Here is a 115,343-nt window from a genome sequence, read left to right on the forward strand (position 1 = left end):
TACTTTATGAATAATTAATGAATGAAATATAAGGAGTGGACAACCCAATGGCAGACGTGAAAAAAATTGCAGTTATTGCAGGTGACGGAATTGGCCCTGAAGTCGTAGCTGAGGCTGAAAAAGTTCTTAAACGTACGGAGGAAGTATTCGGTTATCGTTTTGAGACAGAGCATGCGTTGTTTGGCGGAATCGCGATTGATGAGAAGGGTACACCTCTTCCTGAAGAAACACTGAGCGTATGTAAAAGTGCAGATGCAGTCCTGCTTGGAGCGGTTGGTGGTCCAAAATGGGATAACAACAGCAAGGAGCTTCGTCCGGAAACAGGCCTGCTGGGTATTCGCAAAGCACTTGGATTATTCTCCAACCTGCGTCCGGCTGTTGTATTTGATTGCCTGAAGGATGCTTCAACTCTGAAGCCTGAAGTACTGGAAGGTACAGATCTGATGGTGGTACGTGAGTTGACAGGTGGGATCTACTTCGGAGAGAAGTTCAGACGTGAAAGTGCACAGGGCGAAGAGGCAGTAGATACATGTGCATATAATGTAACAGAAGTGGAGCGGATCGTTCGTCAGGCGTTCGAAATTGCGCAAGGACGTCGCAAAAAGCTGGCTTCTGTAGACAAAGCCAACGTATTGGAAACTTCCCGTCTCTGGCGTGAAGTCGTGAACCGGGTAGCACCGGATTATCCGGATGTTGAACTGGAGCATGTACTGGTAGACAACTGCGCAATGCAATTGCTGCGTCGTCCGTCCAGCTTCGATGTCATCGTAACGGAAAACATGTTCGGAGATATCTTGAGTGATGAAGCAGCGATGTTGACAGGTTCCATCGGTATGCTCGCATCTGCATCACTGGGAGAGGGCAGCTTCGGACTCTATGAGCCGGTACACGGTTCTGCACCGGATATCGCAGGTCAAGGCCTCGCTAATCCGATTGCAACCATTCTCTCTTTGGCATTGATGTTCCGTACAACCTTTGGTTATGCAGAAGGTGCGGATGCGATTGAAGCAGCTGTGTCGGATGTATTGAACGCAGGACACCGTACGAGTGATATTGCTGTAGACAAGAGCACAGCGATCAGCACGACCGAAATGGGCGATTTGATCGTGGCGGCTATTCAGAAACAGGCATAATTATATTATCAACTACAGGCAGCCCTTTGTTTCCAGTTATGGAATGTACAGAGGGCTGTTCCTTTATCATTTTTGCCACGAAAAATCCTTATTTATAATGATTATAAAAAAATAATGTTTATAATCTTGACTTTGGGAAGTCCGGATGATAACATTTTACTTGTACTTGTTATCAAGGTTCAAATCATTTTAATTACAGGAAAAGCGCACGCGTTTTTCTTGATGATGAGCAATCCGCAAGGATGCTTACATAATCCCAAAGGAGGAATTTTTAGTTATGGCAGAACGTTTGGTAGGTAGACCAGCACCGGATTTCGCAATGGAAACAGTATCGGGAGACGGACAAGACTTTGGTTCCGTTAAACTGTCCGATTATCGTGGCAAATGGCTTGTATTCTTCTTTTATCCTTTGGACTTCACATTTGTGTGCCCAACTGAAATTACAGCTTTGAGCGTTGCTTCCGAGCAATTCAAAGCTTTGGATACAGAAATCCTTGGCGTGAGCGTAGACTCCGTACACAGCCACAAAGCATGGATCAACACACCTGTAGACAGCAATGGTCTGGGTCAATTGAACTTCCCGCTGGCTTCCGATATCACGAAGCAAGTGGCTAAAGATTACGGCGTTCTGATCGAAGAAGAAGGCGTAGCATTGCGCGGTCTGTTCATCATCGATCCAGAAGGCGAATTGAAATATCAAGTGGTTAACCACAACGATGTAGGCCGTAGTGTTGAAGAAACACTTCGCGTACTGCAAGCACTGCAATCCGGCGGATTGTGTGCAATGAACTGGAAACCAGGCGACACTAACCTGTAAGCCAGGTTAACTTGAACGGTTTTTGTTCAAGCCCTCATCCCGTTAGGGATTGAGGGCTTTTTGCACCCTTTTGACGTAAGTTATCACGAAGTTAATCAAAAGTGTTTGAACAAGCAGCTAAGCGTGTTAATAATATATTAGAAGAAAGTCTTCTTTTTATCTGTTGAAAGAGGAATTGATGGCCTTTAAGGCGAATAGGGTATGGAAACCCGGTAAATATTCCGGTGCTCTGCATTTATAATCTGTACATGAATGTGATACACTGATGGAACTATTTCTTTTTGGAAGTGCTGTAAGTGTACGGGATGGCATTTTAACAAAAAAGTCCCGGCACGTAATAAGGAGGGTGAACAAAAATGAGTTACTGTTGTGGGGCAAGTATGGTTGGAACGAAGGGCACGCTGAAGCATTACCGCACCCAGGTTCATAATGTTCCCCTGCTGTTTTGCCCGGTGTGTCACCGGGTTGAGGTGCATTATAAAGTGGAAAACGAATACGAAATCCTGGCTGAATATGCGCATGGAGACGGTGCATCCGAGATCGACTTTCAAGATTATGTTACAGAAGATGAGGATGCGATTTTTGAAAACTGTGTAAACCGTGAGAGCGAGGATGCCATGGTCATTGTGCAGCGCCAGATTGATATGGCTCTGGATTTGCTCAGGCTCGCGAAGGAAACCAAAGACGAGAAGTGGGAAAGCGAACTTAAACGTCGATTAGCTGTGATGAGTCAGCGCAGACTGAAAATTCAGCATAATAAGACCGGACTATAGATGATCTCGGATATATCACCAATTAAAGATATTAAAAACGAAGCTGATTTGCCTAACTGGGTGAAACGGCTTCGTTTTTGTGCTGTATTCTGGAACTAATTCGAGGTTTTTTTTAAAATAATTTCCATTCGACACTTTCTCCGATTGACTCTCTTCTATAAACTTGTCTATGATAAAAACAGACTTGCAAAAGAGGCGGAGCAAAAAATGTTCGTGTTTGGGAATAGGAGAAGGTCAGAATGGGACAAACGTATATGATTTTCCGGATCGACTGTTGGTTACCGGGAATAGACCAGCTTGAGTTCCGGCCATGCCATCCATATTTTCGGCTCAGCCCCCCAACGAAAGGGCACCGGTAATGAAAAATAAAATCGGCCCTTCCTGTTTCTGTGATGATATGATGTCCGAATGGCAAGTTTATCATTTACGTGAAAAGGAGGAACCTGACATGATTAGTGAATTTCAGGATACAGTGCCTCAACCAACGGATGGTTTCCCGCCTGTGCATCTGGATAACAACAAGTACGAGAATGTACTGGAACATCTGGATAGCGGTATTATGTTGTTTGACAGTCACGGTGTATTGACGTTTATTAACGTTCAGATGGCAAAGTTGTTGGAACTTCCAAGAAGTCTGTTGAGCGGCTGCACCCTGATGCAAATGCTGCATCATCCGCAGATGAGCCGATTCAAGAAAAAGAAAATTTTACGTATCTATCGGGAAACTATTTTTCACCGTAAGCGCTATCATGAGTTGATTGATGAATACGGAAGGCATTGGCTGGTTACTGTGACGTACGGTGATCAGATGGATGGCGACTTCTTATTCAGCGTCAAAGATGTATCTGATTATAAACAAATTGAACAGACCGCTTATCAAAATGACAAACTTGCGATGCTGGGGCGGATTTCAGCATCTATTGCTCATGAAATTCGTAATCCGTTGACTGCAATCCGTGGGTTCATCCAATTGCTCAGACCCCATTTGCTGCAGCTCGGCAAAGACGAATACGCTCGAATCATACTGACGGAGATTGATCGGGCGAATGACATCATCTACGAATTTCTGAATTCTTCCAAACCGTCAGCTCCACAGAAGACCGTGATATCCGTCGACTCTTTGCTCAAAGAGGTGGTCTTGCTGACCGAAAGCGAAGGGTTGATGAAGGGATGCGAGATCGTACTGGATGAAGGGGATGCCCCGCTGAATGTGTCCATTGATGTCAAACAGATTAAGCAGGTTATTTTGAATATGGTGAAAAACGCAATGGATGCCATTGAGGAAGTTGGCGAAGAACATACGGGTCTAATTCGAATATCTACCGCCACGGAAAACAAGTTCGTGCAGATCTCCATCGCGGATAACGGTCATGGGATGGACCATAACACGCTTGTACGTCTGTTTGATCCATTCTTCACGACCAAGGAGAGCGGAACGGGGCTTGGACTTTCGGTGAGTTACCGAATCATCAAGAACCATGGAGGCACCATCTCTGTGGATAGCAAAAAGGGCGAAGGCACGCGGTTTATAATTATGTTACCCTTGGTATATTGAGAAAAGCGGGGAGTCGAGGAGTTGGCCATTTGCCAACTCCTTTGTTTTATGTTGCCAATAACGGTTATAGTTAGTAATGAATGCGAATACATAAGCTCCATAACGGAAGGATGAGATGCAGATGGAAATCCAAGGAATGGAACGAATGAATCAACAACTGATGGATCACGTGGGAAAAGTGATTGTGGGAAAAGAGCATACGATAGAGCTGGTGATGACAGCGATCATAGCGTCAGGACATGTGCTGCTGGAGGATGTACCGGGTACTGGGAAAACGATGCTTGCCAAATCGGTAGCCTCTTCATTGGACTGCACATTCCAACGGATACAGTTTACACCGGACTTGCTGCCCTCGGACTTAACAGGGATTCATTTTTTTAATCAAAAAGAAGGGGATTTTGAATTCCGACCCGGCCCCTTGTTTGCCAATCTTGTACTAGCTGATGAGATTAACCGGGCTACACCGCGTACACAATCAAGCTTGCTGGAGTGTATGGAAGAACGCCAGATCAGTATCGACGGTTCAACGAGACAGTTGGAACGGCCATTCATCGTTATCGCCACCCAGAATCCTGTAGATAACCAGGGAACTTTTCCGCTACCTGAAGCGCAGATGGATCGTTTTATGATGAAAATTCGCATGGGTTATCCAAGCAGTGAAGAGAGTGTAGAAATTTTGAGACGTACGGTAGCCAGTCGTTCTGTTGATGATCTCTCGGCAGTGATCAGTCGTGAAGAACTTTTGAAGGCGCAGGATACGTATAAAACAGTGCAAATCAACGAAGATCTGCTACGATATATCATTCAGTTAACCGAAGCGACAAGGCAACATCCAGAGCTCTCGCTTGGCGTAAGTCCACGAGGGGCCCAGGCATTACTCAAGGCAAGTCAGGCATGGGCTGCACTGCATGGCAGAGACTTTGTTTTGCCTGATGATATTAAAGCACTGGCGGGACCTGTGCTGGCGCACCGACTGGTATTCCGTAACCGGATCAGACAACAAGAGGGCTTGGCTGAGCGTATCATCCAGGAACTTCTGAATCAGACAGAAGTGCCTACGGAGAATCTCGCTACAAGCGGGCGTTAATCTTATGGCATTATTATGGCTTGTCCTTGTTGGAGGCATTGTCGTTGTTATACATGGTGTGTGGTTTGGACGACCTGCACTGCGAAAGCTCAGGTACAGCAGACAATTCAGCAAGCTGCGTTGTTACGCTGGAGATGAACTTGAGATGGTGGAGACGATATCGAATGAGAAACGAGTCTCCGTACCGTGGCTCAGACTTGAATCGATGATGCCAGTGTCGTTTGTATTTCGTTCCGGCTCAGGTATGGATATTAGTCAAGGCGAAATCTATCAGAACCATAAGAGTATTTTTACGTTAAAACCGTTTACTCGTATTACGCGCAAGCATCCTTTCACATGTACTCAGCGTGGAATTTATCCATTAAATACAGCAACGATGACAGGTGGGGATCTCTTTGGCGTGTGGCGTTCCACCAAACCGATTCCTTTGCAAATGTCTATGATTGTGTATCCCTCATTAGTGAATGCAGAGGATCTTCCTGCAATTTATCAGGTTTGGCAGGGAGAAGTTGAAGTATCACGATGGATCGTTGAAGATCCTTTCTTGATTCTGGGTGTTCGGCCTTATGGCGCAGGCGACCCCATGAATCGTATTCACTGGAAAGCGAGTGCACGTACAGGTGAATTACAGGTCTACAAACAGGGATGGACAGCTGATCCGCAGTCCTGGATTGTAGTCAACATTCAGGAATCAGCAGATATGTGGAGTGTTGTTACTCGACCGGAAAAGATTGAGCGGGCACTTCGTTACGCTGCCACGGCTGCAGTGGATGCCATCGGTAGAGGGTTGCCGGCAGGTTTCGCCCATAATGGTTATCATGTGGGTGGAGGCCGCGATACACTACGGATTGAACCGGATTATGGCACGCCCCATCTGGAACGATTACTGGAAGCTATGGCTGAGACAGAGTTGAAATGTATGGTGCCCATGGAGCAATTCCTGAATGATGAAGTACGTCTGAATGAAGAAGCACAGCAAATCCGCAGCTATCTGCTGATTACATCATATGTATCTGCCGCTATGGAGCACGAGATTGCACGTCTGCACGAACAAGGACATCGTGTAACGATTCTCCCGGTAGAGGACGTGAAGGGTAATACGAAGGCGGTGAGTGCATGAGGAACAGATCGGTAGCGACGACCACAGGACTCATAACAATGCTTGCCGTCTTGATGGCTGGCATATACCTTTTTCCGATATTTACGCTTGCTTCATTCTACGCAATGGAACATTTGCCGTACACATTATTCATCATGGTTGTTCTTGTAGGTTGGTTGGGACAGTTCATTCAGCATAAAATTCCAGGTTTTAGCGAGAAAAGTACACTCATTCGTGGACTAGCGGCACTCGTCATAGGATTTCTCTTCGCATTAGTTGTTGGGATGAGCCTTATTCTCCCGTTGACGGATATCATCACATTGGTACTGTGTGGAGTCATCTCGGCTTATGCAGGTCTGACCTTCCAGCCAGTCTTTCATTCTGTGTTGTTATGGCGCTTGCAGATTATGGGTGTAATCAGTGCGATCGTGCTTATGATTGCTTCGAATTCGTTGGGATTCATGCAGCCAATACGAACCTATACCCTATGGATCTATATTGCCGGAGTGATCAGCTTTGCCTTTTGGCTAGTTGGACGATATATGCTGCAACTGGATCAGGCAATACTCAATGACGGCAAGAGAAGATTGGTATTAAGAGATTTTGCACGTGCGAATCATCAGCGGTTCATGTGGATGTTTATTGTTATCGTAGCGATTGGTGCTTTCCCAAGTCTGGCTGCCTGGCTGGGACCGCTACGTGATCGCTTGCTCGCATGGATCAGGGGATGGTTTGGTCCGATTTCCGGCGAGGAGCCACGATTACCAATGGACAACCCCAATCAGCAGTTAAATATACCGAATGACTGGAGAGAGCCGCCATCCGAGCCCTCAGTCTTCTGGAACATCCTCGGATGGGTAGTGATGTGTGCTGTAGCAGGAGCAATTCTGTGGCTGCTTCTGAGGTTAGGACAAAAAACGATAAACAGACTTATGGACCGATTCAAGGGGATGTTACAACCAGGTGAAAAGAAGGCAGAACCACGGACGGAGTATATCGATGTCAGTGAGACGCTTGATGCGCCAGCAAAAGTCCGAAAGAATTGGTTTCGCAAGAAAGAAGCGCCCCCTGCACAGGATGCCGAACGTGTTCGGTATTACTATCGGACTTGGATTGAAAGAGCCTCTCATCGAGGCGTGGAAATACAGGGGACGCACACTCCACTGGAGGCTGCACAGACCATTATTCAGAATGGTGTGAAGGTAGAAGAAGATGAGCTGTCTGCGAGACTGCCAGATACGTATAATGCCGTCCGTTATGGAGAGAAAGCTCCCGATCGTTCCGATATGGTTGAGATTGACCGAATCTGGAGATCTTATCGAAGTAAATAAGTCCGGAATCCCTTTACTTTTCTTGTCACGTTCAAGTATCATGAGAGGAATACACAAGTTGGTCAGAAAAGGAGCAGACATTAATGAAGACAAATCATTGCAAAATTGTAGATTGTACGATCCGTGATGGCGGATTGGTGAATAATTGGGACTTTAGCGTGGACTTTGTTCAACAGCTATATGCTGGATTGAATGAAGCCGGCGTTGATTATATGGAAATTGGATATAAGAACTCTCCGAAGTTGCTTAAAGGTGCCGAGGAAGCAGGACCATGGCGTTTCCTGAACGATGATTTCCTGCGTAAAGTTATTCCTCAAAAAGGCAATACCAAACTGTCTGCGCTGGTTGACGTAGGTCGTGTGGACGAAAATGATATCTTGCCTCGCAGTGAGAGCATGCTGGATCTGATCCGGGTTGCCTGCTACAGCAAAGATGTAGACAAGGCACTTGCACTGGTTCAAACATTCCATGATCGTGGATATGAAACTACACTTAATATTATGGCACTCTCCAATGTTATGGAGAATGAATTGCTGGAAGCATTTGAATTGATCAAAGAAAGCGCTGTGGATGTTGTTTACATTGTAGACTCCTACGGTAGCTTGGACCATAATGATGTGAAATATCTGGTAGAGAAGTTCAAGACTCACTTGCCTAACAAACGTCTTGGTGTTCACACACATAATAATATGCAACTTGCGTTTTCTAACACATTGGTTGCGGCAGAACTTGGCGTCGAACTGCTTGATGCTTCTGTGTATGGTATGGGCCGTGCTGCTGGAAACTGTCCAACCGAATTGCTCGTAGCTCATCTGAAAGGAACAAAATACAATCTGCGTCCAGTACTTGGTGTATTGGAACAGTTGATGGTTCCGCTCAGAGAAAAAGAAGAATGGGGTTACATTCTGCCTTACATGATTACAGGTGCGTTGGACGAGCATCCACGTTCAGCGATGGCGATTCGCTCATCGGAAGACAAGGATAAGGTTGTTGATTTCTATGATAAATTAACAACACCAGAAGTGAATTTTGAGAAGTAATATAGTCTGAAATACAGTTGCAAAATAGGAAAACATGGACTCTAACTGGAGATCCATGTTTTTTTAGTTCTTAATGCCTTGTTTTTCTATATATTTGTGAATAAATATTCCTAGGAGTAACTATTTTTTAGTTCACGTATACAAAATTAAATGTTATTATGTACCAGATAGCATGTGTATGCATGTGAATTGAACGTTGGTTAATATGTTTTTTGTCGAATCGTGTAGTAAGTTGTTAAGTTTGGTTAATGTAATTCAGGATAGGTGATCCCGGGAAGGAAAACACGGCATGAAGGTTAATCTGCAAGATCAGAGAAAAATAATTTGGGTCGCTGTGGGCGGCTTATTATGTTTCCTCGCAAGTCAATGGTTTCGTTCTTCTTCAAGCTCTGATCTGATCATATCGGGTTACCCGGTTTTGACACTCTTGGGTGGATTTGCTGCGGTAGCGGCTTGTATCGGCATCTATAATCAAAGCTGGTTGTTTCGGACACAGAAGCTAACGCTTCGGAGGACATTATTGACAACACTCTTTTTATTGATTGGTCTATTTGAACTGGTTCATATCGTTTCATTTGCAGAAGAGATTCCAAATGGAGCCATGATGGAATCGGAGTTCTCCTTAATGATGTCAACCATGGGATCTTTGGTATGTTCCGTAGGATTATTGCTCGTGTATACCTTAAATGAGAAAGAATTTGCATTACCACGCAAATTCTTACTGTTAAGTGGGACATTGGGTACCTTTGTTATTTTGTACATATTGGCTATTCAGGAATGGAGCATGTTGCCGAGTATGCTTGATGGGGAAGTGCTTGGTGGTGTCTTCACCCGAGTTCATCTTATGGTTGGATTGCTCTATGGCATTATTGCAGTTCTTTTGTTTGTACAATGGAAAAAAACCAAAGACGGTGATTTACCAACCATTCTATGTGGCATTCTGTGTTTCTTTTTTGGTGAATGTTATTTTGTTTCAGCAACTGGGGTGAACGATCTCAATCTATTATTAGGATTGCTGAGTAATTGTATGGCATATTTTTTCATTCAAAAAGGGCTGTATACGTCCGTAGTGGACACACCTTTCCTGCAACAGCAGGTCGCGGAAGCCAAGATGAACTATATTGCTCATCATGATGACGTGACGGGACTTCCAAACCGTCGTCGCCTTTCACAGCAGCTGAAAAAGATGATGGATGATGCCGTGGTGCAGGAACAGCTTGTTGGTGTATTGGTCCTGAATATTAATCGGTTCAAGACCATTAATGATTCGCTTGGACAGCAAGCAGCTAACCGTGTTTTGCGTCAGGTAGGTCAACGACTGAAACAATTGTCCCTTCCAGGAGAAGAAGTCTTTGGATTGGGAAGAGATGAGTTTGCATTAACGATGACAGATTTCAGTTCAACCGATACAGCGTTGCGTCGGACAAGATCCATTTTGCAACTTTTTGAGAAGCCCGTCTTGGTTGATGGCAATGAGTATCATCTGACACTTGGAATTGGGATGGCCATTTTCCCACATGATGGGGAGTCACCACTGGAGATTATTCAGAATGCCGATACGGCTTTGCACAGTGCTAAGGAACAAGGAATGGAACTGAATCGTTTTGCCCATGCGATGCAGATGAAGGCACAGGAGCGTTTGCAGCTTGAGAATGATCTGCGCAAGGCGTTGGATCGAGGTCAGTTCTACCTGGTCTACCAGCCGCAGGTTAATCTGCAAAGTGGGCTAATCGTTGGCATGGAAGCTTTGGTGCGTTGGCAGCATCCGCAGCGAGGCTCGGTATCTCCGGCGGATTTTATTCCTCTGGCAGAAGAGAGTGGGCTCATTGTGCCACTTGGCGAATGGGTGCTTCGTGAAGCGTGTGCACAGAACAAACAGTGGCAGGAAGCCGGTTATCGTAAACTGTGTGTTTCGGTGAATCTGTCGATGAGACAATTCAGGCATTCCCATTTGTTGGACAATATCAATGGCATTCTCAAAGAGACGGGACTAGAGCCTGTATGGCTTGAACTGGAGATTACAGAGAGCATGACATTTGATAAAGACCGGTCATTCGAACAGTTGCGCAAAATCAAAGAAATTGGTGTGCATATCAGTATTGATGATTTTGGAACGGGATACAGCTCGTTGCACTATCTGAAGGATCTGCCGATTGATCGGCTCAAGATTGACCGTTCATTTGTGAATGAAGTCATGGAGGACAGCAATAACGCCGCGATCGTATCTACCATCACTTCAATGGCGCATCATTTACAACTGAAAGTCACAGCTGAGGGCGTGGAGAACGAAGATCAGATGGTCTTTCTTCGCAATCAACACTGTCACGAGGCTCAGGGTTATTTCTTCAGCAAACCGATTAAAGCCGCTGAATTTGAAAAGCAATTTTTGAGAGATGTGGATAAGCCTACAGGATAGGGAACAGCGGGGGCGCGAGGGTGCTCCTGCTTTTTTTGATGGATGCGTAATGAAAAAAATGGAAAATATGACTTGCATGCTATAGAGGATCATGGTATATTATTATTTGTAAAATCACTGTTAAATTCCTAAGGAACTTAACAATAAATCTTCAATCATGCGGGTGTAGTTCAATGGTAGAACTTTAGCCTTCCAAGCTAATAGCGTGGGTTCGATTCCCATCACCCGCTTAATGAAGCAGTACCGAAGCCCTTGCGATGCAGGGGCTTTTTTTATTGCGCTAAAGGAAATCTCGTGGTAACAGCGATCAGAAGATTGTTCTGTTTTCGGAGTGGCGAGTAAGTAAGTATTCTTTAGTTTAATGTATATACCCTTTGCTTTTTTCCAATGATCTGGTACAATAACGGAGAAATTGATACTACACATGAATGAGAGGTAGCCATACGTCCCATGAAGTAAAACACATGAATTGAACCCCAGTTAACTGCAGACGGTTTTATGACGCAGTCAGCCAGAGCGGCTGAGCAATGAGGGGATTCGTGTGTCCAAATTCAGCTATGGGAAAAGGTATGGAGCAAGTAAGCCATTGAGGTTTACGTGTACCCTGTGTTTGGGGTTTCTTTGTTCATGCCGTAGCTTACCTTAGATCTGTCTTTGAATGCTTGATCCAACCCTGAATTGCCAAACCGCCGGCTGATGCCAGCGGTTTTTTTTGTTCAGCAAAAAGGATGCAGGAAGGATGAGGCCTCATGATGACATTGGTACGCTTACATGAAGTATCAAAAGAGTGGAACGGTATTGAATTGTTTACAGGATTGAATTTGGAGATTAATGAGGGCGAACGACTCGCCATTTTGGGTCGCAACGGATGCGGCAAGACAACGTTGTTACGTATCATTTTGGGTGAGGAGCATGGTGGTGGACGGATTGAACGTCATATCCCTCAGCAGGAATGGGGGTTCATGCGCCAGCGCTCGGAGATTGAGACCGGGATGAATGTACTGGATGCGGTCCGTCGTGAGAGCGGTCAGATCTATGAAGTGAAACGGAACTTGGAAGAACTGGAACAACGGTTGGGCATGAGCACTGAAACGGATGAAGAGTTGCTTGCAGCTTATACACAAGTGATGGAGCAATATGAACAGTTGAACGGTTATATGTGGGAGACTGAGGTAGAGAAAGTACTGACTCGCCTTGGATTATCCGCAGAGCATTGGAATAGACTCTATCATTCCTTGAGTGGTGGACAAAAAACAAAGGCTCGTTTGGCGGGGCTGCTTGTCAGCAAACCCAAGTTCCTGATCCTGGATGAACCGACAAATCATCTGGATGAGGGAAGCATGCGTTGGCTGGAAGAGTGGTTATCCTCATATGAAGGTACCCTGTTATTTGTATCACATGATCGTACGTTTATTGATCAGGTAGCAACAGGAGTCATTGAGTTCAGTCCAGATGCCCTGACCAAATACAAGGGCGGATACTCCGACTACAAGATCCACAAAGAGCGTGAATTACGCGAACAGGAAACGATCTACCGCAGGCAGGAATTGGAACGTAAGGCGTTGGAAGAAACGATTCGAAATTATCAGGAATGGTTCCATAAAGCGCATAATTCGGCGACTGATGTGGAGGTGAAGATCACCCAGAGCTTCTACAAAGCTAAAGCCAACAAAAATATTTCACGTTACCATGCGAAACAAAAACAGCTGGAACGTTTGGAGCGGGAACGGGTGGATAAACCTCGTGAAGCTGCAAAGTTGAACATGGAATTACAGATGAATCCACTGGCTGCACGCCAGCTGCTTGCGCTGGAAGAGGTGAGTTTTTCATATACGGGAGACAAACCAGTGCTGCGCGATCTTCGGATTGCTGTGGAACGTGGAGATCGGCTTGCTGTACGAGGTCCTAATGGAACGGGCAAGACAACACTGCTGAAGTTGATGATTGGTGAACTGGAACCTTCGCAAGGCAAGGTCACACGGCATCCACAGCTGAAAATCGGTTACTTTTCACAGGAGCTGGAAGGGCTCCCCGAGAATCAGACGCTGCTGGACAGCTTGCTTACTCTTCCATCCATGACACAAAGTGCGGCACGTACCATTCTGGGATGTTTCCTATTTTCCAGAGATGATGTATTCAAGCGTATTGGGGATTTGAGCATGGGGGAAAAGTGCAGAGTGGCATTTTTGAGACTGTATTTTGGCGGAGCGAATCTGCTGGTGCTGGACGAACCGACGAATTATCTGGACATCGATACCCAGGAAGTCATGGAAAATGTATTAAAACAAGCTTCAGGTGCTTTGGTGCTTGTATCCCATGACCGGATGCTGACGAAGTCACTCGCGAATCGGTTATGCGATCTGGAGGCTGGTGGCACAGCAACTCTGTTTGAAGGAGGTGTGTCGGATTGGGAGCAGTCCACCAAACTTCGGGAGGTGGCGCTGGAGACCCGGGAATCCGATGACGAGCGGTTACGATTGGAGATGCGCCTATCGGAGTTGCTGTCTCCTGTGAGCACTGCTGGAAAAGACATTCTGACACAGCCCGAGCATTCGAATGAGCGAGCAGTCGAGGCAGCTGAGATTCGCGAAATCCAGCAGCGCCTGAAACAATTGAAAGATAAGGGTGCAAGCATAAATTAGAATATGGACGGCTTGCTATTTCGATCTATTTTGCATATAATTATGAACGATCATCGATGATTACATCGATATAGGTAATTGTTCAAAAAGATCGGTTTTCAGTACCAAGAAGATGGGATGAAGATAGAAATGGAGTAGCGGAGCGTAGGAAACTACGTGAGCAACTACAATGTTTCCGAAGGAAACATACTTCGTAAGCATCTGCTTATTCGGCTGAATGCCATATTCGACGCTGATGATGCCGTCAGGCATCATTCGTAATCAAAAGCGGACTTTTTGACAACCTCTAGAGGTTTAACTTAAAAGCAAACGTGATGATGGAGATAAGTAAGCAGTGCCTCTGGACAGGGAGGAAGCGCCGTAGATTGAGAGCGTTTCTGTAGAACAAGGCTGCCGAAATTCACTCCGAAGCGGTTCCCTGAACCTGTTTGTGTGCAGACACAGAGGCAACAGTAGGGGCAAACGGTTAACGGTCGTTATTCCGTACAAAGTGAGACAGAACCAGTTGCAGGCCAGAAGGGCCACGCAGCAATGGATGTCTAACAAGGGTGGTACCACGGTCTTTTCGTCCCTTCAGGGGAGAGAAGGCCTTTTTTTGTTGCAAAAACACCACAAAAGGGGGCAATTACACATGAAAGAACGTTTAGAGGCATTGAAGATCGAAGCGCTGGAGCAGTTGTCTGGTGTGAATGATCCGCAGACGCTCAGTGATCTGCGTGTAAAGTATTTGGGGAAAAAGGGTGCATTGACTGAAATTTTGCGTGGTATGGGTGCACTTAGTGCGGAGGAACGTCCAGTTATTGGTCAAGTAGCCAATGATGTTCGGGCTGCCATTGAGGAAGTCATCGACAGCAAGCAGGATCAGTTCCAGAAGGAAGAGACGGCGAAGCGTCTGCAATCCGAGAAAATTGATGTGACTCTGCCAGGACGTCGTGGACGTCAAGGCGGGCTACATCCACTGACCAAAGTGGTACAGGAGATCGAAGATATTTTCATCGGTATGGGATACCGCGTTGCGGAAGGTCCTGAAGTCGAAATGGATTATTACAACTTTGAAGCATTGAATCTGCCGAAGAATCACCCGGCGCGCGATATGCAGGATTCTTTCTATGTTACCGAAGACTTGTTGATGCGTACCCATACATCTCCGGTTCAAGTACGTACCATGCAGAGCATGAAGGGCGAAGTGCCTGTCAAAGTCATCTGCCCAGGTAAAGTATACCGCCGTGATGACGACGATGCGACGCACTCTTTCCAATTCAACCAGGTTGAAGGTTTGGTCATCAGCGAAAACATTCGTATGAGCGATCTGAAAGGAACACTGTTGCAATTCGTGCGCGAAATGTTCGGTTCCCACACAGAAATTCGTCTGCGTCCAAGCTTCTTCCCGTTCACAGAGCCAAGTGCAGAAGTGGATGTAACCTGTGTACAATGTGGCGGCAGCGGCTGTCGCGTATGTAAGCAAACAGGCTGGCTTGAAATTTTGGGCGGCGGTATGGTTCACCCGAAAGTACTGGAAATGGGTGGTTATGATCCGGAGAAATACAGTGGTTTTGCATTTGGTATGGGCGTAGAGCGTATCGCGATGCTGAAGTATGGTGTCGATGATATCCGTCACTTCTACAACAGTGATCTGACCTTCCTGAAGCAATTTGGACGGCTGTAACTTTAAGACAAGAAAGATTAACCATATAGAGCAAGCGAATGAACCGGGAACACCAATTTATAGATGAAGGAAGTGAACGTCCATGAGAGTATCGACAGATTGGCTGTCTGATTATATTTCCCTTGAAGGTGTGACGCCACAGGAATTGGCGGAGAAAATCACCCGTGCGGGTGTCGAAATTGATGTAGTGGAGAACCGCAACAAGGGCGTCAATAAAGTTGTTGTAGGTTATGTGAAGAGCAAGGAGAAACACCCCGATGCAGACAAACTGAATGTATGTGTCATTGATGCTGGTCAGGAAGAAGATCTTCAGATTGTGTGTGGTGCGAAAAATGTGGATGCAGGCCAAAAAGTAGTCGTAGCCCTGGTTGGAGCAAAGCTCCCTGGTGGATTGGATATCAAAAAAGCCAAACTGCGCGGTGTTGTCTCCCTTGGCATGATCTGTTCCGCCAAAGAGCTGGGCATGAACGACAAATTGTTGCCGAAAGATCAGCAGGAAGGTATTCTCGTTCTGCCGGAACAAACGGAGGTTGGCACGCCAATCAGCCAGGTTCTTGGTCTCGACGATCATGTGCTTGAACTGGACCTGACACCGAACCGTTCCGACTGTCTCAGCATGCGTGGTGCAGCTTATGAAGTGGGTGCCATTCTGGGTCGTGAAGTGAAGCTGCCAAGTCCCAAAGACCAACTGGTTGAAATTGGTGATGCAGCCGTGAATCATATCTCTGTAGAGATCAAGGCACAGGAGCAATGCATTCACTATGCAGCTCGTTATGTAACTGGCATTAAGCTGGGTGCTTCCCCGCTGTGGATGCAAAACCGTCTCATGGCGGCAGGTGTTCGCCCAATTAATAACATCGTTGATATCACGAACTATGTCATGCTGGAATACGGTCAACCGCTACATGCATTCGATGCGGATAAGCTGGAAAAGGGCCATATTGAAGTGCGGATGGCCAACGAAGGCGAAACGATTGTTACGCTGGATGGACAGGAGCGCAAGCTGGAGCCGCACATGTTGCTCATCACGGATGGCGTGAAACCAGTAGCCATCGCTGGGGTTATGGGTGGCGAGAATTCCGAGGTATCGGAAGACACGGTAAATCTGTTGCTGGAGTCCGCCAAGTTCGACGGTGGAACCGTTCGGAAAACGTCGCGCCAACTGGGGCTGCGTTCCGAAGCGAGCATGCGTTTTGAGAAGGAAGTAGACCCGGGTGCGGTCATTACGGCTTTGGATCGTGCGGCTGAACTGATTCAGCGTTATGCTGAAGGTGAAGTGCACCAGGGAATCGTGGAAGCTGGAGCAGAAGCTGCGGAGAAACGTGTAATTCAATTGTCGCTGGATCGATTGAACCGTTATCTGGGAACAGATCTGTCATTGCTTGAGGTGAAAACCATCTTCGCTCGTTTGCACTTTGCATGTGGTGATGCTGATCAAGGATTGCTGGATGTGGAAGTGCCAACACGCAGAGGGGATATTACGCTCGACGTAGACTTGTTTGAAGAGATTGCACGCCTGTACGGATACGACAACATTCCAACCACATGGATTGAAGGACCGACGACTCCAGGGGCATATACACGCTCTCAAGCGATGCGTCGCACCATTCGTGGATTGCTCTCCGGCAGTGGCTGGCAGGAAATGATCAGTTACTCCTTTGTACACCCGGATAAAGCGACATTGTTCCCGGCATTGACACAAGGCAGTAAAGCCGTGAAACTTGCGATGCCTATGAGTGAGGACCGCAGTGTGCTTCGTACGAGCATTTTGCCGCAAATGCTGGATGCAGCGGTGTATAACATGAACCGTAAACAGGATTCACTGGCTGTATTTGAAGTGGGCAATGTGTTCTTCACTGAAGAAGATCAGTTGACCAAGCAACCACATGAGATTCCGGTACTGGGCTTGCTGCTCACCGGAAATCGTGCAAGCCAGCAATGGAATGTTGGAGCGGAGAAAGTAGACTTCTTCGATCTGAAAGGTGCTCTTGAGCATCTGTTCGCCTATGTGGGGCTTGAACAACGCATTCGCTTGGTAGCAAACAGCCCTGAAGGATTCCACCCGGGACGTTCCGCATCGGTTTACCTGGAAGGTAAGGATGGCGGGGAAGGCACATTGATCGGTACATTGGGTCAATTGCATCCGGAACTGCAACAGCAGTATGATCTGAATGATGTGTACATCGCAGAGATTGCACTTGAATCGATCTACAATGAAGCAGACGCTGACATTCGTTATCGTGAACTTCCGCGTTTCCCAGCCATGGAACGTGATATCGCGGTTGTTGTGAATGAGGATATTGAAGCGGGAGATATGCTGCGCGCCATTCGTGAATCGGCGGGTGAATTGTTACAAACTGTACAGGTGTTCGATGTGTTCACTGGTAGTAAACTGGGTGAAAACAAGAAAAGCGTGGCGATGGCACTGGTATACCGGAATCGTGAACGTACACTGACCGATGAGGAAGTTACTGAAGTTCATGCCCGTGTAGTGGCTCGTCTGGAAGAGCAATTCGGAGCGGAATTGCGTAAATAGGACAAAAGAAGATTTTTTGAACAAAGATTAGCAGGAATTGTTTGAAGTCACATCGAATCCTTAGCATTAGAGGATCGATGTGACTTTTTTGTGATTACAGCTTAGAATCAACATACAGACTTGAAGGAGGGCACAACTGTGACTACACCTGATCGTACACGCGTCACCGTAGAGATCTACGGGACTTCCTATAAACTGGTTGGCAGCAGTGCCGACTATATGAAACAAGTAGCTAACCTGGTAGATGAGCGTATGGGCGCGATCTCCAAGCAAAATTCCCGTCTGGATACTCCGCGTATTGCGGTACTGGCGGCTGTACATATGGCTGAACAGTCTCTTCAGACTCAGGAAATCCGTAATGAACTGAAGATGCTCACTGGAGAACGTACAGAACTGAGAAACGAATTGAATCGGTTAAACGCCATACAAAATGAACATCAACAAGAATTGGAACGGCGTGACCAGGCTCTTGCTGATTTGCAACAGCTGAAGATTGAAGCAGAGCAGGCGTTGCAAAAGTCCGAATCGGACAAAAATTCAGAGATAGCCAAGTTGAATAAGCTGCTAGAGCAAGAACGCGCTCAAGCAACGGAGCGAGTGCAGAAATTGCAGGCCCAAGCGACAGCACAACTGAAGGAAGCAGAAGCCAAGGGAACGAAACAGCTGAAGGAAATGGAAGAGAAAGCGGCTAACCAGCTTAAAAATGCACAGGCACAGGCTGCTTCCCAGCTCAAAGAAGCTCAGAACCGTTCTGTAGCCGAATTGCAGCAGGTGCAGGCCAAAGCTGCGGCGCAATATAAAGAGTTGCAGGACAAGACTGCAGCTCAATTAAAAGAAGCCGAAAGCCGTGCCGTTGCAGAACGTCAACAGATTGAAGCCAAGGCTGCGCAGCAGGTCCAGACAGCCAAGGAAGAAGCCGAGTCGGCCATTTTGTCCGAGTTGGAGCAGGCAGAGAGCAATCTGAAGAAAGCTCAGGAAGAGGCAGCGCTGCAATATAACGAACTTCAGCAACAGATGGAACTTCGTCTTCAACAGGCTGAAGAAAAAGCGCTGCAACAGACACAAGAGCTCACGGATCAGGCGAATCAGGAACGGGCTGACTTGCAGGAACAAGCGGAGCAGAAGCGCCTGACTGAGATAAATCAGTTGAATGCGGAGTTCAAGGCGTTATCCGAGCAGTTGGAACTCGAATGGATGGAGAAAGAAGCAGCCCTCGAGGAACAATTGCAGCAAGCCAAGGAAGCAGCAGCGTCCCAGGCGAAAGAAGCCGAAGCGGCGGCAGAGGCCTTGTTGCAAGAAGAACAGGGCAAGCTCAAGCAGCAACTTGAGGACCAACGTAAACAGGCGGAGACTCGACTATTAGATGTCGAAGAGCAATTAGAAGAAGTGATGACCCAGCTCATCAGTGCACAGGACATGGTTGCAGAGCAAGAACAGCAGCTTCAGCACGAGCGTGGTCAATTGGAATCGTTACGTCATGAGCATGGGGTCCGTAAACAGGAGCAGGAAGTTCAGACTCGCCGAATTACGGAACTGGAACAACAACTGGAGCAGTTGAAAGAGGACCGTTCCCAGTTGCAGGAGCTTCTACGTGAAACGGAACAGGCTGCCCAGCAATCCCGTGATCTACAGGAACAATGGAAGCAGAAGTATAATGAAACTGTGGATAGAGAAACCTCTCTCGCAGCGCAGCTACGCAAACTTCAGGAGCAACATGCACAGCTTGAACAGGAAGCCCAAAAGCTTCGTGAGGCTGAAGTGAAGTCGGAAGAGGAACAGCGCAGACTGCAAAAAGTGCTTGAACAGGCTCATGCTGCGGTGCGTACATTGCAGAATGAGATCGGCACGCTTACGGAACGTGAGCAGTCCTTGAAGGATCTTGCTGAGCAGCGATTGGCTGAGATCGGAGACCTGGAGAATCAGATTCTTGAAGTTGCTGAACAAAATGAAACGTTGGAGTCTGGTGTGCAATCCCTTCATGATGAATTGTCCGTGGTGAAGGAAGAGTCTCGTTTCAACCATGAAGAGGCTGTGCAATACCAGAAGGATGCAGAGCTTTTGGAAGAGAAACGTAATCAGCTTGAAGTTGAGCTAAATGTTGTTCGGGAAGAGCTGAACCGACTTCAGGATAACTATAAACAAATCCGTAATGATTACAGTGATGCATTACAACGGGAAGAGAATTACAGTTCCAAGCTGGATGAATTGAGCAAGGAGAAACAAGAGATTGTGAGCGCACTTGAAGAAGCGAGGCAGTCTTCGGCTAAACTTTCCGAGCGTTACTCTGAGCAAGAGAGCCGGCTAGCTCAGACTGAGGAAGAAGCGTTGGAATGGCAGATCAAATACGAAGAACTGTCAGCCAAACAGACCGAGCTGGCATCCCGTCTGGAGCAGTTGACAAGACGTGAAGAAGAACTTCGCTCAAGTGTTGAACAAGCAGAGCAGAACGACCAGGTGTGGCAACGCCGTGCAGATGAATGGGCGGCTCAGGAACAATCCTGGCAGGAACGCTGGGCTACACTTGAGAATGAACTGACGGTTTGGAAGAGAGAAAGTGCTGCAAGTAGTGAGTTGCTGGAGGGACTGGAGCAAGAACGACAGCAACTGGACAAGTTACGTGCAGAAGCGACCCAAGAGAAAGAGATCATGGAAACTGAACTGCTTGAGATGGGGGAGCGTTACGAACTAGCGGCCAATCAATTACGTTTGTTACAGGTTGAACGTGAAATGGATCAGGAGAAGGCAGAGCAGCTGAACACGGAATATCGTCAGTTGCATGATGAATATACGAAATTGCAGACGGAATATAACGAATGGATTGAATTGATTGAACAGGACCAGGCCTAGCGGAATGAATGTAGCAGAACTGGCTCGTGGGCAACGTACTCTGGTACAATTTGTTATACTAAAGAAGGAGCTCCCGTCGCTGCGGGGGCTCCTTGTCTTGAATACTATTCTTCAACGATAATTTTGGAGATCATGCTACTGTGTCCTGAACCACAGAAGACAGAACAGGACATTTCAAACTCACCAACTTTGTCCGGGGTTATGACTTTGGAGCTATTTCTGGTATCCAATTGAAGATTCAGCTCAGGCACAAGGATACCGTGATTTCCGTTTTCATTTTTATAAACAATGTTAACGGGAACGCCTTTTTTAAGATGGTACTCAGGTTGATCGAATTCATAGTTACTTGCCTTGATGACCAATTCTTCACTGGCTGTGACTCCAGCATCAGCATCGGATCCATTGCTGCCAGATTCCGCGGACTGTTTTGCTCCTCCACATGCAGTGAGGACCAGAATTAACATACAGGCAGCAAGCCATGTTATGCCTTTCTTCATCATGTGCCTCCTTAAAGCGTGATATGGATAAAATTTGAATGATTGCTCCAGTCATCATACCGCAATATGTGGATGCCTGTACACGCTGCGTATGTCGTTTTTTTGAAAATTGTACGTGTACGGCAGAGCGTGTGTACTGCCCGAATGAAATAAACCCCTTCCGGCACAGGGCCTTCAGAGGTTTAGGAGAATACATGGGGACGTTAGGGTGAAGTGGAGATTAACTTTTGGAGCTTCGTCCGGCATCAAAAGGGGTGGATACCGGGATGAAGAGATCGATAATCCCGATAACCAGCGCAGCGAGAATGGCACCGAGCAGGCTGACTTCAACATGATCTACAACATATTGACCAAGCCAAATCACCAGTGCGCTAACGATAAATCCGACAATACCGCGACCAAACGGGTTGACTCTTTTGCCGAAGATACCTTCAACGATCCAGCCGAGCAGGGCAATGACAAGAGCAAGCAACAGAGCGCTCCAAAAGCCACCAACGGCGAATCCGGGAACGATCCAGCTGACCACCATTAATACAATTGCAGCGATGACAAATCGCACGACATGTCCCAGGAAATTCATGGTGTTTACCTCCTTTTATTCGGATTGAACTGAGCAGGGCAACTCCAAGGGGATGGAGAGGTTGCACAATCCTGACACCTGTAGTTTGTGGTGTTATGGTTGAAGTTATGTGTGGAAGGATTCGTTAAATAGCGTAAGAAAGTTTCTTTCGTTATAATACAGATATAGTTTGGAAGGAGTTGTACACTTGGACACGAAAATTTTACACACACTGGAATATCGCAAAATTTTAAATACATTGCTTAGCTTTGCCCAGACGACCATGGGAAAAAAGAAAGCGGAGCAACTTGAACCAAGCAGTGAACTTGAAGAAGTGAAGCGGTTGCTGCAGCAAACCGATGAAGCCTTCACATTTGATCGCTTGAAAGGCTCACCGTCGTTTGGGGGAATTGTAGATATTACGGCTTCCATCAAACGTGCTGAAATTGGAGGCACACTTAACCCTCACGAACTTTTGGGAATATCCAATACAACCTTTGCAGCGCGGCGATTGAAACGTCAGATTGGTACTTTGCATGAAGATGAGCCCATCGAATCATTGTTCTATATCAGTGATCAACTGTCAGAGCAAAGAACGCTTGAGGATGCCATCAAAATCTGTATTGACGATAATGCAGAGGTTGCCGACAGTGCAAGCGTAACGTTGGCGCAGATTCGTCGTGAGCTGCGAGGCGGAGAAGCGCGGATTCGCGAAAAACTGGATTCCATGATTCGATCCTCTACCGTATCCAAGATGCTTCAGGATCAGCTCATCACCATCAGAGGAGACCGTTTTGTTATCCCGGTGAAAGCTGAATATCGCTCGTACTTTGGCGGGATTGTGCACGATCAATCCGGTTCGGGTGCGACATTGTTCATTGAGCCGGAATCCATTGTTGCAATGAACAACAAATTACGCGAGACCCGGATTCGGGAAGAACGCGAAATAGAAATTATTTTGCAGAAATTGACGGCACTTGTCAGTGAGCAGGGAGAGTGGCTGTTGTATGATGTCGACTTGCTGGGATCACTTGATTTTATCTTTGCCAAAGCACGTCTGGCTCGTGAACTGAAAGCAACATTGCCTCGCATGAATGACCGCGGGTTCCTGAAGCTCAAGAAAGGCCGTCATCCACTGATTCCGATTGAAAACGTGGTTCCAATTGACATAGAGTTGGGCAATGATTATACATCCATTATCGTGACAGGTCCCAATACGGGTGGTAAAACGGTAACGCTCAAAACGATTGGATTGCTGAGCCTGATGGCCATGTCCGGTTTATTTGTTCCGGCTGAGGATGGCAGTCAGTTATGTGTATTTGATGCGATCTATGCAGACATTGGGGACGAGCAGAGTATCGAGCAGAATCTGAGTACTTTCTCCAGTCATATGACCAACATCATTCGCATTCTGAAAAACATGACACCAAAAAGTTTGGTATTGCTTGATGAACTTGGCGCAGGGACAGATCCGGCTGAAGGTTCCGCACTGGCGATCTCCATGCTGGAGCATATGCACCGGACGGGATGTCGCATGGTTGCAACCACTCACTACAGTGAACTGAAAGCATACGCATATGAGCGTAAAGGTGTCATTAATGCCAGCATGGAATTTGACATCAACACACTGAGTCCAACCTATCGCCTTCTAGTGGGTGTACCTGGACGAAGTAATGCATTTGCCATTGCAGAGCGACTGGGACTGCCGGGTTACATTCTCGACTACGCCCGTGGCGAAGTGAAGGAAGAGGATCAACGGATTGAGCACATGATTGCTTCTCTTGAAGAGAACCGTCTTACGGCTGAACAAGAGCGTGAGAAGGCAGAGAGCTTGCGCCAGGATATGGAGAAATTACGCAGTCGTCATCAGACCGAACTGGAGAAGCTGGAACAGCAGCGTGATCGCCGGATTGAAAAAGCAGAAGAAGATGCACGCAGCATTGTGGACAAGGCTCGCGCGGAAGCGGAGAAGATTATAGCAGATCTTCGCCTGTTGGCTATGGAAGAAGGTGCTTCCGTGAAGGAGCACAAACTCATTGCTGCCCGCAAACAGCTGGACGAGGCTGAACCGGAGAAACGCAGAAAAACGGTCAAGAAGACGGCAACTGCGCCGAAGACTCGTGCTATCGGTCCTGGTGATGAAGTGCTTGTCTACAGTTTGAATCAAAAAGGCCATGTTGTAGAGATGGCGGGCAGCAAAGACGCTATGGTACAACTGGGGATTATGAAAATGAAAGTATCCCTGGATGACTTGGAACTGCAGCAATCGGCTCCCGCAGCCAAACCAAAGCAAAAACCGGTAACGGGTATGAAGCGCACACGTGATGACAATGTAAAAAGTGAATTGGATCTGCGTGGTACCAACCTGGAAGAAGCCCTGATGGAGACAGACCGGTTCATTGATGAAGCTTTCCTTGCCAACCTGGGCCAAGTTTATATTATTCACGGTAAAGGTACAGGAATTTTACGTTCCGGTATTCAGGATTACCTGCGTAAGCATAAACATATTAAAAGCTACCGGCTGGGCAATTACGGAGAAGGCGGGAACGGTGTGACCGTCGCAGAATTGGAATAGCCGGTCCATGAATCAATGATATTCTGTGACCTTATTCATGAAGGTCGCAGATGGGAGAGGGGAACGGTGCGTGATAGAAAGCATTGACCAATTGCTGTCTCATCCCTTGGGGATGGTACTCGGTTTTTTCTCGGTAGCGATTATGGAGCTGCTCGTATTTCTGGCTTGCTTCGAACTGGTGACCAAGTATAAATGCTGGACGGAGATCAAGAAGGGCAATGTGGCCGTTGCGATGGCTACAGGAGGCAAGATCTTCGGGATCTGCAACGTATTGCGGTTCTGCATACAAGCGAAATCTTCGGTATATGAAGCCATGACGTGGTCATTCGTAGGGTTTATCCTTCTGCTCATTGCCTACTTTTTGTTCGAATTCCTGACACCCGTGTTCTCCATTGATAAGGAGATCGAATCGGATAACCGAGCTGTCGGATTGATATCCATGATTATTTCAGTCTCGCTGTCGTTTGTTATTGGCGCGAGCATTATCTAGGGGGAACGGTCATGAAGATATTGATACGGATTTTGTTTGCGGCATCGATCGTGTTTTTTGCCATCGGTGTCATCTATGTAATGAATACATGATTATATGAAAGAGAAAGGTTGATCAATATGGAAACAACAGTATGCCCTTGGTGTCAGACGGAGATTGTATGGGATGAGGAGCTCGGTCCTGAAGAAGAGTGTCCTTATTGCCACAATGAGTTAAAAGGATACCGTACGCTCAACATTAACATCGATGATGAAGAGAACGATGAAGCTGAGGACGACATCTATGATGTAGACGATGTAACGAACGAGAAACAGACTACGGATCTTTCGGATCTGTGGGGGGATGAAGTTGAACTCAAATTGCCGGAGTTGCGAACGTTGACCAAATATGCGGATGAAGGTAATGACCTCATTCAGTATGAACAAGGTGTACAGAAGCAACTTGATCATCAGGAAGAAGTACCAGAGTGCCCGAATTGCCGCGAATTCATGATTCTCGCAGGTACACAAGCTGCAACGCAGGATAACTTCACACCAGTTGCTAACGCAGCTTCAGGCGAAGGGTCACTATTGGCATCACCGTTTAAAGTATTGACCTATGTATGCTCGGGATGTTTCCAAGTTCAATACAGTCTGTCTGAGGAAGATCGTCTGCGTCTGATCAAGAACCTGAGTACGCAGGAATAAACATTTCGGCGATTCTAACCAATTTCATAGCAATCCTGAAGATTCATCATGTTTTCCTCTTGCTTGGGGCACGTTAACCCTAAGACCTACCTGTACATAGTTCACTTCAGGTGGATGAAGGAGGAGCAGATGAAGATTACTTTAGGCCGACAATCCATTCTGCTTTTGGGCGTGAATGGATTGTTTGCGTTAGCCGGAGCGCTGTCGGGAACCTTTTTGAATGTGTTTCTGTGGAAAAGCCGTCCGGATTATGCCATGTTGGGGTGGTTCACTCTCAGCCAGCAACTGGCCATTGGACTGACATTCTGGCTTGCTGGCAAATGGGTCAAGGAACACAATAAAATGAGTGCACTACGACTAGGTACTGCTCTGTCCGGCATATTTTATATGATAGTCCTCTGGGCTGGTTCCAAAGCTGTAGACTGGATATGGCCTCTGGGTATGCTACTAGGTTGTTCCTTGGGGCTATTCTGGATTGCATTTAATGTTGTGTATTTTGAAATAACGGATCGGGAAAACAGGGATCTATTCAATGGCTGGGTTGGGTTACTTGGTTCGATGACAGGAATTATAGGTCCATGGTTCTCCGGTCTGATTATTACTCGCATGACAGACAACACAGGATATCGGCTCATCTTCACGGTATCACTCGTTATTTATGTTATAGCAGTAGTTTTTAGTTTTTTTCTGAAAAAAAGAAAGGTGAGCGGTACATACCGCTGGTCGGAACCTTGGATACAGCTATCCAAGCGGGATAGTCCCTGGAGGACCTTAGGCTTGGGTTTATTCGCTCAGGGTGCACGTGAAGGTGTCTTTGCCTTCCTGATTGCACTGCTTGTATATTTGGCTACCGCACAGGAGTACAAATTGGGGCAGTTCTCACTCATCACTTCTGCTGTGGCACTAGTAAGTTATTGGGCAGCCGGGAAATGGTTTAAACCACAGTATAGATCAAAAGGCATGTTCATTGGAGCCCTCATTCTGCTCGTTGTGCTTCTTCCTCTTCTCTGGAAAGTGACCTATGGTACGCTGTTAATCATGGGGATTGGGAGTGCTGTTGCGATGCCGTTATATGTATTACCGATGATATCAGCGGGATTCGACATGATGGGCACAAGTGGCGAAAATGTGGAGAAAAGGGTTGAACTTGTCGTTTTGAGAGAGTTATGCCTGATGCTTGGCAGACTATGTGGGTTGGCCATATTTATTGTGACGGTCTTAAATGCTCCGTCTCTACGCATGTTAACCTGGCTTATTATTGTCCTCGGCGCTTCTCCGCTATTTGGATGGATCTTTATGCGCAAGTTATTGAACCGAACGGAAGGGCAAGAGCCCTCGGCTTAGCAGGCTTCCCAATATATAAACAGGGTACAGCGGCGGGAAAGAGAACTTTCCGTGTGCTGTACCCTATTTGTAGTTGTATTGATTCAGTTGTTGGTTATACAGGAGATGGTTTACTTGTACGTGTGAGTGAGAACAGATCCATATCAGGGTTTGGTTTGCCAGTAATAGCATCCACAATTAAGGAAGCAGCAATCATGCTGTATACCGTCCCGTTACCTCCATACCCTTCTACAAAATATGAATGCGGATAATCGGGATGTGTACCGATCAGGGGGAGGCCATCATTCGTATTACCAAACACAGCGCCCCAGGCATAATCGACTTCAAGATCATCTAAATGGAAATAGGAACGGACCTCTTCCAGGAGTGTATCTCCCCGGTGTTTTGAACGTATTTCACGTTGATCCTCTCGAGGTGTTTCTTCATCCAAACCGCCTGCGATGATTCTTCCGTCCGGTGTTGTTCGCATATACAAATATGGGCGAGCTGTCTCCCAAATCATGCTGTGTTCAAACCATTCACTAAGATCAGACAACGGTTTGGTAGCAATCGCGTAGGTCGTTTTCAGATAGGCTCCGCGATCCTTTTTGATGTCCTGTGTCTCGTAACCGGCAGCAAATATGACTTTCTTGGCACGGATTTTACCGTTGGCAGTGTGGCAGACTACACCATCTTCATCGTATTCACAGTGTATCATCTCCGTCTGACCATAGATTCGAGCGCCGCGCTTATTGGCGGATTCAAACAAGGCATGAACAAAACGATAGGGGTTCACTTCTGCATCTCCCATGGTGTACAGTGCAGCGGGTTTGCTGAAGGGGAAATGCTGGCTTATTTTGTCGGCATCCCACAGTTCAGCTTCAAAACCATAACGCTTCAAGGTCTGATATTCTTCCTCCAATAGGGCCACATCATCTTCACTGCTCGCAAAACAAAGACTTGTTCGTGGAATAAACCAAGGGTCTGTATCCAGGCTGTCTGCAATTTGAGCAAGTTGTTTCATGGCTTCACGACAAAGCTCATAAAAACGTACGCCTGTTGCTTCACCAAAAGTGTGGATACATGAGGTTAGTGTCTTGTCATTGGTGTATTGTAAAAGACCTGTATTGGCAGAACTGCTGCCGTTGGCAATGTCTCGCTTATCAATCACAACAGTGTTAACACCCTGTTCCGTGAGTAGTTTAGATGTCAATGCGCCCCCCATGCCCCCACCAATGATGAGGCAGTCACAAGAGATGTCTTCTTGCAGAGCAGAATAATTAAATGTTGAATTGAAAGTGGAGGGCCAGAAAGGTGTGCCATAGACCAGATCCATTAGAAACATCTCCTTTATAATTTAAATTTGTATACTTTTGTGTGACCGGGTTAACAATAATTGCGCATAAACTTTATGCCGAGGAGGCCATCGAAACATGCAGAATCATACTATGCAAGCGCTGAGTCCCAAGGAATTGAACTACATTGCGGACTCTATCACCAATGAAGAACTGCTGATTAAGCAGTGTGCAGCCACAGCTTCCATCACACATAATCCACAAATTCAACAAGCTCTGAATCACTATGTTCGCTCACATGAACAACATCTGAACACGCTTGTCAATGCACTGCAGCAACATCAGTCTCTTGCACCGGCGCAAGTCAGTAATTGAAGACAACTCTAACTGTATAGGAGGAAAACGCATGTATTCTCAATCTTTATCATCTAATGGCGCTTTTATGCAGGAGCAGGATCTGCTGAAGTCGATTCTTGCAGATTTAAGACGAACCTCGCGCGAATATACGACTGCGACAACGGAAGCTTCCTGCCCCATGACACGTCGAATGTTCACAGACCTGACAAACGATACCCTAAGATTACAAGGGGAACTGTTCAATCTGATGCAGCAAAACAACATGTATTCTGTCTCGTCCAAGGCACCTCGTCAGGATGTGGACAAGCAAATTCAGTCCGCCCACCAGACCCAACAAAAGTGTCAGCAATTCATTCAGGAAAAGAATACGCAGAACAGTTCATATAGCCAAGCTCCTAATGTGTCTCAGCATCAACCGAATTACGGTAACCCTTATTACATGTAACCTTTGCAAAAGAGGTTTGAAGCACCTAACGTTACAGGACCATACCACCGCTTGCCTGAATTCAGGGCAGGCGGTCTTTTGTCTATGCATCAACGTCAAATTCATGTAATATAAGTATTAATTCATTTTCAGGAACCTGGATGACGCTGGAGGGAAAACCATGAAAGATTTGAACGATCTGCAATTAAAAGTTCTGGATCTGCTGAAGGAAGACGCGAGAAGGACTCCCGCACTGCTGTCGACGCTGCTGGGGGAGTCGGAAGACAAGATCAAGAACGCCGTGGCACAGCTGGAACAAGACCACGTCATCGTGAAATACGCAACCGTCGTGAACTGGAGCAAAATAGATGATGAAAAAGTAACGGCCCTGATTGAAGTGCAGATCACGCCGGAGCGTGGTCGTGGTTTTGAAGGGATTGCCGAACGTATTTATCTCTATCCGCAAGTAAAGTCCGTATATCTCATGTCCGGTGCATACGATCTGCTCGTTGAAGTGGAAGGTGGCAACCTGCGTGAAGTCGCTAATTTTGTGTCGGAGAAACTGTCTCCGATAGACTCTGTACTTTCAACCAAAACGAATTTTATTCTTAAAAAATATAAGCAGGACGGGATTATCTTTGAAGACCATCAGGAAGACAACCGTCTCATGATCTCGCCGTAAAGGAAGATGTGTCATGATAGTGAATGAACAGACAACCGGGAACAACAAGAAAATGACATCTTATCTGGCACCCCTCGTGCAGCAGATACCTCCATCCGGAATTCGTAAATTTTTTGATCTGGTTGGAGACAACAAGGATATTATCACATTGGGTGTGGGTGAACCTGATTTTGTTACCCCTTGGCATATGCGTGAAGCTTGTGTATACTCGCTGGAAAGAGGTATGACCAGTTACACATCCAACGCAGGTATGCCGAAGTTGAGAGAAGCCATTAGTGAATATCTGGATACTCAGTTTGATACCAAATACGATCCCAAGGATGAGATTATTGTTACCGTGGGTGGCAGTGAAGCGATTGACTTGGCTTTGCGAGCATTAATCGTACCTGGTGACGAGATTCTCATTCCTGAACCTTCGTACGTGGCGTATTCACCAATCGCTTCAATCGGTGGCGGTATACCAGTTGGTGTTGATACCTATGCGAAAGATCAGTTCAAGTTAACGGCCGAAGCACTTGAAGCTGGTATCACGCCGAAGTCGAAAGTGGTTATTCTGTGTTATCCGAGTAATCCGACTGGAGCCATCATGACGTATGAAGAGTGGCTGCCTATTGCTGAAGTGATTAAAAAGCATGATCTGATTGTGATCGCGGATGAAATTTACGCTGAATTGACGTATACGCAAAAACATGTTAGCTTTGCAGCTATCCCTGACATGAAGGAGCGGACCATTCTCGTAAGCGGATTTTCGAAGGCTTTTGCAATGACAGGTTGGCGGATCGGTTACATGTGTGGTCATCCTGAGCTTATTGCAGCCATGCTCAAAATCCATCAGTATACGGTAATGTGTGCGCCGGCCATGGGTCAGGTTGCTGCACTTGAGGCGTTGACAAATGGTTTGGGTGAGAAAGATCGGATGGTAGAATCGTATAATCAGCGTAGACGTTTAATTGTGCAGGGCTTCAGAGATATTGGACTTGATTGTCATGAACCTCAGGGAGCATTCTATGCATTCCCGAGCATTCAAAAGACGGGTATGAGTTCAGACCTGTTTGCTGAGCGATTGTTAACGGAGAATAAAGTGGCTGCTGTTCCGGGCAATGTTTTTGGCCCTCAGGGTGAAGGCTTCTTGCGTTGTTCTTACGCTACTTCTGTAACCCAATTAAATGAAGCTTTGGAACGAATCGGAAACTTTGTTTACAAACTGCAAAAAGAGGGTTAATACTAAAGTAGAATCTTTTTACAAATGTGACATTGTTATTATTGGAAAAAAATAACTTTCTTTTACAAAATAATGTGATATAATTCAAATTTGAAATAAGTTTTCATATATTTGGAAACCATTTTTCCAAGGAGGGGTTAGCTTTGTTTTGTGTTGAATATGATTTACCGACGAATCGTGGGCACTATCTGGCAGAAGGCGATCATGGCGACCGATGGTCGGTGAAACCCGATAACGCATCTTTGCATGACATTTCCTTGGAAGATGAAATTCATATGCTTCGTCGCAAGATGGAACAGATCTTCCTCGAAGAGAAATCATTCACATCCGATATTGTAATTGAAATCAGCAGTTTGCTGGATTTAAAGATTAATGAATATATGAAGGCTAACCCGATTAAAGCAAAATAACGTTTATGCTGGATTGAAACGTTTCATTAATCGAATTAGAAAGTAAAGAAAGGGAGACCTGAGAAGGTCTTCTTTTTTTGTGTGTAAAGGCAGGGTGATCCCCCGATAAGCCAGGTTATTTTTTTGCGTGGAACAATTGTGATATATTGGACATAGGAGACTAAAGGGGGAACTGGAATGAAGAGATTTTGGGGGTTTACTGCAATCATTTCTATCGTTTTTCTGCTTGCTGGTTGTGGAGGTAAAGATGGTTTTTCCATATTCATCATTGATAACCAAGGAAATCCATCTGTAATCTCAGAGCAGTTACAGGCCAATCTGCAACAGAAACTGGGCGAGGAACCCAAGGTAGAAGTGATCACCAGTGCGATGTATGATGTTCAGAAAATTATGGTAGAGTATGCGGCTGGAGGACATGATATCTTCATATTGCCTGAATCCGACATGAAACAATACGGAAGTAATGGCTCCAATGTTCCGCTGGATGATACTTTTGATCCCAAGAAGTTTGAACGGGGTGTATTTGAGGGTGGAGTATTGGTAGAGAAGGGTGAAGGAGATGGAGGTTCAGATCTCAAGCAAGAATCACATCTTTACGGCATTCCACTCGAAGATATGAAAATGTTTAAAGATGTAGAATATGCTGCGAGCAATTTGTTCGCTACCATTCCAGTGTCATCTTCCAATGTCGAAGAATCCAAAAAAGTGCTGAAGGCGCTGACAGAGTAAAGAAAATTCAGAATGGCTATGGAAGGAGGGAAGCGGATTGCTGATTACGGTCACAGGCGGCATAGGTAGTGGTAAAACCCGGTTTGCCCTCAAGTACGCAGCCGGGATTAGCCGGGAGGGTGTATATTTATCCACCGGTGATCATGATCCCGTTATTCCCGAATTGCCATCCGCTCATTATCGTGCCATTCATGCCGGGAACGGTCAGCATCTGACAGAGGTGATCACCCAGATTAATCGGGAATCCAATCTGTTTTTGGCGGATCAGCGAATTGTAATTGTAGACAGTCTGACCTCCTGGATGGCTGCCGGTTTCAGGGCAACAAAGGATCTGGATCATCAGCGTTCAGAGACACAGCTTTTGCTTGATGCATTATTGTCTTATCAGGGGAAGTTGCTTGTGATTACCAATGAAATGCATGGCACATTGCATCCTACCGAGGAAGAACGAATATTTACAGCGAGAATGGCTTCGGTTAATCGGATGCTGCAGATACATGCTGAAAAGATGTACTTGCTGGTATCTGGTCTGGCTATCGATCTTAAGAGTCAGGGCATGCGAAATGAAGATGAACGATAGCGAGATGACATAAACGGGTGACATAAAGAAGCCTCCTTAACCACGAATTGGTGGCGAGGAGGCTTTATTTAATAAACTATCCTTTTTATTTCTGCTTTTTGCTACGTCTGATCCACCAGATGATACATCCGATGACAATGATGGCCAGAATGACATACACTACAATGGAATAGACGTCCATAAAGTGCAAAATGCTCTCCCATGATGCGCCAAGCGCAGCACCAACGCAGACAAGAATGACATTCCAGATCAATGTACCAATGGTTGTAAAGAGAAGGAATAAACCAAATTTCATATTGGACATGCCTGCTGGAATGGAGATAAGACTACGAACGAGGGGAACCATTCGGCAGAATAATACGGTCCACATGCCATATTTGTCAAACCATGCATCGACACGGTGAATGTCCTCTTTTTTGATGCGCAGAACATGTCCCCAGCGTTCCACAATTTTCTCAAGGCGTTCGACGTCAATGAGTAGACCAATACCATACAAGAGAACAGCACCAAGGACAGAACCAATAGTTGCAGCGATAATAACTCCTGGAAGAGTGAGACTGGTATAGGTGGTCATGAATCCGCCAAACGGCAAGATGATTTCGGATGGAATTGGGGGAAATACGTTCTCAAGAGCAATAATGAGTGCAATGCCTATGTAGCCGTATTGTTCCATGAAATCGGTTATCCAGTTTTGCATAATCGTCTCCTTTACTTTTGGTTTCCTTTGATTTGTCGTATACTCGGCAGAGCACACCAATTCTTATATACGTGTAAAGCGATAGACGGGTTTCTGAAAAAATGGCATTCCCGTATTCATTATTATATTACCAATTGGAGGGATAACGATGGGCATATATACACGAACAGGTGACGAAGGACAGACTTCGGTCATCGGTGGACGCGTCATCAAGGATGATGACCGAGTTGAGGCTTATGGTACGATTGATGAGTTGAACTGTTTTGTAGGCCAGGCGATCAGCCTTATTGACTCGGCTCAAGGGGAATTTGAAGATCTGCGTGAACATTTGCTGGAAGTTCAGCAGGAACTGTTTGATTGCGGGTCGGATCTGGCCTTTGTGAAGATTAGTGAGACCAAATATAAGGTGAGAGATGAAATGGTCACACGTCTGGAACAATGGATCGACCAGTATGATGCAGAGAATCCAAAAGTGGAACGGTTCATTATTCCTGGTGGTAGTCAGCTTTCTTCTGCTCTTCATGTGTGCCGTACTGTATGTCGTCGCGCAGAGCGTCGCACGGTAACACTTGGACAACATACAGATATTAATCCGTCTGTACGACGGTATCTAAACCGACTGTCTGATTATTTCTTCGTGGTTGCACGGACGGCCAACGCGAGACAACAGGTGGCCGATATTGAATATGTGCGGAGCAAAAAAGTCTTCCGCCGCAAAGAATGAGCCAGTATTATTCGCCGATTGTCTACACGGTGACCGAACAAGAAGATGGCTGGCTGCTGAAGACCGTGCTTCAGCGGCGGCTGCTGGTGTCGCGTAAGCTTTTGTCCAAAATTAAGCTGACGGAGCAAGGTGTCATGCTTAATGGAGAGCGCGTGTACATTAGCGTCAAGGTAGCTGCGGGTGATGTCGTTGAAGTTCGGATGGAGCAAGAGGAATCGGATGATATTTTGCCTGAGCCTATTCCATTTACCGTTCTGTATGAAGATGAGCACTTGCTTATTGTCAACAAGGATGCGGGCATCATCGTTCATCCAACACATGGACATTACACGGGGACTTTGGCAAATGGCGTTGTTCATTACTGGAAAACCAAGGGCGAGCGTTTCCGGTTCAGACCGATTCATCGACTTGATCAGGAAACGTCAGGTGTGCTCGCAATAGCCAAGAACCCTTATGTGCATCAGCATGTCTCTGAACAGATGATCGCTGGAACAGTAGACAAGAAATATATTGCACTTGTGCACGGCAGCCCTGTACCGGAACAAGGGGCAGTAGATGGCCCGATCGATCGTGATCCTGAAGAGCCACACCGCCGAATCGTAACACCTGATGGTTACGCTGCAAGAACGTTGTACACAACCTTAACACGTTGGTCAGGGGGCAGCGCCAGTGCGATAAGCCTCAAGCTGGAAAGTGGCAGAACCCATCAAATCAGGGTACATATGACGTCCATTGGCTGTCCATTAATCGGTGATCGAATGTACAAGACACTACCTGTGCACGAGATCGATGAGCAGACCATGGCTGTTCGAGAAGAACGGGATACCTGGATCGAACGCCAGGCATTACATGCCTGTGAGCTGACATTTGAACATCCCATTCTACAGGAACGCATAACGTTCCAGGCTCCTTTTCCAGCAGATATGGCCGCGCTGGAGAAGCGTTTGAATGATGAGGTAGCTCCGAGAGAAGAACTGTAGGAAGCTGCGACGGGGCTCTTAGATTTCCTTAGATACGCCCTCTGTGTCGTAGCTTTCTGTACGGCAAGCCTTGGTTGAGGTCAACGCTGGTGGGCTATTCCATGTGAGGGGGCTTAATGCACCTGAACAACATGCCGCAGGCTAATCATTATGGTTGTAGACTCTTTAGTCCTTAAAGTTTTAAGGTCTTGATCCAAAAAATATAGCGAATGTGTTTTGATCTCATTCGCAAAAGTCAGTAAAATTACATGGCGATGGTATCGATTTGGAGCGACTTTTGGATTTGTGAAGCAAACCAAGGGAAGCGAGAAGTCGATACCGGAGCATTTGGAGGAACACATACCATGAGTAACTTAAAAATATATCAATATGCCAAATGCGGCACATGCCGCAAAGCTGTAAAATGGCTTGAAGCTCAAGGACATGAGCTGGAGTTAATCCCTATTTTTGACTCACCGCCATCAGAATCTGAACTAACAGAACTCATCCAAAAGAGCGGACTGGAAGTGAAAAAGTTCTTTAATACGAGTGGGGAAGTGTACAAAGAACAACAATTGAAGGACAAGCTTCCGGGCATGTCCGCTGATGAACAGATTAGTTTACTGGCTTCCAATGGTCGTCTGATCAAACGTCCAATCGTTACGAATGGAGAAAAGGTGACGGTTGGGTTCAAGGAAGAAACGTACGAGCAGGAATGGAATAACGCATAAACGCGCTGAATATCAGCCTTGAATTGTTCAAAATTCAGGGCTTTTTTGGCTGAACGATGGTTGGCGGAACTATGCTATAATGATAGAATTAGTTTCGATATTTTATATGCTAGATTTAGATAGGAGAGAACAAATTCAAGTGAATCAACGTAATGAACCTACTTTGTTGCTGGTAGACGGTATGGCGGTGTTGTTCCGTGCTTTTTATGCGACATCTGCAAGCGGATATATCAGACGTACAAAGGCAGGATTGCCTACCAACGCAGTCTACGGATTTATCCGTTATTTCTGGGATGCGGTTCAGACTTTTGGGCCAAGTCATGTCGTATGTTGTTGGGATATGGGCGGTAAGACGTTCCGCGGTGAAGAATACGCAGCTTACAAAGGCAACCGGGCCGAAGCTCCGGATGACCTGATTCCCCAGTTTGCTCTGATTCGTGAAGTCATGGATAGCCTGGGTATTCCGAATATAGGTGCACAAGGATTCGAAGCCGACGATTGCATCGGGACGCTTGCGAAGTATTATACCGAAGAGACCGATATGAATGTTATGGTACTGACGGGTGACCACGACATGTTGCAACTGATCAATGACCGCACAAGTATCATTATTATGAAAAAAGGCCATGGCAACTACATGGTGTACAACCCTGAAACGCTCATGGCTGAGAAACAACTGACACCTCGTCAAGTGATTGACATGAAGGGTCTGATGGGAGATGCCAGCGACAATTATCCCGGAGTACGGGGAATTGGTGAGAAAACAGCGTTGAAGCTTGTACAGGAATACGGCTCCATTGAAGGGATTCTGAGCAACATGGATAAACTGACCCCTTCGGTGCGTAACAAGATTGAGAATGATCTGGACATGCTTCATCTGTCCCGCAAACTGGCAGAGATTCATTGTGCTGTTCCGGTTGCCTGTGCGCTGGATATCTGTGAATTGCGTCTTGATCCGGATATGGTGATGGACAAGTTTGAACAACTTGAGATGAAGAGCCTTGGCTCTTGGATGGGAGTGGCAATAGGGTGAGCAACATGAATAACGTACGAACAGGCAAAAAGTGGTGGACAGGGGCTATGGCCCTTGTCCTGGCCTTGCCCGTAATTCTTTCGGGAGCAGTAAGTGCACCACAGACAGTAGATGCCAAAGCAGCAATTAACACCAAAGTACAGAAAGTAAAAGCAGCAGGACGTAATTTTACCGTACAGACCGTTTCGATTCCAAAGGGAACACCGGTTACCGTGGGACTCGCGAAGAAGCAAGTTGGCCAGACGGCAACATTGCCATCGATTGTGAAAGCCTATGGTGCGCAAGCAGCCATTAACGGAGCGTTTTTTGAAGCATATAACGGAGCACCAGATCCATACGGTATGTTAATAGCAAATGGTAAGGTCATACATATTGGAAGATACGGAACATCCATCGGATTTAAGGAAGACGGCTCGGCGATCATGGATTCACTTCAGGTGAGTTTGACAGGTAAAGTAACGGATACAAAAGGTAAATCACGCAGTTGGTATGCCACCTTTATTAATCGAACACCTTCAGCGAACGCAAGCATTACGATGCTGTATACGCCTGAACGAGGTGCCACAGTCGGATTCAAAGGTGGCACTGCGGTTGTCATGGAGAAAGGTATCGTGACCAAAAAAGTGCCCAATACAAATGTAGCGATTCCTAAGAATGGCTCGGTACTGGTTTTCACAGGTAATCAGAAGTCTTCTTCGGACCGTTTCACCGTTGGTTCGACCGTAGAAATGAATTATAAGTATACGAACGCAGCAGGCAAAGAGATCCCTTGGCAAGATGTAGTGACTGCTGTTGGGGCAGGACCCCGTCTGGTAAAAGACGGTAAGGTAGCTGTCAATCCGACGAGCGAAGGTTTCAAGGATGCCAAGATTCTTAATGCTTCCGGAGCCAGAAGTGGTATTGCGATCATGGCGGACGGTTCTGTTATGCTGGCTACCGTTTCCGGAGCAACAATCAAGGAGTGGGCAGCGGTGATGCAGAAGCTTGGCGCCAAACAGGCCATGAATCTGGATGGCGGTGCTTCCTCGGGTATGTATGCCGGGGGCAAAATGCTGACTTCTCCAGGTCGGCTCTTGAGTAATACACTCGTATTTGGCGGCTCTGTGCGTTAAAAGAAAGTGATTATAGGAGGTATGACGCAAATGACACTCACATCTGATCGAAAGCCAGGGGAGGGCAATACAGCTGTTCTGGCCATTAATGTAGGACTGCCGCAGCCGCTCCCTGGGCAGAAGCGTGAAGTGCTGAGCTGCATTGTGAAACATCCTGTATCCGACGCGGTTTTCCTGTCATTCACTGGAATGACAGGGGACGCGCAGGCGGATCTGGTGCATCATGGCGGCCCTGACAAAGCCGTTTGTGTATACGATTACAGTCGTTATCCGGCGCTGGAACAACTGATGGATCGCAAGCTGGATTGGGGAGCTTGTGGAGAAAATCTGACAGTTGAAGGCTGTGCCGAAGAAGACGTCCGGATTGGTGATGTGTACGAGTTGGGCGAAGCCACAGTGCAGGTCAGTCAGCCCAGACAACCTTGCTTCAAGCTGGGTGCGAGGTATGACTATAAGGAGCTGCCTGTTTATTTTCAGGAGAGTGGATATACCGGCTTTTACTTTCGTGTACTGCAAGAGGGTGAGGTAGGGCCTTCATCGATATTTCGACGGATCAGCACCGATCCAGCCTCAATGACGGTTCTTGAAGCCAATCGAATTATGCATCAGGGGAAAGAAAATGTCGAAGGTATTCAGGCGTTGCTGGCCATTCCTGCGCTGTCAGACAGCTGGAGGCAAACGTTAATGAAACGATTGTCCAAGTTGGAGATTAATTAGCAGGGTAATTATCGTGTCATCAAGTAAAGCAATTCGAATTCCTTTTTAAACTAACTTGGGAGTGTGACTAACATGACGATCTTAGGCGCAATTGAAGCAGGCGGAACCAAATTTGTATGTGGTATTGGCACAGAAAACGGAGAAGTTCTGGAACGCGTAAGTTTTCCAACAACAACACCGGAAGAGACCATGGCTCAAGTGATTTCATTTTTTGAAGGCAAAGGCATTGAAGCTCTGGGTGTAGGTTCATTCGGTCCGATTGATCCGATTGAAGGAAGCCCAACATATGGCTATATCACAACAACACCTAAACCACATTGGGGACAATATAACGTGATTGGCAAGCTCAAGGAGCATTTTGATGTGCCGATGACATTTGATACGGATGTGAATGGTGCGGCACTTGGAGAAGCAACCTGGGGCGCTGCACAAGGTCTTGAGAGCTGTCTGTATATCACTGTGGGTACAGGTATTGGTGCAGGTGCTGTGGTTGGCGGTAAAATGGTCCATGGATTGTCACATCCAGAGATGGGACATATCATTGTACGCAGACATCCAGAGGATACATACGAGGGTTTCTGTCCGTATCATGGTGACTGCCTCGAAGGCCTTGCAGCTGGCCCAGCTATTAACAAACGTTGGGAGCAACCGGCTTATGAACTGCCTGCAGATCATAAAGCTTGGGAGATCGAAGCACATTACCTGGCACACGCCCTGATGAACTATGTTCTGATTCTCTCTCCGCAGAAAATTGTCATGGGTGGCGGAGTAATGAAGCAGGAGCACCTGTTCCCGATGGTTCGTAGCAAACTGCAGGAGTTGCTTGCAGGATACGTTCAGCATCCGGCACTTCAATCCGACATTGACCAGTATGTTGTTTCACCAGGACTTGGCGACAATGCAGGGCTGTGTGGTTCGCTGGCGCTTGCCAAGTTGGCATTGAATAAGTAGGTCATTAAGGGATTGACGAATTTTACCATTGTGGTATGATATGGGCAACAGCATAGTACGGTTAATGAGGAAGCACCTCTCTTGCATGGATTTTGCAGGAGGGGTGTTTTTTTGTGCTGCCTATAGGTAGCATCTTTAACTCGTATAAGCTGAATATTCAAAGGGAGGGAACGAAAATGGAAGTCATTTTCATGAACAGATTGTCCAGAATGTCAGATCAGAATGCAGAGTATGCACAGTTATGGATTGGGGAAGAGGAAGATAGTTGGCAGCTGGGATGGAGTCGCTACGAGGAAGGAGAGCATGAGGACAGCATCTGGTATGAAGGGACTTCTTGGGAGGAGCTGCTTCATATTTACCGTCATCAGCTTGCCATACAGATGAGTGAGGGGTACCGACCGCAGTTGCAGGGGTTATTTCATGAGAATGATGATCTGAAGTCACGCAGTTATGGTGGACAGCGGCTCCATTGTTACAGTGAGTTATACGGCAATGAACAATTATATACGGATCTGTGCACATGGCGCAGGAAGAGAGCTGTGTCTGACCGGAAGGCACCGTATTTTATTGCAACGAATCGTCTGCTGCGTTTGATCAGTGCCTTTGTTCCGCAATCGCTGGATGAACTGATGCAACTTCCGGGCGTAGGAGAGAGCAAAGCAACTGAGTATGGTGCGGAATGGATGGAGATTACAACCGGACTGGAGCGTTCAACGACATTCCCGCTGGACTGGGTATACACGGCGCTGAAGGAAGAAGAGTATGAGAGTTGGTTATACAAGCAGAGAGAGCAGAAGTACAAGCAGGAACTTGATAAGTTCACCACGCGTAAGCAGGTGCTTGAAGGCATGAAGGAAGGGCATACGTTAGAGGAGATTGTTAATCGATCCGGATTATCCCGACGCGAGTTGGTTGAGCTGTTAGAGGCACTGGATCATGAAGGTTATGACACCGATTGTCTTCTTGATGTGGAGCTGGCAGTGATGCCAGAGAACGAACAAGAGGCCGTATGGAGTGCGTATGAGGAGCTGGGAGATACGTTCCTGAAGCCAGTATTACATAAGGTGTATGGAGGAGAGAAACCCGATGGAGGAAGTCTGGAGCAGGTCTATGAAAGACTGCGCATGATTCGAATCCGCTTCCGTCGGCACGCAGAGACAGAGAAGAATGTTGGTTAATACTCAGAAATGAAAAAAGACGAGGCGTTTCTCCCGGAGGAGCGCTTCGTCTTTGTTATTTCATACGAGTTCATACCCAGTCTTTCTTGCGGAAAATGAAGAACATGCTCAGGCCCAGTGTAACCATCAGGCCAATCACAACAAAATAGCTGTATTTCCAGTTAAGCTCTGGCATATTCGTAAAGTTCATGCCGTATATACCGGTAATGACCGTCAGCGGCATGAAGACCGTGGTAATGGCGGTAAATACACGCATGATCTCATTCGCCCGGTTCGCAATACTGGATTGGTAGGCTTCTCGTAAGTTGCCCATCAGGTCGCGATAAGTCTCAAAGGTTTCAGATATTTTTACAGCATTCTCATAGATGTCACTGAAATACTTTTGCAGTTGATCATCGATGAGACGCAGATCTTTTTTGTTCAGGGTGTTAATGACCTCTTTCTGAGGTCCAAGCACTTTTTTCAGCCACAGAATCTCACTGCGTAGCCCGATAATTTCATTCAGATGTGACTTTTTGGTGTGCATCAGAATGTCTTCCTCAAGCTTCTCGATCCGTGCTTCAATTCGGTCACCTACGGTGAAATAATTATCAACAATCAAGTCAACCAGCAAATATAGCAGACGATCCGGTGTACTGATTTCCTGTTCCCACAGGATAGGTTTCAGTGTGCGCAATTCGCTGATCTTGTGCTTTGTAACACTAATAATGAAATGTCTGCCAAGGAATAAGTTAACCGCACGTAGAAATATCTCTTCATCATCAAAACGGATGCTATTAATAACAATAAAATAATGGTTCTCATAAATTTCAATCTTCGGACGTTGTTCTTCGTCACTAAGACAGTCTTCCACAGCCAGATCATGCATCAAGAACAGCGGCTGAAGTACCGCCAAATCGTCTACGTCTGCATCAATCCAGTAAAATCCTTCCGCTGGTGGAGTCAGCGCCTGCTGAATGTCGTCCACCGGAATAAATACACCGTTGTTTACCAACCGGATTTTCATCGTTAATCTACTCCTTCTGCACCCGCCAACTTGGCGGATATTATCATTATGGGCGCAAAAAGAACAAATCAGCCGGTCGGCAGCGGAGCCTGGAGATCAGGGCTGCGTTCACTATATAATCAAACGGAAGTCACTTCCCGCTGCCGGCATGCTGATGTCAATTCTCTATGCAGTTTGTCGGAATTCGGCTGCCAGTCAGGCCTCGGGTCGCCATCCATTTAATATGTCACCTCTCACATAAGGGTTTATAACACCTTGTTTAGTATACCGCTGGTACAAGGTGCTTTCAAGCGCAAAAATGTGTCTATTTCGCGCCCTGAGGCAGTGTATGACAACGGATGATGAACGGTTCCGGTCTGGGAAGCAGACATTGAACTGCAACTTGACGTGAGGGCATTAATGTAATAAAGTAGACGGTGAACCATATTAAATTACAATCTAATACAGCGAAATCTTATCAAGAGTAGGTGGAGGGACTGGCCCGATGAAACCCGGCAACCGGCGGTATACCGCACGGTGCTAATTCTTGCAGCGACTAAGTGTCAAGTGGCACTGTTGTAACTGAGAGATGAGAGAGGCGCATATCTTTTTTACATATGACCTTTCTCGAAATCCGAGGAAGGTCTTTGTCATATGCCCCGACTTCTCAGCAGTGATTTTCGCTAAGGAACTTGAGGTTGTTTGTAACGTTGGATGAAAGAGCAATTCAATGTTTTTACAAGCTCAAGGCAGTCTATAACTGTATTGATGTGAAGACATCAAGCCAGGGGTGGCTGCATCTATCTATGCACAAGGAGGAGTTAGACTTACTATGCCAATCAAAATACCCGATACTCTACCTGCAAAAGAAGTACTTGAGGGAGAGAATATCTTCGTCATGGATGAAACTTCTGCATATCAGCAGGATATTCGTCCACTCCGTATCGCTATATTAAACCTGATGCCCACAAAGGAAACGACCGAAACACAATTGCTTCGTCTGGTGGGAAACACGCCTATTCAGGTGGATGTCGTTCTCGTACATCCCAAATCCCATACGTCGAAGAATACGTCTCAGGAGTATTTGGATCTGTTCTATAAAACCTTCGATGAGATTGAGCACCGCCGTTTCGATGGAATGATTATTACGGGCGCCCCTGTGGAACAGATGGATTTCGAAGACGTGAACTATTGGAATGAAATCCAGGAGATCTTCGAATGGACTAAAACCAATGTGACTTCAACCCTCCACATATGTTGGGCTTCCCAGGCAGGTTTATACCATCATTTTGACGTACCCAAGGTTGCACTTGATGAAAAGTGTTTTGGCGTTTTCCCACATACCATCAATAAACCACATGTTCCGTTGTTGCGTGGATTCGATGAAGTATTCAACGTTCCACATTCCCGTCATACGGAAGTGAGACGCGAAGATATTGAAAAGAATGAGAATTTAGAGATTTTGGCTGAATCCGAGGAAGCGGGGATCTTCCTGGTTGCTACCAGAGACGGCAAACAGATTTTTGCCACAGGACATGCCGAGTATGACCCGTTCTCATTAAAGTGGGAGTATGACCGGGATACAGCTAAAGGGTTGGATATCGCATTGCCTAGACATTATTATCCGAATGACGATCCTTCCCGTGTGCCACCAGCTACTTGGCGCGCTCATGCCAACTTATTATTCTCTAACTGGCTCAATTACTATGTGTATCAAGAAACACCTTACGATATTGGCCCGCAAATCTAATCGAGATTACAGGAGGATGCAGCAATGGAAGACAACAACAAGTTGAAAATCGAAAGCCGCTTAGCACAAATTGGGTCCATCAATGAACCGGTTACAGGCGCCATTAACTTTCCGATCTATCAATCCACTGCGTTTCGCCACCCGAAGCTTGGACAAAGCACGGGGTTTGATTATATTCGTACGACCAACCCAACTCGCAAAGTGTTGGAAGAGGCGGCCGCAGCGCTGGAGTCCGGTGATGCAGGATTTGCCTGTAGCTCAGGTATGGCCGCGCTACAAACCATCTTTGCCATGTTCGGTCAAGGGGATCATCTGATTGTATCGCTGGATCTATACGGCGGAACCTATCGTCTGCTTGAACGCATCTTGTCCCGTTTCGGTGTAACCGCAAGTTATGTGGATACAAATGACATTGCAGCACTGGAAAATGTTCGTCAGCCGAATACCAAAGCTGTATTTATTGAGACACCAACCAATCCGTTGATGATGATCACAGATGTGGAAGCTGTCGCTTCCTGGGCGAAAAGTTACAACCTGTTGACCATTGTTGACAACACGTTGCTGACTCCATTTTTCCAACGTCCGATTGAACTGGGTGCCGATATCATCATTCATAGCGCTACCAAATATCTGGGCGGACACAATGATGTGTTGGCCGGATTAATTATTACCAAAGGTGAGGCGTTATCTGCTGAGATGGCGTTCCTGCATAATTCCATTGGAGCGGTATTATCTCCAAGTGACTCCTATCAGCTGATGAAAGGTATGAAAACGCTGGCTCTTCGCATGGAGCGTCATGAGCACAATGCACTTACCATTGCCAAATACTTGCTTGAGCACCCAGCGGTGGTTGAAGTGTATCATCCAGGCCTATCGGATCATCCGGGGTATGAGGTACAGAATAAACAATCCACGGGTAACACCGGTATCTTCTCTTTCAAAGTGAAGGATGCACGTTATGTTGAACCATTACTTCGTCATATCAAACTCATTGCTTTTGCCGAAAGTCTCGGTGGAGTTGAATCACTCATGACTTATCCAGCAGTACAGACTCATGCGGATATACCTCTTGAAATACGTGAAGCCGTAGGTGTGGATGACCGTCTGCTCCGGTTCTCCGTGGGTATTGAACATGCAGATGATCTGATTGCAGATCTCGGCAATGCTCTGACAGTTGCACAACAGGAAGTGGAAGGAGGCGTGCACTCATGAGTGAGTCCAACAACAAGCCCAATTCCGAGTTGAAATTTGATACCAAATTGCTCCATTTTGGAGATGAGATTGACAAAACGACTGGAGCGTCCAGTGTACCGATCTACCAAGCATCAACATTCCATCATTTTGATATCTTCAATCCGCCTCAACATGATTACAGTCGTTCGGGTAATCCGACACGTCAGGCTTTGGAAGATTACATCACACTGCTGGAGGGCGGTGCACGAGGATTCGCCTATTCATCGGGAATGGCCGCGATATCCAGCGTGTTCATGATGTTCTCCGCAGGGGATCACATGATTGTTACGGAAGACGTATATGGAGGTACGTATCGTTTGCTTACTTCCATATTAAGCCGTATGCAGATCGAGACAACCTTTGTAGACATGACCAATATAGATGAAGTAAAAGCGGCACTCAAGCCAAACACCAAGGCAGTTTATATGGAAACACCGTCCAACCCTACACTACGAATTACGGATATCGCTGCCGTAACTGACTGGTCGAAGGAACATGACCTGATCACGATTCTGGATAACACCTTTATGACACCGTACTATCAGCGTCCAATTGAGCTTGGTGTGGACATCGTCGTACATAGTGCTACGAAGTTTCTCGGAGGTCACAGTGATGTACTGGCAGGGTTAGCTGTTGCTCGTACGGAATCACTTGGCGTACAACTGAAACAGTTGCAAAATGGACTCGGGACTGTACTCGGGGCACAAGAATCCTGGCTTCTGATGCGCGGGATGAAAACCTTGGGGGCTCGCATGGCTCATAGTGAACGGAGCACAGCCAAACTGGCGGCATGGCTTAATGAGCGCAGTGATATTACTGCTGTCTTTTATCCTGGACTGGAGGAACATCCGGGCCGCGAGGCACATGAGCGCCAATCCACAGGATATGGAGCTGTCGTTTCATTTGACGTCGGTTCAGGTGATCGTGCAAAAGCAGTTCTTAACCGGGTGAAGCTCCCCATTGTTGCTGTAAGCTTGGGAGCTGTGGAGAGTATTCTGTCCTACCCAGCGATGATGTCTCATGCGGCAATGCCGGCTGAGGTTCGCCGTGACCGTGGCATTACAGATGGGTTGCTGCGCTTCTCTGTAGGTCTGGAAGATATCGAAGATCTCATTGTAGATTTGGAACAAGCACTTCAGGAATCCTAACAAAAGTGGATGCCCGAATACGCCGATGCGTATCACTTAATCTCGAACTAATTCTTTTCCATATGTAAAAATTTTTACTTATTTTTAAAGCACCTGTACATAAGGTGCTTTTTTTCACATGTAACCTGTGTTACGATATGTGGAGTACAGAAATACGATGTTGCCACCAGAACTTGCTTCTCTTGAACAAGTTGGGACGGATCGTTATATAATTTCTCTTCATGAGGGAGGCTTTTTTACGATGAGTACGGTAGACCGTATCTTAGATAAAGCCCTTCGGGGCGAACGTTTGGACTTGGAAGACACGATTGAGCTATTTGAATCGAATGAAGTGGACAAAATCGGGGCAGCTGCTAATGTCATTATGAAACGCATGCACCCTGAACCATACAGAACATTTGTAATTGGGCGTAACGTCAACTACACAAACGTGTGTGATGTGTACTGCCGTTTTTGTGCTTTCTACCGCAGACCTGGTTCGGATGAAGGTTATGTGCTTCCGGACGAAGTTATTTTCCAGAAGATTCAGGAAACGGAAGATGTGAATGGAACCGAGATTTTGATGCAAGGTGGAACGAATCCAAACTTGCCTTTCAGCTATTATACAGACCTGTTGAAAGCCATCAAAGAGCGTTTCCCGAACATCACGATGCACTCTTTCTCCCCAGCGGAGATTATGAAAATGGTTGAAGTATCCGATGGCCTTACATTGGAAGAAGTTGTTCGTGCCATTCACGAAGCTGGACTGGATTCCTTGCCTGGCGGTGGCGCTGAAATTCTGGATGACCGCACACGTCGGAAAATCAGCCGCTTGAAAGGTTCATGGCGGGATTGGATGGACGTTATGCAAACTGCACACCGCATCGGTATGAACACCACGGCAACGATGGTTATCGGCCTTGGTGAATCGATGGAAGAGCGTGCATTGCACTTGCTCCGTGTACGTGAAGCTCAGGACGAATGTATTGCGAACAAGTATGACTCCGAAGGTTTCCTGGCGTTCATTCCTTGGACTTTCCAGCCAGACAATACCAACCTCAAGCTGGAGCGTCAGACTCCAGAAGAGTACTTGAAGACTGTAGCCATCAGCCGCCTTGTACTTGATAATATTAAGAACATTCAATCCTCTTGGGTAACGATGGGTCCTGAGATCGGTAAGAAGTCGCTTGAATTTGGCTGTAATGACTTCGGTAGCACTATGATTGAAGAGAACGTTGTATCTGCTGCTGGTGCAACATATAAAGTTAACATTGAATCCATTCTCCGTTTGATTCGGGAGTCCGGTTATATCCCGGCACAACGTAACACCCGATACGAGATTGTGCGCATGTTCGACGAAGAGAATGCCGTACATGAAGATTTCGTAATGCAGAACTAATTCTAATTAATTCAATACTACTCTTTATAAACTTTGATCGTTAGATAAGTATTTATGAAGCCAAGCCCGCTGACTACTCCGTTTGGAGATACGGCGGGCTTTTTGATTTCTTTCTGCGGTTCGAGGTCATCAAACAGTACATGTTACGCAATTGGCGATATTTTATATTGAAATTGAACTGTTACAATGAAAGGGAACTTGTGTAGTCAGACACGCTGGAAGGGGTTAAACCGATGAAGAGAAGAATACTTGGCAAGACGAAACTGGACGTACCTGTATTGAGTTTTGGAGCATCCTCACTCGGTTCTGTATTTCGTGACATTGACCGGGACGAAGGGATTCGCACTGTACATGCGGCCGTAGATGCGGGGATGAATTACATAGACGTTTCGCCTTACTACGGGCTGACAAAAGCGGAGTCCGTGTTGGGTGAAGCCATCCGCAGCTTGCCGCGAAATTCATATATGTTATCAACCAAAGCCGGAAGGTATGGGGAAAATGAGTTTGATTTTTCACGTCAGCGGATTCTGGATAGCGTGCAAGAGAGCCTGGATCGACTGCATACAGACTATATCGACATTCTGTTCCTGCATGATATAGAATTTGTGCCAGCAAAGATCATCGTAGAAGAAGCCTTTCCAACGTTGCTGCGTCTGAAAGAGCAGGGAGTTATACGACATGCGGGCATTTGTGGATTGCCCTTGCCGTTGTTCGAGAAGGTTCTGCCACAGATCGATGCGGATGCGATCATCTCGTATTGTCATTATTCATTGAATGATACCTCATTATTATCGTTATTGCCCCTGTTGGAAAAAAAAGAAATTGGCCTCGTCAATGCTTCGCCTCTTTCTATGGGCTTGTTGAGTACCCGAGGGGCTCCTGCCTGGCATCCGGCAGACGATCGGGTGAAAGAGCTCTGCCTGAAGGCTGCCCGCTTCTGTGCAGAACAAGGTAGTGACATTGCCAAGCTGGCCGTGCAATTCTCCACATCGAATGAACGAATTCCGACAACACTGGTGAGCAGTGCCAGCCAGCGCAATATCCTCAATAATGCAGCCTGGATAGAGGAACCGTTGGATCAGAGCCTGCTGGATGAAGTGCTGCGCATTCTGGCTCCATTGCATAACGAGACGTGGTCAAGCGGACGACCTGAATATAATACGAAGCCAAGCAACACGTCAGCAGAAGCATCCAAGGGGGAGCAACGATGAGAGCCATTGTATGTGAAGAAATAGATCAATTGAAGCTCCAGGACCTGCCTCAACCAGAACGAGCAGAAGGAGAGGCGTTGGTTGCCATTCGGCGGATTGGGATCTGTGGAACGGATCTGCATGCGTACAAAGGCAATCAGCCATTCTTTACCTATCCTCGTGTTCTGGGTCATGAACTGGCGGCTGTTATTGAAGAAATCGGTCCGAACGAGGCTGGGTTACAGCCTGGGGATCAGGTAAGTATTATTCCGTATCTGCACTGTGGTCACTGTATTGCATGTCGCAGTGGAAAAACCAATTGTTGTGCGTCCATGCAAGTCATGGGTGTGCACGTAGACGGAGGCATGAGAGAAAAAATCAACGTGCCTGTCTCACATCTGCTCTCAGCAGAGGGTTTGACACTGGATGAGACGGCAATGGTAGAACCATTAAGCATTGGAGCCCATGCCGTCAGAAGAGCAGGAATTAAACCTGGTGAGCATGTGGTTGTGATTGGAGCTGGACCCATTGGATTGGGTGTGATGGCATTTGCCAAACAGGCGGGGGCGCGTGTTATTGCCGTTGATCGTAATCTGGACAGGCTGGAGCTTAGCCGGACTTGGGCTGGAGCGGATGACCTGGTACAGGCCAATGAACATGCTGTACAACAAGTAGCTGAAATTACGGGAGGCGACTATGCTACAGCTGTCTTCGATGCAACAGGTAACGTGAATTCCATGAATGGGGCCATTCAATATGTGGCGCATAGTGGTCAACTCATTTTTGTAGGACTGGTGAAAGCGGATATTACCTTTCATGACCCCGAATTTCACAAGCGGGAGATGAGCATCCTGGGCAGTCGAAACGCAACCTGTGAAGATTTTGAACAAGTCCTGTCGACCTTGCGTCAAAAGAAATTAAGCATGGATGGGTATATCACACACCGAGTGGAATTTGATGAGTTACCTACTGCAATAGATCAATGGCTTTTGCCAGATTCACATGTAGTCAAAGCTATCGTTGAACTATAATATCAATTAATTATAATAACAGAAAAAAACGCTCTCTGACCTTGGTGGACAATACTGTCCATCCATAGGGGAAGAGAGCGTTTTTTTATTTTTCCGGATTCGTTACAATGCCCGCATGTGGATCAATGTGACGCACAATGGACTTCAACCAGATCATCTCAAGCACATGTACCTCATAATAAAGTGCACCCGGGATTTGCCTGATCCATCCTTCCGCCATCGCGAGTTGTGTTGAGTCAGAAGTGGCTTCCAGAATTCCAGGTTCACGGCGTAGCCGTTTGCGTACAGCTTTTTCAACTTGAGAGCTTTGTGTGGTCAATATGCATACTTTGCGTTTGGAAGAGAAGCCCCTGAACGCAATGTACACCATTTCATAAGCAATAAGATAGGCGATTACGGAATACATCGCTTGGTCCCAGCCAAAGACAACACCAGCGGCTGTCAGTATCAACAAGTTAAGCAGCATGATTATTTTTTCGATAAGCATCCGTTTTCCGCTAAATACACGTTCAGGTGGGCGGGAAGACGGATCACCGATTTCCAGCGTATCCAGTGTCCCGCCATACCGTACGACGAGCCCAATTCCGAGTCCGAGGCATAATCCGCCAAACATGGCGGCAGCCAGCGGATGCTCTACAAGTGGCGGCATGGGATGAAGCACAATGGCACCGATCGAAAAGACAACCAGACCTAGAACAGTAACCAGTACAAATTTCTTCTGCACAATCTTGTAAGACAGAAATATAAACGGCACATTGAATAAAAATAGGAACAATCCAATCCTCATTTCGGTCCAGTGGGCGAAGAGTGAGGAAATGCCTGTAATGCCTCCAATAATAATCTTATTGGGGTGTAAGAACAATTCAAGTCCCACGGAGGCCAGAATTCCGCCCGCAATAACGAGAAACAGGTTTAACCAGCGGCGGGTAGACGATATCCTGGTCTTGGCGGTGTTTGGCACCGGATTAGCCGATATCAGAGGTGCTTTCATAGGTCATCCTCCTTAGTGCGGCTTTCGAGCCATTCTCCCTGGGTTAGTCACAGAAAGATCGGCGTAAGAGCCGCGAAGTACGTTAGTATGTCTGTTCTGTACAGACATAGGTGTTATCCTTCTTTCTGCAGCACCTTTGGTTCTTCTTTCTTTTTCCGAGGATCTTTGAACTTGAATATTTTATCCAATAAACGGAATACATGTTTGGACTCTTTGGTTAATAAAGGACCCAGAATGGCCAGAATTAGGACATACAGCGCGGCAAACGGTTGAATCATTGGCAACAGTCCCCCGGCTTTACCCATGTTGGCCAAGATAATGGAAAATTCACCCCGTGACACAATGGTTAATCCAATATTCGCCGATGCTTTGGGTGATAGTCCTGCACTGCGCCCGGCCAGCATACCCGCCAGGAAGTTACCGAACAATGTAATAACAACTGCAATCAGAGCTAACCATACGGCATCGCCACCCAAGGACAACGGATCAATGGACAATCCAAAGCTGAAGAAGAAGATTGCTCCGAAGAAGTCACGGAACGGTAGAATCAAGTGCTCAATCCGTTTCGCGTGTTCTGTTTCAGCAAGCACCAGACCAACCAGTAATGCACCAATCGCTTCGGCAACATGAATAGTTTCAGAGAAACCAGCTACCAGGAACAAGGCTCCAAATACAACTAGAGAGAATAGCTCATTCGATCGAATTTTAAGCAATTTGTTTAGTAGCGGTGTTGCTTTGCGTCCAAGGATAATCACGATAAGCATGAATCCGAGGGCAATAAGTGCAGACATGATGACGCCTCCGATGGAGGATGAATCACTAAGCACAAGTCCGGACAAGATCGAGATATATACAGCGAGGAATACATCTTCGAACATAATAATACCCAATATCATCTCTGTTTCCGGATTGGCCGTTCGTTTCAAATCGACGAGTACCTTGGCCACAATGGCACTGGAAGAGATGGTAGTTATACCTGCGATAATAAGTGCTTCTGCAACTGGGAAACCGGACACAAAACCGAATATTAATCCCAGCGTAAAGTTAATGCCGATGTAGATCGAGCCGCCAACTGCAATAGAGCGACCCGATTTAATTAAACGACCTACCGAGAATTCAAGTCCAAGGTAGAAGAGAAGGAACAGGATACCGATCCGACCCATAAATTCAATAAAAGGCTGACTCTCAATAAAACGGAAGTCCAGATGCCAGATTTTCATGGCATGTGGCCCCACGGCCATCCCGATCAGAATATAAAATGGAACGACCGAAAATCTTAGTTTTGCCGATAAAAGGCCGGCTGCTGCAATAAGCACAAGGGCCAGACCTACTTCGAATATCAAATGATCCATCTATTTACCCCCTTCCAGTCAGGAGGAGGGATTTAAACAGTTTCTGCTGATTGCGTTCGCCAACGGCTACCACCGTGGATTCTGCACTGATAACTACCTCCGGACCTGGGCTGATATGTTTTTTGTGATTTTTCTCTACAACGGCGATAACCGTTGCCCCAGAGTTTTGACGTACGTCCAATTCACCGATGGATTTACCGATACTTCCGAAGGATGGTTCGATTTTGTACCACTCGATAATCAGGTCGTCAAACGTTACTTCAATATTTTCAAGCTGTTTTGGTTTGTAAGTTAATCCGCCAACAATAGCAGCAATCTGTCGTGCTTCGTAATCGTCAAGTGTGATCATCGAGATGCTTTGATCGGGATCATCATACTCGAAGTGGTACATTTCCCGGCGACCGTCATCGTGAATAATAATGACAATTTTATCACCGCTGCTTGTTTCAATCTGAAATTTTTTGCCGATTCCCGGCAAGTCTGTTTCGCGTACATCCATGGATTGTTGCCTCCTTATAATTAGGGGCTGGCCATAGAAGACAGGCTTATTTCCCGAAAATGATTAATCTGCTGCTCAAGGGAACATCAAAAAATGCGGGTAAACAGAGCCAGAAATTCCTGACACAGCCATATGATTTGAATTTGTCGGTTTGGGTACAACAAAAATAGGTACTGTCATAAACATAGGTTTATCTAACGTGTGCTAAAAGGGTTATAAGTTATGCACAAGCGCACCGTCTTTAATTACAGAGGTGTCTTCATGCAAAAGCAACCTGTAAATACGTCGTAACGGCTAGTGAAGAGCGTTCACGTATTTTGGTGCTATAGGGGTGAGGGATACATACATGCTGGTAAACTTAATAGGTAGCAGAAATAATCTGCGTTTAAACAGACAATACCACGGTTTAAAGGACAGACCCGTTGTAGGGATTCGCAGCATCAATACCAATGCGAGGACAAGAAAGACAGGCTTATTATGCGTAACCGCAATCAGCTTGGACATAACTTGTGGGTATTTGCGAATGACAGGTTTCTGCTGGGGTTCGGGTATTTGCAACAGCACTTCCTTGTTGGAAGTTGCTTCTACAGACACCCCAACGGCAGATTCGGTCTGCATCGGAATAGGGAAGCACAAGGCTTGGAAAACGCACAAAATGATAATGATAGTGTAGTGGAGTATTCTAGGTTGTTGTCTCATTTTGGCTTCCCTCCTTTCCCGTGAAATATACTGTTATTAAAATAATAACACATTTTTGTCTTAACTCCAAACCTCTTTATAATATACTGAGAAATCATGACACGCTTTCCATCAATCCGCTTCGTATATCCCCATCGGCCTTGCCATATACTTTGAACAGGAAGGAAAGGAGTGATTCTTGTGGAACTGTTTGCTGTATGGACCGATGTATCGGGGCAAGAGGAAGCGGATCAATTTTATCGTTGTGTCAAGGAAAAAACCAAAGGTTTACATATAAGTAAAAGAGGATTTCGGCTCACCTTCAAACATAATGATGGAAGAGCAACCTGGGTGTGCAGAGGGAATGAGAATCACGAAGACTTCCAGCAATGGCTTCCCCGGATCAGTGATCTGCTCTCCCTTGGACTCGCCGACTTCATTATGGAGACACAAGAACGGAGCATGGTGGAGGATATGATCGCCAAGGCGTGTTCTGTCATGGATGAGCATGAGGTGGAAAAGGTCAATCGAATCTGCATGCCACTTCTATTAAATGGTGATCTGGATCAGCCTGGACTTCGGGAGCGCCGCCGTACTACGTTAGCCAGTGGACTACGGCAGGACCTGGAGGATGTTCACTTTTTTCACCTTGAAGGCATTATCAACTTCCGCATACGGCCATATAAGCAGGAGCTTCAGGAATTAGTGGAGTATGCGCTGGATGAGTTCTGGATGGATCGGCAGTATGAAGAGTTTATGGGGTTGTTAAAATATTTTGTGTTTTTTCAAGAAGCCAAAGTACCTCTGGTTCATCTTGTACACAAGGGAATGCATGAATTTCAGGTCCTGGATGCTGGACTTAATCTGTTACCCGTGCAAAAGGATGAACAGGTCGTTGTGGAAATGCCGGGTCTGGAACTGGAGATGGATATTGAAGATATGATTGTAAGTACACTCATCTCGATCTCTCCTGAGAAGGTCATGCTCCATACACGTACCCCGGATCTGCCAATCATCTCGACCATATGCCAGATCTTTGAAGACAAAGTGCAAATATGTCATCATTGCCCGGAATGCGAAGTGCTGCGCTCAGGATTGTTGACAGGTCTTGACGCAAGTGATCTCGGCAATTATAATAACTGTTGATCCATGAATTTTTCATGTGAACCATTGAACCAAAAGCGTTGACAAAGACAACAACCACACGCAAGATCGGTGCAGAGAGAGGAACCAAGGCTGAAATTTCCTCCAGATATCACGTATGGTTTACCCCTTTGTAGCTGCAATTTTGAAAGTGGAGTTAGAATATCGCCTTTAATGGGGATTATCCGCGAGTAAGGATCTGCCGGGTCATGCCCGTTATCGTCATGCCAATGAGGGCTGTATTTCCGAATATGGATGAATCAGCTGAATTAGGGTGGAACCACGAGTATATATCACTCGTCCCTTTGCCGGGACGGGTGTTTTTTGCGTTCCTTTGCAAAATGACTGGAATAGCAATAGATAATCAGTCCATAAATATCTGGACACAAAGGTTACATTAACAGGAGGAATGAGACAAATGGCAGTGAACATTAAATTACCGGATGGTTCGGTACGTGAGTACGCGGATGGCAGCAGCATTGAGGACGTAGCCGCTTCAATTAGCAGCGGATTGCGCAAAAATGCCGTAGCCGGCAAGCTGGATGGTATCGTGGTGGACTTGTCCACAACACTTCATGAGGGAGCATTGGTGGAGATCGTAACTCTGGATTCACCAGAAGGACTTGAAGTGATGCGTCATAGTACAGCTCACTTGATGGCTCAAGCAGTGAAACGTTTATATGGTAACAAAGAGGTACGCCTCGGTATCGGCCCTGTCATTGAAGATGGTTTCTACTATGATATGGACCTCGAACATGCGCTCAATCCTGAAGATTTGCAAAAGATCGAGAAGGAAATGGAACGTATTGTGAATGAGAACTTGCCAATTGTACGTAAGGAAGTTAGCCGCGAGGACGCGATCAAAACGTTCGAAGAAGTGGGCGATCCTTACAAACTTGAGCTGATTCGTGATTTGCCAGCGGACAGCGTGATTACGATTTATGAGCAAGGTGAATTCTTCGACTTGTGTCGTGGCCCTCACGTACCATCAACTAGCAAAATCAAAGTGTTCAAACTGATGAATGTCGCGGGTGCTTACTGGCGTGGAGATAGCAAAAACAAAATGCTTCAACGTATCTATGGTACGGCTTTTGTGAAAAAAGCACAGCTGGACGAGCATTTGCACTTCCTCGAAGAAGCTAAAAAACGGGATCACCGTAAGTTGGGTAAAGAGCTGGAAATGTTCACATTCTCCCAACTGGTCGGTCAAGGCTTGCCAATCTGGTTGCCTAACGGTGCGAAGCTGCGCCGTACTCTGGAGCGTTATATTGTGGATCTGGAAGAAAGCCTGGGATACCAGCATGTATACACACCAGTTCTGGGTAACGTGGAATTGTACAAAACATCTGGACACTGGGAGCACTACCAGGAAGATATGTTCCCGAAAATGGTAATGGATAACGAGGAACTTGTTCTCCGTCCAATGAACTGTCCTCACCATATGATGGTGTACAAGTCCAGCATGCACAGCTACCGTGATCTGCCAATCCGTATTGCAGAGCTTGGTATGATGCACCGTTATGAAATGTCGGGGGCATTAACAGGTCTGCATCGTGTACGTGCAATGACACTGAACGACTCACACATTTTTGCACGGCCGGATCAGATCAAAGAAGAGTTCGCTCGTGTTATCGAGTTGATTCAAACAGTCTATAAGGATTTCGGTATTAACGAATACCGTTTCCGTCTGTCCTATCGTGATCCGCAGGATACCGAGAAATACTTCCAGAACGACGAGATGTGGGAGATGTCCCAACGCATGCTGCGTGAAGTTGTGGAAGAACTTGACCTTCCATTCTATGAAGCTGAAGGTGAAGCGGCGTTCTACGGTCCGAAGCTGGATGTTCAGATCAAAACAGCTCTGGGCAAAGAAGAGACATTGTCTACGGTTCAACTGGACTTCCTGTTGCCTGAGCGCTTTGAACTTGAATATGTGGGAGATGACGGACAGAAACATCGTCCGGTCGTTATTCACCGCGGTGTAATTAGTACAATGGAACGTTTCACAGCATTCTTGCTGGAGAACTTTGCAGGAGCTTTCCCATTGTGGTTGTCTCCGGTACAGGCAAAAGTGATCCCGGTATCCGGAAACTTCGACGATTATGCGCGTGAAGTGGAAGCGAAGCTGAAACGTGCGGGAATCTCTGCTGAAGCCGATCTGCGGAACGAGAAGCTTGGATATAAAATCCGTGAGGCGCAGCTGGAGAAAATGCCTTATATGTTTGTTGTTGGTGAGAATGAGCGTAATGCAGAAGCGGTATCCGTGCGTAAGCGTGGAGAAGGTGATCTGGGCATGAAACCGGTCGATGAAATTATCGCTCAATTGAAAGAAGAAATTGCAACACGTTTGGTATAAATGATTTATCAGATAACCAGTGCATAATTTGCGCTGATCACTCTGCATAACGCCTGAATGACATGGGATTGACCTATGTTATTCAGGCGTTTTTTCGTAGTGTTTGCAGTAAAAAGTATAGATTAATTGCTTTTTGGAAAACCTTTGCAGTGAGGGGGAGGTTATACAATGAAAAAGCAATTCTCAATTCAAAAGGAACATATACGGGGTTTATTGGTTGGCTGTGTAATATTCGCCGGGATGATGATCAACCTGAATCAGGCGGATGCCTATACATTTGAAGAGGAAAGTACAGTACTGCATGTCGAGAGTCAGAGCAGCGGCATTGAAGGTCCAATTATTGAGATTTCGAGCAAGCCTGATCAAGAATTTCCGGAACAGGTTAGCCATCAATACAGCGATGAAGCCCAGCTGACGACCATGGTGTATATGGCTTTATTGTGGTCACCACAACCAATGGTCATTCCAAGACCTGAGTTTCCTGAGAAACAAGTGGCAGATCCGTCTATGCCTGTGCTTGCTCCGCGTTCAGAACAAATCCTGGGTACACAAAAGGTTACAGCAACGGGATATACGGCAGGTGTGGAGTCTACAGGAAAAGGACCAAAACACCCGCAATACGGAATTACGTATTCTGGTGTAAAAGTACGTCGTGATAAAGAAACAGTTTCCACGATTGCAGCTGATCCAAAATTATTCCCGATGGGTTCCATTCTGTACATTCCAGGCTATGGTTACGGAATTGTTGCAGATACGGGTTCAGCGATCAAAGGTAATAAAATCGATCTGTATTTCCCGACAACCAAGCAAGTGTACAAAGAGTGGGGCAAAAAAGATGTGGAGGTACAGGTGATCAGGCAAGGCGCTGGAAAGTGTACAGAAAAGATGCTCAGCGAGTTGGCTGATGCAATCGACGTGTACAAATCCGTACCGGATTCGTGGTTGGACAAGGCCATTTAATTTCACATGGTCACATGAATAACTGAAGTGCTCTCTCCACATAATACTGACTGGGGACGAACCCCGCGGTGCAGCAATGCATCGTAAATATGAAGAGAGAGGTGATTCGTTGTGGCTAAAAAATCACAAGGGTACCAAACGCCAAACGAGAAGTACAATGCAGAGTTTGGAGAAGAGAATGCAGCAGCAAAAGTGAAGCAATCCGCTCAAAACAAAGTACAAGATAATTTCCAAACACCTGATGAAAAATACAATGCCGAGTTCGGTGTAGAAAACACAGGCCAAACTGGCCAAGGTCAAGGCAAAGCATCAAAATACAAAAAATAATTGAAGATTCATTAATCAAATGATGATTCAGCACCCTGGAGCAGCAGCTCCGGGGTGTTTTACATATGCGAAGTTTTTTACATTAATATCCTCCCATCTCAGTCTCGAGACCGAGATGAATTCCACCTGCCGCCGCTGTTCTCATTGTCTTGTCTGAGTTACACTGATTACATAATACAGACAAAGGAGACATGAGCGATGAAACGATCGACGCGTGACCGCTGGTGGGTTGGCATACCTCTTATTGCTATTGGTGCGATGATCTTGTTCAGACAATTGGGATATGACATTGATGTAGGATATATTTTCAGAACATATTGGCCGTTATTTCTAATCTGGTGGGGGGTCAAAGGAATATCCGAGATTCGTCGCAACGGGGGTTACGCCTTTATTGGACCGGTAATTGTACTGGCGATCGGTGGTTACTTTCTTGCCCGTAACCTGGGATGGATTGATTACTCCATGGGGGAGTTCATTCGTTATCTGATACCGGTTATGCTGATTGGCGGAGGATTGTTTGTACTGATCGGGCCACGACGTCGTGATCGGAAACATCATGACAAGATGCAGCCACCTCCAGCACCTGAGCAACCTTATAAACCGTTGGCTCCGGAGGATCTGGAGATGCCATCGTCGTTTGACGAACAGTTCGAGAAAACATTTGGCAAACCAAAACAGGAACAGAAGAACGATGCGCATGGCCCTCATTTCACAGGATCAACGGATTCATCATCACAAGGGCATCAATATAAGAAGAAACATCAATCGTATAACTCTAACGATACCGGATATGGAGAACATTATGATGATGGCTACGGAAATGGTTATGGGGATTATGGCAGTGGCAATACCATTAATAAATCGGCGTTCATCGGTGATCTGTACATGGGGCAGGAAGTTTTCTCGTTGAAACCAATGAACATCTCGGCTTTTATCGGAGATACCGTAATTGATTTGACCAAAGCACAGATTCCATACGGTGAGACGAAGATTGTCATTTCTTCATTTATTGGGGATGTGAAAGTATTTGTTCCAGAAGATATGGATCTGGGTGTGACGGTGACGACAAATTCCTTCATTGGAGATATGTCACTGTTGAACCAGAAACGCGGCGGATTCCTGAGTAGTGCCCAGGCTGAAACTGCCCATTACCATGAAGCTAGCAAAAAAGTACGGATTATTGTAAGTGTGTTTATCGGAGACGTCAAAGTGAATAAGGTGGGTTAATGCATGATTCGAACAATTCTCAAGGCCAATAAATGGGAACTGATGATGTATTTTGCGCTAACTGGTCTGATTACGCTGGGCGGATTCTATCTATTGTATGGAGAGGTGTTGATGGGGGCTGGTCGTCAGCGGGCATGGACCTATGTTGCTGTTGTTGTGCTGGCCACCGTTATCACCGGATATATCGCTGCATTACGGCTCCAACGCAAGATCGACCTGCTTGATCTCAACATGTTGAAAGTGTCCAAGGGTAATCTGGCAGTGCGCATGCCTGAAGCGGATGACGCTTCGTTTGGTCGTGTCTATCAGGAGTTCAATGTCATGATGGATTCGATTGAGAAAAAGATGAGACTGCTTCAGCGCCTCGGTGAGCAGGAAGTCATTGAGAAGGAGCAAGCCTCGGAGCGGGCTGTGCTTGAAGAGCGCAAACGAATGGCAAGGGACCTCCATGACACGGTTAGCCAGCAGCTGTTTGCCATGCATATGTCGGCTTCGTCTTTACCGCGACTGCTGGAGATGAATCCGGAACATGGTGGTAAAGTACTGGACCAGTTGATCCAGATGTCACATATTGCACAGCGTCAGATGCGAGGATTGATTGCCCAACTTCGACCGGTGGAGCTGGAAGGGCGTGACCTCACCGCAGCACTGGATAGTTGGTTTCCTGATTATTGCAGGCAGAATGGTCTTAAAGGTGTGAAAGAGCTGGAACTGGATGGCGGAATCTCGGATGCCATTGAGCACCAGCTGTTTCTTGTTATTCAGGAGGCGGTTGCCAATGTCGTGAAGCATGCAGAGGCTGGAGTGGTTAGTCTGTCCATACGGGAGAGTGAACATCAGATCAGCATGAGCATCAGCGATGATGGTCAGGGATTTTTACAGCAAGCGGAGCGTCCGGGTTCATACGGGTTATCTACCATGCGTGAACGGGCGGAGAAGCTTGGGGGGCAAGTTCAGATTATATCGAAACCGGGAGCGGGAACGACGGTACGGGTATTGATCCCGAAATTCCCGAACGTTCCTGAGTGAACCAGAGGGGGAGACGCAATGAGTGGTAAAGTAAACGTGATGATTGTGGATGACCATGATATGGTGCGCATGGGCTTGAAAACATATCTGATGCTGGAACCTACTTTTCATGTGATGGGAGAAGCGGGCCATGGGCAGGATGCGCTTGATCAGTTACGTAAGTTAAATGATAGTGAAATGCCGGACCTGATTCTAATGGATCTGATGATGCCTGTAATGAATGGCGCTGAAGCAACAAAAGCCATCATGACTGAATTTCCAGGGATGAAAATTGTGATGCTCACCAGTTTCCTGGAGGATGATCTGGTTGTGCAAGCGATTGAAGCGGGTGCGGTAAGTTATGTACTGAAGACAGTCTCTGCTGAAGAACTGATCTATGCTCTGCAAGGGGCCTATAGAGGCATGCCTGTTATGACAGGTGATGTGTCGCAGGCGTTAACCCGGGGAATCAGACAACGTACAGCGAGAGAGAGTGAATCGGGACTGACTGAACGGGAGAAGGAAGTGCTGCTGCTTATTGCAGAGGGAAAGACCAACAAAGATATCGGAGAAGAATTACATATCAGTATCAAAACCGTCAAAACACATGTAAGTAACCTGCTGATGAAATGTGAGATGGACGATCGTACACAGTTGGCCATCTATGCGCATCGTCAGGGATGGGTGAAAACGAAAGGGTAAAATGCTGTCGTGACGGGGAAAAGAGTCTATTCTTATGTGCTTTTATCTCCTTTTTAATTGTTTTTAAGGTACGGTTAAGGTTTAAAGTACAAAATAAGGACAGTTAAAGAATATCTCTTGGGAATAAGAGATTGGGAGGTAGAGAGGCATGGACGAACGCAACTATAGATCGAACCGTCAAGACGAGGAAAACGAAACCAAACAAACGGAGAATCGCAATTCTTCCGGAACGGACGAATCCTCCTATTATTATTCTTATGGACCTTTTCAGTCCGTGAATCAGGAAGATACAGCAAATCACATGGGAAGCAATAATCAACGTGAAGAAGGAAATGTAGAGATTACAAAACCTGATCCGGTGAGACCCGTACCTACTTACTATAATAGTGAATCATCTGAACAAGCGAAAAGATCATCAGCAGGCGGTGGAAACGGCTCAGGTAACGGTGGAGATCAAGGGAATGGCGGCAAAGGCAACTGGAACTATAATAACCGCAAGCCACGTTCTTCCGTAAGATCACTTCTATTTTCCTTTATTGCCGGGATGCTGGTCATCACCGTTCTCATGTACACAGCTGATAGAACAAACATGTTCACACCGGAGACGGCACTTACGAACACAGACAATCAAAGTTCAGGACAGGAAGCGTCTACAAACACAGGCGGAGGCAACAATGTCACAGCGTCGTTACTGCCAACAGGCAAAGAAGATGTGTCTTCCGTAGTAACAAGTACAAGTCCGGCTGTCGTCAAAATCGAAACACTCGCAAAGCAGTCCTCACGTACAGGATTGGGTCAGGGTGGATCAAATACAAGTGATCCGCTGTACCAATACTTCTTTGGTAATGGCGGCGGAACGGAAGGCAATCAAGGCCAAAGCCAGCAACCACAAAGCAGTAATCAGCTTGTGCCGATGGGCATTGGTTCCGGGTTCATTTTTGACAAAGAAGGATATATCCTGACGAACCAACACGTGGTTCAGGGTGCAGATGTAATCCAGGTAACGCTGGAGAACAACAGCAAACCTTATGAAGCTAAATTGCTGGGAAGCAGCTTTGATCTGGATTTGGCTGTATTGAAAATTGAGAAAAACAGTGGTGACGATGCGTTCCCTGTAGCTCCACTGGGTGATTCCAACAGTACTCAAGTCGGTGAATGGCTTGTAGCTATTGGTAACCCGGAAGGATTCGAACACACCGTTACAGCAGGTGTACTGAGTGCCAAAGAACGTACGATCAGCATTCCAGATGAAGAAACAGGAAAAACACGTGAGTACAGCCATTTGCTGCAAACAGATGCTTCGATTAATCCGGGTAACTCCGGTGGTCCGTTGCTTAACCTGAATGGGGAAGTTATCGGAATGAACGTTGCAGTAAGCGCAGATGCACAGGGAATTGGTTTTGCAATCCCGTCGAGCGTCATCTCTGAAGCCGTTAAATATCTTAAAGAGAACAAAGAAGTTCCCAAAGAGCCAGTACCCTTTATCGGTGCGTCTCTGATGGCTCTCACGCCTGAAGTTGCTAAACAAATGGGAACAGACGTTACCGAAGGTTCAGTTGTAGCCAGCACGATCTTCCAATCACCGGCTTACCAAGCAGATCTTCGTGCATATGACATCATCACAGGTGCCAACGGTACGCCGTACGCGACAAGTCAAGATCTGATTGATTTTATCAAGAAACAGGAAATCGGCAGTGAAGTTACACTGAACGTGGTGCGTGATGGTAAGAAGATGGATCTGAAAATCAAAATCGGCAACAAAAATGATTTTGATACTTCACAAACAACAGATACACAACAGCAGCAACCATAAATATCGGGCAAGGATTAACACAACGGAAGGGTTTGAAGGCCCTTCCGTTTTTTTGCCCTGATGAAGCAGGGTTACAATGGACCAGGACGGATTGGAGACGCCTACTTGAAGATGCAGATTGTGCTTCTGCCTGTTACAATGGGATAAAACGTTAGGATAAAGGAGAAAGACCACCATGCGCTCAACTATTTTGATTGTGGATGATGACGAAAAAATTGTATCCATGCTCCGCCGGGGGCTGGCTTTTGAAGGATATGAGGTACAGACGGCTTCCAATGGAGCCGAAGGCCTCAGCAAACTGATGGACAAGGAGCCGGACATCGTTGTGCTGGATGTGATGATGCCGCAGATTGACGGATTTGAGGTATGTCGCAGATTGAGAGAAGCAGGCAGCAAAGTGCCTGTGCTGATGCTTACGGCCAAGGATGAAGTACAGAGCCGGGTGACCGGACTGGACACAGGAGCCGATGACTACCTTGTAAAACCTTTTGCGCTGGAAGAATTATTGGCACGTGTCCGGGCATTGCTGCGCCGCAAGTCAGATAGTGCGGGTACACCAGACAATCGTCTGATGTATGAAGATATCATTCTGGACAATGACTCACGCGAAGTAGTGCGAGATGGGCAACGCCTGGAACTGACTGCCAAGGAATTCGAACTGTTGAATTTGTTTATGCAAAATCCGAGACGGGTACTGTCACGCGATCTGATTATGGATAAAATCTGGGGTTATGATTACAGCGGTGAGTCTAACGTGCTTGAAGTATACATTGCCATGCTCAGACAGAAGACTGAAGAATACGGTGGCAAACGTCTAATCCAGACCATCCGGGGAGCCGGCTACATCCTGAGAGGTGACTCTTGATATGTCCATCCGGTTAAGACTAACCGCATGGTATTCTGGCATTTTGGCGGCTGTTCTTATCTTTTGGGGCGTTGTAATCTATGCCTTTGTTTATTTTAACTCCTATCAGGAAGTCGAACAGCAATTGAAGGTGAAGAGTACCCGGATTACGGAACAGATTGGTGTTAATCCTCTTTCACAGTCGTTGGATCTGGACCCATTTACAGAGAGTCAGCTTCAGGAGGCACAAATTTATATTCAACTCTGGGATTATCAGAGTCGCTCAGGCAGAATCTCGGGTAATATGGAGAAACTGCAGATTCAGTTTCCGGTATTAAAAGCCAATGAGATACTTAAAGACCGAGGCATATCCAAGATCTATGTGGATGGTACACCGTTTCTGGTGAATCAGCTTCCCCTTTCTCTTCAGGGAACCAATGAAGTACGTGGGATTCTTCAGGTTGGTGCGAATGTAAGTTCACAGGAGCGCTTGCTGGAAGCGTTGCTTAATATTTTGGTTTTTGGCTGGCTGGTAGCGATGGCATTGGCTATTACCTCAGGTCTCGTCTTGGCCCGCAAGTCGATGCGTCCGCTCGTGACTGTCATTGATGCCGCCAATCAGATTCAATCTGGAGATGACTTAAGTGTACGTATTCAATATGCCGGGCCGAAGGATGAGATCGGGCGTCTGATTGAAACGGTGAATAATATGCTTGAACGTACAGAATTGTCATTCCGCGGTTTGGAGGAGACGAATGCTGCCCAGCGCCGCTTTGTATCCGATGCATCGCATGAACTGCGTACGCCGCTGACCACCATACGCGGGAACGTAGACTTCCTGAAGAAGCTGTGGGATCAGGAGGGGACCGACCGACCGAATCTGGATGAGGAGACCGTCAAACAAATGTCGCTGGAAGCCATTGAAGATATGGCGGACGAGGGAAAACGTATGAGCAGGCTGATCAGCGACATGTTATCGCTGGCGAGAGCGGATACGGGTCAGAAAATTGAACTGAATCCGACCCCGCTGCAAATTCTCGTACAGGAAGTGGCACGTAGAGCACAATTTCTGGATCGTCAGGCAGACTGGCTTCCAGGAGATTTTTCCATCCTTAATGGTATTTATGTGAACGGTAGCAAGGACTATCTGCAACAGATGTTGTTTATTTTCATCGAAAATGCGTTTAAATACACACCTGAAGGCTCTGTGACGCTGGATGCCGTATTATACAAAGGTCAGGTAGGACTACGCATCAGCGACACTGGTATTGGGATGGATCGGGACGAAGTGCCGTTCATCTTTGATCGCTTCTATCGGGCGGATGAATCCCGTGGGGCGACACCGGGGATCGGTCTGGGACTTTCGATTGCGAAGTGGATTATTGAAGAACACCACGGATCGGTTGAGGTTGTGACCAGACGTGGAGAAGGAACCACCTTTATTATCTGGTTGCCGGTTGTCTTTGCTCCGCCTATCGAATAAAGGTATAATAGACAGGACTGCAATTACATCGGCAACGTTGCCGAGAAAGAAAGCGGGTGGCAACCAAGTGGAAGTACTACGAATTTCGCCGCGGGGATATTGTTACGGCGTTGTGGATGCGATGGTGCTCGCGCGTCAAGCGGCACGCAATCTGGATTTACCACGACCTATTTATATATTGGGTATGATTGTGCATAACCAACATGTGACGGATTCCTTTGAAGATGAAGGTATTATTACATTGGATGGTCCGAACCGGATGGATATTTTGAGCCAAGTGGAGAGTGGCACGATTATTTTCACAGCTCATGGTGTATCTCCTGAAGTGCGCAAGTTGGCACGGGACAAAGGATTGACAACAGTGGATGCAACATGCCCTGATGTCACCAAGACACATGATCTCATTCGGGAGAAGACGGCAGAGGGTTATCAGATCATCTATATCGGCAAAAAGAATCACCCTGAACCAGAAGGTGCCGTTGGTGTTGCACCAGATCTCGTTCATCTGATCGAGAAGGAAGAAGAGATCGAAGAACTGAACGTATCTCCAGGCAAAATCCTTATTACGAATCAGACAACGATGAGCCAGTGGGATATCAAACACATTATGAGCCGTCTGCTGGAGAAGTTTCCGGGCGCAGAGATTCATAATGAGATTTGCCTTGCAACTCAGGTTCGTCAGGAAGCTGTAGCGGAACAGGCAGGTCAATCGGACCTGGTTATCGTGGTGGGTGATCCTCGCAGCAATAACTCTAACCGTCTGGCACAAGTGTCGGAGGAGATTGCGGGTGTTACGGCCTACCGTGTATCTGATGTTTCCGAGATTCAGCAAGAATGGCTGAAAGGTGTAAATAAGGTGGCGGTTACTTCGGGTGCATCAACACCAACGCCGATCACGAAAGAAGTCATCCTTTACCTGGAACAGTATGAACATGACAAGCCGGAGACGTGGGAGATCAAACGTACCGTGAACATGAGCAAACTGTTGCCTCCAGTTAGAGAAAAAACACGTACACCTTAGGAAATGTAAAAGTAAGTCTAACTGTATGTGAATTAAAAACGAGATGTGAATGAGAAGAATCCTGTTATGCAGATCCGAATGTCGGAGCCTGTGGAGCAGGATTCTTTTTTTTGTATATGGATAAGGAATGTGTACCTTGACGCAATCAGATAACTATGGTATATTCACTTTAACGGATAAAAGCTTAAAAGCGAACAAGCGTTTAAGCGCGACAGAGTTTTTATATTTAATCAGACGCACGTTAAGGAAATTATTGTGCTCTCATACAAGGAAGGATGGGAATTAATATGATCGTTATTGCAGGCAAAGCTACACCGGAGGAACAGATTCAGGATATCGTTGCAGTTATTGAAAAAGAAGGGCTTCAGGTGCATATCTCTCGCGGAGAGGATCGTACTATCATTGGTTTGATTGGTAAAGTTGAACCTAAAATGCAAGAGCATCTTCGCCAAATGAAAGGTGTCGAGAATGTCGTTAAAATCTCGAAGTCTTACAAATTGGCAAGTCGTGACTTCCATCCGGAAGATACGGTGATCTCCATCAAAGGTGTAGATATCGGCGGAAAAGAACTTGTTGTCATGGGCGGACCATGTGCGGTTGAATCCGCTGCACAGATTGATGAGATTGCCGGGCTTGTGAAAGCTGCTGGTGGGCAAGTGTTACGTGGGGGAGCATTTAAGCCTCGTACGGGTCCTTACAGCTTCCAGGGAACGGGCGTAGAGGGATTGATCATGATGGCGGAAGCAGGCAAGAAACATGACCTGCTGACCATTACTGAAGTCATGACACCTGAGTATGTGGATATTTGCGCCGAGTACGCAGATATTCTGCAAGTAGGTACACGTAACATGCAGAACTTTGACCTGCTCCGCAAATTGGGTGAGTGTGGCAAACCCGTATTGTTGAAACGTGGTTTCAGTGCGACATACGATGAATTGTTGAATGCGGCTGAATACATTCTTGCGGGTGGTAACCCAAATGTTATGCTGTGTGAACGTGGTATTCGTACGTTTGAATCCTACACACGGAATACGTTGGATCTGTCAGCGATCCCTGTTCTGCAGTCTCTGAGCCATTTGCCGGTTATTTCCGATCCGAGCCATGGTACTGGACGACGTGAACTGGTGGAACCGATGACAAAAGCTTCTGTTGCTGCAGGTGCCAATGGCCTGATCATTGAAATGCATACCGATCCGGATAACTCCATGACAGGAGATGGTGTGCAATCCTTGTTCCCTGACCAATTCGCCAACCTGTTGCAGGATCTGGAGAAACTGGCACCAATCGTGGGTAAATCATTCAGCACAGCCAAACAACCGGCAGAATTTTTCCCGGCACGTGTAGGCGTGTAATAAGAATTTCATAGTCAAGGTCTGGATCATCATCCGGGCATCTCCTCTGATCTCGTTCATTGCAACGGAATCAGATAGATGCTCGGTTTTTTGCATATTTTGCAGTTTTGAACGTATTTATTAATCAATAGTGATAAGAAACATTTATGATGTGAAGTTTTTCCCATGATTTAGGTTAAAATAGAGGGCGCTTTACCGCATTAAACCAGTTAAATGTATATAAAACTAGTTGTTATATGAATTTATGTTATTTATAAAGTGTGAGTATATCTAACATACCTTCAAAAAATACCTTACATAAGTATTGACGATGTCATGTTTTAAAATTTATAATGACGACAGAAAAAAATTCGAATTTAGACATTTTCTTAGTGGGGTTGTTTAATGTTCGGAATATTTGGGAGGACGAATACATGTCGGTTGAAAACGTATTGAAATCAATTCAAGAGAACAACATCGAGTGGGTAGATTTTCGTTTTGTAGATTTAGCTGGTCGTGCACATCACATCTCGTTGCCAGCTTCGGCTGTTGATGCAGACACGTTCGTAAATGGAGTAGCTTTTGACGGTTCTTCTATCCAAGGTTTCCGCGGAATTGAAGAGTCCGATATGGTTATGATGCCAGACCCTGAAGCGACTTATGTCGATCCGTTCACTGCACACCCTACATTGAATGTTATGTGTGATATCTTCACTCCGGATGGCGAGCGTTATGAGCGTGACCCACGTAGTATCGCTGTTAAAGCAGAAGCTTTCCTGCAAGAAAGCGGCGTAGGTACAACAGCATTCTTCGCACCTGAATCCGAGTTCTTCATCTTCGACGATGTTCGTTATGAGAGCGGCACGAACAGCTCTTCCTACTTCGTAGATTCAGAAGAAGCTTCTTGGAATACCAACCGTCAGGAAGAAGGCGGAAACCTGGGCTTCAAAGTTCGTACTAAAGGCGGATATGTTCCAGTAGCACCAGTGGATACACAACAAGATATTCGTAGCGAAATGTGTCGCCTTTTGGAAGAAGCTGGCCTGTCAATCGAGCGTCATCACCATGAAGTGGCGACAGCGGGTCAAGCCGAAATCAACTTCCGTTTTGATACACTGAAGAAAACAGCAGATAACCTGCTTGCATACAAATACATCGTGCACAACACTGCACGTCAATATGGCAAAGTAGCAACATTCATGCCAAAACCATTGTTCGGTGATAATGGTAGCGGAATGCACGTTCACCAATCCATCTTTGATGGCGATTCCCCATTGTTCTATGACAAAGCGGGATATGCTAACCTGAGTGAAATGGCTCTGCACTACATTGGAGGTATTCTGTACCATGCTCCGGCACTGATCGCTTTGACGAACCCTAGTACAAACTCATTCAAACGTCTTGTACCTGGTTACGAAGCACCAGTTAACTTGGTTTACTCCAAAGGTAACCGTTCCGCAGCAGTTCGTATTCCGGTTGCAGCTGTGACACCAAAAGGTTGTCGTATCGAGTTCCGTACACCAGACTCCACAGCTAACCCATACTTGGCATTCTCCGCAATGTTGATGGCGGGTCTGGATGGAATCAAACGCAAAATTAACCCAACTGAGCTTGGATATGGTCCTCTCGATAAAAACATCTATGACCTGTCTGATGCAGATAAAGAAAACATCCGCAGTGTGCCAGCTTCCCTGGAAGAAGCACTTGATGCTCTGGCAGCTGATAACGAATTCTTGACTGAAGGCGGCGTATTCACGAAAGACTTCCTTGATAACTACATCAACCTCAAACGTGATGAAGCGAAAGCAGTAGCGATCCGCATTCATCCGCACGAGTACAGCCTCTACTTCGACTGCTAATCGGTCGGGGTCGGAACAGTTCTTGTTCCAACTTAAAGCCTCCGGGACACGCTCTCGGAGGCTTTTCCTTGAATTAAACAATGTAGTGCTTTAACTTTGCAGGGTGATAAAGGAATTTGATGACCTGAATTCAACACTTCAGTGCATATTGCCCTTGAAGCAGATAGAGAATACTGATATCATAGCGATAATATTTACTTTGAGTGCATTTTGCACAAATCCATAGAGCGACTTTCAATAAGTAAGATATAGATCAAAATGATTCAATTTGTCTATACGTTGGTTGGATCAGGATGCTTCTTCCTGTCCAACTCTTATACCCGTGAGCGATTCTAATCGAATTGTGCAAAATGCTGTTTGTATGTCAGAGTTATGGATGGAAAGGGCGGGGGATTTTGTGACAAAAAGAGCGTATAACTTTAATGCAGGACCTGCGGCGTTACCACTTGAGGTACTTGAGCGTGCACAGGCGGAATTTGTAGATTTTCGTAATACAGGCATGTCGATTATGGAGATGTCTCACCGTGGAGCGGTGTATGAGTCTGTACATAATGAAGCTCAGGAGCGGTTGTTGTCGCTTCTAGGCAGTCCAAAAGGATACAAGGTTCTCTTTCTGCAGGGCGGTGCAAGCACTCAGTTCGCGATGTTGCCAATGAACCTGCTCGGTGCAGGGCAGACTGCAAGTTACGTGATGACTGGCAGCTGGGCGAAGAAGGCTCTGTCTGAGGCGAAGTTGATCGGCGAGACACATGTTGCTGCATCTTCAGAAGCAGAGAAGTTCATGAAATTGCCGGATGTTTCGAATCTGAGTTTGCCAGAACGTACGGCTTATGTGCATCTGACTTCCAACGAAACGATCGAAGGTACGCAATTCAAGTCGTTCCCGGATACCGGTTCAGTACCTCTGATTGCGGACATGTCGAGTGATATTTTCTGTAAACCATTTGATCTTAATCAGTTCGGCATGATCTACGCGGGTGCACAGAAGAACCTGGGTCCATCCGGAATTACGGTTGTAATTGCTCGTGAGGAACTGGTGAGCGAATCGCCTAAAACGATTCCAACCATGCTTCGTTACAGCACACATGTAGATAACAATTCCCTGTACAATACGCCACCATCCTTCTCAGTATATATGGTGAATGAAGTATTGAAATGGATTGAAGAACAGGGCGGACTGGCTGGTATTGAGCAAAAAAATACGAAAAAAGCGGAATTGCTCTATAACACAATTGATGGTTCCGGTGATTTCTACCGTGGTTGTGTGGAACAAGAAGATCGTTCCCTCATGAATGTGACCTTCCGTCTTGCTTCTGAAGAATTGGAGAAAAAGTTCATCAAGGCTTCGGAGGAAGAAGGATTTGTAGGTCTGAAAGGACATCGCAGTGTGGGTGGTCTCCGTGCCTCTATTTATAATGCTGCTCCTTATGAGAGTGTTAAGGCACTGACAGACTTCATGAGCCACTTCCAGAAGACAAATGGATAAATTAGTATAGGTACGGTGTAATGGACCTTTGTGTCTTATCCTGTGCCTTACCAGAGCCTTCCACATTGACGTGTGGAGGGCTTTTCTTTAAGATTAGAGGGTTGTCGTCAACATGAAATGAAAAGGAGATTGAACACATATGGCTTTACACATCGTTCTGGTTGAACCAGAAATTCCGGCGAACACAGGCAATATTTCGCGTACTTGTGCGGCAACCGGTACCCATCTGCATCTCGTACGTCCACTTGGATTTCGAACAGATGATGCTACATTGAAACGTGCAGGGCTGGATTACTGGCATGCTGTCCATATTGAATACCACGACTCATTTGCTGAGGTTCAGGAAAAATATCCGGAAGGTCGTTTCTTCTATGCAACTACGAAGGCCAAGAACCGATATAGTGATTTTAATTTTCAGGATGGGGATTTCCTCGTTTTTGGTAAAGAGACTAAAGGCCTGCCACCTGAATTAATTGCTGCGAATCCCGATACATGCATGAAAATGCCAATGACTGGTGACGTTAGATCATTAAATCTGTCCAATTCGGCAGCAATTATTGTATATGAAGCGTTACGCCAGCTCAATTTCCCGGGGTTAGAAGGATAAAATTTGGTTATAAATGACGGCTAGAATTCGGAAAAAAAACATTTTTCAAAAAAAAGGACAAAAAATGTTTATTTCCAGCAGGATTCGACAAAATCTTGGCGAATCTATAAACATAGTACAAATGTACCTAGAAATTTAGAGTAAGATAGGAGAGGTGTGCCGTAGCTATGAAGCCAGCTGGAGTAGTTCGCAAAGTTGACCAATTAGGTAGGATCGTATTGCCTAAATCTTTGCGTAAAAGGTATCAAATGAATGAGGGAGATCCTGTAGAAATCTTAGTACAAGGGGACCATATTATCTTGGAGAGATATCGTCCAAAATGTATTTTCTGCGGATCCATCGAGGAAGTCAACGAGTTCAAAGAGCGTTACATATGCGCACAATGTTTAGATGAAATGACTCAGCTTCCACAACACGGATAAGAAATAACGTCATGGGGTCCATTGACCCCGTGGCGTTTTTTTTTTTTTATTCTCAATTGAATGGCATAATTGCAATTTGAAAAAAAGATAAAATACGTAGACTAACGCTGGGTGTAAAGGGGTAAAACCTCATTCCACACGGCATTCAGGATGCCTTGCATATTTTCTTCCTCACTATTAATACATATGACAGCTTCCTTTGAGGGAATTATGATACACAACTGACCATAGGCACCATCGGCGCGGTAAGCGTCATGAGAACACATCCAGAACTGATACCCGTAACCTTTTCCCCAATCTCCGTCTCCAGTCGTTTCGATCTGCTGGGACGTAGCCTGTCGAATCCAATCCGCAGGTACAAGCTGTCTGCCTTCCCAAAAGCCCTCCTGCAACAGTAACTGTCCAAATCGACTCAGTTCCTCATTGCTTATCCAAAGACCTGCACAGCCAAGCGTTACGCCGAGTGGAGAGGTTTCCCACTCTACATCATGGATGCCAAGCGGATCAAATAACCGTGGAGTCAGGTAATCTTTCACGGTTTGGCCGGTAGCAGCCTGTAGCATGGCTGAGATCATAAATGTATCCCCGCTGCTATATGTAAATTGTTCTCCAGGTACCCGGTCCAGAGGCAGAGACATATAATATTTCGCCCAGTCCTTTTCGGTCAATGAAGCTCGCTCATCAGCCCAAAGAGGGGGAGAGTCATGACCCGAAGACATTCGGAGAAGATCACTTAGTTTCAATTCCTGCGGCGATGGGAGATTGCGCTGTGCAGTCGGGACATGATCATAAGAGAAATAATCACCAAGTGTCGCATCCAGATGTATCAGACCTTCTTCAAGCGCAAGACCAACGGCCATACATGTGAAGGATTTACTGATGGAATGTTGTACTCTGCGCTGATCCTTATCCCGGTCCCAATGGGCAAGCAGATGCCCTTTTTGTAATATGCGAATGGAAAAAACGTTCAATTGTTGCTCCGTAATCGTATGAATGAAACCTTTGAGTTGCTCAGACATATTAACCTCCCTAATATCAGGTGAAACCTGAGTAAAATCGGTTGGTGAAACGTTTCCGTAATTCGAATGCAAAATCAGAACCCATGTTAGTATAAACCTGGTTTGGTGTCAATTAAAGTTGTAATAGTACTTACTAAATTTTCATTTTTTCGTAATAATAGTGTCTTTGGACGCAAATTTAGACTTAAAAGAGCATTTTTTCGAGAAAAAAACGCGAAATTTGTAAAAAGGTTATTGACAGGATTTACTCATCGGGCTTATGATTTATTCGAAACGATTCGAAGAAATCGCTTCCACATTAAAAGTGTTGTAATGAACTCCATGTGAATCAACGTTGGCTATGTTTTGAAACGATTCGAGAAAATCGTTTCGATAACCCATCGTAATACAAGGGAATCTACAACAGCCTGCAATCCAACGCCAGAGAAACGAATGAGTAAAGACAGCAGGCGATGATGAGAGGGGTTACATTTATGGCACATATAACGATCGAAACTGGATCGCCAACCTTATGCATGAATACCAGCATACATGTTGTGTCCAGTGACTCCGGAGAGACTTCAGGCGGTACACTATATCTGTTGCACGGGGCAGGCGATAATGCGAGTACCTGGCAGCGGTTAACCACAATTGAGATGTATGCAGCGCAATATGGCTGTACGATCATTATGCCGGAAGCGAATCGAAGCTATTACACCGATATGGAATACGGCCTGAATTACTTCCACTACATCACTCAGGAGTTACCTGAAATATGCAAGCGTCTGCTCAATCTGAATCCTGATCCGGAGAAAACATACGTCGCCGGTTTATCCATGGGTGGATATGGTGCACTGAAATGTGGACTAACTTATCCAGAGCGATATCGCAAAGTAGTGTCTCTATCCGGCGTAACGGATATCCAGACACGGCTTCATGATCCCCATATGCCAGCGACCATGATCAAGGAAATGAAAGCGGTTTTTGGAGAACGTTTACAGGTAAAAGCCGATCAGGATATTTACGCACTGTCGGCCAAGCTGCTGGAACAGGGTGTTCCTTTACCGGATATCCTCAGTTGCTGTGGCGATAGTGACCCCTTTGTAGAGATGAATCGCGACTATGCGAAATACATGCAGGGGACTGCCTTTGATTTTCGGTATGTGGAGACGCCGGGGGCTCATGAATGGAGATTTTGGGAGCACCACCTGAGAACGATGTTTGATTTTCTGTACAACGACAAGACCATAGTAGAGTGAGGAGATGCAATGTGAAACCTGCAGCCGAAGGACCTAGCAAAAAGCTGAAGGGAAACGTGAAGGGCAATTCGCTCTGGACTGAAATCTGGAAGCACCGAATGACATACACCCTGCTTATTCCGGGGCTTGTCTGGCTAATTCTGTTTGCCTACATGCCGATGGGTGGCCTGTCTCTGGCATTCAAAGATTACAAGGCCAACCTGGGCATCTGGGGAAGTCCATGGAGCGGATTCGAGAACTTCAAATATGTTTTCCGTGATCCAACCTTTATCGACGCAGTATGGCGTACGCTGTACATCAATATTCTGAAACTGATTATTCAGTTCCCGTTCCCAATTATTCTGGCGCTGTTGCTGAATGAATTGCGGATGCGCAGAGGGAAAAAATTGTTCCAAACCGTTCTTACGTTCCCGCACTTCCTGTCCTGGATCATCGTATCCGGGGTAGTCATCAATGTGCTGGCATATGACGGACTGGTAAATAGCGCGCTCGGATTACTCGGATTGCCAACGATTAACTTCCTGGGGTCTGAATCCAACTTTGTACCCATGTTGCTGTTGACTGATATTTGGAAATCAAGTGGATGGGGCGCGATTATATTCCTGGCTGCCATTTCCGGTATTGATCAGGATCAGTATGAATCAGCACAGATTGACGGGGCTTCCCGTATGCAACAGATGTTCAAAATTACTTTACCGAACATCCTTCCAACCATCACAATCATGTTTATTCTCTCGGTTGGTGGATTGATGTCTTCCGGGTTTGACCAGATCTTCAACTTGGCAAATGCCGCTACCAAAAATGTATCGGAAGTACTCGATGTATATATCTATCGGATTACGTTCCAGTCATCTACCGATTTCTCATTCTCGACAGCGGTCAGCTTGTTCCGTTCCCTGGTGAATATGGCCTTGCTGCTTCTTGCTGACAGATTTGCCAAGTGGCTTGGCGGAGACGGTTTGTTCCGATAAGAGAGGAGGAAAAATGAGATGAGCAAGAAAGCTAATAAAAAACCGAGAATTGGTACAGAAAAAATGACACTTCTCGATTACATTATTTTCGCCGTATTACTAGTGCTTGCCCTGATGATCCTGATTCCATTCTGGAATGTCATCATGATTTCGTTTGCAACACAAAAAGAATATGCTGACAATCCATTTTTGATGTTCCCTAAAGAATGGACATTGGATTCCTACAAGGCATTGTTCGCTGACGGAACGATTCTGACGGGGTACAAAAATACAATTATATTGCTAGTCATCGGCTTGCCACTCAGCTTGTTCCTGACAACAAGCATGGCATATGGCCTTAGTCGCAACAAATTTCCGTTTAAGAAATTTCTCTTTTTCCTGGTACTGTTCACCATGATCTTTAATGGTGGTATCGTACCGCTGTACCTGATCATGAAATCACTTCATCTTACAGGTACGCTGTGGTCCGTTATCCTGGCGGGAAGCTTCAGTGCTTTTAACATGATTCTGATGATGAACTACTTCTACACCTTGCCTGAATCACTCATGGAATCGGCGAGACTGGATGGAGCCGGAGAGTGGAGAATTTTGTTCTCCGTTGTTCTTCCGCTGGCTACACCAATTATGGCTACAATCACGTTGTTCTACGGTGTAGCTTACTGGAACAGTTGGTATGATGCGATGATATTCCTTCGAAAAGCGGATCAGTTACCGCTCCAGAATGTACTCCGAAATATTATCGTGACATCTACGACGAATGCATCCAATGCATCCAGTGTGGATGCTGCCCAAGCAAGCAACTTCTCAATGGGTATGAAGATGGCGGCCGTATTTGTCACCATGGTACCAATTATGTGTTTCTTCCCAATGTTGCAAAAACACTTTGCCAAAGGGGTATTAACAGGGGCAATCAAGACCTGATATACGTATAGGATTTTGCAATAAAATTCTACTAAAAACATGGGGGTAAAACATGAAAACGAAAAAAAAGTTGTCAGTAAGAGCTCTCTTTGCCATCACGCTTAGTGTAGTTATGCTGATGGTGACCGCTTGTTCCAGTCAAGGAGCTTCAGGTGGTAACGAAAAAGATGCAGAGGGAAATTACAAAGACAACCTGACCATCTCTGTAGCTAACCTGACAGAAATCAAAAACGGGAACCTGGATAATGACTTCCACAAGTTCTGGACAGACAAATTTAATGTAACTTGGGACTACAACTATATCGATTGGGATTCATGGGGCGAGAAGCTTCGTCTGTGGATCAACTCTGGCGACTTGCCGGATGTAGCGGTATGGAACTACGTACATGGCGATGCCATTAACAGCATTGAACAAGGTTTGTTCTACAAATTCCCGGATGACTGGAAAGAACGCTGGCCTAACGTGGCAGCAGCTTACAATTTGACGGGTCTTGGAGACAAGTTGGAAGAATTGACAGGTGGAACTTATGTCCTGCCTAGACCAATCTATTTCGAGAACAAACCGGCTGACCCACTGACGAACCAAATTGGTGTCATTGCGCTTCGTAAAGACTGGGCTGAAGCGGTTGGTTTTGAACTGAAAGATGCATATACAACAACCGAATTGAATGAATATGCTGCGCTAGTAAAAGAAAAAGATCCAGGCAAAGTGGGTAACAAGCTTGTACCTCTGTCCTACAATGCGGCAGATGCTATGACAAACATGATTATGCCAAACAGTGTGCATGCCATGACTGACTCTCCTTTCTACAAAGGTGAAGATGGCCAATTCCACTGGGGACCAGCAGATCCTGAAACGCTGACAGGACTTAAATTGATGCAAAAAGCCTATAAAGACGGACTGCTCAATCCTGAGTTCTACACATGGAAAAACAATGAAGGTCAAAACAACTTCAAAGTAACAGGTACAGCTGCTGTAACAAGTCTGGGCGGACTGGCTTCCTACAGACAAGGTCTGGATTCCGATATGAAAAAAAATCTGGGTGTAGATAGTGATGAACTGGTACACACAGCAATCGTAGTAGGCGATGACGGGAAATACCGTAACATGGAACAAGCCAACTTCTGGTCTGCATTGATCTTCAATCCGGACATCAGTGACGAGAAATTCGAACGGATCATGGATCTGATCGATTACTCCGCAACAAAAGAAGGACAGTTGCTCATCAACATGGGCTTTGAAGGAAAAGATTGGAAATATGATGAAAACAACGAACTCGTTAGCTTGTTGCCAGAAGGAACGGTATTGGAAGATAAATACCCAGCACGTTTCGAAGGTCTGTACCTGCTCGGTGACGACTTCAGTGTTGTAAACCCTGCAATCAAAAAAGATTACCGTGATAGAGCCGTGAAATTGTTCGAAGAAAAAGCAAAACTTGGTACAGAAGGCAAATCCCTTGCACCATACGATTGGGATGTCAACCTGTACGATTCCAAAGCTAAGAGTCAGGCTTCATTCGACTACCAGAATGAATATGCCAACTTGATCCTCAAAAACGGAGATCTAGAGGCAAACTGGAAAGAATGGGTAAACAGTAAAATGTCCCTGGTTCAACCTTATCTGGATGAGCTAAACGATAAATTCTAGTAATCATTCAGTAATTAATTTTGAACCCGGTGCGCGGTCTCTCCCCGAACGCAGCCGGGTTCTTTATTTCAACAACTTGTAGTGGAGGATACGATCAGATGAATAACGAGCAGTTGTTAGACCTGGTGAAACAGATGACGTTGGAGGAAAAAACAGCTCAGCTTCTTCAGTTGACTGCCAACTTCTATGAAGGAACAAATGTTGAAGGTCAGATCACAGGGCCGATGGAAGAGATGGGAATTACGGAGCAGTCCGTAGATGCCAGTGGGTCCATTCTGGGGTTGTCCGGTGCGCAGGCCATCATTGATGTACAGCAAGCTTATATGCAAAAAAGTCGTTTGGGCATTCCGCTTTTGTTCATGGCTGACGTAGTTCATGGATTCAAAACCATTTTCCCGATTCCACTGGCGATCGGTTGTTCATGGGACACAGAACTGGCTGAGAAAAGTGCTGAAATTGCAGCACGTGAATCAGCTGTATCCGGTTTGCATGTTACCTTTGCACCTATGGTGGATCTGGTTCGTGACCCGCGCTGGGGCCGTGTGATGGAAACGACAGGAGAAGATCCTTATCTGAACAGTTTGTTCGCGGCTGCGTTTGTACGTGGATATCAGGGCGACAGCTTGAAGGATGAGCCAGATCGTCTTGCAGCCTGTGTTAAACACTTTGCGGCTTATGGAGCGGCTGAGGGTGGTCGGGATTACAATACGGTGGACATGTCTGAGCGTAACCTGCGTGAGTACTATTTGCCAGCGTACAAAGCAGCGTTGGATGCGGGCGTGGAAATGGTCATGACTTCGTTCAATACGGTTGACGGTATTCCGGCAAGTGGCAATGAGAAGTTAATGCGCGGTATTTTGCGTGACGAGTGGGGCTTTGATGGTGTATTAATCTCGGATTGGGCTTCCATTCGCGAAATGATTGCGCATGGCGCTGCGGAAGATGATCGTGAAGCGGCATATCGTGCCATTCGCGCAGGAGTAGATATGGAGATGATGACACCTTGTTATGTGCATCATTTGCCTGAACTGATTGAGAGTGGTGAAGTGGATGAGAAGCTCATTGATGAAGCCGTTCTGCGAATTCTGCAACTGAAAGAAAAGCTGGGATTGTTCGATAACCCACTTCGTGCAGCTGATCCTGAACGTGAACGTGAGATTGTATTCTCCAAAGAGCACCGTCAGGTATCGTATGAACTGGCAACGAAATCAGCTGTCCTGTTGAAGAATGATGACAGTGTGCTTCCACTTCAACCTGACGCTAATGTAGCCCTCATTGGTCCTTTTGCACAGAGTCCTGATATTCTGGGCTGGTGGTCCTGTGAAGGAGTTAAGGAAGATGCAGTTAAGTTGGGAACAGCTCTGCAAGAACGCCTGACGGGTGGGAAAGTTCAATTCGCTCAAGGCAGTAATGTTCATACGATTACAGCTGAGCAGATTGCCGAAGCCCTGGAAGTGGCAAGCAAAGCAGATCTGATTGTCCTTGCTCTTGGTGAAGACTCCGAGATGAGTGGAGAAGGTGGATCACGTACTGATATTCGTCTGCCGGCAGCCCAATTGGAATTGGTTAAACAGCTCAAAGCAGCGGGAAAACCGATTGCCAGCGTTATTTTCAACGGCCGTCCATTGGATCTGCATGGTGTAATCGATGAATCGGATGCCGTTCTGGAAGCCTGGTTTCCGGGTAGTGAAGGCGGAGCGGCGATCGCAGATGTTCTGACAGGTGTAGTGAATCCATCTGCACGTCTGACGATGTCTTTCCCGCAGTCCGTAGGTCAGATTCCGGTCTATTACAACCATTTCAATACAGGTCGTCCACTGAACCCGGAGAAGACGGAAGAACGTTATGTCTCCAAATACATTGACAGCCCGAATGAACCTTTGCTTCCGTTCGGTTATGGTCTCTCGTACACTTCGTTCTCTTATGGTGATCTTGAAGTGTCAAGTAACGAGATGACTGCCGAAGAGTCCCTGAGCATCCAAGTACGTGTAACAAACACGGGTGAGCGCGCAGGCGTAGAGACCGTTCAGTTGTACGTTCGTGATGTAACGGGTGAAGTCGTTCGTCCTATGCGTGAGCTGAAAGGATATGTGAAACTTGCACTGGCGCCAGGCGAGAGTGGTACAGCCACATTTACGTTAAATGAAGAACAGCTTTGTTATCACCATTCCGATTTAAGCCACCGCAGTGATCGAGGCGAGTTCCATATTCTTGTGGGTGCAAACAGTCGGGATACTCAGAAGAAATCATTCAGACTTGTTTAATCTTGTGAATGTAAAGAGTAATGTGTCAGGCCTTTTGTTATGGAAGGCCTGATGAACATAACAGGGGAGCGAAGAATGTGGTCAGTATCAAGGATATCGCCAAACAGGCGGGAGTTTCCATCTCTACTGTGTCATATGCGCTGAATGGCAGCAACAAAGTGACCGATGAGACGAGTTCCAAAATTTTGGCCATTGCCAAAGAACTGAACTATGTTCCAAATGCCGCAGCAAGAACACTGAAGAAGAGGGAATCCAAAATTCTAGGTGTTTTCTTGACCGATTTTAGCGGAGATGTATATGGAGACTTGCTGAGTGGCATGAAAGCCGTATGTAACGCTCAAGGCTATGACCTGATCGTGTGCAGTGGTAAACAATCCCATCGCATGCTTCCAGAGAGAATGATTGATGGTGCGATCATTCTGGATCATACGTTTGCAAGTGAGGAACTAATGCAGTATGCCGATCGTGGGCACAAAATCGTTGTATTGGACCGTGAGATGGATCATCCCAACATTAATCAGGTTCTGCTGGATAACAAAGCCGGGGCGACACTTGCGATGGAACATCTGATTGAACAGGGACATAAGAAAATCTACGTGGTGACAGGACCGGAAGGTTCGTTTGACTCTGTGCAGCGGTTAAAGGCTGTAAGACAGGTTGCGGAACGTGAAGCCGATGTGGAATGGATTGAGATCACGGGAGATTTTGAGAAGAGTGGTGGAGAACAAGCCGCAGATCAGATTGTGCAGGTGTATGATGGACCCGCAGCGGTATTCTGCCTCAATGATGAGATGGCTATTGGCTTGTGTGATCGTCTGGCAGACAGTGCACTTGGCGTTGGTCAGGAGATTGATGTCATCGGATTCGACAATATTGAATTGAGCAAATACGTCCAGCCGAGATTGGCAAGCATTGATTATTCCAAGCGCAAGTGGGGATCGCTCGCTGCTGAACAATTGATCAAGATTATTGCTGGAGAACCCGTTGATCATGAACGAATTTATGTGACATTAGTTGAGGGTGGGTCGGTGAGTGGGCCTATTCCGTCTGATTCGGTTATATCCATGCGGAATGACCGGGCGGTTAGCTATTGATCCCGAATACAGCAAGAGACAAGGCTTAGAAGAATCGAATCATTCTTTTAAGCCTTGTCTCTTGTTATTTCGAGGATGAAGCAATAGAAAAAGCCTCTCCGGAGAGAGGCTTGGCCTTTACAAGCCTTTTGTTTTGTCATTGTTGTAGGATGAAGTGAGAATGCCTGTAATGAAGAGAGTCAATACGATTGCAATAATCCAGAATGTCAGTGAAAATGACATGCCCTTCGCACCTCCTGCACAAGCTCATTTTCTTCTATTATAACCATTATAGGTAGAAAAGAAATGCTTCACCCTATTATTTGTAAAATAAAAAGTGTGTGGGCACTGGTCTGAGGCTGCCATCTGAAGGGTTATTTACAACCCGATTATTCAGAATAAGCGAGGATGATCCACCGCCATCCAGATTATAAGCGTCGATCACCCCAAGCTTGTACAACCGCCCTTGCAACTCTTCAAGGGTAGCACCGGAACTTCCGCCCTCATTATATCCGTCAACTACAATAATCAATAACTGATCATCTTTATAATTGCCAATGACTGTACGTGGTGCTCGTTTGGGTGATACTTTCCATTTGGCAGGAATTGTGGTTTTACGCCCATTCTGTAGCAGCACCGGTACAAACGTAGCCCCGAATTGCGGTTGCAGGCGATCCAGTGAGTTTTTGTCGGTGAACTTGCCTCCGATCAGTTTACCGGCATCGTTAAGTCCTACAAAAAACAGATCTTTGAAACTGGCCTGGAAACCGTTCACGTATTTCCCGTCCATGACGGTTGTGCTAAGTGGATAACGTTTGCCGCCACTGTCAGCAAATCCACCTGCGTTAATCCCGGCAATAGCGCCGTTACGCTTCACAGCCTGCATGGTCGTCTCAGAACGCCCAGGTTCACTGTCTAGAGCCATCTGCATGGCTGTAGGGTCTTTTAGCTTGATCTTCATGGCATAGCCCTTATAGCTGCCAGGATTCACTCTGTACATTTCAATCGTTAGCCGTTCACTGTCTACCCGTTCAAATGGAACGCCAAGCTTGGATGAAATCCGGTTGTTGTAAATCTTTTCCGGACGATCCGCTTGGGTGGAAGCCTTCTGCACAAGTGTAGACATCGTACTTGTTGTTTTATTATAGAGCTGTGTCGTTCTTTTAATAGAAGAAGAAGTCTGGACAGCAGCATCTTTTGCCCCCGCAAGCTCTTGGCTAATTGCTTGGGTCCGGGGTGTAATCGTATCCTCTGACAGTTCGGTAGGCATCAAACCTCCGGGTTCAAGTGGAGGACGAAGCAGCAGCAGGCATAATATCAATCCAACAAAAGGAGCGAGTGCAAGCATAAAAAAACGATTAACCTGTTTGACGGGTGTAATCATTTGAGCAGGTCCATCTTTTTCTGGAGTGTCTCCAGTTGTTTTTTGACTTCGCTCAGCTGGGTATACAGTTTGTTGCTGTTATCCGTTTTGTCACTTGCATTATCCTTGGTGAAAGTCAGCAATTCATTGAAGGATTGAACCTGTCCCTGCAGGTCTTCTACTTCCTTTGATATCGTTGTTAGCTGATTTTCATAGTCGGTTTTTAGCGCTGCAATCTGCTGCTGATTATGGGCTTGAAGCTGGTTAATCATCTGTTGCTGGAGATGGTTACTATAATAGTAGGTTCCAACGACTCCTAGTGCAATGAGAACAATCCACATTACCAGAAACAGCTTGATTGAAGATCCAGCCTTGCCTTTGGCGCTCCGGGTGTGATGGATGTCAGAGGACGGGGCAGATGGTTTCATATCATCACTCCTGGTCATTTATAGGTACAAAAAAATTTCCAGTCCTCATTCTATCATGCCCCTATTGATTACGCAAAAATGAAATTCTTTACTTAATAGAGTAAAAAGAGATTGCATCGGAAGGAAGTCCTAGGATACAATTTCTTATAGATGCAATAAGTAGGAACTTTGGGCAGGTTTTTCGACTTTTTTAGATAGAAATGCAGGAAATTTATACTATATTTTGACCTTTCCGGGGATGGAAAGATGGACGTCATGGTGTTTTTATAACAAAATACAGTGAAAATAGAGCTTTTTTATCGGCTTCCTCCTGTATTTTTCTGTTTTTCGACATAATCCGACCTATGCTTCTTCTATACTCGGATTGTCGCATAGACGATGAAATCATCATGACAGAATTTAAAAGTTATTTGTCCAATACATAACAGGGGGAACAACAATGAAAAAAGTATGGCAGGTGGTCATCATAGATATCCACCCCACCAGCATGCTCGGTACAAAATTGATTTTGGAAGAGCAGCAAGATCTGACGGTACGTGGCATGACTTCGACCGGAACAGAAGGGCTCGATCTGGTGAATATTCACCAGCCTGATCTGATTCTGATGGATTATCGTCTTCCGGAGGGTCAGGCAGATCAATATATTGCCCAGATGAAGAATCTGTCAGCTCACAGTCACATCATTATTTTGACGGATGAAGACAATGTGAAGCTGTTTCGTCATCTGATGAGCCTTGGTGCTAGCGGCATGTTATCCAAACAGGCTTCCCCTAGCCAGCTGATTCATCTGATCTCTGGATTGCGTGAGGGCCATGTGTCCATTCCATTGTCGTGGTTAAACAGTGCGGAGTGGGCGCAACCTGTGGAGTCTCCGACAGAAGCACGTGTCATTGAATTAACAGAAACCGAAACTTTTATCATGGAAAGAATTGTTCAGGGTGTAACCTATGATAAAATAGCGAATGAGATCAACGTTAGCAGACGTTCCATTGATAATTACCTGCGTAAAATATACGTGAAGCTGGAAGTGAGCAGTAGAGCACAGGCCATTGAACGTTATGCCTTGCATGCAAGACAAGTGAAGACGGGATCCTGACGAAACAGGTCTGTTCTTCCCATGATCACAACAGTTCGGTATGCATCCGGTCATATTCGATGGTGAGCAGGAATAGGTTGTAGGGCTGCGGACTGCGAGTACAGTTTCGGAATAGGGACGAAAGGGGAACGGATCGATGAAATATTTCTTTGCTTCCCGTACCAACAGGCTTTTGTCATCACCACTGAGGGATATACGTGAGATGTCTGGCAGGGATTATTTCATTTCTCTGGCGGAAGAATTGCCTGCGGAGGAGTTGTTTCCTTTCAAATTGTTGGAAGAAGCAGCGGTGTCTGTCTTTAGTTCAGGCCCTTCCGCATTGCAATATGGAGAGCCAGCAGGCTACACACCCCTAAGAGAGTGGTTGAACAAAGACTGGAATGCACGCAAAGGCATACGAACGGTACCCGAGCAGATTCTGTTGACCACTGGTACCCAGCAGGCCATCGATCTGGTGATGCGTCTATTGCTTGAGCCAGGAGATTCTGTACTGGTTGAACATCCCACATCTCCAGGCTGTCTTGAGGTATTGGAGATGCAAGGAGCCAAGATTGTGCCCGTAATGGGTGATCGGGACGGCATACTGCCAGACCTTTTGGAGCATCACATGCAGCAGGTTAGACCGAAGCTGCTTTTTGCTGCACCCAGTTTCTCGAATCCGACCGGTGCTTTGTGGAGTATGGAGCGGCGGGAGGCTGTCCTTGAACTGTGTTCGCGCTATGGTGTACTGCTTGTGGAAGATGATTCTTACGGGGAGCTCCATTTTGATGGCCTTGAGCCAACGGAATTCTATCGTAAATATCCTTCACTCTTTGCACTGGATACTGCCGATCAGGGTGGACATGTTCTCTACATTGGTTCATTCAGCAAAACGGTAGCGCCCGCTCTTCGAACCGGATGGGCCGCTGGACATCCTGCGCTGATTCAGGCAATGGCCTCGGTTAAACGAATTGCAGATGGTCAGTCCAGTCCGATGAATCAGCGGCTGTTGTATCAATTGCTTGCTCATTCCCCTTTTCGTTGGAGTGATCACCTATCGATGTTGAATCGGGAGTATAAGACAAGACTCAAACTGATGCTTGAACTGTTAAAAAGGCCGGGCTGGAAAGGGTGTCAGTACAACATCCCTGAGGGCGGAATGTATCTGTGGGTACAGTTGCCGGAAGGGTTGGATAGTGGCGCTCTGCTTAAAGCGGCTTTGCCCAAAGGTGTATCTTTTCTTCCTGGATCACTATGCTCCACAGGTGTACAGGATCAACGTTACATCCGATTGAACTTTAGCCATCCGGGCCGGGATGAATTGCTGCTTGGCATGAACCTGATCAGTGAAGCCATTTCCGAATTTACGGCTCGTAGCTAAGTCAGATCAAAATAGATTTTGTAGCAAAAATTAAAATTGGTTCATGACCAAAGTGATTACGTTATTGCATCCACTAACATTTTTATATATAATATGAATTAATGAGTTGTTGGTTTCTTTATATAAGCTACAATGGTGGCCAGTTCAGGAAAAGCACTCATATATTTTATTTAACGGGGGAAAATTCAACATGTCTAATATTTTATTTGTTAAAGCAAATGACCGTCCTGCAGATCAAGCAGTCAGCGTTAAATTGTACGATGCATTCTTGAGCGCATACAAAGAGTCCCACCCAGGTGACACAGTTACTGAGTTGGATCTCTACAATACAGAATTCCCATTCTATGGTAACACTGCTATCACAGGTACTTACAAAGCAGCTAACGGTTTTGAACTGACAGCTGACGAGCAAAAAGCAGCTTCACTTGCAGCACAATTGCAAGATCAATTCCTGGCAGCTGACAAAGTTGTATTTGCATTCCCACTGTGGAACTTCACTGTTCCAGCTCCATTGGTAAACTACATTGCTTACCTGAGCCAAGCTGGTAAAACATTCAAATACACTGCTGAAGGTCCTGTAGGACTTGCTGGCGACAAAAAAGTAGCTTTGCTTAACGCACGTGGTGGCGTTTATTCCGAAGGCCCAATGGCAGCTGCTGAAATGTCCCTGAACTTCCTGAAAACAGTTCTCGGCTTGTGGGGCATTCAAAACCCTGAAGTGGTTATCGTTGAAGGACATAATGCTTCTGCAGATCGTGCTGAAGAAATCGTTACTGCAGGTCTGAAATTGGCTTCCGAAGTAGCAGTAAAATTCTAATAACAATCTTCTATATAGAACACATCAAAACACCTGTAGTCTCCAGTGGAGATTACAGGTGTTTTTTTTGTCTTCTCATTTTTCATATCACTTACTTCGAGTGGTTTCATATCAGATATGGCCTGTATTTTTTAAGTACTGCTCCGCTGTTTCAGCAATGTGTGCAAGGTCGTCCTTATTTACACCAGATACAGAATACGTTACATCGAGTTCATTAATGGTTCGTTCAATCATATCATTATCCTCAAGCATGTGTGCATGCTCGGTTAACGCCTGTACTCCCTTAATCGTCAAAATATACTTTCCACGGGAGAGGCGTTCAAACCAGCCATAATAATTTTTTTGCAGAATCGCTGCGGCAGAACCTACACCTGTCTGTCTGGCAAGGTTGGCTGGAGAGGCTTCTCCGTTCGTTCGTAGAGCGGATGCGACACGTAAAGCCTTCTCACGATATGCTGTGACCAGCTGTCTTCGTGTGCTGCCTCCCGTATTGTAGTCTCCGCTGCGTTCGTCGAATTCCTTGAGCAATCGTTTCCGCCGAACTCCGCTTTTACGGGCAACCTGATTGCGGCCAGTGGGGGGGATCAGGGCGGAGGGCTCGCACAATACATCAATCAGGGGAGCTTTGGTTTTGTAAAATGTGACAGTCAGCAGCCCCAGACCGAGCTGTCTGCATAGTGCGGTCAGTTCGCTCCAGCGTTGGTTTACGGCTCCACGTTTACTGCGATTGCGCTCGACGGCCAGATACACGAACGGGCTAAGTTTCAAGCGCTGCATGCCCTGCAGCAACAAGGAGAGGTTAAATGTTTTTTTCATCTCCACAATGAGTGGTTCGTCCTGGTCCGGTCTGACTCCGACGAGGTCACAATGTCTGACTTCCGCCTTGACGTCGAAGCCACGCTGCTCGAAGAACGCCTTCACAGGCGAATATAATTCGGTTTCGTATTTCACTGCCATCGTCCGTGCTCCTTTCCAGAAGTGGCCTGTCTCTGACCATGTGTTGTCCGGTTTCCTGAATTTAGAACCCTCATTATATCATATTCGTTCTTTTTTTTCTGAAGGCACAAGATGTCTGATAGAACAGGGAAAAGCCAAAATTCGAAGCGGTTGATTGAAAAAAAGAGGTCAACTTATCCGAATTGCCGCATAGGTATGTAATACACTTTTCACAACAAAACAAGACGTTTGGACAGAGGGTGGCGGGACTACACAGGACCGCAAGATTGGTATTCAAGCAGGAGCCGCAATTCTATTGATTTCTTCATACCATTCGGAATGGTTGACAATCACACTAAAGGAGCCATGGGAGGTACCAAGCATGAATATTTTTGAACGCGTTGCGGAACATCGGGCAGAGAGTGACCGTTTGACATGGAACGGAACATTTGAAGATTATATTGCACTGCTGAGAGAGGACCCGACTCCGGCAATGACGGCTCACGCCAGAGTGTATGAGATGATTGAATCGTTTGGGGTGGAAGAAGTAGGTGGGCATAAGCGGTACAAGTTTTTTGAACAGGAGATCTTTGGGCTGGACCGTTCGATTGAAAAGTTGGTTGAAGAATACTTTCACTCGGCAGCACGCCGTCTGGATGTACGGAAGCGGATCTTGCTCCTGATGGGTCCTGTAAGTGGAGGGAAATCGACGCTGGTGACGCTGCTGAAGCGTGGGCTTGAACAGTTCTCGCGGACAGAGAAAGGTGCCATATACGCCATTGATGGATGCCCGATGCATGAGGAACCGCTGCATTTGATTCCGCTGGAGCTTCGTCCTGAAGTGGAAAAGGAAATTGGAGTCCGTATTGAGGGTAACCTTTGCCCATCCTGCCAGATGAGACTCCGTACCGAATATGGTGGTGATATCAGCAAGGTACCGGTGGAACGGGTCATTGTTTCCGAAGATAATCGCGTGGGAATAGGAACGTTCAGTCCATCCGATCCGAAATCACAGGATATTGCCGATCTGACGGGGAGTATCGACTTCTCCACCATTACGGAGTTTGGTTCCGAATCCGATCCACGTGCCTATCGTTTTGATGGGGAGTTGAACAAGGCGAACCGTGGGTTAATGGAGTTCCAGGAGATGTTGAAATGTGATGAGAAATTCCTATGGAATCTCCTGTCGCTCACGCAGGAAGGAAATTTCAAAGCAGGACGTTTTGCCTTAATCAGTGCGGATGAAATGATTGTGGCGCATACGAATGAATCGGAGTATAAGTCTTTTATCTCCAACAAGAAGAATGAGGCACTGCAATCCCGGATGATTGTCATGCCGATTCCGTACAACTTGAAGGTATCCGAGGAAGAGAAAATCTATGCCAAGCTCATTCAGCAAAGTGACATGAAGCATGTTCATATTGCACCGCATGCACTGCGGACTGCAGCCATTTTTTCCATACTTACCCGCTTGAAGGAAACGAAGAAACAAGGCATGGATCTCGTTAAAAAAATGCGCATGTATGATGGTGAAGAAGTGGAAGGATACAAAGAAGCTGATCTGCGCGAGATGCAAAATGAGTATCTGGATGAAGGGATGTCCGGCATTGATCCACGGTATGTCATTAACCGGATCTCCAGTGCTTTGATTAAGCAAAATCTTCAGTGCATTAACGCGCTGGATATTCTGCGGGCGATCAAGGATGGTCTGGACCAACATGCCTCGATCACGAAGGAAGAGCGGGAGCGTTATCTGAACTTCATTGCTCTTGCACGCAAGGAGTATGATGAACTGGCCAAGAAGGAAGTGCAGAAAGCATTTGTTTACTCATTCGAGGAATCCGCAAGAACGTTATTCGAGAATTACCTCGATAACATTGAAGCATTCTGCAACTGGTCCAAGATGCGTGACCCGCTCACGGATGAAGAGATGGACCCGGATGAGCGTCTGATGCGATCCATAGAGGAACAGATCGGGATCTCCGAGAATGCAAAGAAAGCGTTCAGAGAAGAGATTCTGATCCGAATCTCGGCATACTCCCGCAAGGAGCGCAAGTTTGAATACAGTAGCCATGACCGTTTGCGTGAAGCGATTGAGAAAAAGTTGTTCACCGATCTGAAAGATATTGTCAAGATCACAACCTCAACCAAAACACCGGATGCAACACAATTGAAACGTATGAATGAAGTCATTAAACGCTTAATTGAGGAACATGGATACACTGCAGCCAGCGCGAATGAACTGTTACGTTATGTGGGTAGTCTGCTTAATCGCTAATCGGCAACGAACCATTCCGGATCAGGCTCCTGATGCCTGTTGTGACGCTCCTTCACAGCAGGGTCAGGGCCTTTTTAATTACATGAAGGTCATATTAGTCTAAAAAGCTGACAAATAAGGTTAATTTTAAAGAGAATTAGTTCTAATGGTATATGTATATTTAGGTATTTTAGTCTATAATCAATACATATATTTACAATTTAAAGTAATTTAGTGTTTATTAAGGAGCTGACTGAACCAGATATGAGCAGTATTTCCGCAACAAGACAGAAGCAACTTGATTACATGGGATTAACCGCAGGGGATCTAAAACTGCTTGCCGATCATCGGCCTGTTTTTAAAAAAGTCGTTAATGAAGTGGTGGATCATTTCTACAATCATGTGGGGAATTATCCTGAATTGGTAGATCTGATCGCTCGATTCTCTACCATTGATCGTCTAAAAGAAACACAGAAGATGTACTGGTTATCAATGACGGATGGAATCGTGGACGACGCATATATTGAGCAACGGATTGCGATTGGACTTGTGCATTCACGGATTGGTCTGTCTGAAGATTATTATCTGGGTACCTATATGGTCTACCTGGATATTGCAACGAGCATATTCCAACAGGTTATCCCTGATTCCTGGCATCTTGTCATTCAAGCGCTCAGCAAAATGTTTAATCTGGATTCACAGCTTGTCCTTGAAGCCTATGAGAAGAAAGAAAAAGAAAAGTTACATCAGCTTGCCGATGACCAACAACATACATTACAGGCAATTACGCAGATTACCCAAGAGCTTACAGGCATGATTAGTGAATTAAATGAAAGTGCAATGGCGATATCAAATGTAGCCAAAGAAACAGCGGCTTCTCAGGATCAGGCTCAGGTTATGCTTACCGAATTAACAGGAGAGATCCAGCAGATCGGAAAAATGGGTGAACTCATTCGCGAGATATCGGATCAGAGTCATCTTGTCGGCCTGAACGCAGCGATTGAAGCTGCTCATGCAGGAGAGTTTGGACGTGGCTTCGAAGTAGTCGCTAGTGAGGTGCGCAAGCTTGCAGCCAGTTCCCGGGATGCCCAGGGTAAGATTCAGTCTAATCTGGAGCAGATCATGAAGAAACTGAGCAGTGTGCAGCAGGAGTCGGATCATACGTCTCGCGGAGCACGTAGCCAAGCTTCACGCTCGGCTGAACTCGCTGTATTTGCAACAACAATGGAGAAACTGTCTCTGGATTTGAAGAATCTGGAACAGCAGGAATAGAGCTTAAAAGCATTAGGAACCTTCCATACCGTTTCAGGCTGTTTTAAGCTATAATGGGTAGACAAACCTGCCGATGTTATAGAAAATGCAGCCGGAGACAGGGGATTCGAAAGAGGTTGAGGTGATCAGATGGCTTCTATCCATGATGTAGCCAAGGAAGCGGGAGTATCTGTTGCAACCGTTTCCAAAGTGATAAACGATTATCCTGATGTAAGTGAAAAAACACGCAAAAAAGTCAATATAGCCATCGAATTATTGAAATATCAACCCAATGTGGTCGCACGTGGACTTGTCAAACGCCGTTCATGGACGGTGGGAGTACTGTTAACGGTTCCGTTTACGAACCCTTTTGTGTCGGAGTTGCTGGAAGGGATCAAGACAGCGCTGGAGAACAGTGGATATGACCTGGTCCGGTTGTCTACTCGATTCGATGATCCGGCGTACTCGTTTATCAAACATTGCCGCAGTCGTAATGTGGATGGCGTTGTGGTATTCGGGGAAGGCAGAGAAAATGCGAGTATTCAGGAACTGGTGGATGCAGAGATTCCAACGATGTTTGTTGATACGGACATGTTGGGCAAACGTGCTGGTTACATTACTACGGATAACGCGAACGGAATCTCGATGGGTGTCAAACATCTGCATGAGCTTGGGCACCGCAAAATTGCCTATATCTCAGGGACACTTGGACCTGCTGTAGCCAATCTGCGACTGGAAGGATATCGGGAAGGGCTACGAGAATGCGGCATCCCGTATTCTACGGTATATCTGGAGATCTGCGATTATTCCTTCGACGGGGGAAGCAAGGCTGCCCGGCGATTGCTGGCACTTCAGGATCAACCAACGGGAATTGTCTGTGCATCAGACATGTCTGCCTTTGGTGCGATTCATGAAATTGAAAAGCATGGACTGAGTGTACCAGAAGATATCTCGGTTGTCGGGTTCGATAACACGTATTATGCTGAGGTATTCAAACCGGGGTTGACCACGGTGAATCAGAATATCTATTCCATTGGCATTAAGTCCATTGAATATCTGATTGCCATGATCGAGAATCCATCTTATTCTCCTCCTGTGGTGACGGAACCTTCCAATCTGGTCATCCGTCAGACGACAGCACCTTTAAAAGCTTAGAAACGTAAATAGTAAAGATGTTTACACGAAGCACAGCTAATAAGCTGTGCTTTTTGTCGTTATACATCTCATTTGGAAACATATGGTTGATGGAGTGGTGCAAGTCCTATAGTTTAACGGGTAAACAAAGTTTACTGGCAATCGTATAATGAAAGTGCTTACAATTTTCTGTCCATTTGCATCTATCCATCCTGTATAACGATCTTGTAAAGGGCTGGCACGTGGCAGAGCAAAGGTTATTCTTCACAAACAACGAACCAAGGAGGAGATCGGATGCATTTGAGAAAATGGTGGAGCTTGTGCTTGTCGGCTGTATTGATCTTCAGTTTGTTCCCAAGTGTGGGAACCGGAGGGGCACGTGCTTCGGCAGCGGACGTTAAGACTGGCGATGATGAAGTACTGTTCAAGGCTGATTTTGAAGATGGTGTGTTGGGACAATGGCGTCCACGTGCAAGTGAAAAGCTTGATATCGTAACGCAAGTAGGTCATGACAGTACACGCAGCCTGAGAACCTCTTCACGTACCGAAACGTTCCATGGACCCTTAGTTGAAGTGCTGGATCATGTACAGAAGGGCAGCACAGTTCATATTTCATTTTGGGCCATGTACGATGAAGGGCCGGACAGTCAGGTCCTTAACGGTGCACTCGAGAAAGAATACAATAAAGACGCTTCGAGTCTTGAATATGCTACCTTTGCCTCCGCTACCTTGAACAAAGGACAGTGGAAAAAAGTCGAGGCCGATGTGGTGATTCCCGAAGAAAATAGTGGCATCACCGGATTCCGCATGTATGTGGAGACACCATGGAAGACGTCAGCGGAAGTGACGCCGTCAGATACGATTTCATTTTACGTGGATGATGTTCTGATTACGGCTGCTCAGAAAATTGAAATTGAGAAGGATATTCCGAATCTGGTCGATATCGTGGGACAAAATTACGCAATGGGAGCTGCCATCAACCAGTCTGCACTAGACGCGGAAAACCAGCATTCCCAGTTGTTGACGAAACACTTTAATAGTATTACAGCGGACAATTTTATGAAAATGGATGCGATGCAGCCCAAGGAAGGAGAGTTTGTCTGGTCAGAGACAGATCGCTTGGTGAAGTTTGCCGAAGCAAATGACATGGAAATCAGAGGTCATACGCTGTTATGGCATAGTCAGGTGCCGAATTGGTTCTTTACTGATCCGAATGATGCATCGAAACCTGCCACGAGGGAACAGTTGCTTGCGCGGATGAAAACCCATATTCAAACCATCGTGACCCGGTACAAAGGAAAGGTTCATACATGGGATGTCGTCAATGAAGTCATCTCAGACGGAGGCGGCTTGCGGAATGAGGCCAGTAATTCCAAGTGGAGAGATATTATTGGGGATGTAGATGGCGACGGAGATGACAGTGATTACATTGAGCTGGCTTTCCGTTATGCACGTGAGGCTGACCCCGATGCTGTACTGGTGATTAATGACTATGGAATGGAGGGCAATGGAAACAAGGTGAATGATATGGTGAAGCTTGTAGAGAAGCTGCTTGCCAAAGGAACACCGATTGATGCAGTTGGATTCCAGATGCATGTATCCATGTACGGACCGGATGTAAAGCTCATTCGTGAGGCTTTTGAGAAAGTGATCGCTCTTGGTGTAAATGTACAGGTTACAGAGCTGGACGTTTCGATCTATTCAAGTAATTCCGAGTTGGAGATGCCTGTAACAGATGAATTAATGCTGCAACAAGCCTATCGTTATCGTGAGCTATTCGACCTGTTCGACGAATTGGGAAAACGCGGCGTAATGGACAGTGTTACAGTATGGGGACTTGCGGATGATGGTACATGGCTTGACAATCATCCAGTCAAAGGACGCAAAGATGCACCATTGTTATTTGATCGTAAATTAAAAGCAAAACCGGCATTTTGGGCACTGGTGGACCCTACCACCCTTCCGATCTATCGTAATGAATGGACAGCATTGAAGGCCAGCCCTTCTTTCCCGAACCACAAAGGACAGGAAGATATTCTTTGGGGTGCTGTGAAAGGACTCGAAATTAATCATCTGGCAGATGGTACATCTGCGGTTACGGGTGAGGCTCGTATGATGTGGGATGCCAAAAAGGTGAATTTACGAGTGGAAGTGAAGGATACCACACGTCGCAAAGGGGATCAGGTGCAGGTTTTCCTCGCGGAAGAAGTCAAGGGGACAGGCGCTGCAACTTCTGAAGCTGATCTGTCTGCCAAGAAGAAAAATCCGCCGTCTGCAAATGGTCAATATACATTTAAACGGGATGGCGGTAAAGGCAAAGATAAAAATACTTACAACGTACAGGAGACAAAAACCGGGTATGTTGTATACGCATCACTGCCTATGTCAGCTGCTTTACTTACCGAAGGCCAGGTCTTGTCTCTGGATTTTCGGATTACGGATGAATATGCTGCTGGAAAGACAGCGACCATTGTTTGGAATGATATTTCCAATCAACAGCCGGACAAACCAGCCAACCGGGGCAAACTGAAGCTCGGTTCTGTTTTGAAACAAACCAAGGTCACTTATGGCAAACCTGTCATTGATGCAAAAAAGGATAACGTCTGGAAAAAGGCTGCATCTGTTAAAACGGATGTCTGGGTAGTCGGAAACGCCGGTGCAACGGCGACTGCACAGCTGTTATGGGATGAGAAATACCTGTACGTATTGGCAGATGTGAAAGATCCTTTGCGAAGCAAATTAAGTTCTAATGCACATGAGCAGGATTCAATCGAGATTTTTATCGACCCGAGCAAAGATCAGACAACATTCTATCAGGAGGATGACGCCCAGTACCGGGTCAATTTTGATAATGAGGCTTCTTTTGGTGGAAATGCACGGAAAGAAAGTTTCAAATCAGCTACCCGATTAACAAGCGGAGGTTATACAGTTGAAGTGGCAATCCCACTAGACAGCGTTCGTGCTGAAGGGCAAAGATGGATTGGGTTTGACCTTCAAGTTAATGATGATGGCGCTGGGGATGGCAAGCGAAGCAGTGTGTCCATCTGGAGTGATTCATCAGGTAATTCTTATCAAGATACTTCCGGCTTCGGCAGTCTGTTACTGACTCGTAAATAGAATATTTAGTTGTGAATTAGAATATAAGAATGTTAGCTATTCAACATTGTATATCTGGAAATAAGTGTTGATTTTAAAGGCTGGGACGTTTAGACTATATACATTCATATAAACGGGTTCCAATGTATGACAACGGCTTCAACTAAGTCTGTTGTCACGAGTCAAATGATGCGGAGGGAGTGCCTGTCATCCAGACAGCGCACTCGCTTCTTTTTTACATTTTTGCATACATACAAGGCATTTCCCGGTTGAAAGGACAGAGTGAGTGGAGCACCTACATGGCACGTACAACTTAGAACTTGTTATTTTATCCTATATTATTGCATCGTTAGCTTCATACGCTGCCCTTGACCTTGCAGGCCGTGTAAGTCAGGCTAACGGGATGGCGAGGAATGTATGGCTTACCTGCGGTGCAGTATCGATGGGGCTAGGAATCTGGTCCATGCATTTCGTAGGTATGCTAGCTTTTGTTCTGCCTACGCAAGTCTCCTATTCCACCGGTAAGGTTGTTTTATCTGTTCTACTTGCTATTGTCGCATCGGGGGTGGCCTTGAACATTGCGGGTACACAATCGGGCAGGATAAGCAAGCTCATGATTGCTGGAGTACTGATGACGGCAGGGATCAGCTCGATGCATTATGTGGGAATGGCAGCGATGTCAATTCCGGTTACGTATGAACCAGGCAGAGTGGTGTTATCTATTCTGATTGCAGCGCTTGCTTCATTTGCGGCATTGTGGCTCATGTTTTTCTTCCGTTATCATCAATCAAGACATACCTGGGTTTACAAGATGGGCAGCGGTCTCATTATGGGTATTGGAATCTCTGGCATGCATTATACCGGGATGTCAGCCGCACATTTCCATCATTCACATGGCTCGATGGTAAGTTCAGGTATGCAGATTGAGCCAGGTATTCTCGCCTACTTGATCGCATCGGGCACATTTATTGCTCTGGGCTTGACGTTGTTTGGCATATTTATCAATCAGCGAATGTCACAGAAAGATCGACGGATTCATGAGAATGAGCAATGGTATCAGGCCCTGTATCATAACCATTCGGATGCTATTATTTCAGTGAACAAGGAAGGTATTGTTAAAGGGATTAATGCTGCTGTAACAACAATCACCGGATATCCTGAAAAAGAGGTCATGGATCGTTCCATTGATGAGATCGCTCAGCAAATCGATATAGAGTGGATAAGTGAATTTGATTCCATCGATTGGGATGATCATGGGCTGGAGCAGGCGCACTACATGGCCAAAATGAGAGATGTACAGGGTGAACTTCTGGACCTTAGTATTGTTGTAGTTCCTGTTGTCATTGATGGCAGACATGTGGGAAGTCACATTTTGATCAAAGACGTAACGGAGGAGAAGCAGGCTCAGGAGAAGATTCGTCACCAAGCTTTGCATGATCCGTTGACGGGGCTGCCCAATCGGCGCAAGTTGGATGATGTGCTGGCTTGTACGATTAACGATTCAGCAGAAAAAGGGAACTCTTTTGCCGTTATGGTTATGGATATAGATCGTTTCAAGATGATTAATGACTCGCTGGGACATTCCATTGGAGATGTATTTCTAAGAGAAGTGAGCAACCGGATCATGAAAGCCATAGAAGCTTCTGATCCCTTGGCTATGGAGAATGTCATGCTGGCCCGGATGGGCGGGGACGAGTTCACACTCGTTGTGACCCAGGGTCAAGCGACAGAAGTAAGAGTGGCAGAACTTGCAAAACAGATTGTTGAAGCCATTCAGTTACCTTATCGACTGAAGGAGAATGACTTTTACGTAACCGCCAGCATTGGAATTGCGATGTATCCGGATCATGGAGTGGGTGTGGATGCTTTGCTGAAACATGCGGACTCCGCCATGTATGAAGTGAAGAAAAACGGCAAAAATGGTTTCCAATTCTACACGGCCCAACTGGATTCGGAACTATATGAACGCATTGAGCTGGAGGGTTATCTTCGTAAAGCGTTGGAACGCGATGAGATGGTCCTGTACTATCAACCACAGATTCGTACCGAGGATAGCCGCATGATTGGTGTGGAGGCTCTTATACGTTGGAACCATCCACTCAAAGGTCTGCTCGCACCCAATGTGTTTATCCCGCTTGCAGAAGAGACAGGCATGATCTATGAGATTGGCAATTGGACGCTGCGGGAAGCATGCAGGCAGATGAAACTCTGGCATGCCAGTGGCGGACCACTCATTCCGGTATCGGTTAACTTGTCCAGCCAGCAGTTCCACCAATCCAACTTGGTAGAACAGGTCAAGAATGCACTCTTTGAGACAGGGCTGGATGCTCGATATCTGGAACTGGAAATAACAGAGAGCATGATGATGGATGCAGCCGTATCCACGGCGATTCTTAATGAACTGACAGCACTGGGTGTCAAGATCAGCCTGGATGATTTCGGTACGGGATACAGCTCACTCAGTTATCTGAAGCATTTCCCGATTCACAAGCTCAAGATTGATCGTTCGTTTGTGACGGACATTACAGAGAGTCACAGTGATCAAGCCATTGTGGCGACCATTATATCGATGGCACAGAATCTCAAGATGGAAGTGATTGCGGAAGGCATTGAGACGAAAGGCCAACTGGATATTCTGATGCAGAATGACTGCCGCGAGATTCAGGGATATTATTTCAGTCGGCCACTGCCGGCAAGTGAAGTGGAGCATGATTTTTTTGTGCCGCTGCGATTGCAGGGTAATGGTACACCGCCGGCACCATCCTAATTTTATGTATGCCAAGCGGCAAGTCCCCGTTTATGTCGGGGACTTGCCGCTTTTTTTATGTCTTATCTTTTATTAATCATTAAACTCATCCATGATAAGCACATTTATATTTTCGTTTCCTATAATGATAATCGAAAACCTTACATAAACTTGCGGTGGTGTTTCTTGCCATCATACGTAAACCAGATCGGTTTATCCTCGACACGTGTCTCCACATGTACGGTACGTCCCCAGAGGCGGTACAGATAAGGTAGGGTGCGTTCCATATATTTCAGATCCAGCTCAATGCCTTCATATTGATGTTTGAGCACGAGTTCTCCTGTCCGCAGATAATCAGCATCTTGCACGACCAAGTAAGGGGAGCCCCCGTTGACACGTGAAAATACGAGCTGATCCCGTATGTTCTCCCAGGACTTGTCGGTGATTTTCCAGTCCGGGCCTTTTTTCTCAAATACGTAGAGGTCCAGATCCTCGGTTAATTGCTTGGTCATGTAATTGCGGATAAAGGAGGTATCGGAATCGAATTCACGCACCTCGAACATTTTGGCACGACCTTGCCCTGGTTTGCGGCCCCAACGTTCCTGTTCTTCACGGTTTGGGTTATCCCAGCGCCGTTCAATATCCTCAAAGATCTTCAGTCCCAAATAATATGGATTCAGACTTTGTTTGGATGGCTGCACCACGGAGGAGTTGAGCTTCGCAAATTCGATCGTATCCTCACTGTTCAGATCGAGCTCACGGATAATGCGTTGATGCCAGTAGGATGCCCAGCCTTCGTTCATGATTTTGGTTTCCATCTGTGGCCAGAAATATAACATCTCCTCACGCATCATACTCATGATATCCCGCTGCCAGTCGGTCAACACTTCGGAGAATTCCTGAATAAACCACATGACATCCTTCTCCGGTTCAGGCGGAAAATGATGGACCTGAATACCTTCAGCGGGTGCTTCTTCGGTCTGCACGTCATCAAGTGACCACAGATCATCATAGCGGCCTTCCGGCCGTGGTTTTTTCTCACCGCGCTGCTCCCGCATTTTCATCTCCATGTAGCGTTGTTTGTCCAAATGGCGGGGTTTAATCAGCTGTGGGTCCACATGTTCCTGAATTGCGATCACGGCATCGATAAATGCTTCAACCGCTTCCGTTCCGTATTCCATCTCATAATTGCTGATCCGATCCGCCGTAGCGGCCATGCTTTCGACCATATTACGGTTGGATTTGGAGAAGCGGGCATTGTTTTTGAAAAAATCGCAGTGGGCCAATACGTGGGCTACGATCAATTTGTTCTGAATCAGGGAATTGCCATCCAGCAAGAAGGCATAACAAGGGTTGGAGTTGATGACAAGCTCATAAATTTTACTGAGTCCAAAATCGTATTGCATTTTCATCTTATGAAATGTTTTGCCAAAGCTCCAGTGGCTGAATCTGGTCGGCATGCCGTAGGCTCCAAATGTATAAATAATATCCGATGGGCAGATTTCGTACCGCATGGGGTAATAGTCCAGACCAAAACCATTGGCAATCTCCATAATCTCGGCAATAGCGTATTCTAGGTCGCGGATCTCATCTGTCATCTAACGCTGCCTCCTTCCCGTTTCTGGAAAAAGCTACGCAAAGCTTTGTACACTTCGCCTTTTTCTTTGATCACATAATACATGAACTGATCCATCTTGATATGACGGTAAGCCGACATCAGTGTGCTGCTGCGGTTGTACTGATTCACTTCGCCGTATCCAAACATGTTGCTACGCTTCATTAACTCGCCGATCAGCTTCACACACCGTTCGTTATCCGAGGTCAGATTATCCCCGTCAGAGAAGTGAAAAGGGTAGATGTTGTAGCTTGAAGGTGGATAACGACTGTCAATAATATCCAGTGCCTTCATATATACAGAGGAGCAGATGGTGCCTCCGCTCTCGCCACGGGTAAAGAACTCTTCTTCGGTTACTTCCTTGGCTTCCGTATGATGGGCGAGGAAAACAATCTCAACTTTCTCATACTGACGGCGTAGAAAACGGGTCATCCAGAAGAAAAAGCTGCGCGCGCAGTATTTCTCAAACGAACCCATGGACCCGGATGTATCCATCATGGCAATAATAACGGCATTGGATTGTGGAATGATTTTGTCTTCCCATGTCTTGTAGCGCAGGTCATCTGGACTGATGTGATGGATGCCTGGCGTACCAGTCGTTGCATTGCGACGCAGATTCTCCAGAATGGTACGTTTCTTGTCAATATTGGACTGCATGCCTTTTTTGCGAATATCGTTGAAAACTACCGTATGTGTCTCAATCAGGTCTTTATCTTTCTGCTTCAGATCGGGTAATTCCAGCTCAGCGAAGAGCATATCTTCCAATTCCTCAATACTCACTTCGGCTTCCACAATATCATGACCAGGCTGATCACCAGCTTTTTCGCCTTTGCCGGGTTTCTGCGAAGCAGAGGGATCCCGACCGATGACGTCTCCGACCTGACTGTCACCGTCTCCTTGACCGACATGTTTTTGCTTCTGGTAGTTATACACAAAACGGTACTCATCCAGACTGCGGATTGGTACCTTGATGATTTGTTTTCCATCAGACATGATGATGTTTTCTTCCGTAATCAGATCAGGCAGATTCTGCTTGATGACATCTTTCACCTTTTGCTGATGGCGCTGTTGGTCCTGGTACCCTTTGCGGTGAAGCGACCAATCTTCCTTCGACACAACGAACGAGTAAGGCTGGTGTGAATTTGACATGTAGGCACCCCCCATTGATTACGCGGCACAGTTTGGCCTGTCGGTAATTAAGTATATTCACGGGCGAGGACGATATGTGATGAGAGTGGATATAAAATGATACAATTACGCAAGTTCACCTCAGAGGTAAGGTGAGTCGTAAGAACAGAACTGCACCATATTTTACAGAAATAGTGAACAAGTGTGATATCCTTCCTTTACAATAGGAGAAAGACATCGATCTGGCATCTAATAGAGGTTGTTCAAAAAGTCCACTTAGACTTGTTGAACTCGCACTAATATAGATGCATGTAAAGGAAGGATTCATGTGAATAAAAAGGCGATCAAGGCTTGGATTATGTACGATTGGGCTAACTCGGCTTACGCGACAACAGTACTGGCCGCAGTACTGCCTGTATTCTATGCTTCGGTGGCTGCAGCAACACTGGATACGGACACCGCCGCCTCCTACCTGGCCTATACACACTCCATTGGCATGTTGTGCGTAGCTCTGCTAACGCCGTTGCTAGGCACACTAGCTGATTTGTCAGGACGGAAGGGCGACTTCCTGCGTGTATTTGCAATTATAGGCGTCCTTGCCACATTGGGATTCAGCGTAATCGGTGAAGGGGACTGGTTCCTTGCTTCCGCGTTGCTGGTCATATCTACGATTGGTTTTGCAGGTGGTAATACCTTTTACGATGCAATGCTGCCGGATCTGGTACCCGTGGAACGAAGGGACATGATATCATCCAAAGGTTATGCCTATGGTTATATTGGAGGAGGTTTGCTGCTTGCAGTGAACCTGCTGATGATTCAGCAACCGGGCTGGTTCGGGATGAGCAGTACACTGGCAGGCACAAGACTTGCTTTCATCACCGTCTCGTTGTGGTGGTTGCTGTTCTCGATACCGATCTTCCGCCATGCTCCGAGACGGCCTGCATCACCGGATCTGCCCGGAACGTGGACAGGGTACGTTGCGGTGGGCGTGCGCAGACTGCGGCAAACCTTTCGTCAGATGCGGCGTTTTCCCCAGTTAATCCGCATGTTGGTGGCTTTCTGGTTTTTTAATGACGGCATTAATACCATCATTCTAATGGCTACGATCTATGGGACAAGTATAGGCATAGGCACAGCCGACCTGATGCTCGCGCTACTGTTAACCCAGTTCATCGGGTTCCCGTGTACATTGTTACTGGGAGCATGGGCACAGCGTTGGGGAGCAAAGCAGGTATTAATCGTTAGCTTATCGGTCTACATATGTATTGTGATTCTCGGTTATTTCATGACACAAGCGATCCACTTCTATGTGCTCGCAGGGCTGGTTGGTGTCGTGCAGGGTGTGAGTCAATCCACAGCGCGTTCCCTGTTTAGCAATCTGATGCCAGCAGGCAGAACAGGAGAGTATTTTGGTTTTGTGAATATTACAGGCAAATTCTCTTCGATCTTTGGTCCATTTGTGTTTGGTTATGTTGGGCAGATCACGGGTTCCACACGTTGGGGTATTCTGTCGCTCATCTTCTTTTTCGTCGCGGGCATTGCTGTATTGTTAACCGTGAAGGTACAGAAGGGGATGCAGGATGTTACACGGGCAGATCAGGAAGAAGAGCGAAATAGGAGCGTTGGAGCTTCTGGGAAAAGTTCAGATGTAAGATTTACCTGATGGTTGTTCACCCGTTTTCATATTAAGTTTCTCAACGGATTACGTATGGCTTCAGGCATTGTTCCTCACAGAACATGTCTGGAGCTTATTCGCGTTTGTGCAATCAGAACATAATTGATCCATGAATAAGTGCTTAAATGACAGACAGCAGAATACAGTGAAAGAGTATCAATTTATGAAAAGGTGAAAATAAAAGATTGACATGATACATTTTGTATCATAGAGTAAAACTATAAATACATATTGTATCTGAGAGTTGTCGAATGTAATCATGTGTTTTGCTTCATTCCCGGGTGAACTTCCGACGGAATATTGCAAAATGCTGACCTATAGCGTGCATATTACTCGTTTTGCCAAACACAAAGGTAGAGTCTGGTCTATCCCAGCTACATATTTATACTAATGAACAGAGGAGAGGCTGCCATTGATCGATACTCAAGGTAACGGACTTGTTTTCTTACTATGTGTTCCCCGCAGTGGTAGTTCATTATCCACCGTAATGCTGCAAAATCATAGTCGTATATTTGCCACCCAGGAAATGTGGTTTCTGATGAATCTTGTCGATTTACCCAAGGCTGATTCACGTGCTTACGGTGGCAGCTCCATCATGCGCCAGTTCTACAATGCCATGGTATCTGAGGATGTCTTCGAGAAGGCGTGCAGAAGTTTTGCTCTTGAAATCTACAATGGATTCCTGGAGGGGAGCGGAGCAGACTTCATCGTTGATAAATCTCCACGGTACTATTACATGCTGGAATGGCTGGATCGTCTGTTCCCTCAGTCCAAGCGTATTCATCTCCAGCGTAATCCTCTGGCCGTAGCTGCATCATTCAAAAAGGTAAACCGCCACACAGGAGAAGGATTCGACCTGATTCATAGTCTGCAGAGCCCCAAATTAAATATGAAATCCGTAGATCTCACACTTGGGATGCTCCGCTTGAATGATTATTTTGCCAAACCCCATTCCAATGCGTATGAATTGCAATATGAACGATTGGTTTCCAATCCTCAGGAAGAACTTGAGAAACTATGCGCGTTTCTGGGAATTCGATATGAACAGGGAATGGAGCAGTATGGACAGTTTCTGGACAGTGCCAAGTCTGACATGTTCTACAGTATGGGCGTGGGTGATCCTTTCCTCTCTTCGCATCAAGAGGCACATAAGGGTTCTGTTAACAACTGGAAAAACATATTAGAACCACATGAAGTTGAACTGTATTGCCGTGTGATGGGGGCAGATCTGTTCCACCAGATGGGATACAGTGAACAGCTCGCAGAAGCCGAACAATGGACGGGTGTACATTATGATGCAAGTCCGGATCAGGAGGTCATTGACCGAATCACGCATCAGTTGACAGCAGCGACCGGTTGCCAGTGGCAACCACAATACCGAATGCAACCGGCAGATTCTGTCGTTCATGATCCGGTTGGGAATCTTAATGACCCAGTTGTCGAAGAACCGGAAAAGACAGACCCGACGCTAGCTGCACTGGTAACGATCAGACAGCTGCAAGCCGCATTACGTGCAGCAGATCATCGTCTGGAACGGGGTTACAGTGAGCGAGAACGCTTGAAAGTCCAGCTGGCTTCTGCTCAAAGCAAAATACAGCGTATCAAATCATGGGTACCATTTGGTCATCAGATCAGCGCATGGGCTTCACAGCGCAAGATTCTACGGGGAGGCAAGTCATGAGCGCCATAGCAGGAATTGTTCACAACGATGGTCAGCAGGCGCTATGGGAAGACAGCTGGCGTCTGTACGCAAGCCTGGGGCATGTCCCTGCGGATACAACAGGAGTGTGGAAAGGCAATGAGGCGTTCCTCAGCTGTCATGCCCAATGGATTACACCGGAATCGGTTAGCGAGAAGTTGCCTTTATATGATGAGGAAAGTGGTCTGACCATCACGGCAGATGCCATTCTGGATAACCGGGAACAACTGGCAGATCAATTACAAATATCTAGAGCTGAACTGGCTATGTTGGCGGATAGTGAATTGATCTTGCGTGCCTATCAGCGCTGGGGAGACGATGTAGCCGTCCGATTGCTGGGGGATTTTGTATTCGCGATATGGGATGAGCGGAATCGAAAACTGTATGCAGCGAGAGACATTACAGGCATGAGAGCTTTTTATTACCGACATGATGGTTCACGTTTTGCTTTCTGCACACTGATGAATCCGTTGCTCGGGCTTGAAGGGGTACATAAAGAACTTGATGAGACCTGGCTGTCCGAATTCCTTGCCATTCCTGACATGCATGATTCAGCAGATATCAATTCAACTGTATATCGGGGAATAAGCCAGCTGCCTTCTGCACATACACTTGTCTTCCGGGATGGGAGACTGGAGCTGAAGCAATATCATCGCTGGAATGAAGTGGAACCTCTAAGGCTTAAATCCGATGGCGAGTATGTAGAAGCGTTTAGGGAGGTCTTTGGGCAGGCGGTTGGATCACGATTGCGAACGCACAGACAGGTGGCTGCTGCATTAAGTGGCGGACTGGACTCGGGAGCCGTGGTTGGTTTTGCTTCCGGAACACTGAGAAGTCAGGGCAAACGGCTGCAGGCCTATAGTTATGTTCCCGTACCCGATTTCACAGATTATACGTCGAAAACGTTGCTCGCAGACGAACGGCCCTTCATACGTTCCACGATTAATCATGTCGGCAATATCACAGAGAACTACCTCGATTTTGAAGGCAGAAGTCCACTCAGTGAAGTAGATACCTGGCTCGACATTATGGAAATGCCCTATAAATACTTTGAAAATTCATTCTGGATTCGCGGATTCTATGAAAAAGCGAGCCAGCAAGATGCAGGCATCCTGCTCACAGGGGCACGTGGTAATTTCACCATCTCCTGGGGACCGGCTCTGGATTATTACGCCAGTCTACTGAAAAGTGGCCGCTGGTACCGCTGGTTCCGTGAGATGCAGCAGTATAGTGAACGAACGGGCATGCCTTTCTCACGTATAGCCAAGATCACCGGGAAAAAGGCATATCCGGATTGGTTCAAGGCTCAGTCCAAAGGAGCCAGCCAGGCCGCATCCGTACAATTGATCCATCCTGACTTTGCGCAGAGAACGGGTGTACTGGAAAGACTCAAATCCATTATTGTTCTGCAGGGCGGTGCCCAGGCTGATGCACTCAAAGTACGTGCCGAGAAATTTAATAACCTGGCCATTGCCAACAAAAACGGTGCTGTAGCTACGAAATGTTCTCTGCGTTACCGCGCTTGGGAACGTGATCCGACAAGTGATGCCAGAGTCATCCGGTTCTGTCTGTCCGTTCCGATTGAACAATATGTGAAACAAGGGACGGATCGTTCATTGATTCGCCGGGCTACTTCACCGGAGTTGCCTGACAAGGTCAGACTGAATCAGCGGGTACGGGGTGTGCAGCCTGCAGATTGGTTACATCGTATCATTCCGAATTGGGATGCCTTTACCGCTGAGTTACGTGCTTTGTGTTCTGACAGCAAGGTCGCTGGCATATTAAACACGGAGCGTATCAAATCCGCCCTGGCCAACTTTCCAAGTCCGAGACCAGAGCTTGCTTCACATCCAGATCTGCGATTGATGATGCATAGTCTGATCGTCTATCGGTTCATTCGGAAATTCTGATATAGCCCGGTGAACTGTGGGCCCGGATTTTTCTTACAATTGACTCATGATAGGAGGTGAATACGATGCAAATGGAAAAAAAGGAATGGCAATCACCAGCACTGGAAATATTGGAAGTCAACCAAACAATGGCGGGCACAGGTTACAAACATATCGACTGGGTTACGGTTCACGATGCGGATCTCTACGGAACAAGTTAGAAAGCTTTACCATATGCCATCATACTTAGAAGTGCGAAAAGGAGGTGAATACGATGCAAATGGAAAAAAAGGAATGGCAAGCACCAGCTCTTGAAGTGTTGGAAGTCAATCAAACAATGGCCGGTACTGGCTACAGACAAATTGACTGGATCACGGTTCACGATGCGGATCTGTACGATCCAACTTCCTAAGTTGTTTAGTTTTATGAAGTGTCATCATACTTAAAGGGCGGAAATGCAACAAATCCAGCTTTTCGCCTCCGCCCTTATATTGAGCAACATGAATATAAGGGCTTTTTTTTACATTTTATTACGAAGGAGGCGTCGTTCATTGTTGCCTGTGCATTATGTGGCGTATGGTCTGCGCTGGTCGAGCCAAATTCGAATGCCTGAACTACAGATCGCACCCAAGGATGCGGAGACTGATTTTGATGTCGTGGATGTGCACATCGAGTCTTCAGATCTGACCCCATTGTGGGAGGATTGGGATGTAGGCAACGACAACTTTGTGGCACGAGAGGGCAGTCTTTTTTTCAAAATCGAAGATACAGGTCTGTTTCTAATGGAGCATGGAAAGCGTATCGTTGTATCCCCTCAGCCAGGAGCGGATGAGAAAAAGGTCAGATTATTCATCCTGGGCACCTGTATGGCGGTCATTATGATGCAGCGTGGTATTCTTCCATTGCATGGTAGTGCAGTGGTTATTGATGGCTGGGCTTACGCATTTGTCGGACATTCGGGGGCAGGCAAATCGACACTGTCGGCCGCACTGGCATCACGCGGATATCCGCTTCTCACCGATGATGTTGTTGCACTGACCTGGGATGCTGGAGGAAGAGCTATTGTATCACCTGGTTACCCGCAACAGAAGTTATGGCAACCCAGTCTGGACGGCTTCGGCATGAAGGAACAGGATTATGCAACGGTTCACGCAGAGATTACAAAGTATGCGATACCTGTTCAGCACTATTTTCATGAGATGGCCGTACCATTAGGTGGAATATTTGAACTTGCTCCACAACCGGAGGAAAACCATACATCTGTTCAACTGGTTGAAGTGACGGGGCTGGAACGACTGCATCTGTTATGCTCGCATACGTTCCGTGGTGGACTCGTTGCAAGACAAGGGCTGGCACAGTGGCTGTTCGAGACGGCTTCAAGACTTTCAGCAAGTGTGGAGATTGGCAGATTGGTCAGAACGGGTGCTGAGTTTACAGCATTTGAGATGGTGGAGCGGATCACAGATCATATACGCAAAGGAGTGCATACAGGACAATGACAGCGACTACGCCGATGAATGTGGAAGACCGGGTAACCCGGAAGGAAGGCAATCTGGTCAGTGATATGGGCAGTGAGAAAGTCATGATGAGCATTAGCTCTGGAAAATACTATAATCTCGGGAGTACCGGTGGACGAATCTGGGACCTGATCGCAGAAGAACGCACGCTGGGTGAAGTTGTTGAGGTACTTGCTGCGGAGTATGAGATTGAGCCAGATGTTTGTCGTGAGCAGGTGGTGCAATTCCTGGAACATCTGTCCCGTGAAGGTTTAATCGACGTTACTCGCGGAGTGTAGAATGATGTTGCGAAAAATAAAGGCTTATCTCTCGCTCCCGCGGTCGATGCGTCGACTGGTATGGGAGGCCTATATCCTCCTTGGCTGGGCACGCATACAGAAGGCTATGCCATTTGCCAAAATCGCGCCAGGGCTGGGTACGCCTATGGTAGAAACACCGATGACAGGACTCGAACGCAGCGAGGTCATCACTATACGGAATATTTCCAAAGCAATTTCGCTCGCCAGCAAATATACGTTATGGGAAAGCCGCTGCCTTGTAATGGCGATTGCCGGGATGAAGATGCTTGAGCGACGCAAGATAGAGAGTACGTTATATATGGGGACTGCACGGAATAAGCAAGGACATATGATGGCTCATGCCTGGCTGCGAAGTGGTAAATTGATCGTGACCGGAGCTGATACTATGGACCAATATACGGTTGTCGGTGTGTTTGGCAAACGGTGTCCGGAGAAGGGATCTGGGGAGATTGTCTATGATACATGAAAGTGAACTCTATTCATCAGGGTTTCCGAAGGAGCTTAAGCTGATTTTGAGCATGATTAGAGGTGATCTGACGGCTCTATCCCCTGAAGAACTCAAGGCGGGTTTGCAAGGAACCGATTGGCAACTTTTTCTGCGACTTGTCTATCATCACCGCTTATACTCTGTCCTTTATGTGAAAATGAAAGAATTCAACTCTGCAATCATTCCTGCAGATGTTATGGAGAGTCTGAGACAACAATATACGGCCAATACGTTCCGCATGTTACATCTGACAGCTGAAATGGAGCAGGTGTGTGGAGCTTTTCGTGAACGCGGTATCCGCAATATTACACTAAAGGGACCAGCGCTCGCCCATGATCTCTATGGCGATGTATCGATGCGAACCTCCAAAGACCTGGATATCCTGATTCCGTTTGATGATGTGGAAGCGGCTGAAGGCATTCTAACTACCCTCGGATATGTATCCAAGGAAGGGGAGCGGGCACCTACGGTGCGCAGCTGGAAATGGCGGGAACATCATATCTGTTACACCCATCCGGTCAAAAGGACTCAAGTGGAGATCCATTGGCGCCTGAACCCGGATTCGGGCAAAGAAACCGATTTTGAATTGCTGTGGAAACGCAGCCGGTTCAGTTCATACACACAGACACCTGTCCGTATGCTCGAACAAGAAGACCTATGGGCCTATCTCGTAACTCATGGTGCACGACACGGCTGGTTCAGACTGCGCTGGTTACTGGATATCGACCAGATGATCCGCAGCATGCCACTTGATGTGAAGAAATTAGAGAGACGTCTGAAAGCCGAGGGACGTTTATCCATTGGTTCACAGGCTCTTTATCTGGCCTCGGAGCTGCTGAATACGCCGCTGGATGTAGAGTACAGGTCCTTGATGTCCTTGAGTGACCGTACAGGCAAGCGATTAGCCAACGAAGGCGCAAAGTTCATGAACGACATGCTGGAAAGTCCGGCTGATATGAAGTCTTATCAATCGTATTTGTTTAAACTTCGAAGTACAAAACAGAAATGGTTTTTCTTTATTGAACGTTTATATCCAAGTACATGGGATGTGGATCAATTGCCGCTTCCGCGTTCTTTGTTTTTTCTGTACTTTCCGTTACGTCCGTTTCTCTGGTTCTGGCGGCGAATTAAAAGGTATACGGTGACGGAAAGGGGTAAAGTATGATCTCGGAATTAAGGTATTTCATGCGAAAGTTGCATCATGTCACGGGGCCCATTTTATATTGGAATCTGCTAGGGATGATCTGTATCAGTCTCATGGAAGGGATCGGTATCTACATGCTTGTTCCGATGCTGAGTCTGATTGGCATATTTGAGATGGGCTCCACAGGCTTAAACATTCCCTGGCTTGGCGACGTGTTGAATCGTTTTTCTGAAAATAGCCAATTGTTACTCGTATTGTTCACCTTTGTGTTGATTGTCTCCGGACAGGCCTGGATGCAGCGTCTCCAGACGATCCGTAATACTCGAATCCAACAGCAATTTGTACGAACGCTGCGCATGGAAACCTATGGTGCTATTATTATGGCGCAATGGTCATTTTTTCTCCAAAAACGAAAATCCGATTTTAACCATATATTAACGACTGAACTTGCACGTGTGAGCCAGGGAACGAGCATTATGCTGCAAATGGCAGCCTCTCTGATCTTTACGGGCATTCAGATCGGTCTTGCTTTCTGGTTATCCGCCAAGCTGACGGCACTTGTGCTGGTCTGTGGATTGTTATTATTTTTTGTCTTGAGAAAATTCGTCAAGCGGGCCAAGCAGATCGGGGATCAGACCTCTGAATTCTCGCAAAGTTATTATAACGGCATTACCGAGCATTTCAACGGCATTAAGGATATTAAGAGTAACATGCTTGAGCGCTCACACATGAACTGGTTTGAGCGCATGTGCAGACAGATAGAACGCAATGTCATTCAGTTTAGCCAATTGAACAGTGGAACACAGCTGATTCACCGGATGTCCGCGGCAATCATTATTGCGGCATTCATCTATCTTTCTCTCCGTGTAATGACGGTGCCTCCAGCAAGTCTGCTGCTCATCATCCTAATCTTTTCCCGATTATGGCCAAGGTTTACGGCAATTCAGTCCAATCTGGAGTACATCAGCTCCATGCTGCCTGCATTTCGGGTAGTCAGAGAACTGCAAGCGCAGACGGCGAAGAGTCGTGAGATTAGTGAAGAGATTGCTTCGGCAGGAGACGTTGGAACTGATGGGATTCAACCTATGGAACTGAAGGAATCTATTACCTGTGAGGATGTCTGCTATCGCTATGAGGGAAGTGATATGTACTCATTGCGAAATGTGCAAGCTTCGATTCCAGCAAGGGGTATGACCGCGATTGTGGGGAAATCCGGAGCAGGCAAAAGCACGCTGATAGATCTGATTATGGGCCTCGTAAGGCCTGAAACTGGTCGTATTTTGATTGACGGTGTGCCTCTGTCAGAAGAACGATTATTGAGCTGGCGAAGTTCCATCGGATATGTCTCCCAGGATCCATTCCTGTTTCACACAAGTATTCGTGAGAATCTGCGTCTGGTTGATCCAAATGCAAGTGAAGAACAGATGTGGCAGGCTTTGCAATTTTCCTCCTCTGCGGCATTTGTACGGAAGCTGCCTCAGGGTCTGGATACGATTATTGGTGATCGGGGTATTCGGCTATCCGGGGGTGAACGTCAGCGATTGGTGCTTGCCCGGGCTATGCTGCGTAATCCTTCTGTATTGGTACTGGATGAAGCAACGAGTGCGTTGGACAGTGAGAATGAACAGTACATTCATGAGGCGCTGGAACGGTTAAAAGGACATGTGACCATTATCGTGATTGCACACCGATTGTCCACGATTCGGACGGCAGATCGTGTAATTGTACTTGATGAAGGTCGGGTGATTCAAGAGGGCGGGTACCAGCAGTTATCTACTGATCCGGTAGGGACGTTCAGCAAACTTTTGAACATGCAAGCAGGTGTTGTGGGGCAGTAAAGGGTATGACATAACGTAAAGAGGCGCGCCACGAGGGGCGCGCCTCTTATGTAGGTGGATCGTATAATGAGCAAGAATTAATGAACGAGGGCTGTTTTCGTAGGAAGCGGCAGTTGAAGAGCACCAATCTGCTCCAAATGCTGTACGATCTCTTGCACAGCTTCCTCAATGGACCATTGCTCTGTATCGATGATAAATGAAGGAGATTTGGGTACATCATAGGGGGCGGAAATGCCTGTGAAATGCGGGATGTCACCATTGCGGGCTTTTTTGTATAGACCCTTGGGATCACGCCGCTCACATTCTTGGATTGAACAGCGCACATAGATTTCAATGAAATCATCTGGTTCAAATAACTGTCTAACCATCTCCCGATCCTGTTCATGAGGAGAGATAAAAGCCGAAAGTACAAACAACCCGGCATCAACCATTAACTTCGATACTTCACCAATTCGCCGCAGATTTTCTTGACGATCCCCTGCTGTAAAACCGAGATCACGGTTCAGGCCATGACGTATATTATCCCCGTCCAGAACATAACAGCGTACGCCTTGATCGTAGAGATACTGCTCCAGGGCAAATGCAAGGGATGACTTTCCTGCACCTGATAACCCGGTAAACCATATGGCACGACTATGGTGCCTATTATGCTTCTCCCGGTCTTGCCTGTTGATGCTGGATGATTGCCAGGTTATGTTGCGCTCTTCCTTCGACATGAGTATCCCGCCTTTTCCCTACCATGATATGTATAATATTTTAACATATTTACAAGATTATAGCACCTTACAGATTTCTTCAAAATAAGCGTGAATCGACAAAATATCGGGTATAGATGTAGTACATACATAAGCATTATGCATATATCCAAGGAGTATTTTGAATCGAATGATGCAAAATGCTCACATAGCAGGAGGAACAATGTCATGAACAAAAACATACAAAACATACAAGTTGGGTTCAAATGCCATGATTGCCAGCAGGATATCCGCGCTGAATTTATAGATGAACAGGTCAGCACGGTTCGTTGTAAAGGTTGTGACAGAGCGTATACACTTTTGAAGCCAACCATCGGTGATGAGATTCTACTGGATTGGGAGCAGGAGGCTTTGTATCACAAGCTGAGGGCAGAGCGGTCTGAACTGGATAATCACAATATGTCGGCCTTGATTATCAAAGTTATCGAGTTGCTTACATGGCGTGATCGGGGAGATGGACAGACCCGTGCCATACAGACCGTGAGGGAATGGCTTGCTTCCAGTGGCAAACCTCAGACCTTACTTGAATTGTTCCATCAATCTCCGCCACTACCTGAAAATAAACGTTTCGATCGTTAATGATTTACATACATTAGCCGTTCCTGTGGCATATTACCTGAAGGTGTTCGTGTGTGCAAACGACTAACCGAATTTTTCAGGAACAGGAGCGGATAGAATGAAGCGAATGGTTCTATATATACTGTTGGGACTGTTATCCATCAGTATGGTACCGGCACAGACTGAAGCATCACCGGTTACCGGAGCGTATCACTTTGGCTTCAAAAAAAGTCAAAACGGTCAACTGCCCTCCATTGATCAGGAAGGCTTTAAATCAATCTTACAACATAACGATGCCATTTTCCTGGGGGATACAAAACAGAAGGAATTGTATCTCACGTTTGATAACGGGTATGAGAATGGATTCACACCTGCCATTCTGGATGTTTTGCGTACCAAGAAGGTGCCAGCTGCTTTCTTTGTGACAGGTCATTATCTGAAAGATCAGCCTGAGTTGGTCAAACGTATGGCGGCTGAAGGTCATATTGTCGGTAATCATTCATGGAGTCATCCGGATATGACCCGCATCTCCAATGAAAAGCTTAGAGAGGAACTTGAGAAGGTCAAGACGGAGGTCAATCGGCTGACCGGTCAACAAGCGACCTTTTTACGGCCACCGCGTGGAATTTTTAACAATCGTACGCTTGCAGAGAGTCATGCCCAAGGGTATGTGAATGTGTTCTGGTCTGTTGCTTATAAAGATTGGGATACCAATGTGCAGCGTGGCGCACAATATGCTCATCAACAGGTGTTGAAACAACTCCATCCGGGCGCTGTCATTTTGCTTCATTCGGTATCCAAAGATAACACGGAGGCTCTTGGTTCCATTATTGATGAGGCCCGCAAGCAAGGATACGCATTCAAAAGTCTGGATGATCTGCGGACCAAAAGTTATTGATCCATTATCATAATGAGCAATGGACCAAATGTAGGTCATTCAAAAGTTTAGCAAAAATATTAAAGGGCATCCTGAGCGATTAAGCTCGGAATGCCCTTTTTAGTTATAACGTTATGCCAGTCCAAGTATTGGATGTACCACATACAGATCCAGAAGAAAGGATTGGATTGGGTAATACGATACGATGTAAAGTGTAATACTATAAAACAGTATTATAGATGATTCCAATCGTTTTCGGGCCGCAATGACTGCATACTACACAACCAGCAGTGGTTAGTTCAACTCGGGCACCCGTCTGTTTCTGCAAAGACTTCTGCAAGTCAAGCGCATCCTCTTCAGCCATGGTGTGCACAACAATCAGCAGGTCTGGATCGATCTGATCCTTCTGGCTGAGCGTATTATTCAGCATTTGTTCCAGAGCTTTCTCCCGTTTGCCGCGCACTTTATAGGCAGGTGCCATCTTGCCATCTGTTACCCGGATGACAGGACGAATCTTCAACAGGCTTCCAATCAGGTTCTGCATGCCCGAACAGCGTCCGCCTTTATGCAGATACTCTAGTGTATCGATAACAAACTCCGTGCGTACATTTGATTTCATCGCCTCAATCAGGTGTGTAATCTGAGTCAGGTTTTGTCCTTTATCAGCAGCATGAACAGCTTTCATCACCATCAGTGCAATTCCTGATGAGAGATTCTGTGAGTCAATGACCGATATTCGACCTTCCGGGAACTCGGAACTCGCTAGTCGTGCATTTTGATAGGTAGAGGAAAGTTCAGAAGATAAGCTGATATATAAAATCTCATCCCCTTGATCTATGTAAGGTTGAAATGCCGTTATGAAATCAGCGGGGGAAGGTGCAGCTGTTTTGGGAAGACGCCCATCTTGGCTAACACGTTCATATAGCTGTTCAGGCTTAATCTCAGCACCGTCTTTCAGTGATTCTTCACCAAACACGACATATAAGGGGATGATACCGATATCGTGCTGCTGGATCCATTCTGGAGCCAGATCACTTGTGCTGTCCGCAAAAATTTTGATTCGTGACATGTCAATCTCCTTTGAAAACAATGATTTTGGCAAAAAAATATAGATTATACTTATGTGTAAACCCATTCATTTTAATTATAAGGAAACATGACGCTGATGCAAAGCGTTACATCAGCGTCATGCCCACCAAGATAAGTCCAACGAATAACAGAATCATGATCCCATTTAATATGGTTCCGATAATGGCAAAAACTTTCTTTCGATTCTTGAGGACAAGACCAATAATTCCGACGATGCCTCCGGCCAGATTGAGAATCAGGCAGACCAGGATGGCTAATGAAGCCAGAGCCACTGCTGGATGCAAGGCGATCTCTTCTGTCTGCAACGGGGTTAGAACTCCGATGGACTCGTTTACAGCCATGGTGGCAATAAAGAATATCAGAATATAACCCAAGATTGCAACCAACCCAATGACAAAGCTGGCGATCCCAGGTCCGGAATGTTTCAGTGGTGCCATTGGTTGCCTCTCATGATCTGGCGGGTATGCTTCATACCCATTGTTATTGTATGGATCTGCACGGCCAGGATTCTGATCCGTGTTGTTATAACCTGAATTATAGGAATCGCGATTATCCATAATGTTGACTTGCCTCCCTTAATCATCGTACTGAATGTTATTAACCTAATCGATGAGTAATGATTCTCCTTTTAAAATACAACGATTACATACCTGTTTACTTTTCCATAATTATCGATAAAAATCAAGGATTTACGCCAGTTTTCTACGATATTTAGGGTAGGGATAGGTTTAGTAAGTATAAACAGACATATGATCTATGAAGCTCCACCCCGACTGGTAAAGGAGGAGTGGATTCGCTACAATAATAGGAGTGAAGTGTAGTTGAATTAAGGGAGAGAACTTATATGCAACGAAGATGGATGATGCTTGGAGCTGTAATGACCATGCTATCGGTGGCGATTGGTGCGTTTGGTGCTCACATGCTCAAGGATACGATTGGGCCGGCGGCCATAGCTACATATGAGACAGGTGTGCAATATCACATGATTCATGCATTGGCTTTGCTCATTATTGGTTTGACGGCTGGTCAACTTGGAGCATCGACAAAACTGAAGTGGGCAGCGCGTCTGTTGTTTATCGGAATTATTGTGTTCTCGGGCAGCTTGTATGTGCTTAGTATTTCTGGCATCAAGATTCTGGGCGCCATCACACCGATTGGTGGGGTAGCCTTCATTGCCGGATGGTTGTTATTGGCATTAGATGTATGGCAGCGAGGTAAGGATCGCTCCTGATGGGTCCAAACAAATCCCGGAGGGTTCAATTCTACATGAACCATAGAACTAAAAAAGCAACTTGCGTTAGAATGTACCGTCATTCTAACGCAAGTTGCTTTTTGTTTTAATCCGATGAAGTTAGTTACAGGAACTCATCGATTTCATTGGTTCGGAACGTATACACCTGTTTTTCATCGACATGGTAGATGCTCACAATACTGGTATCACGATCAAAATTCAGAATA

The 115,343-nt window shown here is 46.2% G+C and carries 100 protein-coding genes, 1 tRNA gene and 1 riboswitch (1 of these 102 only partly in view); of the genes, 82 read left to right on the forward strand and 19 right to left on the reverse strand.

What is annotated here, in order from left to right; genetic code table 11:
• Positions 1–47: 47 nt before the first annotated feature.
• From leuB to V6668_RS09030, 14 genes are all read left to right on the forward strand, one after another.
• Positions 48–1,133, forward strand: a complete 1,086-nt coding sequence (leuB, locus tag V6668_RS08965; protein ID WP_017689651.1) for a 3-isopropylmalate dehydrogenase — start codon at positions 48–50, stop codon at positions 1,131–1,133.
• Between the two features lie 277 nt (positions 1,134–1,410).
• Positions 1,411–1,950 carry a peroxiredoxin gene (locus tag V6668_RS08970; RefSeq protein WP_036610146.1) on the forward strand — a complete coding sequence of 180 codons (540 nt, stop codon included), beginning with the start codon at positions 1,411–1,413 and terminating at the stop codon, positions 1,948–1,950.
• Positions 1,951–2,306: 356 nt separating this feature from the next.
• On the forward strand, positions 2,307–2,723 hold the full coding sequence (locus V6668_RS08975) for a hypothetical protein (RefSeq protein ID WP_017689649.1): 417 nt from the start codon (positions 2,307–2,309) through the stop codon (positions 2,721–2,723).
• A gap of 448 nt (positions 2,724–3,171) precedes the next feature.
• On the forward strand, positions 3,172–4,278 hold the full coding sequence (locus tag V6668_RS08980) for a PAS domain-containing sensor histidine kinase (RefSeq protein ID WP_036610143.1): 1,107 nt from the start codon (positions 3,172–3,174) through the stop codon (positions 4,276–4,278).
• A gap of 121 nt (positions 4,279–4,399) precedes the next feature.
• Positions 4,400–5,365: an AAA family ATPase gene (locus tag V6668_RS08985; protein WP_036669762.1), complete on the forward strand. Its 966-nt coding sequence runs from the start codon at positions 4,400–4,402 to the stop codon at positions 5,363–5,365.
• Positions 5,366–5,369: 4 nt separating this feature from the next.
• Complete coding sequence (locus tag V6668_RS08990) at positions 5,370–6,485, forward strand: DUF58 domain-containing protein (protein WP_036669763.1); 1,116 nt, start codon at positions 5,370–5,372, stop codon at positions 6,483–6,485.
• Entirely contained in the window at positions 6,482–7,795 is a 1,314-nt protein-coding gene (locus tag V6668_RS08995) for a DUF4129 domain-containing protein (protein WP_338708207.1), read from the forward strand. Before V6668_RS08990 ends, V6668_RS08995 begins: the two co-directional genes overlap by 4 nt.
• Before the next feature lie 83 nt (positions 7,796–7,878).
• Positions 7,879–8,835, forward strand: coding sequence for an aldolase catalytic domain-containing protein (locus V6668_RS09000; RefSeq protein ID WP_036610133.1), 957 nt, complete (start codon positions 7,879–7,881; stop codon positions 8,833–8,835).
• 289 nt (positions 8,836–9,124) lie between these two features.
• Complete coding sequence (locus V6668_RS09005) at positions 9,125–11,251, forward strand: bifunctional diguanylate cyclase/phosphodiesterase (protein WP_338708208.1); 2,127 nt, start codon at positions 9,125–9,127, stop codon at positions 11,249–11,251.
• A gap of 159 nt (positions 11,252–11,410) precedes the next feature.
• Positions 11,411–11,481, forward strand: a tRNA-Gly gene (locus V6668_RS09010).
• Positions 11,482–12,000: 519 nt separating this feature from the next.
• Positions 12,001–13,893 (forward strand): ribosomal protection-like ABC-F family protein, encoded by a 1,893-nt coding sequence (abc-f, locus tag V6668_RS09015; RefSeq protein ID WP_338708209.1) that lies wholly within the window; start codon positions 12,001–12,003, stop codon positions 13,891–13,893.
• A 631-nt stretch (positions 13,894–14,524) separates the two neighbouring features.
• A complete protein-coding gene (pheS, locus tag V6668_RS09020) occupies positions 14,525–15,559 on the forward strand; it encodes a phenylalanine--tRNA ligase subunit alpha (protein WP_047842255.1) in 1,035 nt (344 codons plus the stop codon).
• 82 nt (positions 15,560–15,641) lie between these two features.
• Entirely contained in the window at positions 15,642–18,095 is a 2,454-nt protein-coding gene (gene pheT, locus V6668_RS09025; protein WP_338708210.1) for a phenylalanine--tRNA ligase subunit beta, read from the forward strand.
• Positions 18,096–18,233: 138 nt separating this feature from the next.
• The gene (locus V6668_RS09030) at positions 18,234–20,942 is read left to right on the forward strand and encodes a hypothetical protein (RefSeq protein WP_338708211.1); all 2,709 of its coding nucleotides are present in this window, start codon (positions 18,234–18,236) and stop codon (positions 20,940–20,942) included.
• A gap of 104 nt (positions 20,943–21,046) precedes the next feature.
• Here the strand turns inward: V6668_RS09030 and V6668_RS09035 are convergent, their stop codons facing one another.
• Both V6668_RS09035 and V6668_RS09040 read right to left on the reverse strand, forming a co-directional pair.
• On the reverse strand, positions 21,047–21,442 hold the full coding sequence (locus tag V6668_RS09035; protein WP_373461337.1) for a cytochrome C oxidase subunit II: 396 nt from the start codon (positions 21,440–21,442) through the stop codon (positions 21,047–21,049).
• 217 nt (positions 21,443–21,659) lie between these two features.
• The gene (locus V6668_RS09040) at positions 21,660–22,019 is read right to left on the reverse strand and encodes a phage holin family protein (RefSeq protein ID WP_036610114.1); all 360 of its coding nucleotides are present in this window, start codon (positions 22,017–22,019) and stop codon (positions 21,660–21,662) included.
• A gap of 187 nt (positions 22,020–22,206) precedes the next feature.
• Here V6668_RS09040 and V6668_RS09045 point away from each other — a divergent pair, with 187 nt between their 5' ends.
• The 4 genes from V6668_RS09045 to V6668_RS09060 all read left to right on the forward strand — a co-directional run bounded on the left by V6668_RS09045 (position 22,207) and on the right by V6668_RS09060 (position 27,093).
• Positions 22,207–24,573 carry an endonuclease MutS2 gene (locus V6668_RS09045; protein WP_338708212.1) on the forward strand — a complete coding sequence of 789 codons (2,367 nt, stop codon included), beginning with the start codon at positions 22,207–22,209 and terminating at the stop codon, positions 24,571–24,573.
• 37 nt (positions 24,574–24,610) lie between these two features.
• A complete protein-coding gene (locus tag V6668_RS09050) occupies positions 24,611–25,063 on the forward strand; it encodes a DUF350 domain-containing protein (RefSeq protein WP_081745925.1) in 453 nt (150 codons plus the stop codon).
• A gap of 119 nt (positions 25,064–25,182) precedes the next feature.
• A complete protein-coding gene (locus tag V6668_RS09055) occupies positions 25,183–25,749 on the forward strand; it encodes a hypothetical protein (RefSeq protein ID WP_036669791.1) in 567 nt (188 codons plus the stop codon).
• A gap of 129 nt (positions 25,750–25,878) precedes the next feature.
• A complete protein-coding gene (locus tag V6668_RS09060) occupies positions 25,879–27,093 on the forward strand; it encodes an MFS transporter (protein WP_338708213.1) in 1,215 nt (404 codons plus the stop codon).
• Positions 27,094–27,187: 94 nt separating this feature from the next.
• Here the strand turns inward: V6668_RS09060 and V6668_RS09065 are convergent, their stop codons facing one another.
• Positions 27,188–28,408, reverse strand: coding sequence for an FAD-dependent oxidoreductase (locus V6668_RS09065; RefSeq protein WP_338708214.1), 1,221 nt, complete (start codon positions 28,406–28,408; stop codon positions 27,188–27,190).
• Positions 28,409–28,505: 97 nt separating this feature from the next.
• Between V6668_RS09065 and V6668_RS09070 the strand changes: the two genes are divergently transcribed.
• The 7 genes from V6668_RS09070 to V6668_RS09100 all read left to right on the forward strand — a co-directional run bounded on the left by V6668_RS09070 (position 28,506) and on the right by V6668_RS09100 (position 32,771).
• Positions 28,506–28,742, forward strand: a complete 237-nt coding sequence (locus V6668_RS09070; protein ID WP_036610100.1) for a hypothetical protein — start codon at positions 28,506–28,508, stop codon at positions 28,740–28,742.
• A gap of 31 nt (positions 28,743–28,773) precedes the next feature.
• Positions 28,774–29,169, forward strand: coding sequence for a spore coat protein (locus tag V6668_RS09075; protein WP_338708216.1), 396 nt, complete (start codon positions 28,774–28,776; stop codon positions 29,167–29,169).
• Between the two features lie 160 nt (positions 29,170–29,329).
• Positions 29,330–29,830, forward strand: coding sequence for an Lrp/AsnC family transcriptional regulator (locus V6668_RS09080; RefSeq protein WP_024628343.1), 501 nt, complete (start codon positions 29,330–29,332; stop codon positions 29,828–29,830).
• Positions 29,831–29,843: 13 nt separating this feature from the next.
• Entirely contained in the window at positions 29,844–31,052 is a 1,209-nt protein-coding gene (locus V6668_RS09085; RefSeq protein ID WP_047842264.1) for an aminotransferase class I/II-fold pyridoxal phosphate-dependent enzyme, read from the forward strand.
• A gap of 188 nt (positions 31,053–31,240) precedes the next feature.
• The gene (locus V6668_RS09090) at positions 31,241–31,462 is read left to right on the forward strand and encodes an aspartyl-phosphate phosphatase Spo0E family protein (RefSeq protein WP_179198508.1); all 222 of its coding nucleotides are present in this window, start codon (positions 31,241–31,243) and stop codon (positions 31,460–31,462) included.
• Positions 31,463–31,639: 177 nt separating this feature from the next.
• Positions 31,640–32,191 (forward strand): hypothetical protein, encoded by a 552-nt coding sequence (locus V6668_RS09095; protein ID WP_338708217.1) that lies wholly within the window; start codon positions 31,640–31,642, stop codon positions 32,189–32,191.
• Between the two features lie 37 nt (positions 32,192–32,228).
• Positions 32,229–32,771 (forward strand): bifunctional adenosylcobinamide kinase/adenosylcobinamide-phosphate guanylyltransferase, encoded by a 543-nt coding sequence (locus V6668_RS09100; RefSeq protein WP_036610092.1) that lies wholly within the window; start codon positions 32,229–32,231, stop codon positions 32,769–32,771.
• Positions 32,772–32,856: 85 nt separating this feature from the next.
• On the opposite strand, the gene V6668_RS09105 is transcribed toward V6668_RS09100, so the two are convergent.
• Complete coding sequence (locus V6668_RS09105; protein ID WP_091014720.1) at positions 32,857–33,468, reverse strand: DedA family protein; 612 nt, start codon at positions 33,466–33,468, stop codon at positions 32,857–32,859.
• 148 nt (positions 33,469–33,616) lie between these two features.
• Between V6668_RS09105 and V6668_RS09110 the strand changes: the two genes are divergently transcribed.
• The 8 genes from V6668_RS09110 to V6668_RS09145 all read left to right on the forward strand — a co-directional run bounded on the left by V6668_RS09110 (position 33,617) and on the right by V6668_RS09145 (position 40,873).
• Entirely contained in the window at positions 33,617–34,192 is a 576-nt protein-coding gene (locus V6668_RS09110; RefSeq protein ID WP_036610088.1) for a cob(I)yrinic acid a,c-diamide adenosyltransferase, read from the forward strand.
• Positions 34,189–35,172 carry an RluA family pseudouridine synthase gene (locus V6668_RS09115; RefSeq protein WP_338708218.1) on the forward strand — a complete coding sequence of 328 codons (984 nt, stop codon included), beginning with the start codon at positions 34,189–34,191 and terminating at the stop codon, positions 35,170–35,172. Before V6668_RS09110 ends, V6668_RS09115 begins: the two co-directional genes overlap by 4 nt.
• 344 nt (positions 35,173–35,516) lie before the next feature.
• A complete protein-coding gene (locus V6668_RS09120; protein ID WP_338708219.1) occupies positions 35,517–35,882 on the forward strand; it encodes an arsenate reductase family protein in 366 nt (121 codons plus the stop codon).
• Positions 35,883–36,021: 139 nt separating this feature from the next.
• Positions 36,022–36,915: a 5'-3' exonuclease gene (locus V6668_RS09125; RefSeq protein ID WP_017689620.1), complete on the forward strand. Its 894-nt coding sequence runs from the start codon at positions 36,022–36,024 to the stop codon at positions 36,913–36,915.
• Between the two features lie 5 nt (positions 36,916–36,920).
• Positions 36,921–38,027 (forward strand): phosphodiester glycosidase family protein, encoded by a 1,107-nt coding sequence (locus V6668_RS09130; protein WP_306068570.1) that lies wholly within the window; start codon positions 36,921–36,923, stop codon positions 38,025–38,027.
• A gap of 30 nt (positions 38,028–38,057) precedes the next feature.
• Positions 38,058–38,744 (forward strand): MOSC domain-containing protein, encoded by a 687-nt coding sequence (locus tag V6668_RS09135; protein ID WP_338708221.1) that lies wholly within the window; start codon positions 38,058–38,060, stop codon positions 38,742–38,744.
• A 72-nt stretch (positions 38,745–38,816) separates the two neighbouring features.
• Positions 38,817–39,695 carry an ROK family protein gene (locus V6668_RS09140; RefSeq protein WP_047842269.1) on the forward strand — a complete coding sequence of 293 codons (879 nt, stop codon included), beginning with the start codon at positions 38,817–38,819 and terminating at the stop codon, positions 39,693–39,695.
• A gap of 176 nt (positions 39,696–39,871) precedes the next feature.
• Positions 39,872–40,873, forward strand: a complete 1,002-nt coding sequence (locus tag V6668_RS09145; protein ID WP_338708222.1) for an HRDC domain-containing protein — start codon at positions 39,872–39,874, stop codon at positions 40,871–40,873.
• 70 nt (positions 40,874–40,943) lie between these two features.
• On the opposite strand, the gene corA is transcribed toward V6668_RS09145, so the two are convergent.
• Entirely contained in the window at positions 40,944–41,879 is a 936-nt protein-coding gene (gene corA / locus V6668_RS09150; protein WP_074094309.1) for a magnesium/cobalt transporter CorA, read from the reverse strand.
• A gap of 451 nt (positions 41,880–42,330) precedes the next feature.
• Positions 42,331–42,454, forward strand: a riboswitch (SAM riboswitch).
• A 236-nt stretch (positions 42,455–42,690) separates the two neighbouring features.
• On the opposite strand from corA, the gene metA reads away from it, so the two are divergent.
• The 6 genes from metA to V6668_RS09180 all read left to right on the forward strand — a co-directional run bounded on the left by metA (position 42,691) and on the right by V6668_RS09180 (position 49,588).
• Positions 42,691–43,608, forward strand: a complete 918-nt coding sequence (gene metA / locus V6668_RS09155; RefSeq protein ID WP_211081144.1) for a homoserine O-acetyltransferase MetA — start codon at positions 42,691–42,693, stop codon at positions 43,606–43,608.
• 24 nt (positions 43,609–43,632) lie between these two features.
• On the forward strand, positions 43,633–44,820 hold the full coding sequence (locus tag V6668_RS09160; RefSeq protein ID WP_338708224.1) for a PLP-dependent transferase: 1,188 nt from the start codon (positions 43,633–43,635) through the stop codon (positions 44,818–44,820).
• Positions 44,817–45,989 (forward strand): trans-sulfuration enzyme family protein, encoded by a 1,173-nt coding sequence (locus V6668_RS09165; RefSeq protein ID WP_211081142.1) that lies wholly within the window; start codon positions 44,817–44,819, stop codon positions 45,987–45,989. The genes V6668_RS09160 and V6668_RS09165 overlap by 4 nt, the downstream gene beginning before the upstream one ends.
• A gap of 241 nt (positions 45,990–46,230) precedes the next feature.
• Positions 46,231–47,367: a cyclic dehypoxanthinyl futalosine synthase gene (mqnC, locus tag V6668_RS09170; protein ID WP_047844209.1), complete on the forward strand. Its 1,137-nt coding sequence runs from the start codon at positions 46,231–46,233 to the stop codon at positions 47,365–47,367.
• A gap of 233 nt (positions 47,368–47,600) precedes the next feature.
• Positions 47,601–48,578 carry an aldo/keto reductase gene (locus tag V6668_RS09175; protein ID WP_338708226.1) on the forward strand — a complete coding sequence of 326 codons (978 nt, stop codon included), beginning with the start codon at positions 47,601–47,603 and terminating at the stop codon, positions 48,576–48,578.
• Entirely contained in the window at positions 48,575–49,588 is a 1,014-nt protein-coding gene (locus V6668_RS09180; protein ID WP_076252422.1) for a zinc-binding alcohol dehydrogenase family protein, read from the forward strand. The genes V6668_RS09175 and V6668_RS09180 overlap by 4 nt, the downstream gene beginning before the upstream one ends.
• Before the next feature lie 85 nt (positions 49,589–49,673).
• Here the strand turns inward: V6668_RS09180 and V6668_RS09185 are convergent, their stop codons facing one another.
• From V6668_RS09185 to V6668_RS09200, 4 genes are all read right to left on the reverse strand, one after another.
• Positions 49,674–50,579, reverse strand: a complete 906-nt coding sequence (locus V6668_RS09185) for a YitT family protein (protein WP_051447155.1) — start codon at positions 50,577–50,579, stop codon at positions 49,674–49,676.
• Positions 50,580–50,692: 113 nt separating this feature from the next.
• Positions 50,693–51,931, reverse strand: a complete 1,239-nt coding sequence (locus V6668_RS09190) for a cation:proton antiporter (protein WP_036610060.1) — start codon at positions 51,929–51,931, stop codon at positions 50,693–50,695.
• Between the two features lie 4 nt (positions 51,932–51,935).
• Entirely contained in the window at positions 51,936–52,430 is a 495-nt protein-coding gene (locus V6668_RS09195; protein WP_036610059.1) for a cation:proton antiporter regulatory subunit, read from the reverse strand.
• A gap of 294 nt (positions 52,431–52,724) precedes the next feature.
• Positions 52,725–53,129: a hypothetical protein gene (locus tag V6668_RS09200; protein ID WP_338708227.1), complete on the reverse strand. Its 405-nt coding sequence runs from the start codon at positions 53,127–53,129 to the stop codon at positions 52,725–52,727.
• A 171-nt stretch (positions 53,130–53,300) separates the two neighbouring features.
• Between V6668_RS09200 and V6668_RS09205 the strand changes: the two genes are divergently transcribed.
• From V6668_RS09205 to V6668_RS09280, 16 genes are all read left to right on the forward strand, one after another.
• A complete protein-coding gene (locus V6668_RS09205; RefSeq protein ID WP_051447153.1) occupies positions 53,301–54,254 on the forward strand; it encodes a putative sporulation protein YtxC in 954 nt (317 codons plus the stop codon).
• 415 nt (positions 54,255–54,669) lie between these two features.
• Positions 54,670–56,607 carry a threonine--tRNA ligase gene (gene thrS, locus V6668_RS09210; protein WP_036610058.1) on the forward strand — a complete coding sequence of 646 codons (1,938 nt, stop codon included), beginning with the start codon at positions 54,670–54,672 and terminating at the stop codon, positions 56,605–56,607.
• 420 nt (positions 56,608–57,027) lie between these two features.
• Complete coding sequence (locus tag V6668_RS09215; RefSeq protein ID WP_422395272.1) at positions 57,028–57,567, forward strand: 3D domain-containing protein; 540 nt, start codon at positions 57,028–57,030, stop codon at positions 57,565–57,567.
• 111 nt (positions 57,568–57,678) lie between these two features.
• Entirely contained in the window at positions 57,679–57,894 is a 216-nt protein-coding gene (locus V6668_RS09220) for a hypothetical protein (protein ID WP_036610057.1), read from the forward strand.
• A gap of 198 nt (positions 57,895–58,092) precedes the next feature.
• Positions 58,093–59,121, forward strand: coding sequence for a cell wall-active antibiotics response protein LiaF (liaF, locus tag V6668_RS09225; protein ID WP_036610055.1), 1,029 nt, complete (start codon positions 58,093–58,095; stop codon positions 59,119–59,121).
• A 3-nt stretch (positions 59,122–59,124) separates the two neighbouring features.
• Positions 59,125–60,150 (forward strand): HAMP domain-containing sensor histidine kinase, encoded by a 1,026-nt coding sequence (locus V6668_RS09230; RefSeq protein WP_036669825.1) that lies wholly within the window; start codon positions 59,125–59,127, stop codon positions 60,148–60,150.
• A gap of 18 nt (positions 60,151–60,168) precedes the next feature.
• Entirely contained in the window at positions 60,169–60,831 is a 663-nt protein-coding gene (locus V6668_RS09235) for a response regulator (protein WP_017689597.1), read from the forward strand.
• Positions 60,832–60,979: 148 nt separating this feature from the next.
• Positions 60,980–62,644, forward strand: coding sequence for a S1C family serine protease (locus V6668_RS09240; RefSeq protein WP_091014685.1), 1,665 nt, complete (start codon positions 60,980–60,982; stop codon positions 62,642–62,644).
• A gap of 175 nt (positions 62,645–62,819) precedes the next feature.
• Positions 62,820–63,509, forward strand: a complete 690-nt coding sequence (locus tag V6668_RS09245; protein WP_338708229.1) for a response regulator transcription factor — start codon at positions 62,820–62,822, stop codon at positions 63,507–63,509.
• Position 63,510: 1 nt separating this feature from the next.
• Positions 63,511–64,971, forward strand: a complete 1,461-nt coding sequence (locus tag V6668_RS09250; protein ID WP_338708230.1) for a HAMP domain-containing sensor histidine kinase — start codon at positions 63,511–63,513, stop codon at positions 64,969–64,971.
• Positions 64,972–65,038: 67 nt separating this feature from the next.
• Entirely contained in the window at positions 65,039–65,992 is a 954-nt protein-coding gene (locus V6668_RS09255; protein WP_036669829.1) for a 4-hydroxy-3-methylbut-2-enyl diphosphate reductase, read from the forward strand.
• A 287-nt stretch (positions 65,993–66,279) separates the two neighbouring features.
• Positions 66,280–67,344, forward strand: coding sequence for a 3-deoxy-7-phosphoheptulonate synthase (aroF, locus tag V6668_RS09260; protein ID WP_036610039.1), 1,065 nt, complete (start codon positions 66,280–66,282; stop codon positions 67,342–67,344).
• A 413-nt stretch (positions 67,345–67,757) separates the two neighbouring features.
• Complete coding sequence (gene glnA / locus V6668_RS09265) at positions 67,758–69,182, forward strand: type I glutamate--ammonia ligase (RefSeq protein WP_036669830.1); 1,425 nt, start codon at positions 67,758–67,760, stop codon at positions 69,180–69,182.
• 397 nt (positions 69,183–69,579) lie between these two features.
• Positions 69,580–70,668, forward strand: a complete 1,089-nt coding sequence (gene serC / locus V6668_RS09270) for a 3-phosphoserine/phosphohydroxythreonine transaminase (RefSeq protein ID WP_036610035.1) — start codon at positions 69,580–69,582, stop codon at positions 70,666–70,668.
• Positions 70,669–70,807: 139 nt separating this feature from the next.
• Positions 70,808–71,275: a tRNA (uridine(34)/cytosine(34)/5-carboxymethylaminomethyluridine(34)-2'-O)-methyltransferase TrmL gene (trmL, locus tag V6668_RS09275; RefSeq protein ID WP_017689589.1), complete on the forward strand. Its 468-nt coding sequence runs from the start codon at positions 70,808–70,810 to the stop codon at positions 71,273–71,275.
• A 167-nt stretch (positions 71,276–71,442) separates the two neighbouring features.
• Positions 71,443–71,697 (forward strand): AbrB/MazE/SpoVT family DNA-binding domain-containing protein, encoded by a 255-nt coding sequence (locus tag V6668_RS09280; RefSeq protein WP_036610032.1) that lies wholly within the window; start codon positions 71,443–71,445, stop codon positions 71,695–71,697.
• 101 nt (positions 71,698–71,798) lie between these two features.
• Here the strand turns inward: V6668_RS09280 and V6668_RS09285 are convergent, their stop codons facing one another.
• A complete protein-coding gene (locus V6668_RS09285; RefSeq protein WP_036669832.1) occupies positions 71,799–72,716 on the reverse strand; it encodes a serine hydrolase domain-containing protein in 918 nt (305 codons plus the stop codon).
• A gap of 473 nt (positions 72,717–73,189) precedes the next feature.
• On the opposite strand from V6668_RS09285, the gene V6668_RS09290 reads away from it, so the two are divergent.
• The 6 genes from V6668_RS09290 to V6668_RS09315 all read left to right on the forward strand — a co-directional run bounded on the left by V6668_RS09290 (position 73,190) and on the right by V6668_RS09315 (position 80,852).
• Positions 73,190–73,954, forward strand: a complete 765-nt coding sequence (locus tag V6668_RS09290) for an alpha/beta hydrolase (protein WP_076318319.1) — start codon at positions 73,190–73,192, stop codon at positions 73,952–73,954.
• Between the two features lie 11 nt (positions 73,955–73,965).
• Positions 73,966–74,925, forward strand: coding sequence for an ABC transporter permease (locus V6668_RS09295; RefSeq protein ID WP_017689585.1), 960 nt, complete (start codon positions 73,966–73,968; stop codon positions 74,923–74,925).
• A gap of 18 nt (positions 74,926–74,943) precedes the next feature.
• Entirely contained in the window at positions 74,944–75,846 is a 903-nt protein-coding gene (locus V6668_RS09300; RefSeq protein WP_036610027.1) for a carbohydrate ABC transporter permease, read from the forward strand.
• Between the two features lie 52 nt (positions 75,847–75,898).
• Positions 75,899–77,494, forward strand: coding sequence for an ABC transporter substrate-binding protein (locus tag V6668_RS09305; RefSeq protein WP_047842284.1), 1,596 nt, complete (start codon positions 75,899–75,901; stop codon positions 77,492–77,494).
• Positions 77,495–77,592: 98 nt separating this feature from the next.
• Positions 77,593–79,758, forward strand: coding sequence for a beta-glucosidase BglX (gene bglX, locus V6668_RS09310; RefSeq protein ID WP_076318320.1), 2,166 nt, complete (start codon positions 77,593–77,595; stop codon positions 79,756–79,758).
• A gap of 77 nt (positions 79,759–79,835) precedes the next feature.
• Positions 79,836–80,852: a LacI family DNA-binding transcriptional regulator gene (locus V6668_RS09315; protein ID WP_076318321.1), complete on the forward strand. Its 1,017-nt coding sequence runs from the start codon at positions 79,836–79,838 to the stop codon at positions 80,850–80,852.
• Positions 80,853–81,150: 298 nt separating this feature from the next.
• On the opposite strand, the gene V6668_RS09320 is transcribed toward V6668_RS09315, so the two are convergent.
• Together V6668_RS09320 and V6668_RS09325 are read right to left on the reverse strand one after the other, a co-directional pair.
• Complete coding sequence (locus V6668_RS09320; protein WP_338708232.1) at positions 81,151–82,215, reverse strand: phosphodiester glycosidase family protein; 1,065 nt, start codon at positions 82,213–82,215, stop codon at positions 81,151–81,153.
• Complete coding sequence (locus tag V6668_RS09325; protein ID WP_017689578.1) at positions 82,212–82,622, reverse strand: uroporphyrinogen-III C-methyltransferase; 411 nt, start codon at positions 82,620–82,622, stop codon at positions 82,212–82,214. The genes V6668_RS09320 and V6668_RS09325 overlap by 4 nt, the downstream gene beginning before the upstream one ends.
• A gap of 439 nt (positions 82,623–83,061) precedes the next feature.
• Between V6668_RS09325 and V6668_RS09330 the strand changes: the two genes are divergently transcribed.
• The 3 genes from V6668_RS09330 to V6668_RS09340 all read left to right on the forward strand — a co-directional run bounded on the left by V6668_RS09330 (position 83,062) and on the right by V6668_RS09340 (position 85,895).
• On the forward strand, positions 83,062–83,718 hold the full coding sequence (locus V6668_RS09330; protein ID WP_017689577.1) for a response regulator transcription factor: 657 nt from the start codon (positions 83,062–83,064) through the stop codon (positions 83,716–83,718).
• A 136-nt stretch (positions 83,719–83,854) separates the two neighbouring features.
• On the forward strand, positions 83,855–85,078 hold the full coding sequence (locus tag V6668_RS09335) for a PLP-dependent aminotransferase family protein (RefSeq protein ID WP_036610015.1): 1,224 nt from the start codon (positions 83,855–83,857) through the stop codon (positions 85,076–85,078).
• Between the two features lie 190 nt (positions 85,079–85,268).
• Positions 85,269–85,895 (forward strand): FMN-dependent NADH-azoreductase, encoded by a 627-nt coding sequence (locus V6668_RS09340; RefSeq protein WP_036610012.1) that lies wholly within the window; start codon positions 85,269–85,271, stop codon positions 85,893–85,895.
• 111 nt (positions 85,896–86,006) lie between these two features.
• Here V6668_RS09340 and V6668_RS09345 read toward each other — a convergent pair whose 3' ends face one another.
• On the reverse strand, positions 86,007–86,852 hold the full coding sequence (locus V6668_RS09345) for a DUF2161 domain-containing phosphodiesterase (protein WP_338708233.1): 846 nt from the start codon (positions 86,850–86,852) through the stop codon (positions 86,007–86,009).
• Between the two features lie 361 nt (positions 86,853–87,213).
• Here V6668_RS09345 and V6668_RS09350 point away from each other — a divergent pair, with 361 nt between their 5' ends.
• The 5 genes from V6668_RS09350 (at position 87,214) to V6668_RS09370 (ending at position 97,336) form a co-directional block, all read left to right on the forward strand.
• Entirely contained in the window at positions 87,214–89,109 is a 1,896-nt protein-coding gene (locus V6668_RS09350; RefSeq protein WP_036669848.1) for a PrkA family serine protein kinase, read from the forward strand.
• Positions 89,110–89,352: 243 nt separating this feature from the next.
• On the forward strand, positions 89,353–90,360 hold the full coding sequence (locus V6668_RS09355) for a globin-coupled sensor protein (protein WP_338708234.1): 1,008 nt from the start codon (positions 89,353–89,355) through the stop codon (positions 90,358–90,360).
• Between the two features lie 129 nt (positions 90,361–90,489).
• On the forward strand, positions 90,490–91,494 hold the full coding sequence (locus V6668_RS09360; protein ID WP_017689571.1) for a LacI family DNA-binding transcriptional regulator: 1,005 nt from the start codon (positions 90,490–90,492) through the stop codon (positions 91,492–91,494).
• A 273-nt stretch (positions 91,495–91,767) separates the two neighbouring features.
• The gene (locus V6668_RS09365; protein WP_338708235.1) at positions 91,768–94,590 is read left to right on the forward strand and encodes an endo-1,4-beta-xylanase; all 2,823 of its coding nucleotides are present in this window, start codon (positions 91,768–91,770) and stop codon (positions 94,588–94,590) included.
• A 265-nt stretch (positions 94,591–94,855) separates the two neighbouring features.
• Positions 94,856–97,336, forward strand: a complete 2,481-nt coding sequence (locus V6668_RS09370; protein WP_338708236.1) for an EAL domain-containing protein — start codon at positions 94,856–94,858, stop codon at positions 97,334–97,336.
• 140 nt (positions 97,337–97,476) lie between these two features.
• Here the strand turns inward: V6668_RS09370 and V6668_RS09375 are convergent, their stop codons facing one another.
• A complete protein-coding gene (locus V6668_RS09375; protein WP_338708237.1) occupies positions 97,477–98,913 on the reverse strand; it encodes a SpoVR family protein in 1,437 nt (478 codons plus the stop codon).
• Complete coding sequence (yhbH, locus tag V6668_RS09380) at positions 98,910–100,079, reverse strand: sporulation protein YhbH (protein ID WP_036609998.1); 1,170 nt, start codon at positions 100,077–100,079, stop codon at positions 98,910–98,912. Before yhbH ends, V6668_RS09375 begins: the two co-directional genes overlap by 4 nt.
• Positions 100,080–100,386: 307 nt before the next feature.
• Between yhbH and V6668_RS09385 the strand changes: the two genes are divergently transcribed.
• From V6668_RS09385 to V6668_RS09430, 10 genes are all read left to right on the forward strand, one after another.
• Positions 100,387–101,721, forward strand: a complete 1,335-nt coding sequence (locus V6668_RS09385; protein WP_338708238.1) for an MFS transporter — start codon at positions 100,387–100,389, stop codon at positions 101,719–101,721.
• A 424-nt stretch (positions 101,722–102,145) separates the two neighbouring features.
• The gene (locus tag V6668_RS09390; protein WP_338708239.1) at positions 102,146–103,414 is read left to right on the forward strand and encodes a sulfotransferase; all 1,269 of its coding nucleotides are present in this window, start codon (positions 102,146–102,148) and stop codon (positions 103,412–103,414) included.
• On the forward strand, positions 103,411–105,342 hold the full coding sequence (locus V6668_RS09395; protein ID WP_036609989.1) for an asparagine synthase-related protein: 1,932 nt from the start codon (positions 103,411–103,413) through the stop codon (positions 105,340–105,342). Before V6668_RS09390 ends, V6668_RS09395 begins: the two co-directional genes overlap by 4 nt.
• 71 nt (positions 105,343–105,413) lie before the next feature.
• Positions 105,414–105,542: a paeninodin family lasso peptide gene (locus V6668_RS09400; RefSeq protein ID WP_422395273.1), complete on the forward strand. Its 129-nt coding sequence runs from the start codon at positions 105,414–105,416 to the stop codon at positions 105,540–105,542.
• Between the two features lie 53 nt (positions 105,543–105,595).
• Entirely contained in the window at positions 105,596–105,733 is a 138-nt protein-coding gene (locus tag V6668_RS09405) for a paeninodin family lasso peptide (protein ID WP_174806426.1), read from the forward strand.
• Positions 105,734–105,872: 139 nt separating this feature from the next.
• On the forward strand, positions 105,873–106,820 hold the full coding sequence (locus tag V6668_RS09410; protein ID WP_338708242.1) for an aldolase: 948 nt from the start codon (positions 105,873–105,875) through the stop codon (positions 106,818–106,820).
• Positions 106,817–107,116: a lasso peptide biosynthesis PqqD family chaperone gene (locus V6668_RS09415; protein ID WP_017689560.1), complete on the forward strand. Its 300-nt coding sequence runs from the start codon at positions 106,817–106,819 to the stop codon at positions 107,114–107,116. Before V6668_RS09410 ends, V6668_RS09415 begins: the two co-directional genes overlap by 4 nt.
• A gap of 4 nt (positions 107,117–107,120) precedes the next feature.
• Positions 107,121–107,603 carry a lasso peptide biosynthesis B2 protein gene (locus V6668_RS09420; RefSeq protein WP_017689559.1) on the forward strand — a complete coding sequence of 161 codons (483 nt, stop codon included), beginning with the start codon at positions 107,121–107,123 and terminating at the stop codon, positions 107,601–107,603.
• A gap of 52 nt (positions 107,604–107,655) precedes the next feature.
• Entirely contained in the window at positions 107,656–108,789 is a 1,134-nt protein-coding gene (locus V6668_RS09425) for a nucleotidyltransferase family protein (protein ID WP_338708918.1), read from the forward strand.
• A complete protein-coding gene (locus V6668_RS09430) occupies positions 108,789–110,606 on the forward strand; it encodes an ABC transporter ATP-binding protein (RefSeq protein WP_338708919.1) in 1,818 nt (605 codons plus the stop codon). Before V6668_RS09425 ends, V6668_RS09430 begins: the two co-directional genes overlap by 1 nt.
• A gap of 77 nt (positions 110,607–110,683) precedes the next feature.
• Here the strand turns inward: V6668_RS09430 and cysC are convergent, their stop codons facing one another.
• A complete protein-coding gene (gene cysC / locus V6668_RS09435; protein WP_338708243.1) occupies positions 110,684–111,322 on the reverse strand; it encodes an adenylyl-sulfate kinase in 639 nt (212 codons plus the stop codon).
• A gap of 207 nt (positions 111,323–111,529) precedes the next feature.
• On the opposite strand from cysC, the gene V6668_RS09440 reads away from it, so the two are divergent.
• On the forward strand, positions 111,530–111,940 hold the full coding sequence (locus tag V6668_RS09440) for a hypothetical protein (RefSeq protein WP_338708244.1): 411 nt from the start codon (positions 111,530–111,532) through the stop codon (positions 111,938–111,940).
• A 97-nt stretch (positions 111,941–112,037) separates the two neighbouring features.
• The gene (gene pdaA, locus V6668_RS09445; protein ID WP_036669871.1) at positions 112,038–112,817 is read left to right on the forward strand and encodes a delta-lactam-biosynthetic de-N-acetylase; all 780 of its coding nucleotides are present in this window, start codon (positions 112,038–112,040) and stop codon (positions 112,815–112,817) included.
• 199 nt (positions 112,818–113,016) lie between these two features.
• Here pdaA and V6668_RS09450 read toward each other — a convergent pair whose 3' ends face one another.
• Together V6668_RS09450 and V6668_RS09455 are read right to left on the reverse strand one after the other, a co-directional pair.
• Complete coding sequence (locus tag V6668_RS09450) at positions 113,017–113,865, reverse strand: DegV family protein (protein WP_338708245.1); 849 nt, start codon at positions 113,863–113,865, stop codon at positions 113,017–113,019.
• A 106-nt stretch (positions 113,866–113,971) separates the two neighbouring features.
• On the reverse strand, positions 113,972–114,442 hold the full coding sequence (locus V6668_RS09455; protein ID WP_282322101.1) for a hypothetical protein: 471 nt from the start codon (positions 114,440–114,442) through the stop codon (positions 113,972–113,974).
• A 287-nt stretch (positions 114,443–114,729) separates the two neighbouring features.
• Between V6668_RS09455 and V6668_RS09460 the strand changes: the two genes are divergently transcribed.
• Positions 114,730–115,116, forward strand: a complete 387-nt coding sequence (locus V6668_RS09460) for a DUF423 domain-containing protein (RefSeq protein WP_017689551.1) — start codon at positions 114,730–114,732, stop codon at positions 115,114–115,116.
• 124 nt (positions 115,117–115,240) lie between these two features.
• On the opposite strand, the gene V6668_RS09465 is transcribed toward V6668_RS09460, so the two are convergent.
• Positions 115,241–115,343, reverse strand: the 3' portion of a protein-coding gene (locus V6668_RS09465; RefSeq protein ID WP_076252384.1) for a hypothetical protein. It continues 470 nt past the right edge of the window; the window shows 103 of its 573 coding nt (coding positions 471–573); the start codon falls outside the window, past its right edge — the gene reads right to left on this strand; the stop codon is at positions 115,241–115,243.

The organism is Paenibacillus amylolyticus (genome assembly GCF_036894225.1).
GTDB classification, from domain to species: domain Bacteria; phylum Bacillota; class Bacilli; order Paenibacillales; family Paenibacillaceae; genus Paenibacillus; species Paenibacillus amylolyticus.

Coding starts and splice junctions, on each gene's coding strand:
- leuB (WP_017689651.1), top strand. CDS start 48: ATGGCAGACGTGAAAAAAATTGCAGTTATTGCAGGTGACGGAATTGGC.
- V6668_RS08970 (WP_036610146.1), top strand. CDS start 1,411: ATGGCAGAACGTTTGGTAGGTAGACCAGCACCGGATTTCGCAATGGAA.
- V6668_RS08975 (WP_017689649.1), top strand. CDS start 2,307: ATGAGTTACTGTTGTGGGGCAAGTATGGTTGGAACGAAGGGCACGCTG.
- V6668_RS08980 (WP_036610143.1), top strand. CDS start 3,172: ATGATTAGTGAATTTCAGGATACAGTGCCTCAACCAACGGATGGTTTC.
- V6668_RS08985 (WP_036669762.1), top strand. CDS start 4,400: ATGGAAATCCAAGGAATGGAACGAATGAATCAACAACTGATGGATCAC.
- V6668_RS08990 (WP_036669763.1), top strand. CDS start 5,370: ATGGCATTATTATGGCTTGTCCTTGTTGGAGGCATTGTCGTTGTTATA.
- V6668_RS08995 (WP_338708207.1), top strand. CDS start 6,482: ATGAGGAACAGATCGGTAGCGACGACCACAGGACTCATAACAATGCTT.
- V6668_RS09000 (WP_036610133.1), top strand. CDS start 7,879: ATGAAGACAAATCATTGCAAAATTGTAGATTGTACGATCCGTGATGGC.
- V6668_RS09005 (WP_338708208.1), top strand. CDS start 9,125: ATGAAGGTTAATCTGCAAGATCAGAGAAAAATAATTTGGGTCGCTGTG.
- abc-f (WP_338708209.1), top strand. CDS start 12,001: ATGATGACATTGGTACGCTTACATGAAGTATCAAAAGAGTGGAACGGT.
- pheS (WP_047842255.1), top strand. CDS start 14,525: ATGAAAGAACGTTTAGAGGCATTGAAGATCGAAGCGCTGGAGCAGTTG.
- pheT (WP_338708210.1), top strand. CDS start 15,642: ATGAGAGTATCGACAGATTGGCTGTCTGATTATATTTCCCTTGAAGGT.
- V6668_RS09035 (WP_373461337.1), bottom strand. CDS start 21,442: ATGATGAAGAAAGGCATAACATGGCTTGCTGCCTGTATGTTAATTCTG.
- V6668_RS09040 (WP_036610114.1), bottom strand. CDS start 22,019: ATGAATTTCCTGGGACATGTCGTGCGATTTGTCATCGCTGCAATTGTA.
- V6668_RS09050 (WP_081745925.1), top strand. CDS start 24,611: ATGAAGGTCGCAGATGGGAGAGGGGAACGGTGCGTGATAGAAAGCATT.
- V6668_RS09055 (WP_036669791.1), top strand. CDS start 25,183: ATGGAAACAACAGTATGCCCTTGGTGTCAGACGGAGATTGTATGGGAT.
- V6668_RS09060 (WP_338708213.1), top strand. CDS start 25,879: ATGAAGATTACTTTAGGCCGACAATCCATTCTGCTTTTGGGCGTGAAT.
- V6668_RS09065 (WP_338708214.1), bottom strand. CDS start 28,408: ATGGATCTGGTCTATGGCACACCTTTCTGGCCCTCCACTTTCAATTCA.
- V6668_RS09070 (WP_036610100.1), top strand. CDS start 28,506: ATGCAGAATCATACTATGCAAGCGCTGAGTCCCAAGGAATTGAACTAC.
- V6668_RS09075 (WP_338708216.1), top strand. CDS start 28,774: ATGTATTCTCAATCTTTATCATCTAATGGCGCTTTTATGCAGGAGCAG.
- V6668_RS09080 (WP_024628343.1), top strand. CDS start 29,330: ATGAAAGATTTGAACGATCTGCAATTAAAAGTTCTGGATCTGCTGAAG.
- V6668_RS09085 (WP_047842264.1), top strand. CDS start 29,844: ATGATAGTGAATGAACAGACAACCGGGAACAACAAGAAAATGACATCT.
- V6668_RS09095 (WP_338708217.1), top strand. CDS start 31,640: ATGAAGAGATTTTGGGGGTTTACTGCAATCATTTCTATCGTTTTTCTG.
- V6668_RS09105 (WP_091014720.1), bottom strand. CDS start 33,468: ATGCAAAACTGGATAACCGATTTCATGGAACAATACGGCTACATAGGC.
- V6668_RS09110 (WP_036610088.1), top strand. CDS start 33,617: ATGGGCATATATACACGAACAGGTGACGAAGGACAGACTTCGGTCATC.
- V6668_RS09115 (WP_338708218.1), top strand. CDS start 34,189: ATGAGCCAGTATTATTCGCCGATTGTCTACACGGTGACCGAACAAGAA.
- V6668_RS09120 (WP_338708219.1), top strand. CDS start 35,517: ATGAGTAACTTAAAAATATATCAATATGCCAAATGCGGCACATGCCGC.
- V6668_RS09130 (WP_306068570.1), top strand. CDS start 36,921: ATGAATAACGTACGAACAGGCAAAAAGTGGTGGACAGGGGCTATGGCC.
- V6668_RS09135 (WP_338708221.1), top strand. CDS start 38,058: ATGACACTCACATCTGATCGAAAGCCAGGGGAGGGCAATACAGCTGTT.
- V6668_RS09140 (WP_047842269.1), top strand. CDS start 38,817: ATGACGATCTTAGGCGCAATTGAAGCAGGCGGAACCAAATTTGTATGT.
- V6668_RS09145 (WP_338708222.1), top strand. CDS start 39,872: ATGGAAGTCATTTTCATGAACAGATTGTCCAGAATGTCAGATCAGAAT.
- corA (WP_074094309.1), bottom strand. CDS start 41,879: ATGAAAATCCGGTTGGTAAACAACGGTGTATTTATTCCGGTGGACGAC.
- metA (WP_211081144.1), top strand. CDS start 42,691: ATGCCAATCAAAATACCCGATACTCTACCTGCAAAAGAAGTACTTGAG.
- V6668_RS09160 (WP_338708224.1), top strand. CDS start 43,633: ATGGAAGACAACAACAAGTTGAAAATCGAAAGCCGCTTAGCACAAATT.
- V6668_RS09165 (WP_211081142.1), top strand. CDS start 44,817: ATGAGTGAGTCCAACAACAAGCCCAATTCCGAGTTGAAATTTGATACC.
- mqnC (WP_047844209.1), top strand. CDS start 46,231: ATGAGTACGGTAGACCGTATCTTAGATAAAGCCCTTCGGGGCGAACGT.
- V6668_RS09175 (WP_338708226.1), top strand. CDS start 47,601: ATGAAGAGAAGAATACTTGGCAAGACGAAACTGGACGTACCTGTATTG.
- V6668_RS09180 (WP_076252422.1), top strand. CDS start 48,575: ATGAGAGCCATTGTATGTGAAGAAATAGATCAATTGAAGCTCCAGGAC.
- V6668_RS09185 (WP_051447155.1), bottom strand. CDS start 50,579: ATGAAAGCACCTCTGATATCGGCTAATCCGGTGCCAAACACCGCCAAG.
- V6668_RS09190 (WP_036610060.1), bottom strand. CDS start 51,931: ATGGATCATTTGATATTCGAAGTAGGTCTGGCCCTTGTGCTTATTGCA.
- V6668_RS09195 (WP_036610059.1), bottom strand. CDS start 52,430: ATGGATGTACGCGAAACAGACTTGCCGGGAATCGGCAAAAAATTTCAG.
- V6668_RS09200 (WP_338708227.1), bottom strand. CDS start 53,129: ATGAGACAACAACCTAGAATACTCCACTACACTATCATTATCATTTTG.
- thrS (WP_036610058.1), top strand. CDS start 54,670: ATGGCAGTGAACATTAAATTACCGGATGGTTCGGTACGTGAGTACGCG.
- V6668_RS09215 (WP_422395272.1), top strand. CDS start 57,028: ATGGTGTATATGGCTTTATTGTGGTCACCACAACCAATGGTCATTCCA.
- liaF (WP_036610055.1), top strand. CDS start 58,093: ATGAAACGATCGACGCGTGACCGCTGGTGGGTTGGCATACCTCTTATT.
- V6668_RS09230 (WP_036669825.1), top strand. CDS start 59,125: ATGATTCGAACAATTCTCAAGGCCAATAAATGGGAACTGATGATGTAT.
- V6668_RS09235 (WP_017689597.1), top strand. CDS start 60,169: ATGAGTGGTAAAGTAAACGTGATGATTGTGGATGACCATGATATGGTG.
- V6668_RS09240 (WP_091014685.1), top strand. CDS start 60,980: ATGGACGAACGCAACTATAGATCGAACCGTCAAGACGAGGAAAACGAA.
- V6668_RS09245 (WP_338708229.1), top strand. CDS start 62,820: ATGCGCTCAACTATTTTGATTGTGGATGATGACGAAAAAATTGTATCC.
- V6668_RS09250 (WP_338708230.1), top strand. CDS start 63,511: ATGTCCATCCGGTTAAGACTAACCGCATGGTATTCTGGCATTTTGGCG.
- aroF (WP_036610039.1), top strand. CDS start 66,280: ATGATCGTTATTGCAGGCAAAGCTACACCGGAGGAACAGATTCAGGAT.
- glnA (WP_036669830.1), top strand. CDS start 67,758: ATGTCGGTTGAAAACGTATTGAAATCAATTCAAGAGAACAACATCGAG.
- trmL (WP_017689589.1), top strand. CDS start 70,808: ATGGCTTTACACATCGTTCTGGTTGAACCAGAAATTCCGGCGAACACA.
- V6668_RS09280 (WP_036610032.1), top strand. CDS start 71,443: ATGAAGCCAGCTGGAGTAGTTCGCAAAGTTGACCAATTAGGTAGGATC.
- V6668_RS09285 (WP_036669832.1), bottom strand. CDS start 72,716: ATGTCTGAGCAACTCAAAGGTTTCATTCATACGATTACGGAGCAACAA.
- V6668_RS09290 (WP_076318319.1), top strand. CDS start 73,190: ATGGCACATATAACGATCGAAACTGGATCGCCAACCTTATGCATGAAT.
- V6668_RS09300 (WP_036610027.1), top strand. CDS start 74,944: ATGAGCAAGAAAGCTAATAAAAAACCGAGAATTGGTACAGAAAAAATG.
- V6668_RS09305 (WP_047842284.1), top strand. CDS start 75,899: ATGAAAACGAAAAAAAAGTTGTCAGTAAGAGCTCTCTTTGCCATCACG.
- bglX (WP_076318320.1), top strand. CDS start 77,593: ATGAATAACGAGCAGTTGTTAGACCTGGTGAAACAGATGACGTTGGAG.
- V6668_RS09320 (WP_338708232.1), bottom strand. CDS start 82,215: ATGATTACACCCGTCAAACAGGTTAATCGTTTTTTTATGCTTGCACTC.
- V6668_RS09325 (WP_017689578.1), bottom strand. CDS start 82,622: ATGAAACCATCTGCCCCGTCCTCTGACATCCATCACACCCGGAGCGCC.
- V6668_RS09330 (WP_017689577.1), top strand. CDS start 83,062: ATGAAAAAAGTATGGCAGGTGGTCATCATAGATATCCACCCCACCAGC.
- V6668_RS09335 (WP_036610015.1), top strand. CDS start 83,855: ATGAAATATTTCTTTGCTTCCCGTACCAACAGGCTTTTGTCATCACCA.
- V6668_RS09340 (WP_036610012.1), top strand. CDS start 85,269: ATGTCTAATATTTTATTTGTTAAAGCAAATGACCGTCCTGCAGATCAA.
- V6668_RS09345 (WP_338708233.1), bottom strand. CDS start 86,852: ATGGCAGTGAAATACGAAACCGAATTATATTCGCCTGTGAAGGCGTTC.
- V6668_RS09350 (WP_036669848.1), top strand. CDS start 87,214: ATGAATATTTTTGAACGCGTTGCGGAACATCGGGCAGAGAGTGACCGT.
- V6668_RS09355 (WP_338708234.1), top strand. CDS start 89,353: ATGAGCAGTATTTCCGCAACAAGACAGAAGCAACTTGATTACATGGGA.
- V6668_RS09360 (WP_017689571.1), top strand. CDS start 90,490: ATGGCTTCTATCCATGATGTAGCCAAGGAAGCGGGAGTATCTGTTGCA.
- V6668_RS09365 (WP_338708235.1), top strand. CDS start 91,768: ATGCATTTGAGAAAATGGTGGAGCTTGTGCTTGTCGGCTGTATTGATC.
- V6668_RS09375 (WP_338708237.1), bottom strand. CDS start 98,913: ATGACAGATGAGATCCGCGACCTAGAATACGCTATTGCCGAGATTATG.
- yhbH (WP_036609998.1), bottom strand. CDS start 100,079: ATGTCAAATTCACACCAGCCTTACTCGTTCGTTGTGTCGAAGGAAGAT.
- V6668_RS09395 (WP_036609989.1), top strand. CDS start 103,411: ATGAGCGCCATAGCAGGAATTGTTCACAACGATGGTCAGCAGGCGCTA.
- V6668_RS09400 (WP_422395273.1), top strand. CDS start 105,414: ATGGAAAAAAAGGAATGGCAATCACCAGCACTGGAAATATTGGAAGTC.
- V6668_RS09405 (WP_174806426.1), top strand. CDS start 105,596: ATGCAAATGGAAAAAAAGGAATGGCAAGCACCAGCTCTTGAAGTGTTG.
- V6668_RS09415 (WP_017689560.1), top strand. CDS start 106,817: ATGACAGCGACTACGCCGATGAATGTGGAAGACCGGGTAACCCGGAAG.
- V6668_RS09420 (WP_017689559.1), top strand. CDS start 107,121: ATGTTGCGAAAAATAAAGGCTTATCTCTCGCTCCCGCGGTCGATGCGT.
- V6668_RS09425 (WP_338708918.1), top strand. CDS start 107,656: ATGATTAGAGGTGATCTGACGGCTCTATCCCCTGAAGAACTCAAGGCG.
- cysC (WP_338708243.1), bottom strand. CDS start 111,322: ATGTCGAAGGAAGAGCGCAACATAACCTGGCAATCATCCAGCATCAAC.
- V6668_RS09440 (WP_338708244.1), top strand. CDS start 111,530: ATGAACAAAAACATACAAAACATACAAGTTGGGTTCAAATGCCATGAT.
- pdaA (WP_036669871.1), top strand. CDS start 112,038: ATGAAGCGAATGGTTCTATATATACTGTTGGGACTGTTATCCATCAGT.
- V6668_RS09450 (WP_338708245.1), bottom strand. CDS start 113,865: ATGTCACGAATCAAAATTTTTGCGGACAGCACAAGTGATCTGGCTCCA.
- V6668_RS09455 (WP_282322101.1), bottom strand. CDS start 114,442: ATGGATAATCGCGATTCCTATAATTCAGGTTATAACAACACGGATCAG.
- V6668_RS09460 (WP_017689551.1), top strand. CDS start 114,730: ATGCAACGAAGATGGATGATGCTTGGAGCTGTAATGACCATGCTATCG.